This window comes from Klebsiella terrigena (genome assembly GCF_006539725.1).
Lineage (GTDB): Bacteria > Pseudomonadota > Gammaproteobacteria > Enterobacterales > Enterobacteriaceae > Klebsiella > Klebsiella terrigena.
Genome location: NZ_BJNO01000005.1, coordinates 173,015 through 268,801 on the forward strand (window position 1 = coordinate 173,015; position 95,787 = coordinate 268,801).

Below are 95,787 nucleotides of genomic sequence, written 5' to 3' on the forward strand. Positions count from 1 at the left end.
ATTCCAGCTGGTGGATGAGGTAGTTCAGCGCCTTCAGCGGCGAAATGACGCCGCAGGTTGATACTTCAATATCAGCGCGGAAGGTACAGAGCCCGCCCTCGGGATGGCTTTCCGGGTAGGTATGGACGCAGATATGGCTTTTATCGAGATGGGCGACCACGGTTTCCGGCAGCGGGCCAGGATGCTCGCTTTGATCGATAAGCTGCGGGTCAATCGGTTCTTCACTGACCAGAATAGTGACGCTGGCGCCCTGCGGCTCATAATCCTGGCGCGCGATATTCAGAATATTGGCGCCGATTATCGAGCACGTCTCGGACAAAATCTCGGTCAGGCGGTTGGCATTGTAGAGTTCATCGATATAGGCGATATAGCCGTCGCGCTCTGCCGCCGTTTTGGCGTAACAGATATCGTAAATGCAAAAACTCAGGCTCTTGGTCAGGTTGTTAAAGCCGTGCAGCTTCAATTTTTTCAATTTAGTTCACCCCCTTATTTAAGATCGCTGACGGACAGCGCATCCAGCAGATATTGCGGTAGGGCGAATGCCGCCGTATGAATTGCCGGGTTGTAATAGCGGCACTTGAGGTTTGCTTTGTGGAAGCGCGCCTGGATAATTTCGCTGGAAAGATGGCGCAGCGCGTCATTGTCCGTCGCCCAGGCGAAGGTCATGATGCCGCCGTAATAGGTGGGCACCGCTGCCTGATAGAAGCTGACGTCGCTGAAGTAGTGGCCCAGCTTGCGGTGGCTGTCGACGGCTTCATCCTGCTGCAGAAAGCTCACGCCGTTCTGGGCGACAAAGATCCCGCCGGGGTTCAGGCAGCGCTTACAGCCGGCATAGAACGCCGAGGTGAACAGGCTCTCGCCGGGACCGATGGGGTCGGTGCAGTCGGAGATGATGACGTCAAACGTTTGCGTCGTCTGGTTAACAAAATTGACGCCGTCGTCGATAACCAGCGTAAAGCGCGGATCGTCGTAGGCGCCAGCGCTGTGGTTTGGCAGGTACTGACGGCAGAAAGAGACCACGCCCGCGTCAATCTCAACCATTGTGATCGTTTCGATATGCGGATGACGGGAGACTTCGCGCAGCATGGCGCCGTCGCCGCCGCCGATGATCAGCACGTGCTTCGCCTGGCCGTGGGCCAGCAGCGGAACGTGGGTCATCATTTCATGATAGATAAACTCATCGCGCTCGGTGGTTTGCACCACGCCGTCCAGCGCCATCACGCGGCCAAATGCGGCGTTGTCAAAAATGATCAAATCCTGATGATCGGTCTTCTCGTGATACAGCACGTTATCAACGGTAAAATACTGACCAAAATGGTCGTGCAGTGTTTCATGCCACAGTTTGCTATCGGCCACGGATTGATTCCTCCTTTGTTAACATCTGTTACACCCGTAAAAAACGAGCGCAACATCATAGCCAACTATAGATGAGGATGCACGGCGGATATTTCAGCAATGCGCGCGCGGGCGAATACGCCTGAAAATGAAGGCGATAAGCTGACGGATATTTTATGGCGGCGACGTTATTTAACGTAAGCCAGCAGGCTTAGCGAATCGCGCGCCAGCGCTTTACATTTTTTGGTGGTCGAAATCTTGATGCCGCTGAGATCGCGGTAGCTATCTTCGCCGAGCGCTTTCATATTAAAGCTGTCGTAGTTGCTCAGATCCCATTGATTCTGTTGAGCAAAAAAGACCAGCGCGCGACGGATCTGGGTATTAGGCAGGTTCTGGTAACCGCAGTCGTTTTTCAGAAAAACAAATACCGCTGTTAAATCAGCCATATCTTCCGCTTCCGACTCGCTTAACGCGTAGCTATTGGCGGATAGTGCAAGCAGGCTGCCGAGCACTAGTGTTCTGCAAAGCGTCTTCATTTTGTTTACCATTGAATCACGGACGAACAAAGTTAGCATACTTCTTTACATGACGCCGAGCTTTATTCTTACTCTTCTGCTTGACCTTCCCGTTGCTGGAGGGTTTAAGCTCAAAAGTTCACCAGCAGAATAAAAGGATGTGAAATGCAACGTCGTGAATTTATCAAATTAACCGCCGCGCTTAGCGCATTCAGCGCGCTTCCGCTCTGGAGCCGCTCGGCATTTGCCGCCGCTCGCCCGGCATTGCCGATACCTGAACTGCTTGCTGCCGACGCGCGAAATCGCATCACGTTAACCATCCAGGCAGGGAAAACCCAGTTTGGTCCCCATAGCGCCACCACCTGGGGGTATAACGGTAATCTGCTGGGCCCTGCGCTGCGCCTCAAAAAAGGGGAGGCGGTCACCGTGGATATTCATAACCGCCTGGCCGAAGAGACCACCGTGCACTGGCACGGCCTGGAGGTCCCAGGCGAAGTTGACGGCGGGCCGCACGGGATCATTGCGCCAGGAGCTTCCCGCAGCGTGAGCTTCACGCCGGCGCAGCGGGCCGCCACCTGCTGGTTCCACCCGCATCAGCACGGTAAAACCGGGCGCCAGGTGGCGATGGGGCTGGCGGGGCTGGTGCTGATTTCCGATGAGGAGAGCGAGCGCCTGCTGCTGCCCAAGCAGTGGGGGATCGATGACGTGCCGGTGATCGTGCAGGATAAGCGCTTCACCGCCGCCGGCGAAATTGACTATCAGCTCGATATCATGAGTGCGGCCGTCGGTTGGTTTGGCGATACGCTGCTGACCAACGGGGCGCTCTATCCCGAACACGCCGCCCCGCGCGGCTGGCTGCGCCTGCGCCTGCTTAACGGCTGCAACGCCCGCTCGCTCAATTTCTCAACCAGCGACGGCCGACCGATGTACGTGGTAGCCAGCGACGGCGGGCTGCTTGCCGAGCCGGTCAAGGTGAGCGAGCTGCCGGCATTGATGGGAGAACGTTTTGAAGTGCTGGTGGATACCCGCGACGGCAAAGCCTTCGATCTGATCACGCTGCCGGTCAGTCAGATGGGCATGGCGATTGCCCCGTTCGACAAGCCGCAGCCGGTGCTGCGCGTCCAGCCGTTGACGATTCAGGCATCCGGCCAGCTGCCGGATACCCTGGCGGCGATGCCCGGGCTGCCGCCGCTGGCTGGCCTGACCCAGCGCACGCTGCAGCTGTCGATGGATCCGATGCTGGATATGATGGGCATGCAGGCGCTGATGAAAAAGTACGGCGACGGCGCGATGTCAGGCATGCACCACGGCGGTATGATGGATAGCGGCAGCATGGGAAATATGAACCACGGCGAGATGGGCAAGATGAACCACGCGGGTATGGGGCAGATGAACCACGGCGACGGCGCGTTCGATTTCCACAACGCCAACCGTATCAACGGTAAAGCTTTCGATATGGACGTGCCGATGTTCGCTGCGGCGAAGGGAGAGTACGAGCGCTGGGTCATCTCCGGCAAAGGCGACATGATGCTGCACCCGTTCCACATCCACGGTACCCAGTTCCGCATTCTGTCGGAAAACGGCCGCCCGCCCGCCGCGCATCGGACGGGGTGGAAAGATACCGTGCGGGTCGACGGCGGCGTCAGCGAAGTGCTGGTCAAGTTTGACCACGAGGCGCCGAAGGAGTTTGCCTATATGGCGCACTGCCATCTGCTGGAGCATGAGGATACCGGCATGATGCTCGGCTTTACGGTCTAGCCCGGCCCCTGTTGTGCAAAAGAAAAGGCCCGGTTCTCACCGGGCCTTTTGCTCTTCAACTGCAGCGGTTATTTCGCTTCGTCCGGCAGGGCGTAAGCGACGATGTAGTCACCCATCTTCGTCCCGAACGAACCGTGGCCGCCGGCGGAGATGACAACATACTGCTTGCCCTCGACCTCGTAGGTCATCGGCGTTGCCTGGCCACCCGCCGGCAGGCGGGCCTGCCACAGCTTCTCACCGTTGCTCATATTGTACGCGCGCAGGTAGTTATCTGCGGTAGCGCCAATAAACAGCACGTTACCCGCCGTGGAGATTGGGCCACCCAGCATCGGCATGCCGAGCGTAAACGGCACCTGGACCGGCATCGGGAACGGCAGGCTGTCCTGCGGCGTCCCGATACGTTTTTTCCACACCACTTCGTTGGTCTTCAGATCCAGCGCGGAGATGTAGCCCCAGGCCGGCTGTTTGCACGGCAGGCCAAACGGCGACAGGAAGGCGTTGAGAGTTACGCCATACGGCACGCCGTACTGCGGCTGCACGCCGGACTCGGTGCCGGAGCCTTTCGCATCTTTTGGCGGCTCCATCGGGTTGCCCGGGCCGCGTGGGATCAGCTTAGAGACGAACGGCAGCGCCATCGGGTTGGCGATCGCCACCTGACGGTTCGGATCGACGGAGATACCGCCCCATTCGAACATGCCGAGGTTACCCGGGAATACCAGCGTGCCTTGCTCAGACGGCGGGGTGAAGATGCCTTCATAGCGCAGCTGGTGGAAGATAACGCGGCACACCAGCTGGTCGAACATGGTGGCGCCCCACATATCCGCACCGGTCAAATCTTTCTTCGGACGGAAGCTCAGGTCGGAGAACGGCTGCGTTTTGGCAACGTAATCGCCTTTCGCTGCGCCCTGCGGAACCGGTCTTTCCGGCGCCGGGACGACCAGCTCGCCGTTACGACGGTCCAGAACGAAGATGTTACCGGTTTTGGCCGGCGCGTAGATAACCGGTACGGTTTTACCGTTGACGTCAATATCTGCGAGGGTTGGCTGCGACGGCATATCCATATCCCACAGATCGTGATGAACGGTCTGATAGTTCCATACCAGTTTACCGGTGGTCGCGTTCAGCGCGACGATAGAGCTGGCGTAACGCTCCTGCTCCGGCGTACGGTTGCCGCCCCAGATATCCGGTGTGGTGACGCCCATCGGCAGATAGACTAAATCCAGCTTCGCGTCATAGGCCGCTGGAGCCCATGAGTTAGGGGAGTTAAGTGTAAAGTGGTGCTGGTCGTCGGGGATCGCGTTCGGGTCTTTGGCACCCGGATCGAACACCCACTGCAGCTTGCCGGTATTGACGTCGAAACCGCGAATCACGCCCGACGGCTCGCGGGTAGAGAAGTTATCGGTTACCGCGCCGGCGATGATAATGGTGGTATCGGTAACGATCGGCGGTGATGTCGGTTCGTACATCCCCGGGGTGGTCACCGGCATGTTGGTCTGCAGGTTGAGAATGCCTTTGTTGGCAAAGGATTCACACAGCTGGCCGTTGTCGGCGTTAATGGCGAACAGGCGACCGTCGTTGACCGGCAGGATGATGCGGCGCGGGCAGTTGGCGACGACGTCAGCCGGCGCGCTGTCGGCCTTCGCTTCGTGGTAAGAGACGCCGCGACAGGTCACGTGCTGGAAGGACGGGTCCGCGTTCAGCTGCGGATCGAAGTGCCATTTCTCTTTCCCGGTTGCCGCGTCCAGGGCGAACAAACGCTGGTGGGCAGTACACAGGTAGAGCATGTTGCCGACCTTAATCGGCGTCACTTCGTTAGTGATTTCACCCGGATCGTTCGGCTGCTTCAGGTCGCCGGTGCGGAACACCCAGGCTTCCTTGAGGTTCTTCACGTTATCGGCGTTGATTTGCTTCAGCGGCGAATAGCGTTGGCCCTCCTGGTTACGGCCGTATGCCGGCCAGTCGCCGTCGGCAACGGCGGAGATCGGGGCCGCAGGCGTGGCGTCGGCGCTCAGGGTGCCGTTCACTTCCTGCGGATCGTTAAATCCGGCCCAGGTCAGGATCCCGCCGCTGATCAGCAGGGCGATAACCAGCCCGGCAACCGCTCCGGCGGAAGGGACGGGCAGGCGACGCCAGACGAAGGGCAAAATCAGCCAGATGCCGAAGAACACCAGGATATCGCTACGCGGGGTGAGCGCCCAGAAGTCAAAGCCGACCTCCCAGACTCCCCAAATCATCGTGGCGAGAAGCAGCGCGGCGTACAGCCAGAGCGCTGAACGCTTACCGCGCAGCAGCATAACGGTAACGGCGAGCATCACCAGGCCGGCAATCGGGTAGTACCAGGAGCCGCCGATAGCCGCCAGCCATACCCCGCCAACGAGAAGATAGAGACCGCAAAACGCTGCAAAGAGTGCAGTCAGCGTCACGAGTCGCCGTGATTGTTGAGATTTTGTTTCTGCCATAGAAAGATACTCGTTTTGTTTGTTAATTTTTTAGATGCAATTAATTATAGGATTTAACAAGTGTGATCGGAATCACAAAATAGCTTTTATTATTCCCTGCACCGCAGATTTCTTTTTACTGGTATACTGGTCAGCTTGCCGGTCAACGTCGATGTGAGAGCAGCGGCTTTGATGATTTATCTTAAGAATCAAATGGTTAGTTTTATGAAACATACTGTAGAAGTGATGATCCCGGAAGCCGAGATCAAAGCACGTATCGCCGAACTGGGTCGTCAAATCAACGAATGCTACAAAGACAGCGGCAGCGAAATGGTGCTGGTGGGGCTGCTGCGCGGCTCATTTATGTTTATGGCCGACCTGTGCCGCGAAGTTCAGGTGCCGCATGAAGTCGATTTTATGACCGCTTCCAGCTACGGCAGCGGCATGTCCACGACCCGCGACGTTAAAATCCTCAAGGATCTGGACGAAGACATTCGCGGTAAAGATGTCCTGATCGTGGAAGACATCATCGACTCCGGCAACACGCTCTCTAAAGTGCGTGAGATCCTCAGCCTGCGCGAGCCGAAATCGCTGGCCATCTGTACGCTGCTGGATAAGCCGAGCCGTCGCGAAGTAAGCGTACCGGTTGAATTTGTCGGCTTTGCTATCCCGGACGAGTTCGTTGTCGGTTACGGTATTGATTACGCCCAGCGCTATCGCCATCTGCCGTACGTAGGCAAAGTGGTGCTGCTGGACGAGTAGGACGTAGGTGAGCCGTTGTGCGGTGCCCGGCTAAGCAGCATGCCGCCGGGTTTATCCGGCGCGGCGCGGGCAGCCTGTCCGGATGTGAAAAGCGCGTCAGCTACTTGTGGTTGACGTGCTTAATTTTGAGATTGGAAATGCCATGACGGTAGCGCTGTTCGAGCGTTTCGCGACTGACGGCGGTCACGTCGAGATCGCGCAGCAGGCCATCGTGAATGCCGTAGGCCCAGCCGTGGATCGTCACCTTCTGCCCGCGTTTCCACGCCGAGCGCATAATCGTTGAGTGACCCAGGTTATAGACCTGCTCCATCACGTTCAGCTCGCACAGCGTATCAAGGCGGCGCTCTTCGGGCATCTCGCCCAGCAGCGAACTGTGTTTAAACCAGATATCGCGAATATGCAGCAGCCAGTTGTCGATCAGGCCCAGCTCGGTGTTTTCAATCGCCGCCTGCACGCCGCCGCAGCCGTAGTGGCCGCAGATGATAATATGCTCGACCTCCAGCACATCAACGGCGTACTGCACCACGGAAAGACAGTTCAGGTCGGTATGAATCACCAGGTTGGCAACGTTGCGGTGCACAAACAGTTCGCCAGGCTCCAGGCCCGTTAACCGTTCAGCGGGTACGCGGCTATCAGAACATCCAATCCACAGAAAGCGCGGTTTTTGCGCATGAGACAAGGTTGCAAAAAAACCGGGGTCTTCTTCCACCAGCATTTTTGACCATAGTGCATTGTTGCTGATGAGTGTATCTATATCATTCATGGACGTTCACGGCCTATAACCAGGTAAGTGCGTTGCGCTAATATAGGTTAACCTCACATTTTTTAAAACAACCCATCGCGTGTCACGACACGAGAAGAGACATTTAATGACCATTGCTCTGGAACTAAAACAGCTTACAAAAACCTACCCCGGCGGGGTTCAGGCGCTGCGGGGGATCGACCTGCAGGTTGAGGCAGGCGATTTTTATGCGCTGCTGGGCCCTAACGGCGCGGGTAAATCCACCACGATTGGCATTATCAGCTCGCTGGTTAATAAAACCTCAGGCCAGGTCAACGTCTTTGGCTACGACCTGCAGAAGGACGTGGTTAACGCCAAGCGCCAGCTCGGCCTGGTGCCGCAGGAGTTTAACTTTAACCCCTTCGAAACCGTGCAGCAGATCGTCGTCAACCAGGCGGGCTACTACGGCGTTGAGCGTAAAGAAGCGGTTATACGCAGCGAAAAATATCTGAAACAGCTCGATTTATGGGAAAAGCGCGGCGAGCGCGCGCGGATGCTATCCGGCGGCATGAAGCGCCGTCTGATGATCGCCCGCGCCCTGATGCACGAGCCAAAATTACTGATCCTCGATGAGCCAACCGCGGGGGTGGATATCGAACTTCGCCGCTCGATGTGGGGCTTCCTCAAGGATTTGAACGATAAAGGCACCACCATTATCCTCACCACCCACTACCTGGAAGAGGCGGAGATGCTGTGCCGCAATATCGGCATTATTCAGCGCGGTGAGCTGGTGGAGAACACTTCCATGAAGGCGCTGCTGGCGAAGCTAAAATCGGAAACCTTTATTCTCGATCTGGCGCCGAAAAGCCCGCTGCCGGTGCTCGAAGGCTATCAGTATCGGCTGGTGGATACCTCAACTCTGGAAGTTGAGGTGCTGCGCGAGCAGGGGATCAACAGCGTATTTTCTCAGCTGAGCGCGCAGGGCGTTCAGGTTTTAAGCATGCGTAACAAAGCCAACCGCCTGGAAGAGCTGTTTGTCACGCTGGTACATGACAGGAAAGGAGAATCAGCATGATGCAGCTGTACTGGGTCGCGCTGAAAAGCATCTGGGCCAAAGAGATCCACCGTTTTATGCGTATCTGGATCCAGACGCTGGTGCCGCCGGTGATCACCATGACGCTCTATTTCGTCATTTTTGGCAACCTGATCGGTTCGCGCATCGGCGAAATGCACGGTTTTACCTATATGCAGTTTATCGTGCCGGGCCTGATTATGATGGCGGTGATCACCAACGCCTACGCCAACGTGGCCTCCTCTTTCTTCAGCGCGAAATTCCAGCGCAATATTGAGGAGCTACTGGTGGCGCCGGTGCCAACGCACGTGGTTATCATCGGCTACGTTGGCGGCGGCGTGGCGCGCGGGCTGTTTGTCGGGATCCTCGTCACCGCGATCTCGCTGTTCTTCGTCCCGTTCCAGGTTCACTCCTGGCTGTTCGTTGGGCTGACGCTGCTCCTGACGGCCATCCTCTTCTCGCTGGCGGGCCTGCTGAATGCGGTATTTGCCAAAACCTTTGACGATATCAGCCTGATCCCGACCTTCGTGCTGACGCCGCTGACCTACCTCGGCGGGGTATTCTACTCTCTGACCCTGCTGCCGCCGTTCTGGCAGGCGCTGTCGCACCTGAACCCGATCGTCTACATGATCAGCGGCTTCCGCTACGGCTTCCTCGGCATCAACGATGTTCCGCTGATTACCACCTTTGGCGTTCTGGTGGTCTTTATCGTCGCGTTCTACCTGCTGTGCTGGTCTCTGATCCAGCGCGGACGCGGTCTGCGCAGCTAGCGGACCGTTATTGGCGCTTCGCTGAGCGATTAGGCGAAGCGCCATCGGCTAATCTTGACTGCCATCACCGACATCGCTCATTCCCCTTGTTAAATTAGCCTCCTGCTAAGGAGGTAGGCGATGTTAGGTTGGGTAATTACTTGTCATGACGATAAGGCGCAGGAGCTGCTGGACCGTCTGGAAAAAAAGTATGGAGCGCTGGCGCAGTGTCGGGCGGTGAACTACTGGCGCAATCTCAGCAGAAATATGCTGAGCCGGATGATGTGCGAGGCGCTGCACGCGGTCGACAGCGGCGATGGCGCGATCTTTCTCACCGATGAAACCGGCGCGGCGCCGTATCGAGTCGCGGCGCTCATGAGCCATAAGCACACCCACTGCGAAGTGATCTCCGGAATCGACTATCCATTGTTAGAGCGAATGTATCTGCTGCGCGAGAGCCTGAGCAGCGAAGCGTTTCGCGAGGCGATAGTCAGCGCCGGAGGCCCGACGGTCAGCAGCCTCTGGCACCAGCAGCAAAAAAATCCGCCTTTCCGCCTGCTGCATGAAGCGTTCGGGAATTAGGCGTTGGTATTGATGCCGCTTTTGTTACAATGGCGGCAGTTTTTTCTAGCGGTTAGACGTCGATGTTTGCCCGAATCTTTGCTCTGCTCCTTCTGCTGACGTCGCTCAGCGCCTCTGCCAGCCTGTTAAGCCAACAGGGCGTGCCTGCTCGCTATATGCAAACCACTGAAGACGCGGTTATCTGGGCGCAGATAGGCAATGAGGTGGTCAGCGTCGGCAATATCCGCGCCGGGCAAATTATTGCCGTCGTGCCGACCGCCGCCGACTATTATGAGTTCAGCTTCGGCTTTGGTACCGGTTTTATCGATAAAGGCCACCTGCAGCCGGTGCAGGGCAAGCAGCGGGTGGAGGACAGCCTCGGCGATTTGCATAAGCCGCTGAGCAATCAAAACCTGCTCACCTGGAAAGATACCCCGGTCTACGACGCTCCCTCCAGCGGCAGCGCGCCGTTCGGCACGCTGGCGGATAATTTACGCTATCCGATAATCAGCAAGCTGAAAGACCGGCTGAATCAGACCTGGTTTCAAATTCGCATCGGCAATCGCCTGGCGTGGGTCAGTAGCCTCGATGCCCAACAGGATAACGGCATTCCGATCCTGACCTATCACCATATCCTGCGTGATGAAGAGAACACCCGCTTTCGCCATACCTCGACCACCACCTCCGTTCGCGCCTTCAGCAACCAGATGACCTGGCTGCGCGACCAGGGCTACACCACCCTGAACATGTATCAGCTGGAAGGCTACGTGCGCAATAAGATCAACCTGCCGGCGCGCTCGGTGGCGATCACCTTTGATGACGGCCTGAAGTCGGTCAACCGCTATGCCTGGCCTATCCTCAGGCAGTATGGCTTTCACGCCACGGCGTTTATTATCTCTTCGCGCATTAAGCACCATCCGCAGAAATGGGCGCCTAAGTCGCTACAGTTTATGAGTATTTCTGAGCTGAAGCAGATTCAGGACGTCTTTGACGTGCAGTCGCATACCCACTTTCTGCATCGGGTTGACGGCGGGCATCGTCCGATTCTGCTGAGCCGCAGCTACCACAACATCCTGTTTGATTTTGAGCACTCGCGCCGCGCCTTGACGCAGTTTAATCCGCACGTGCTCTATCTCTCCTATCCGTTTGGCGGCTATAACGCCACGGCGGTGAAGGCCGCGAACGACGCCGGTTTTCATATGGCGGTGACCACGGTGAGAGGGAAGGTGATGCCGGGGGATAATCCGTTCTTATTGAAGCGCCTCTATATTCTGCGCACGGATTCGCTGGAGACGATGTCGCGGCTGATCAGCAACCAGCCGCAGGGATAGTCAGGCCCGCTTGAACATTTAGCTGCCTGCCCGAGGTGAATATTTTCAATCCAATACCAAACGCCGGTTTAATTATGGGCGAAACCGTTACAGCCTTATTCTTTCTGCCCCAGGTGATAAAGGAACGGGTGAGGATTGTATTACGCTAACCCGGTCGTCTGATTTCATGTTAATGTGGGCTGCGTTGGTTAATATGTCAGCAATATAATAACAGCGTCATTAACCGCTTTCGGTAGCGTACAGGTCTACTAATGAAGCCAATACAATACGTACTATTATGGTTTGGGGAAGTATTACTCTTTACCGTTACATTCGTCCTGCTCTACGTGCTGATACCCGAAGTGAAAATGTACAGACTGATTACGGACCTAACGGGGTTTATGTCCGATTTTACATGGGATAAATATTATTTTTTGGCCCTTTGCGTAGCTTCACTGCTCATCGTAGCAGGAGTTGTTTATATAACGGCCTTAATTAAAAAACATTAATGTTAAACGCTGGCTATACGGGGATACGTATGAGGCCGATACAATATGTACTACTATGGATTGGGGCTGCATTTCTCTATGCGGTAACGTTAGTGCTGCTATTAACATTTATGTCCGAAGTAGAGCTCTATGGTCTGATCAGGGAATTTACGGGCGTTATATCCGGTGACGTATGGGATAAATATTATTTCCTGTCTATTTGTCTCGCTTCACTATTGATTGTATCAATAGTGGTTTATATAACGGCTTTAATTAAAAAACGTTAATCCTCAAAGCACCAGAGACTAATCAGTTAGCGGTTTTTTACGGGGCCTGCTGAACGGTGCTCCGCCTGCGCGGCGCACCGTCAGCGATCGGCTATCAGGCAACCTGAACCGGAATGGCTTTGGCCTGGCGCTTCATCTCGTTGTCGCCTTCAAAGTAGGCGACCTTTGGCCGCCAGCTGCGGGCTTCTTCATCGCTCATGGTGACGAAGCTGGCGATGATCAGAATATCGCCGACGCTGGCGCAGTGCGCCGCCGCGCCGTTAACGGAAATGATTCTGGAACCGCGCTCGGCGGCAATGGCGTAGGTGGAGAAGCGGTTACCGTTGGTCACGTTCCAGAGATGGATCGCCTCATTTTCGAGGATCCCGGACGCATCAAGGAAATCCTGGTCAATGGCGCAGGAGCCTTCATAGTGCAGATCGGCCTGGGTGACTTTTACGCGGTGGAGTTTGCCCTGCAGCATATTACGAATCATAGTGTCTACCTTTATTCCCGTCATACTTCAAGCGGCATACAGGCTGGCTGCACTCGAACTATTGCGGGTATCTACCTGACGAAAACGAAGCGGATATCGCATCCGCTTGAGCAAATGCCGGGCAGTATTGCCCGGTTTTTAACCTTTGTCTACAGGCTGAGCTCGACGATTTTGTTGTCGATAAGACGCGCCTGGCCGAGCCATGCTGCCATCAGGATCACCGCCCGCTGGCTGGTCTCCGTGAGCTCCAGCAGCGTATCGGCATCGCGGATCTGAATATCGTCAGAGCGGAAGCCCTTTTCGTCCAGCTCCTGCCCGGCAAGGGTAATCATTTCATCCAGATTACGATCGCCGGCCGCCAGCTTTTCCGCCACGCTATTCAGCACTTTATACAAGCCTGGGGCGATTTTACGCTGGTCGGCGGTCAGGTAGCCGTTGCGCGAGCTGAGCGCCAGGCCATCTTTGGCGCGGATAATCGGTACGCCGATAATCTCGATATCGTAGCCCATGTCGGCAACCATCTTGCGGATCAGCGCCAGCTGCTGGAAGTCCTTCTCGCCAAAGCAGGCGACGTCCGGCTGCACCAGGTTGAACAGCTTGCTGACGATGGTGGAGACGCCGCGGAAGTGGCCCGGACGGCTGGCTCCTTCAAGCATGGTCGACAGGCCGGGAACGTCGACGTAGGTCTGGCCTTCAGTACCGTGCGGATAGATCTCCGCCGGAGCCGGTGCGAATACGAAGTCCACTTTGCGTTTGTTCAGCTTCTCGCAATCGTCCTGCAGCGTGCGCGGGTAGCGCGTCAAATCGTCAGGGCGGTCGAACTGCATCGGGTTAACGAAAATGCTGACCACCACGACGTCAGCGCTGGCTTTCGCCTCATCAACCAGCTTCATATGGCCGTCATGCAGGTTGCCCATGGTGGGAACCAGCGCAATGCGCTTGCCTTCCTGACGTAAACGGCGGATATGCTGACGCAGCAGCGGCAGGGATTCAATAATCAGCACAACAAGACTCCTTAATGGAAACTGTGTTCTTCGCCCGGATAGACGCCGGACTCCACTTCGGCAATATACTGCCGTACCGCCGCGCGCATGTCGCCTGCTGCGGTGAGGAAATTTTTAGCGAATTTAGGAATATGGCCGCCGGTGATGCCGAAGGCGTCGTGCATCACGAGGATTTGCCCGTCGGTGACGTTGCCGGCGCCAATGCCGATCACCGGAATGGTCAGCGCCTCGGTCACGCGCTGGGCCAGCGCCACCGGCACGCACTCCAGCACCAGCAGCTGCGCGCCTGCGGCTTCAAGCGCCAGCGCGTCGTCAAGCAGCGTTTGCGCCGCGTCGCCGCGTCCCTGGACCTTATAGCCGCCAAAAACGTTAACCGACTGCGGCGTCAGGCCAAGATGGCCGCAAACCGGCACCGCCCGTTCTGCCAGCATTTTTACGGTCTCGGCAAGCCACGCGCCGCCTTCAATCTTGACCATGTTCGCGCCCGCGCGCATCACCACGGCGGCGCTGGCGAAGGTCTGTTCCGGCGTGGCGTAGGCCATAAACGGCAGGTCGGCGAGCAGCAGGCAGGACGGAGCGCCGCGGCGTACCGCCTGAGTGTGATAGGCAATGTCTTCAACCGTCACCGGCAGCGTGGAGTCGTGGCCCTGTACCGTCATGCCCAGCGAGTCGCCAACCAGCATCACGTTAATGCCCTCATCGGCAAACAGCTTTGCGAAGCTATAGTCGTAGGCGGTGATGGTGGCGAAGCGCTTCTTCTCCTGTTTGCATTTCTGCAGCAGGGCAATAGTGGTCGGTTTCATAACGTTTCCTGATGATGAAAGTCATATTAACCGGCATTCTAACAGCAGCACTGGAGGGGGCAACGGTTTTAGGCAACCGATAACGACGATCGCCGGAATTGCTAAAAGCAGCGGGGACTACCAGAGAGCGGGTTTGTCGGCAGCGAGCTGGGTCAGTACGCTGCGTAACGCGACGCCGTCAGGAAAATGGAGTTCGGGGGCAATCTCAAACAGCGGCCACAGCATAAAGCCGCGGTTTTTCATATCGTAATGCGGCACCGTCAGGCGCTCGCTGTCGATGACCTGCTCGCCAAACAGCATGATATCGAGATCGAGCGTGCGCGGACCCCAGCGTTCGGCCTTGCGTTCGCGGCCCTGCTGCAGCTCGATGCGCTGGGTATTATCCAGCAGCGCTTCTGCGGCAAGCCCGGTCTCCAGTGCGACGGCGGCGTTAAGGTAGTCAGGCTGATCCTGCGGCCCCAGCGGCGGCGTGCGGTAGAAAGAGGAGACGGCGACGATCCGGCTATTGGGGATCTCCGCCAGCGCGGCAACGGCAGCATTAACCTGCTCCAGAGGAGCGGCCAGATTGCTGCCGAGGGCGATAAAGGCGAGCGTCATGCGCCGCCCGGGCGCGGGGCGCGTTTGCGTGGTCGACGATGACGGCGGCGCGGCGCCGGCTCTTCATCGAGCTCGTTAAGCATATCTTTTTGATCCGGCGGCGGAGCAACCTGGAACTCGCCCCACCATTTGGTCAGGCGCAGCAGCTCACCATTTTTTTCAGCACCGGCGCGCAGCTCAAGCAGATCGTACGCGGCGCGGAATTTCGGATGCTCCATCAGCTTCCACGCGCGTTTGCCCTGGCGGCGGGACATCCGCAGCTGCAGCTGCCAGATATCGCGAACCAGCGTAGTGATGCGCTTTGGAATCGCCAGCGTACGGCAGGCTTCGTCCAGCACGTCGTTCATCGCCAGCAGGAAGGCGTCGTTGTACGCCAGACCGCTCTCCTGGGTAATTTTCTGCGCCATTTCCAGCAGCGGATACCAGAACATCACCGCAAACAGGAACGCCGGGTTAACGCGCATATCGTTATGGATGCGGTTATCAGTGTTCTTCAGTACCTGGGTGATGATGTGCTCCATCGGGCTATCGCCGCGCTCGGTAAAGTAGCGGGTGATGGTCGGGAACAGCGGCTGGAACAGATTGTATTCGCGCAGCAGCATATAGGTATCAAAACCGTAGCCCGCCTGCAGCAGCTTGAGCACTTCTTCAAACAGACGCGCCGGAGGCACGTCGTGAAGCAGCGCCGCCAGGCGTGGGATCGGCTCGGCGCTTTCCGCGCTGATGCTCATATTGAGCTTGGCGGCAAAGCGCACCGCGCGCAGCATGCGTACCGGATCTTCGCGGTAGCGGGTTTCCGGATCGCCAATCAGGCGGATAACGCCATCCTGCATATCCTTCATGCCGCCAACGTAATCGCGGACGGTAAAGTCGGCCACGCTGTAGTAAAGGCTGTTAATGGTGAAGTCGCGGCGCTGGGCATCTTCTTCGATGGAGCCGAAGATGTTGTCGCGCAGCAGCATGCCGTTCTGGCCGAGCTGCGAGGTGACGCGATCGGTGGTATGCCCTTCGTGGTGACCGCGGAAGGTGGCGACTTCGATAATCTCCGGCCCGAACATGACGTGAGCCAGGCGGAAACGGCGGCCGACCAGGCGGCAGTTGCGGAACAGTTTACGTACCTGATCCGGGGTCGCGCTGGTGGTGACGTCGAAATCTTTCGGCTTCTTGCCAAGCAGGAGGTCGCGTACGCCACCGCCGACGAGATAGGCTTCGTAGCCCGCCTTGTTCAGTCGATAGAGCACCTTGAGGGCATTATCACTGATATCTTTGCGGGAAATTGCATGCTGTTCGCGCGGGATAACCGTCATATGCGTTTGTTCGACGGCGGCTTCTGCCTCGCGCTCCTCACGGCTTAGCACCTTACGGCAAAAATTAGCGACTCGGGTAAAAATGTTGCACCTCGTAGTGTCAGACTGACTTCAGGACCAAAAAGCTACTCTATGGACTTCAGATTGCAGCGCGGCGACAGGCTTGTGGGCTCCCGGTGGCATAGAAAGCTATGTAACCTGGGCGGACAAATGCGGCTATCGCAGCGGCAACGTGTAAGGCGACGAGTAAAAATTGCGGCTAATCATAGCTCAGCGGGAGCCATTTGAGAATGCTGGATTTTTTCGGGTTTCCAGTTCACTACCGCCTGCTTGAGTAAATCATCGATACTCAACGCGCGCCATTCCTGCTCAACGTCCTGATTAAGAAACATTAGCGCCCGTATAATTTCCGGGCGCGGATCGCCTTCCGGCAGCGCCGGGGCGTGATTTTGTTTGGAGAGTTTATTCCCCTCGGCGTTCAGCGCCAGCGGCAGATGCAGGTAATCCGGCGCCTGCCAGCCAAAGTGCTGGTAGAGCGAAATCTGCCGCACCGTAGGCTCAATAAGATCGGCGCCGCGGACTATCTCACTTACGCCCTGGAAACGATCGTCCACCACCACCGCAAGATTATAGGCGAACAGGCCGTCGCGGCGGTGGATAATAAAATCTTCGCGCGCCAAAGGCTCGTCGGCAACCAGGGTTCCGCGCAGCTGGTCATAAAACTCAAGCACCGGTCGCGTCTGGCGTATGCGCAGCGCGGCGTCCTGTGCCGGCAGCCGCAGGTCGCGACAGTGGCCGTCATAGATGCCGCCAACGGCGTGAATCCGCGCGCGGGTGCAGGTGCAGTAATAGCACAGCCCCTGCTCATGCAGCCAGGCAAGGTGCTCCCGGTAGGCTTCGTGGCGCTGTGACTGCCACAGCACGTCGCCATCCCAGTGCAGCCCGTAACGCTCGAGCTGGCGCAGAATGGTGTCGGCGGCGCCGGGAGCTTCCCGCGGCGGGTCGATATCCTCAATGCGTACGTGCCAGATGCCGTTTTTTGCCCGCGCCTGGAGATAGCTGCCGAGTGCGGCAATCAGGGAGCCGAAATGGAGTTCGCCGGAGGGTGAGGGGGCAAAGCGGCCTGTATAGCGTGAATCATTCATGGTCTATAGAGCATGTAGGCGGGAGAAACTCCCGCCGGAGATACGATAGCGAAGTGGATCAGCCTGCCATCTGTTTTTCGCGAATTTCCGCCAGAGTTTTGCAATCGATGCACAGATCTGCGGTCGGACGCGCTTCCAGACGGCGAATGCCGATCTCAACGCCACAGGATTCACAAAAGCCGAAATCTTCGTCTTCGACTTTCTTCAGTGTTTTCTCGATCTTTTTGATGAGTTTACGTTCGCGATCGCGGTTACGCAGCTCCAGGCTGAACTCTTCTTCCTGAGCGGCACGGTCTACCGGGTCCGGGAAGTTAGCAGCTTCATCCTGCATGTGTGTTACGGTGCGATCCACTTCATCCCTGAGTTGATTACGCCATGCTTCAAGAATACGCTTGAAGTGCGCTAGCTGGGCTTCGTTCATATACTCTTCGCCCGGCTTCTCTTGGTACGGCTCCACCCCAGCGATGGCGAGAATACTCAGGGACGATGTTTTACGGTTTTGCCCTTCTTGCATGTTGCTTCTCCTTAACACGCACTATCGATCCCCATGGTGGGGGAAAAATCAGGCCGCTATAAATAGCAGATGCTTTTCCGGATAGCAATTATCTAAACGTTACACTTGACAACCCTGTGAAGAAAAGCGTATTTGCGCTCGCGACCCGGACACTATTTAGCCGTTTGTTTACCGGGAGTTAACACCACGGTAATCGGCTTATTCAGAGTCATCATCTCGGTAGAAAGTTCCGCTTTATATGCGAGAATTTCAACCCCCTTGGTTTGCGCTTCAATCAATAGCTGTGCGTATCTGGCATCAATGTGGTGAGCGGGAGAGAAACGGTCGATCGCCGAATGCAGCACGGCGAATAAAATCACGGCCCGATCGCCGGCTGCCGCCACGCCCATCAGCTCCCGCAGGTGCTTCTGGCCGCGCTCGGTGACCGCATCGGGGAAATAACCGCTCTCTTTCTCCGCTAACGTAACCGATTTCACTTCAATATAGCAGTTTTGTCGTTCTTCTGCCTGTAACATAATATCGATGCGGCTGTTCTCTCCGCCATATTTCACTTCACTTTTCAGCGTGTTATAGCCAGAAAGCTCGCTAATATTCCCCGCCAGTATCGCCTCTTTTGCCAGCGTATTGGCACGTAAAGTATTCACGCAAATCGTCGCGCCCTGCTGGGTTTCGGTTAATTCCCAGGTATGTGCATACTTGCGCTTCAGGTTATCGGAGGTGGAATACCAGACGGTATCGCCGGCCGTCGCGCAGCCGGTCATCGCCCCGGTGTTCGGGCAGTGCAGGGTCAGCTCGCGTCCGTCGGGGGTCACCACGTCGGCCAGAAATCGTTTGTAACGTTTAATCAGAACGGCGGACCGTAGCGGTGGGGTGAACAGCATCAGCTCTCCTCGTTGAAGGGGTAACGTTCCAGCGCGGTATAGCGGGTACGTCCGCGGGCAAAGCTGGATTCATAAAGTACAAATTCGCGCACCGCAAACGTCCAGCTGAAGCCGGGCGGCGGGATGGGCACCGCGCTGCGGGCATCGCGCAGCAGGGTGATATGCGGATGGAACGGCTGCGGGCTTTGATAGCAGCCGCTGCGGGCCGCCTGCGCGCGCAGCATTCCGGCCAGCTGCAGCACGCCGCGCGGCGGCTGGCGCGTACCGAGCCACACCACCCGCGAACGCAGCCACTGTCCGGCATCGTCGAGGGTCAGCGTAAAGCCGGGCTGGCGAATGCGTCCCGCCAGTGCCGCCAGCGCGCGCTGCTTATCCGCGCTGACCTCGCCAAGAAACGCCAGCGTCAGGTGCAGATTGGCTTTTGCTACCGGCCTGCCGGCGTCATCCGGGAAGCTCAGGGCGCGCCAGTCGACGATCCGCTGCTGCACCTCTTCAGGCAGTTCAAGGGCGAAAAACAGCCTTTTCGGCTCGGACATGATAAATACCCGGTAATCATTTCAGTGCGATGAATTTCAACCTGCAGCGGATCTGCAACGCGAAAGACGACAAGTCAGGCGTGATGCTACAATGCCTGCCCTTGAATGTTAAGCCCTGGAGCCTTTCGTGTCCTCATTGCCGGTTGCCGCCGTCCTCCCCGAACTTCTCTGTGCTCTGCAGCAGGCGCCGCAGGTGCTGCTCAATGCGCCAACCGGTGCCGGTAAATCGACCTGGCTGCCGCTGCAAATCCTCGCGGCGGGCCAGATCGACGGGCGCATTATTCTGCTGGAACCGCGCCGGCTGGCGGCACGCAACGTCGCACAGCGGCTGGCCGAACTGCTGGGCGAGAAGCCGGGCGATACCGTGGGCTACCGGATGCGTGCGGACACCTGCGTCGGACCAAATACCCGAATCGAAGTGGTCACCGAGGGGATCCTGACGCGCACGCTCCAGCACGATCCCGAGCTGACGGGCGTGGGTCTGGTGATCCTCGATGAGTTCCACGAGCGCAGCCTGCAGGCGGATCTGGCCCTCGCCCTGCTGCTCGACGTGCAGCAGGGCCTGCGCGACGATCTCAAGCTGCTGATTATGTCGGCGACGCTGGATAACGATCGCCTGCAGCGGATGCTGCCGCAGGCGCCGGTGGTTACCTCCGCCGGCCGGGCCTTCCCGGTGGAGAAGCGCTATCAGGCGCTCGCCGCGCACCAGCGCTTTGATGAGGCGGTGGCGATAGCCGCCGCCGAGCTGCTGCGCCAGGAGAGCGGGTCGATGCTGCTGTTTCTCCCCGGCGTCGGCGAAATTCAGCGGGTGCAGGAGCAGCTGGCCGGGCGGGTGGCTGACGATGTGGCTATCTGTCCTCTGTACGGGGCGCTGCCGCTGAGCGAGCAGCGAAAGGCGATTCTGCCGGCGGCGCAGGGGATGCGCAAGGTGGTGCTGGCGACCAATATTGCCGAAACCAGCCTGACCATTGAGGGGATTCGGCTGGTGGTGGATAGCGCCCAGGAGCGGGTTGCCCGCTTTGACGCCCGCACCGGCTTAACCCGCCTGATAACCCAGCGCATCAGCCAGGCCTCCATGACCCAACGCGCCGGCCGCGCCGGGCGTCTTGAGCCCGGAATTTGCCTGCACCTGATCGCGAAAGAGCAGGCGGAGCGCGCGGCGGCGCAGAGCGACCCCGAGATCCTGCAAAGCGATCTGTCGTCGCTGCTGCTGGAGCTGCTGCAGTGGGGATGCCAGGATCCCGCCGAACTCCGCTGGCTGGATCTGCCGCCGGAGATCAACCTGGCAGCGGCCCGGCGTCTGCTGACGGCGCTCTCCGCGCTGGAGGGCGGCAGGCTCTCGGCGCGCGGGCGGAAGATGGCCGCGCTGGGCAACGATCCGCGCCTTGCGGCGATGCTGATTGCGGCGGACTCTCCCGATGCGGCGGCAACGGCGGCTAAGCTGGCGGCGATCCTCGAAGAGCCGCCGCGCGGCGCGAATAGCGATCTTGGTTCGGCGTTTGCCCGCCAGCAGCCCGGCTGGCAGCAGCGGGCGCAGCAGCTGCTGAAGCGCCTCGGCGGCCGCGCGGGCCATCCCGACGCCCAGCGCGTGCCGGCGCTGCTGGCACCGGCCTTTGCCGACCGGATCGCCCGCCGACGCGGCCAGGAGGGGCGCTACCAGCTGGCCAACGGCATGGGGGCGATGCTTAACGCCGATGACGCGCTTGGACGCCATGAGTGGCTGATTGCGCCTCTGCTGCTGCAGGGGAGCTCGTCACCTGATGCGCGCATTTTACTTGCGCAGCCGCTGGATATTACCGCGCTGCTGGAGCAGCTGCCGGATCTGGCGCAGCGCTCCGATACCGTGGAGTGGGATGAGGCCCAGGGAACGCTGAAGGCCTGGCGCCGCACCTGTATCGGCCAGCTGGTCATCAAAACTCAGCCGCTGGCAAAGCCGTCGGAAGAGGAGCTGCACCGGGCGATGCTCAACGGCATTCGCGAGAAGGGCCTCAGCGTGCTGAACTGGACGGCGGAGGCGGAGCAGCTCCGTCTGCGCCTGCACTGCGCGGCGCAGTGGCTGCCGGAGGAGGCGTGGCCGGCGGTGGATGAGACCTCGCTGCTGGCAACGCTGGAGGCGTGGCTGCTGCCGCAAATGAGCGGGGTGCACTCGCTGCGCGCGCTCAGGGCGCTGGATATTCGCCAGGCGCTGCAAAACTGGCTGCCGTGGCCGCTGCGTCAGAAGCTCGATAGCGAGCTGCCAACCCACTACGTCGTGCCGACCGGCAGCCGGATCGCCATTCGCTACCACGAGGAAAACCCGCCGGCGCTGGCGGTGCGTATGCAGGAGATGTTTGGCGAAGCGACGACTCCGACCATTGCTCAGGGCCGGATGGCGCTGGTGCTGGAGCTGCTGTCACCCGCCCAGCGCCCGCTGCAGATCACCCGCGATCTCAGCGCCTTCTGGCAGGGGGCCTATCGGGAAGTGCAAAAAGAGATGAAGGGACGCTACCCCAAACACGTCTGGCCGGACGATCCGGCAAACGCCGCGGCGACCCGGCGCACCAAAAAGTATGCGCCGCCGGGATCGCGCTGAGGCCGGCTACCACGCCTGGGTCCACAAAAACAGGCCGCCGCCGGCCAGCGCCAGCCAGGGACCGAAGGCCAGCGGCCTATCCAGCGGCTGGTGGGTCAGCCGCCGCAGCACCAGGGTGCAGATAAGCCCGCTGGCCGAGGCCAGCAGCAGCGTATGCGGCAGCGCCTGCCAGCCAGACCACGCGCCGAGCGCCGCCAGCAGCTTAAAATCGCCGTACCCCAGCGCCTCCTTGCCGGTCAGCAGCCGAAAGACCCAGTACACTACCCAGAGCGACACGTACCCTGCCATCGCGCCGATCACCGCCTCCGTCAGCGGCACAAACGTCGCATCGAGATTAAACAGCAGCCCGGCCCACAGCAGCGGCAGCGTCAGGCGGTCGGGGAGCAGCTGCGTCCTGGCGTCGATGATGGCCAGCACCAGCAGGGTGGAGAGCAGCCCCAGCCCGCCCAGCAGCGCGAAACCCGGATTCAGCAGATACCCGGCGAGCACAAACAGCAGCCCGCAGAAGAGCTCGGTCAGCGGATAGCGGCGTGAAATCGGCCGCGCGCAGCAGCGGGAGCGCCCCTTCAGCAGCAGGAAGCTGAACAGCGGGACGTTATCCCGCCAGGCAACGGGCTGCCGGCACTGCGGGCAGAACGACGGCGGAAAGCTCAGGCTGAGCCGCTCCTGGCCCTCCTCGGCCATTAACATCAGCGGCAGCCGGTAGATAACGACGTTAAAAAAGCTGCCGAAGCACAGACCGAAAATAAACAAAAAACCGCCCCATATCAGGGGGAACTGCAGTGAAAATGCGGCAAGTAGCGTCATGGTTTCTCCGGTAGTGACCATTTTCCCTGCAGCTGCCAGGGCGTGCGTCCATGTTCATCCTGGCGGCCGCTCTGGGCGATAAGCGCCGCGAGCAGCGTCGGCATTGACTGCCGGCTCTGTAGCGTTCCACGAAACGCGTAGCCGCCGTCAGGTGCGAGGGTGCCCCGTCCGCTCAGGCTCAGCTGATGCGACTCCTGGCTGATGTTCAGCGCCAGCGCCCCCGCGGGCGTGCAGCTGAATTTGCCGCTGACGCTGGCCAGCGTCAGGGACCCGGCGGGGGAGCTCAGCGTCGCATCCTGCCAGCGCGCGCGGCCGTCGGAGATCTGCTGGCAGCCGGCGGGGCTGAAGCGCGCCTCGGCGATCTCCAGCGTAATCAGGCCCTCGGCGTCAACCGACCCGGACTGCGTCAGCCCGCGACCGGCCACGCCGGCGGGGACGATAAGGCGGGCATCGCGCAGCGTCAGCGCGCTCAGCCCCTGCAGCCAGACCTGGCCGCGCAGCCCGCTGTAATCGCTGAACGAAATCTGCCAGCCCGGAAGCGCGCCGGAGAAAGCCAGCCTCCAGCGCAGGTGGGCGAGGCCGGCTCCGCGCCAGACAATATCTCTGGCCTCGCCCTGCCAGACGGTGCCGGCAAGCTCGCCGACGCCGATCCCGGCCGGCAGCGCGGCGGTCAGCAGCCTGGCGGGGGCGGTGAACAGCATCCACAGCAGCCAGGCGCTGAGCAGCACTCCAACGGCAGATTTACTTCTCATGCCGACGCTCGAGGATCAACGTATTCACCGTCACCCAGCCGGGACGCTGGGGATGCGCGGTGACGGCCAGGGAGGCGGCGTGAATGCCCTGCCGGCCCAGGGCGTCGAGCCATGACATCAGGGCCTGAAAGGTACAGGCCTCGAGGGTGACGTTGACCCGCATCCCCTGCGGCTGCAGCCGGACGATCGCCAGCGCCTGGCGGGTCGCCTCGCGCATGATGACCGCCGAGGGCTCTTCGGTGGTGGGCGCAGGGCCCGGCCGCTGGCGGCTTAGCTGCTGCAGGAGCGGAGCCTGCTGCTGCATCCAGCGCAGGCTGGCCTGCTCTTTGGCGAGGGTTTGCCGCCACTGCTGCTCGCGGTCGAGCCACGGCTGCCAGAAGGTGTAATACGCGATACCGACAAACAGCGCGAGGGCCATCGCCACCAGCAGGCGCTGCTCCCGCTGCGAGCGCTGCTGCCATAAAATACGCAGGCTATGCATCGTTTTCCTCCAGGGAGAGACGCCCCTCAATGCCGTCCGCTCGCGGCTTCATTTCGCCGGTTCGCACGCGAAAATGGGGCTGCGCCCGCAGCCTGAACTGCTCCAGCGCCCGGGGTGATACCGCCGACACGTCGAGCTGCAGGGCGTTGCGCGCGCCGTCATAGGCCAGCGCCCGCAGGCGGATCCCCGGCGTTTCGGCGACGATCTTTTGCACCAGGCTGATGGTGACGACCGACGGCGGATGCGCCGCCGTCTGCTCAAGCTGGCGCAGATGCTGCTGCATCTGCAGACGGGGGTTAATCACCCGGGTCTCCGTTTTAAACCACTGATGATAAAACGCCCGGCTGGCCTGCTGAGCCGCGGCCGCCTGCTGGCCGAGCGCCAGATGGTCGAGCACGGCGTTGACACCCCACAGCAGCACCAGCGCGGCGGCAGCGGCCATCGCCGGACGCCAGCGCAGCCCGGCGGGCTGCCAGCGGCGCTTCGGCGCAAACTCTCCCTGGCGTAGGCAGATGCGCTGCGCTGCAGGATTCGCTGCCGCCAGCTGGAGTAAATCCTGCGCCGCCAGCGCGCGCCACGGTGCCGGGATCGCCGGGGGCGGCGAGTAGCTATCGATCGGCGGCTGCGCCTCGCCGGGGGAGAGCAGCTCTGCCAGCCAGCCGGCTTCCGCCGCCATCCCGCCCCAGGCCTGATGGCGAATCAGCCACTGTTCGCCGACCTGCAGCGCGCTCCAGCGGCCCGGAGTGAAGGGGAGAGCCAGCGCATCCGGCGTCAGGGCGAGGATCTCGAGCCCCAGCTCGTCGCAGCGGGCAAGCCACTCGCGCATTTTTTGCCGCTGCAGGGCGGCGACGTGGCAGAGATTTTTCTGCCGGTGGAGCAGCGCAAAATGAACCTCCTCGACGTCGGTTGCCAGCTGCTCCTCGAGCAGGAAGGGTAGAACCTGCTGCGGGCGCTGGCGCAGGCCGGCGGGCAGCGTCACGCTGTGAAAAGCGCAGTCGCTGGCCGGAACCAATACCCAGGCGGGATAGCGCGCCGCCAGCTCGCGCAGCGTCGGGTCATCGTCGCCGGCGGACCATTCGCCGGCGCTCTCCGGCTGCCCGGGCGACATCAGGCGCCAGGCGATCGGTCGTTCAGGGGCGCCGAGGCGCAAAATGAGCGCCGCGCGGGGCGGCGTTTTATCGTTATTCATCGGCCACTCTGTAAAGTCCATAACGTCGCTGGATAACGCGGAAGCTGCGCCCTTCGCGCTGCAGGAGGCTGCGTTGCTGATAGCGCGCGCTGCCCATGACCACGGTGAACGAGGCGACAAAGCGTTCACTGTGGACCGTCAGCCAGGGGCGCACGGCGGTGGTGTCGGTGTCCTGCAGCGCCTGCTGGGCTAAAAACGCGGCGACGCTGTTCCAGCCGCTTGCCGGACGGGTGCTCAGCAGCTGGCGCGCCTGCTGAATGCTCAGATCTGCGGGAAACAGCGCCGCCAGCAGGGCGGCCTGCGCTGGCTTCAGGGTATTGATATTGATCTGCAGGGCGTCGTTCGGGTGGGCGCAGACGTAGGGCAGCAGACGCTGGTACAGCGCCGCGTCCATCCCGGCGAGCAGGCGCAGCTCGCTGAGATCCTGGATATTCTGGTTGCCGGTCAGGTAGCCCGGCGACTGCGCCATATAGACCTCGTCTTCCGCGCCGTTGAGCAGCGGCTGGCTATCCGCATCGATCCAGTCGCGCAGGGCGGCGGTGAGCTGCAGGGCGCGCAGCGGCTCCGCGCCGAGCTTCTCCAGCAGGCGGGTAAAGGCGCGTGCCGCGGCGGGGATCGCTTCGCTTTCATCGGCGGTGGCGCGGTTGACGGCATTCAGATTGAAGCAGGCCAGATCGTCGGTAATCGTGGCATAAATCTCGCCGTCATCGACGGTGAAACGGCGTCCCTGCTGGGCCCAGTTTTGCGCCAGATGGGTCTGGTTCGGCGAATCAAGCGCGTCGCGCTGCAGCAGCGCGGCGACCATCGTCTCCGCGCCCAGCGCGTACCATTTGGCCTGCAGGTTATCGAGGGTGGTGGCCGTCTGCTGGTACATCCGCGCGGTTCTTTCGGTGATGGCGCTCGCCAGCACCATCATCAGCGCGAGGATCAGCAGCACCATCAGCAGCGCGACGCCGCGCTGTCGGCCGTTCATGGCAGGTCTCCGGGGGCAACTAAAAACAGGCGCGTGACGTCTCCGTAGCCCTTCAGCGTTAAGGTGACTTCAAGCGCCTGCGGCAGATTTTGCGCGGACTCCCAGCGATCCTGCCAGCCGCCGTTGGCGTAAAAGCGCAGGCGGAACGCCTCGACGTCGCGCTGCAGGACCCAGGTCGTCGGCCGGCTGCCGGTGAGCGGGTCCTGCTGGCCATAGCTCAGGCGCTCCAGCCGCTGCTGGCGCAGGCGGTAGCTGACGTTCTGGATCTCTGAGCGCGGCAACATGCCCATCGGGTTTGGCCAGCCGCTGCGGCTAAAGGCTATCGCCCAGTCGTCGCTGCTCAGCTGGAAGCGCCCGGCGGAGAAGGGAGCGTCGTCGTTGCGGCCGCGGCGGGGGACTATCTGGTTGAAGTCGGCGGCCATCTGGCTAAAGGTCTGCTGCAGCGTGCGGATCTGCTGCGCTTTCTCTTTGGTGAGCGTATCCGCGCGAATGACGTTTTGCAGCACGCTGACCGCCGCCACGCTCAGCGCGGCGAGGATCGCCAGCGCCAGCAGCATTTCAACGAGGGTAAAGCCGCGCATGGAGCCGGTGTTCATGGCCGGGTCACCCAGGTGCGCAGCGAGGAGACCGGAGCCTTGTCGCTTTTGTCATGGCGGACCTCGACGTCCAGCGCCCGCAGCTGCGGGAGCTCGGTTTCGACGCCCTGCCAGCGGATGTGCCAGCTGCCGCCTGCCGCCTGGACCGTCGTTTCCGAGGGGCTCAGCGCCGGCCAGCGGTTTTCCAGCTTCAGCTGGATCAGCTGATTGTCGGCAAGCCATCCGGCGAGGGTTTTCTCCTCCATGCGCCCGAGATGGTTCGTCTGCTGCAGCGTGGCCTGCATCACGGATAGCCCGGCGAGGGCGAAGACCACCAGCGCGACCATGACTTCGATAAGCGTCATTCCGGACTGCGATTTCATGGGCTCTCCTCCCGCTGCGTGGGCTGAACGTCGCCGCGGGCGTCAACCTCCAGCGCCAGACCGCGGCCGATGTGCAGCTGAAAGGGGGTCACTTCCCCGCCGGGGAACAGCAGCACGTCGGGCTGTTCGCCCGGCGTCCAGGCGGCGCCATCGGGGAAGCTCAGCGCTAGCGGTTCCGAGGCGGCGCTGCCCGAGGTGGCGACGCGAGCGATCTGCAGCGGCTGCCAGCGGGAGCCCTCCTCGCCGCCGTCCGCTTCGCCAGCGTTGCCGCTCTCGTCCGGGGTCAGCAGCCGCATAAACTGCCAGCGGTCGGGGTGAATCGAGATAGCGTAGAACTGGCCAGTCTGCAGCCCACGGTCGCGGACAAAGCTCAGCTGTGCCTGGAAGCGCTCGAGGGTCTGCGCCGGGTCGTTCTCGCGCGATGGCGGAAACGCCAGCATCACCATGCCCGCGCTAACGCCCATCAGCAGCAAAATGAGCATCATCTCCAGTAACGTGAAGCCGCGCTGCTGCACTATTTTTTCCCGATATTCCAGTTGCCGAGATCGTCGTTGGTATCCGGCATGCCGTCCGGCCCGACGCTAAACACATCGACCTGGCCGTGCTGGCCGGGGCTGAGCAACTGATAGTCGTTGCCCCACGGGTCCTGCGGCAGGCGGCGGATATAGCCGCCTTCCGGATAGTTACGCGCCTGCGGCTCGGCGGCGGGGCGGCTGACCAGCGCCGCGAGCCCCTGCTCGGTGTTGGGGTAGCGGCTGTTATCCAGCTTGTACATATCCAGCGCGCCCTCCAGCGCCACCAGATCGCTGACCACCTTTTGCCGGTCCGCTTTCTCTTTATTGCCCATCAGGTTAGGGACCACCAGGCTGGCAAGAATGCCGAGAATGACAATCACCACCATAATTTCCAGTAAGGTGAATCCACGCTGTCGTTGCATTTTTTTCTCCATTATTACAATCACATACTCATAAGGGTGTTGAGTTGCAGGATCGGCTGCAGAATGGCCAGCACGATAAACAGCACCATGCCGGCCATCGCCACCACCAGCAGCGGCTCAAACAGGCTGAGCGCCATCTGAATTTGCGCGCTCAGCTCGCGGTCCTGGTTATCGGCGGCGCGCTCGAGCATGCCGTTGAGCTCGCCGCTCTGTTCGCCGCTGGCAACCATGTAGCGCATCATCGGCGGGAAGAGGGCGGTGGCTTCGAGGGCGCGGTGCAGGCTGATCCCTTCGCGCACCGACTCGGCGGCGGTTTCCAGCTGGCGGCGCGCCCAGGTGTTGCTTAACACCTCCGCGCTGATGCGCATTGACGGCAGCAGCGGGACGGCGCTGGCGTTCAGAATGCTGAGGGTGCGGGCGTAGCGGGCGCTGTTGATGCTGCGGGCCACCCGGCCAATCAGCGGCAGGCGCAGCAGCTGTCTATGCCAGATAAGCCGCCGCGCGGGCTGGCGCAGGGCGTAATGCAGCAGCAGCCCGCTCGCCAGCAGCGCCAGCAGTAGCCAGGGTCCAGCGCTGCGGACGATATCGCTCATGGTCATCAGCAGGCGGGTGGAGAACGGCAGGGCCTGCTTGAGATGAACAAACTGATCGACGACCTTCGGCACCACCGTGGAGAGCAGGATAGCGATCACGCTGATGGCGACCAGCGTCAGCACGATGGGGTAGATCATGGCCTGCAGCAGGCGGGCGCGAAGCTGCTGGCGCTGTTCGGTATAGTCCGCCAGCCGGTTAAGCACGCCGGCAAGGTGCCCGGAGGTTTCGCCCGCGGCGACCATCGCGCAGTAGAGCCGGTCGAAGCAGGCCGGATAGCCGCGCATGGCCTCCGCCAGGGTATGACCCTCCAGTACCTTGCCGCGCACGCCGGCCATCAGGGTTTTCAGGTGCGCTTTTTCACACTGCTGCGCCACCGCGTCCAGCGCTTTTTCCAGCGGGATCGCGGCCGCCACCAGCGTCGCCAGCTGGCGGGTGAGGAGGGCGAGGTCGCCGGCGCCGGTACGCCGCGTCAGCAGCGAATGCCCGCCGCCGCGCGCGCGGCCTTCAGCGGCGTCGACCTCAACGGGCAGCCAGCCCTTTTCCCGCAGCAGCTGGCGGGCGTGGCGGGCGGAGTCCGCCTGCTGTACGCCGCGCTGCGTCCTGCCGCGCTCGTCCAGCGCCCGGTAGCTAAAAATGGCCATCCAGATCCCCCTGCGCCGCATGCTGCTCGGTCACCCTGACCACCTCTTCCCAGCTGGTTATGCCGCTCAGCACCTTCTCCAGCCCGGCGCGGCGGAGGGTGATATAGTCCGCCCCCAGCCGCTGGCCCAGCGTTAATTCGTTTTCCCCGCGGTGAATTGCCATCCGCACCCGATCGTCAACCCGCAGCAGCTCGTGGATCCCGGTACGCCCGCGATAGCCGCTGAAGCCGCACTCCGCGCAGCCCTCGGCGTGCCACAGGGCGGTACCGGCCGGGACGCCCATCCGCGTCGCCGTATTCTCATCCGCCTGCCCCGGACGACGGCAGTGCGGGCAGAGCCGGCGCACCAGGCGCTGCGACAGCACCGCCAGCAGCGAGGTTGACAGCAGAAATGGCTCCACGCCCATATCCTGCAGGCGCGAAATCGCCCCCAGTGCGCTGTTGGTATGCAGCGTGGAGAGCACCAGGTGGCCGGTGAGGGAGGCCTGCACGGCAATCTGCGCCGTCTCGCCGTCGCGGATCTCGCCCACCAGCACCACGTCAGGGTCCTGGCGCAAAATGGCGCGCAGCCCGCGGGCAAAGGTCATCTCCACCCTGGGGTTGACCTGGGTCTGGCCGATCCCTTCCAGCTCGTATTCGACGGGGTCTTCGATGGTCATAATATTGCGCTCGCGAGCGTCCAGCCGGCTGAGGGCGGCGTACAGAGTGGTGCTTTTGCCGGACCCGGTGGGGCCGGTGACCAGAATGATGCCGTGCGGGCGGGCCATCAGCTCATCGACCTGCTGCAGGAGCGCGGGCGGCATCCCGAGGGTCAGCAGGTCGAGATTGACGCTGTTTTTGTCCAGCAGGCGCAGCACCACGCGCTCGCCGTGGCCGGAGGGCAGCGTCGAGACGCGCACGTCAACGGCGCGCCCGCCGATGCGCAGCGCCATGCGGCCATCCTGCGGAATGCGCTTTTCCGCGATGTCGAGGTTGGCCATCACCTTAATGCGTGAAATCAGCAGGGCCGCAAGCCGACGCTGCGGGCGGAGGATCTCCCGCAGCACGCCATCGACGCGAAAGCGGATCTGCAGGTGGCGCTCGTAGGTTTCGATATGAATATCCGAGGCCTGCTCTTTGATAGCCTCCGTCAGCATGGCGTTGATCAGGCGGATAATCGGCGCATCGTCCTCGCTATCCAGCAGATCGTCGGTGTCGGGCAGCTCGTCGGCGAGGGTGTATAAATCCAGCTCGTTGCCGATATCGGCCATCATGCGCCGGGCTTCCGCCGAATCGCGCTGGTAGCTCAGCACCAGCAGCTTCTCGAACTCGTCGGCGGCCAGCCGCTGGACCTCGATCGGCCGGTCCGCTACCCGGCGCGCCTCAAGCAGCGCCGCCGTCGGCGTCTCGGCGAGGCAGCGGACGGCACAGGTCGCGCCGTCGCTCAGCAGGATAATGCCGTGGGCGCGGGCGTAGACGAAAGGCAGCAGCGGGCGGCTCTCCGCCAGCGGCGTCACGGCTGGCCTCCCAGGTTGAAGGCATCGATAGCGGCGCCGATCCGGCGAAACGCGGCGGTATCCTGCTGGGGGTAGATATGCAGCAGGTCATCGTTCAGCGACGCTTCCGTGCCGTCTTTGCCGCGCTGTTTGGTTTGCGCGTCGTTAAAGGCGTTGTACTGGCCGGAAGAGGCCTGCCGGTAGCCGTCGCGGTCGCGAATGATGGTCGGACGGATAAACAGCATCAGGTTGCGTTTGGAGACCTTTTTGCTGGTGGAGCGGAACAGGGCGCCTATCACCGGGATATCGCCGAGCAGCGGCACCTTATCGGCGGAGTCGGTGACGCTTTTGTCCAGCAGCCCGCCCACGACGACGGTTTCGCCGCTGCCGACCAGCACCGCGTTGTTAACCGTGCGGGTATTGAAGGTGGCGCCTAAATCCGAGCTGGTGCTGGAGGCGGAGTCGGCGACGCTGGAGACCTCCTGCTCAATTTCCAGCAGCACCGAGTCCCCTTCGTTAATCTGCGGCTTGACCTTCAGCTTAATGCCGACGGTTTTGCGTTCGACGGTATTGAAGATGTTATCGCCGGAGGTGGTCTGTGAGCCGCTGAGTACCGGTACCTCCTGACCGACGTTAAAGGTCGCCTCCATGTTGTCGAGGGTGACGATGCTGGGGGTGGCGAGAATATCGTTTTTGCTGCTGCTGGAGAGGGCGGTAAGCAGCATCGCCCAGTTCCCCTGATAGAACCCGGCGGCGATGCCGTTAAAGGAGCTCAGGGCGCTGGCGAGCGAGCTGGTGACCGTGCCGTCTTTGTTGTACTGGTTGGCGCCGGCAATGGCCGTTGAGATCGGCAGCCCGCTGTTGTTGAACTGGGTCATGCCGGCATTTTTATTGGCCCACTGCACGCCAAGATTGAGGCCGTCGGCGTCCTGAACCTCGGCGATAATTGCTTCAACCAGCACCTGCGGGCGGCGAATGTCCAGCTGCGCGATGACCCGCTCGAGGTCGTTCATGACGTCCGGGGCGGCGGTGACGATCAGCGCGTTGGTCTGGCCGTGGGCTTTGATAATGATGTTTTTATCCAGCGCCGCCACCGGCTTCGCGCTCTGTTTCTCGCTCTGCATGCTGCTGCTGATGCCGGTTAGCACCTCCACCAGGTCGGCGGCTTTGGCATACTTGAGATAGATAACCTTGGTGTTTCCCTGTACCGCCTGCTGGCGGTCGAGCTGGCGGATCATGGTGATGATGCGCTGGCGTGAGTTCGGTTCGCCGCTCACCAGCACCGAGTTGGTCCGCTCGTCGGCGACCACGTTCGCCACCATCGAGCCGGGGAGCGCGGATTTACTGGTGTCCTTGTTCAGCTCATTCACCAGCTTAACCACGTCGGCGGCGGAGGCCCAGGAGAGCGGGACCGTCACCACGCTGCGATCGCCGGCGTTATCAACCCGCTCGACGATGGTCAGCAGGCGCTTAATCACCGCCGCGCGCCCGGTCATCAGCAGCACGTTGGACGGCTCGTAGTGCACCACGCTGCCGGCCCCGGCGTTGTCGTTGAGCTGGCGCAGCAGCGGCGCGAGATCGCGGGCGGCGACGTTGGTGAGCGGCACCACGCGGGTCACCACCTCATCGCCCACGCCAGGGGAGGCGTCGCTGGCGACCGGTACCGCCGCGGTTTTGGCATCTTTTGAACGCACCACCTTCAGCACGCCGTTATTCATATTGATAACCGCAAAACCGTAGACGTCCAGTACGCTGAGGAAGAACTGATAATATTGTTCTTCAGTGAGCATATCGTAGCTGCGAACGGTAATTGTGCCGCGTACGCTGGGGTCGATAATGACCGTCTTATTGAGGTTTTTGCTGACGGTATTAATAAATTCCTGAATATCCGTGCCCTTGAAGCTGGCGGAGAATTCTTCCGCAGCGGCGGGTTTGAATAACAGCGCGCTGAATATCATCAGCAGCGTAAAAAGCAGGCGGAAAATTAGGGTGCTGCGCAATTATTCATCCCTCAAGGCTAAATAGATATCCTGCCGCTGGCCGTCGCGTTCGACGGTCAGCGTTATTTCGCTAAGCTCGGGGAGCTGTTTTAATGCTTGCTGAGCCTGCTGCCGATCGCGGAGATCGAGACCGTTCAGAGCGACCGCCAGATCGTTTTCCTGTAATCCGGCCTGGCGAAAAAGAGTGGGGTCTTTGCCCGGATTAAGTCGATATCCGCTGAGCTGCTCATTGACCATAATCGGGGAAATATTGAGATAGTTGAGAATATTTTGCGGCCGCTCGCGCACCTGCTTAACCCACTCTTTCGCCGGCGGCGTCGGGGCGGATTTCACCGCTGCGCCAGCGTCGTCAAAGAGCGGTATCGCTTCGTTTCTGCCCCGATAGTTAACGATCAGGCGATCGTTAAGAATGGCGACTATTTTGGCTTCGTTACCCGGGGTGCTGTCGCCAACGCCCAGGCTAACCTGTTGATTCCCTTTCGCCACGATGGCAATTGAACGTGCGGCATCGCTGCTGGCGAGCAGGCCGGTGATCCGCAGCTTGAGGGCGGAGAGTGGCGCCTCGGCCAGGGTTTTACCGTCGGCTGAACCGTCCGCTGGCGGCGGCGTTTTTTCCGCATTGCCAAATAGCGTAAACGGCGCTAATTCGTCTGGTCGAATAGCCGCCGGGGAAGGTAAAACCGCCGCGGCGTTAATCGTTATAGCCGCAGAGTCTACAGGGAATATAATCCGCCAGCTTAATTTGGCGAGCTGTTGAGCAATAGGTAATAACATGACGAACATCACAATATGAGGCGCGTTGTTTATTATCGCTTTATTTGTTAGTGTTAACCTCATCACAGAAAAAGGTATTTTAATTCTTTTTCTCATCCTGTTTTCCCCGGGGCGGTCGCGATCCCTACCTTTATTGGTGGGTGGCTTTTTATATTTAAATCTTTTATTGCGAAATTCTCGGTGAGTCGCCGCAAAGCATAATGAGTTTCGCTATCCGGGTCGTCATTCCCTTTTTATTTTTACTCCCCCGGCCGCCTACGCCCCCCCATTAATTGCTAATGGATGATTGAATCGCTGAAAGCAAAAATATCTAATTGCGGCGCTTTACAGATAAACATCTTTTCTTACCTTTCATAATTTATTAAGCATATTAGGGACTATCGAATGCTCAGATATACCTGTAATGCCCTATTCCTTGGCTCGTTGGTTTTACTTAGCGGCTGCGATAATAGTTCTTCATCTTCTTCCTCTGGCTCACCCGACACGCCCGATAATCAGGATGTTGTCGTTCGTTTACCCGATGTGGCGGTTCCCGGTGAAGCTGCCACGGCTTCCTCTCAGCAGGCGGTCATTCATCTGGTTGATATTGCTGGCATTACCAGCGCCACTGCCGCGGATTACAGCACCCGGAATCTCTATCTCTGGAATAATGAAACCTGCGATGCGCTCAGCGCCCCGATGACGGACTGGAATGACGTCAGCACCACGCCGAGCGGCAGCGATAAATACGGCCCGTACTGGGTGATTCCGCTCAATAAAGAGAGCGGCTGCATCAACGTTATCGTCAGAGACGGCACCAACAAGCTGATCGATAGCGATCTGCGCGTGTCGTTCAGCGACTTTACCGACCGCACGGTCTCGGTTATTGCCGGCAGCAGCTCGCTGTATGATACCCGCGCGGATGCGTTTCGCGCCGCGTTTGGCGTGGCGCTTGCCGAGGCCCACTGGGTCGATAAGACCACCCTGCTGTGGCCGGGCGGCGAGGGCAAACCGATCGTTCGCCTGTACTACAGCCACAGCAGCAAAGTGGCCGCCGATAGCGAAGGCAAATTTACCGACCGCTATCTGAACCTGACTCCCACCACCGTCAGCCAGCAGGTGAGCATGCGCTTCCCGCAGCTCTCCAGCTACGCCGCGTTTAAGCTTCCGGATAATGCGCCGGTCAATGAGCTGCTGCAGGGCGAAACGGTGGCGATCGCCGCCGAGAAGGACGGTATTCTGATCTCCGCCACCCAGGTGCAGACGGCGGGCGTGCTGGACGACGTCTACGCGCAGCCGGCGGAGGCCCTTAGCTACGGGGCGCAGGTGAGCGACGGTGGGGTTAATTTCCGCCTGTGGGCGCCGACCGCGCAGCAGGTCGATCTGGTGCTGTATAGCGCCGATAAAAAGGTGCTCGCCAGCCATCCGATGACCCGCGACGCGGCCTCGGGCGCCTGGGCATGGCAGGGCGGAAGCGATCTGAAGGGGGCCTTCTACCGCTATGCGCTGACGGTTTACCACCCGCAGTCGCGCAAGGTTGAACAGTACGAGGTGACCGACCCGTACGCCCATAGCCTCTCCACCAACTCGGAGTACAGCCAGGTTGTCGATTTAAACGACAGCGCGCTCAAGCCCGACGGCTGGGATAGCCTGGCGATGCCTCACGCGCAGAAAACCAAAGCCGATCTGGCGAAGATGACCATCCATGAATCGCATATTCGCGACCTTTCTGCCTGGGACAGCACCGTTCCGGCCGAGCTGCGCGGTAAGTATCTGGCGCTCACCGCTCAGGACAGCAACATGGTGCAGCACCTGAAAAAGCTCTCCGCCTCCGGGGTGACCCACGTTGAGCTGCTGCCGGTGTTCGATCTGGCGACGGTCAACGAGTTCAGCGATAAAGTTGCCGACATCCAGCAGCCGTTCAGCCACCTCTGCGAAGTCAACAGCGCGGTGAAGAGCAGCGAATTTGCCGCCTACTGCGCCAGCGGTTCGACGGTGGAAGAGGTGCTTAATCAGCTCAAGCAAAGCGATAGCCAGGATAACCCGCAGGTTCAGGCGCTGAATAGCCTGGTGGCGCAAACCGATTCCTACAACTGGGGCTACGATCCGTTCCACTACACGGTGCCGGAAGGCTCTTACGCCACGAACCCGGAAGGAACCGCGCGGATCAAAGAGTTCCGTACCATGATCCAGGCGATTAAGCAGGATCTGGGAATGAACGTGATCATGGACGTGGTGTACAACCACACCAACGCCGCCGGGCCAACAGACCGGACTTCGGTGCTGGATAAAATCGTCCCCTGGTACTATCAGCGTCTGAACGAAACCACCGGAAGCGTTGAATCGGCAACCTGCTGCTCGGACTCCGCGCCGGAGCATCGGATGTTCGCCAAGCTTATCGCCGACTCGCTGGCGGTATGGACCACCGATTACAAAATTGACGGTTTCCGTTTCGACCTGATGGGCTATCACCCGAAAGCGCAGATCCTCTCGGCGTGGGAGCGGATGAAGAGCTTAAATCCGGATATCTACTTCTTCGGCGAAGGCTGGGACTCCGGGCAGAGCGACCGTTTCGAAATCGCTTCGCAGATCAATCTCAAAGGTAGCGGGATCGGCACCTTCTCCGATCGTCTGCGCGACTCGGTGCGCGGCGGCGGTCCGTTTGACTCCGGCGATGCGCTGCGCCAGAACCAGGGGATCGGCAGCGGCGCCGGCGTATTGCCTAACGAGCTCACCAGCCAGAACGAAGATACGGTGCGCCACCTTGCCGATCTGACGCGTCTGGGCATGGCCGGGAACCTCGCCGACTTTGTGATGATCGATAAAGACGGCGCGGTGAAAAAGGGCAGCGAGATCGACTACAACGGCGCGCCGGGGGGCTATGCGGCTGACCCGACGGAGGTTGTTAACTACGTTTCGAAGCACGATAACCAGACGCTGTGGGACATGATCAGCTACAAAGCCGCGCAGGAGGCCGACCTTAATACCCGCGTGCGGATGCAGGCTGTATCGCTGGCGACGGTAATGCTGGGCCAGGGGATCGCCTTCGATCAGCAGGGTTCAGAGCTGCTGCGCTCTAAATCCTTCACCCGCGACTCCTATGATTCCGGCGACTGGTTTAACCGCGTCGATTACGCCATGCAGGACAACAACTTTAACGTCGGGATGCCGCGCAGCAGCGATGACGGCAGCAACTACGATCTGATTTCCCGCGTTAAGGAGATGGTGGCGACTCCCGGCGAGCCGGAGCTGCAGCAGATGACCGCGTTCTACCAGGAGCTGACCCAGCTGCGTAAATCATCCCCGCTCTTCACCTTAGGTGACGGCAGCGCGGTGATGAAGCGCGTCGATTTCCGCAATACCGGCGCTGATTCGCTGGCTGGCCTGCTGATCATGACCATCGATGATGGCGTCCAGGCGGGCGCAAGCCTCGACGGCCGGGTGGATGGCCTGGTTGTGGCGATCAACGCGGCGCCTGAGAGCCGGACCCTCCATGATTTCAATGGTGAAAACCTGCAGCTGAGCGCCATTCAGCAGGCGGCGGGAGAGGGGTCGCTGGCGAACGGCGTCGAGATCGCTGCCGATGGCGCGATTACGCTACCGGCCTGGTCCGTGGCGGTGCTGGAAAAACCGCAGGGCGACGCGCAGGGCGCGGGCCTGCCGGTAAGCAGCAAATAAAGCATCTCTTTAGCTGACCTGCATTCACGGGGTCAGGCAGCCCGGCGCTCGGCGTCGGGCTGCGATTCTTTCGCTATCAGGAGAAAGGGTGTGATGATTCGCCATGATGAAGAGTGCCCGATGCCCGCGGTGAGCGTCCGGGAGGCGGGATCGCCGGTGATGGTTGGTACAATGGTGCAGGTTCCCTGGCTTACCGTTCCGCTCTACGCCGCGCTATTTATCGCGCTGGGCTGGTTTGGCGGCGAGCAGTGGCGAAACGCGCCGGTCGCGCAAAAGCCGCTGGTGCCGGTGGCGCATGCGGCGCTGGTGCCGCTTAGCCAGCCTGCACCGCAGCAGGCGGCCTCCGTACCGGTATCTGCTCCGACAAAGCAAAAGGTGCAGGCCAGCGTCGAGGAGGAGAGCCCGCAGGAGGAGGATTATTTACCGGCATTACGCTACAGCGCACATATCTACGCCTCGAGCGAGGATAAGCGCACGATTGTGATCAACGGTCAAAGCTGGCAGGAAGGGCAATCGCCGCTGCCGAATCTGGTGATTGAGCAGATTCAGCAGGATTTAACCGTGTTTAGCTTTAAGGGCAATACGTTTACTCTGGCGGCGCTGGATGACTGGCCGGGAGGTATTATTGCGGATAGTCCACAGGGGCAATAAATTAGGCGCCAATAAAACGCAAAATAAGCGGCTGCGACATTTTATGCGCGATCTAAGCCGGCAATAAAGGGCGCCAGCTGGCGATTAAACTGACTGCATTTGGTTGTTTCCGGAGTGCTGTCCTGCTGCAGCTGTTGATACATCTGCGCGCTGCGCTGAGCCAGGGTTGCGTAATCGATATTTCCCCATCCTCTTTTTTTCCCGACATTCCACGCGGCCTGAGTGAGGGCTTCATCTGCGGGCAGATCGCTGCGATTGCATTTGTTCTTCAGATAGCGGGCGCCTGCGGCCACCGACGAGAGCTGCTCAAGCTGCGCCTCGCTGCTGACGCCAGGGCTTAACGTTGAGGAGCGATTCTGCTGACACCCTGAAAGCACGGCGATCATGATAAGCGGAAATATAACGAAAGTTCGCATAATATTAAGCTGGAATGGTTAACTTAAGGCTAGTTTAACAAATATTTCCCCGCTGTCATCAGTAAATATTATTATATATAGTTAAGCGCCTCTCACTTTTATCCACGGATGGTTTAAGATTTACCTTTACTTCCGGGAAAAATATTTATTGTCACAGTCCGAATATAATATTTCCTGTGCCGGGAAGTTTTCATTTTTATCCGCAGCGCGGGGGCCGAAAAGCGTGAAGCGCACGGGGCGGCGGGGCGCATTTTTTATGCTATTAAAAAACATAATATTTTCCCTTTTGTTACGCTTTGGCGGGGTAAAATGCTGGTTAAGCATATCCTGGTTTAGTGCTATCCTGTGTTCCCTGGACGATTAGTGCTATGTCCCAAAATTCTCTGCAGGTGAAGTATGCAACATGATGATTTATTTTATGATTTTTCTAACTAAACTCATGAGAATCGATCATAGCTGCGCCGTGAGACGCTGACTGCGCGAAGTACAGTCAATAGATGGTCGCCTGCAGGAATAAGACCCCACGGGCGTGAATTTGAGAGATATCTTCTTCCTCTGGCAGGGGGAAGCATTGAGAATCAGGCTTTTACGCCTGAAAGTTGCGGAGAAAAAGCATGGCGGGAGATGACCGCGAGCCTATCGGACGTAAGGGTAAACCCTCGCGTCCGGCAAAACAAAAAGTGACTCGTCGTCGGGTTCGGGACGAGGACTATGACGATGATTACGACGACGATTATGAGGACGAAGAGCCGATGCCGAAGAAAGCGAAAGGCAAAGGTAACAAGCCTCGGCGTAAACGTACCTGGCTGTGGCTGTTGATCAAGCTGGGTATCGTTGTCGCGGTGCTGGTTGCCGCCTATGGCGTCTACCTCGATCAGAAGATCCGCAGCCGCATTGACGGCAAGGTTTGGGAGCTTCCGGCGGCAGTGTATGGCCGGATGGTCAACCTTGAGCCCGATATGCAGGTCAGCAAAAACGAAATGGTGCGCCTGCTGAACGCCACGCAGTATCGTCAGGTGAGCGCGATGACGCGCCCGGGCGAATACACCGTGCAGGCCAACAGCATCGAGATGATTCGCCGTCCGTTTGATTTCCCGGACAGTAAAGAAGGGCAGGTGCGCGCGCGTCTGACCTTTGATGGCGATCGTCTGGAAACGATCGAGAACATGGAGAATAACCGCCAGTTTGGCTTCTTCCGCCTCGATCCGCGGCTGATCACCATGCTGCAGTCGGCCAACGGCGAGCAGCGCCTGTTCGTTAAGCGCAGCGGCTTCCCGGATCTGCTGGTTGATACCCTGCTGGCTACCGAAGACCGCCACTTCTACGAGCATGACGGGATCAGCCTGTACTCGATTGGTCGTGCGGTGCTGGCTAACCTGACGGCGGGGCGCACGGTGCAGGGCGCCAGTACCCTGACCCAGCAGCTGGTGAAAAACCTGTTCCTCTCCAGCGAGCGCTCCTACTGGCGTAAGGCCAACGAAGCCTATATGGCGCTGATCGTTGACGCCCGTTACAGCAAGGATCGGATCCTCGAGCTGTATATGAACGAGGTCTACCTCGGTCAGAGCGGCGATAACGAAATTCGCGGCTTCCCGCTGGCTAGCCTTTACTACTTTGGCCGCCCGGTGGAAGAGCTGAGCCTTGACCAGCAGGCTCTGCTGGTGGGGATGGTAAAAGGCGCATCGATTTACAACCCGTGGCGTAATCCGAAGCTGTCGCTGGAGCGTCGTAACCTGGTTCTGCGTCTGCTGCAGCAGCAGAACGTTATCGACCAGGAGCTGTACGACATGCTGAGCGCCCGTCCTCTGGGCGTGCAGCCGCGCGGCGGCGTCATTTCTCCGCAGCCGGCGTTTATGCAGATGGTGCGTCAGGAGCTGCAGGCGAAGCTGGGCGATAAGGTGAAAGATCTCTCCGGCGTGAAGATCTTTACGACCTTCGATTCCGTGGCGCAGGACGCGGCGGAAAAGGCGGCCACCGAAGGGATCCCGGCGCTGAAGAAGCAGCGTAAGCTGCCGGATCTGGAAACCGCGATGGTGGTCGTTGACCGCTATACCGGCGAGGTGCGGGCTATGGTCGGCGGCGCGGAGCCGCAGTTTGCGGGCTATAACCGCGCGATGCAGGCCCGTCGTTCGATTGGTTCTCTGGCCAAGCCGGCGACCTATCTGACCGCGTTAAGCCAGCCGAACCAGTACCGTCTGAATACCGCCATTGCCGATGCGCCGGTGACGATTCGTCTCTCCAACGGCCAGACCTGGTCCCCGCAGAACGACGATCGTCGCTTTAGCGGCCAGGTGATGCTGGTTGACGCGCTAACGCGTTCGATGAACGTGCCGACGGTCAACCTCGGGATGGCGCTGGGCCTGCCGGCGGTGATCGATACCTGGGTTAAACTGGGGGCGCCGAAAGACCAGCTCAGCCCGGTCCCGGCGATGATCCTCGGGGCGCTGAACCTGACGCCAATTGAAGTGGCGCAGGCGTTCCAGACCATCGCCAGCGGCGGTAACCGCGCGACGCTGTCGGCGCTGCGTTCGGTGATTGCCGAAGATGGCACTGTCCTGTATCAGAGCTATCCGCAGGCTGAGCGGGCGGTTCCTGCGCAGGCCGCATACATGACGCTGTGGACCATGCAGCAGGTTGTCCAGCGCGGCACCGGTCGCCAGCTTGGGGCGAAATATCCGGGCCTGCATCTGGCAGGGAAAACCGGGACCACCAACAACAACGTCGATACGTGGTTCGCCGGTATCGACGGAAGCCAGGTGACGATTACCTGGGTGGGTCGCGATAACAACCAGCCGACGAAGCTGTACGGTGCCAGCGGTGCGATGTCGATTTATCAGCGCTATCTGGCTAACCAGACGCCAACGCCGCTGGTGCTGACGGCGCCGGAAGACGTGGTGGATATGGGCGTCGACGGCAGCGGTAACTTCGTCTGTAGCGGCGGGGTGCGCACGCTGCCGGTATGGACTACCGCGCCGGATGCGCTCTGCCGTCAGGGTGAGCAGATCCAGCAGCAGCAGCTTGAGCAGCAGCAGCAGAACAATCCGTTTAATCAGTCCGGTCAGCAGCCTCAGCAGCAGCAGCCGGCGACCCAGCAGCCGCCGAAGCAGGAAAAAAGCGACGGCGTTGCGGGCTGGATTAAGGATATGTTCGGCAGTAATTAACGATCCGCCTGCTTCTGCAGGGTGCCTCGCTGCGGCCTGCAAGCCGTGCGAATAGGTTGTTACAAGATTAGCCCTCTGATACTTCAGTATTAGAGGGCTTTTTCATTTCTGTAGATTACTTAACAGTCACTTAACCCCACAATTACCGTCTGGTTATTTATTCAGCCTTTGGCATCTCAGCAGGGGCATATCGCTTGCCTTGCATTTCGCGTTTCGCCTATTATGTCAGCCGTCATAATAATAATTCTCGTTTACGTTATCATTCACCTTTATCAGAGATCTACCAATGGCGCGTCCAAAAACTGCTCAGCCAAATCACTCGCTGCGTAAAATCGCAGTCGTAGTAGCCACGGCGGTTAGCGGCATGTCTGTCTATGCACAGGCGGCAGTTGAACCGAAAACAGAAGAAACTATTACCGTTATCGCGGCCCCCGTCAGCCAGGAAAGCGCCTGGGGACCGGCTCCGACTATCGCGGCAAAGCGCTCTGCAACTGCCACCAAAACCGATACCCCGATTGAAAAAACGCCGCAGTCGATCTCCGTGGTGACCCGCCAGGAAATGGACATGAAGCAGCCGACAACGGTGAAAGAAGCGCTGGCCTATACGCCGGGCGTTTTCTCCACTCGCGGCAGCTCAACGACCTATGACGTGGTGACAATTCGCGGCTTTACGACCTCGACAACGGTGAACACCAACCAGTATCTGGATGGCATGAAGCTGCAGGGGAATAACTACTCTGAAGTGTCGATGGACCCCTACTTCCTCGAGCGCGTGGAAGTGATGCGCGGACCAACCTCCGTGCTGTACGGCAACAGCAACCCTGGCGGCATCGTCAGCATGGTCAGCAAGCGCCCGACGACCGAGCCGCTGAAAGAAGTTCAGTTCAAAATGGGTACCGATAACCTGTGGCAGACGGGGTTCGATTTTAGCGATGCGATTGATGATAACGGCGTATGGTCCTATCGCCTGACCGGCCTGGGCCGCAGCCAGGACGCGCAGCAGCAGATGGCGAAATCGACCCGCTACGCGGTGGCGCCCTCCTTTAGCTGGCGTCCGGATGATAAAACCGACTTCACCTTCCTGAGCAACTTCCAGAACGATCCGTATGCGGGCTACTACGGCTGGCTTCCGCGCGAAGGGACCGTGGTGCCGTACTACGACGCTAACGGTAACGCGCACAAGCTGCCGACCGATTTCAACGAAGGCGAGCCGAGCAACAAGATGTCGCGCCGCCAGCAGATGGTGGGCTACAGCTTCTCACACCAGTTTGACGAGACCTTTACCGTTCGTCAGAACCTGCGCTACGCCGACGTCAATACGCTCTATCGCTCCGTTTACGGCAACGGCTACACGGCGCCGGGACAGATCAACCGCGCCTACGTGCGCTCTGATGAGCATCTCAACACCTTCACCGTTGATACCCAGCTGCAGTCCGACTTTGCTACCGGCGCCGTGGACCATAAGCTGCTGACCGGCGTGGACTATTCGCGCATGCGCAACGACGTCAATGCCGACTACGGTTCTGCGGATCCGATCGGTATGTCCAATCCGCAGTACGGTAATCCAAACGTCTCGGTGTACTTCCCGTACGCGGTGCTCAACCGGATGGAGCAGACCGGCCTCTATGCCCAGGATCAGATGGAGTGGGATAAGTGGGTGATGACGCTGGGCGGACGCTATGACTACGCCACGACCTCTACGCTGACGCGCGCCACTAACGTTCTGGCCGAAAATCACGACCAGCAGTTTACCTGGCGCGGCGGTATTAACTATCTGTTCGACAACGGTATCTCTCCGTACTTCAGCTACAGCCAGTCGTTTGAGCCGGTTTCAGGCTCGGGCCTCGACGGCAAACCGTTCGATCCGTCGCGCGGCGAGCAGTATGAAGCGGGCGTGAAATACGTGCCGAAAGATATGCCGGTAGTGGTGACCGCGGCGGTGTACCAGCTGACCAAGGATAAAAACCTGACGGCAGATCCGCGCAACCCGACGTTTAGCATTCAAACCGGCGAGATCCGCGCTCGCGGCCTGGAGCTGGAGGCGAAAGCGGCGGTGAACGCCAATATCAACCTCACCGCAGCCTATACCTACACCGATGCTGAGTACCAGCACGACACCGTATTTAACGGCAAACGTCCGGCGGAAGTTCCGCGCAATATGGCGTCGCTGTGGGCGGATTACACCTTCCACGAAACCGCGCTAAGCGGCCTGACGGTCGGCGCCGGCGCGCGCTACGTTGGCTCTACGGTCAGCTACTACAAAAACGATACCGCTGATGCGAAGCAGAATGACTCCTTCGGCGTCGCGGGTTACGCGTTGATGGATGCGACGGTGAAATACGATCTGGCGCGCTTTGGTTTACCGGGCTCGTCGGTGGGTATCAACGTCAATAACCTGTTCGATCGTGAGTACGTTTCCAGCTGCTATAGCGAATATGCGTGCTACTGGGGCGCAGGTCGTCAGGTCATTGCGACCGGAACCTTCCGTTTCTAATCACTCACCGGGCGCGGTTCGCCGCGCCGTTAAACAAGTTGGCCGCTATGCAGGAAAACACACCGCAATCCGATACCACGTTTTCGTTGAATCGCGTGACCTTTCGCGTGCCTGGTCGTACGCTGCTGCATCCGCTTTCGTTAACCTTCCCGGCAGGAAAAGTGACCGGCCTGATTGGTCATAACGGCTCCGGCAAATCGACGCTGTTGAAAATGCTCGGCCGCCATCAGCCGCCGTCAGAGGGCGAGGTGCTGCTCGACGGTCAGCCTCTCGATAGCTGGAGCAGCAAGGCGTTTGCCCGCAAGGTGGCCTATCTGCCGCAGCAGCTGCCCGCGGCGGAGGGGATGACGGTGCGCGAGCTGGTGGCGATTGGACGCTATCCGTGGCACGGGGCGCTGGGGCGCTTTGGCGCGACGGACCGGCAGAAGGTTGAGGAGGCGATTACGCTGGTCGGGCTGAAACCGTTGGCGCATCGGCTGGTCGATAGCCTCTCCGGCGGCGAGCGCCAGCGCGCGTGGATTGCCATGCTGGTGGCCCAGGACAGCCGCTGTCTGCTGCTGGATGAGCCCACCTCGGCGCTGGATATTGCGCACCAGGTTGACGTGCTGGCGCTGGTGCATCGCCTAAGCCAGCAGCGCGGCCTGACGGTGATTGCCGTGCTGCACGACATCAATATGGCGGCCCGCTACTGCGACTATCTGGTGGCCCTTCGCGGCGGCGAGATGATTGCTCAGGGCACGTCGACTGAGCTGATGCGTAGCGAAACGCTGGAACAAATTTACGGCATCCCGATGGGAATTCTGCCGCATCCGGCGGGCAGTGCGCCGGTAAGCTTCGTCTATTAATGGAAAAAAACAACGTGATCACCCGTCGACGTTTACTGACGGCGATGGCGCTATCGCCGCTGCTGTGGCAGATGCGCGGCGCGCGGGCGGCGACCGTCGATCCGCAGCGCATCGTGGCGCTGGAGTGGCTGCCGGTCGAGCTGCTGCTGGCGCTGGGCGTCGTGCCGTACGGCGTCGCCGATATCCCGAACTATCGCCTGTGGGTGAATGAACCGGCGCTGCCGGACTCGGTCATTGACGTCGGGCTGCGCACGGAACCCAATCTTGAACTGCTGACGCAGATGAACCCTTCATATATCGTCTGGTCGGCAGGCTACGGCCCGTCGTCAGAGAAGCTGGCGCGTATTGCGCCGGGGCGAGGATTTACCTTCAGCGACGGCAAGCGGCCGCTGATGATGGCGCAGCAGTCGCTCAACGAGATGGCCGAGCTTATCGGCAAGCAGCAGGCCGCGAAGCGTCATCTGGCAGAATTCGACGCGCTGATGGACGAACTGCGCCCGCGCTTCGCCCACCGCGGCGATCGGCCGCTGCTGATGATTAGCCTGCTCGACCCGCGCCACGTCCTGGTTTTCGGTGATAACTGCCTGTTTCAGGAAATCCTCGAGCGCTTTGGTATCAAAAACGCCTGGCGCGGGGAGAGCACCTTCTGGGGCAGCGTGACCGTCGGCATCGACCGGCTGGCGGCCTATAAGGATGTAGATGTGATCTGCTTTGACCACGGCAACGATAGCGAAATGGCGCAGCTGATGCGCTCCCCGCTGTGGCGGGCGATGCCGTTTGTCCGCGAAGGGCGCTTCCAGCGCGTTCCGGCGGTGTGGTTTTACGGCGCCACGCTCTCGGCGATGCACTTTGCCCGCGTGCTGGCTGACGCGCAGGGAGGCCCGGCGTGAGATCGCGAATTTCTCCTCTGGCGGCTCTGCTGCTGGCCATACTGCTGATTGCCGCCTTCGCGCTCAGCCTCTTTAATCTACGCACCGCGCTGCCGCAAAACGAGTGGCGACAGGCGCTGTGGCAGCCTGATATCGATAGTATTGCCCAGATGCTGTTTCACTACAGCCTGCTGCCGAGGCTGGCGGTATCGCTGCTGGTGGGCGCGGGCCTGGGGCTGGTCGGCGTCCTGTTCCAGCAGGTGCTGCGCAACCCGCTGGCGGAGCCGACGACTCTTGGCGTCGCCACCGGCGCCCAGCTGGGGATGACGGTTACCGCGCTGTGGGCGATCCCCGGCGTGCTGGCATCGCAGTTCGCCGCCCTGGCGGGCGCGTGCCTGGTCGGTGCGCTGGTGTTTGGCGTCTCCTGGGGCAAACGACTCTCGCCGGTGACCCTGATCCTCGCCGGCCTGGTCGTCAGCCTTTACTGCGGGGCGCTCAATCAGCTGATGGTTATTTTCCATCACGACCAGCTGCAGAGCATGTTCCTGTGGAGCACCGGCACCCTGACGCAAACCGACTGGAGCGTAGCGCAGCGGCTGTGGCCGCAGTTGCTCGGCGGCGCGATGCTCACGCTGCTGCTGCTGCGGCCTCTCACCCTGATGGGGCTGGACGACGGCGTGGCGCGCAACCTCGGCCTGGCGCTCTCCCTGGCACGCCTCGGGGCGCTCTCCCTGGCGATTGTTCTCAGCGCGATGCTGGTGAATGCGGTGGGGATTATCGGCTTTATCGGCCTGTTTGCCCCGCTGCTGGCAAAAATGCTCGGCGCCCGCCGCCTGCTCTCGCGCCTGCTGCTGGCGGCGCTGATTGGCGCGCTGATCCTCTGGCTCTCCGATCAAATCATTCTGTGGCTTGCCCGTGTCTGGATGGAGGTGTCAACCGGATCGGTGACCGCGCTGGTCGGCGCGCCGCTGCTGCTGTGGCTGCTGCCGCGCCTGCGCAGTATTAGCGCCCCGGTGATGAACGCCGGCGATAAGGTGCTGGCGGAGCGGCAGAACGTGCTGTGGTTCGCCCTCGGCGGGCTGGTCATTCTGCTGCTGGCGGTGATTGCGGCGCTGGCCTTTGGCCGCGATGCGCAGAGCTGGCACTGGGCCAGCGGTACGCTGCTGGATCAGCTGATGCCGTGGCGCTGGCCGCGGATCCTGGCGGCCCTGTTTGCCGGGGTGATGCTGGCGGTGGCGGGCTGCATTATTCAGCGCCTGACCGGTAACCCGATGGCCAGCCCTGAAGTGTTGGGGATCAGCTCCGGCGCGGCGTTTGGCGTGGTCGTGATGCTGTTCTTTGTCCCCGGCAACGCTTTTGGCTGGCTGCTGCCTGCCGGCAGCCTCGGCGCGGCGGCGACGCTGCTGGTGATTCTGGTTGCTGCCGGACGCGGCGGCTTTTCGCCGCATCGGATGCTGCTGGCGGGCATGGCGTTGAGCACCGCTTTCACCATGCTGCTGATGATGCTGCAGGCCAGCGGCGATCCGCGGATGGCGCAGATTCTGACGTGGATCTCCGGCTCAACCTACGGCGCGACGCCGGAGATGGTGGCGTACAGCGGCTGTGCGATGCTGGTGCTGTTGGCCCTGGCGCCGCTGTGCCGCCGCTGGCTGACGATCCTGCCGCTCGGCGGCGAGGCGGCGCGCGCGGTAGGGGTTGCGCTGACGCCGTCGCGCATCGGCCTGCTGCTGCTGGCCGCCTGCCTGACGGCCACGGCAACGCTGACCATCGGCCCGTTAAGCTTTGTCGGTCTGATGGCGCCGCATATTGCGCGCATGATGGGGTTCCGCCGCACGATACCGCATATGGTGATGTCCGGGCTGATTGGCGGCCTGCTACTGGTGTTTGCCGACTGGTGCGGGCGGATGATCATGTTCCCGTATCAGATCCCGGCAGGTCTGCTGTCGACCTTTATCGGCGCGCCGTACTTTATCTATTTGCTGAGGAAGCAGAGCCGCTAGCTTATCGTGACGAAGGGTCGTTATTCCGGGCGAGGCGTGATGCTCGCCCGGAAGTGCCTGGACTACAGTTTGGCGAACGCGCGGCGCGCGGCGGCGATGGTATTGTTGATATCGTCTTCGCTGTGGGCAACGGACATAAATCCGGCTTCAAACGCCGAAGGCGCCAGATACACGCCCTCTTCCAGCATCAGGTGGAAGAAGCGCTTGAAGCGCTCAACGTCGCACTTCACCACGTCCTGATAGCAGGTGACGCTTTCGGCGTCGGTAAAGAAGAGGCCGAACATGCCGCCAACGTTATTCACCACCAGCGGAATGCCCGCGTCGCGCGCGGCGTCCAGCAGCCCCTGGGCCAGCTGGTTGGTTAAATCCGTCAGCGTTTCGTGAACTCCCGGCTGCGCCACTTCGGTTAAGCAGGCGAAGCCCGCCGCCATGGCGATCGGGTTGCCGGACAGAGTGCCCGCCTGATACACCGGGCCGGTCGGTGCCAGCGCATCCATCACTTCACGACGGCCGCCGAAGGCGCCCACCGGCATGCCGCCGCCGATGATTTTGCCCAGACAGGTCAGATCAGGGACCACATCGTAGTAAGACTGGGCGCCCGCCAGAGCAACGCGGAAGCCGGTCATCACTTCGTCAATAATCAGCAGGGCGCCAAATTCGTCGCACAGCGCGCGCAGGCCAGGCAGGAACTCCGGCTGCGGCGGAATGCAGTTCATATTGCCCGCCACCGGCTCAACGATAATGCAGGCAACCTCCTGCGGATACTGCTCGAACGCGGCGCGGACCGACGCCAGGTCGTTATAGGTGCAGGTCAGGGTGTGTTTGGCGAAATCGGCCGGCACGCCCGGGGAGTTCGGCTGGCCGAGGGTCAGGGCGCCGGAGCCCGCTTTGACCAGCAGGCAGTCGGCGTGACCGTGGTAGCAGCCTTCAAATTTGATGATTTTATCGCGGCCGGTAAACCCGCGCGCCAGGCGAATGGCGCTCATGGTGGCCTCGGTGCCGGAGTTAACCATCCGCACCATATCCATCGTCGGCACCAGCTCCGTCACCAGCGCCGCCATTTTTACTTCCATTTCCGTCGGTGCGCCGAAGCTCAGGCCGCGCTGCGCCGCTTCAATGACCGCATTACGAATGGCCGGGTGGTTGTGACCGAGTACCATCGGGCCCCAGGAACCGACATAATCGATATAGGCTTTACCGTCGACGTCGTACAGATAGGCGCCGTCCGCACGTTCGATAAACAGCGGCGTGCCGCCAACGCCGTTAAAGGCTCGTACCGGCGAGTTAACGCCGCCGGGGATAAGCTCACGTGCAGCGCTAAAGAGAGTTTCAGATTTGCTCATTGCCTGGTTCCTGATTCGTGAAAAATGTTTTGCTGGTTATTCTAAGTTATTCCAGGATAGTTATGAAATTTTTGCCCAATTGAAACAAAGCGCCAGCGGTGAATTTTTTCCGCGACGGAGGGCGTCCTGGCAGTTAAAATGCCCTCTGTACTATTTGTATGACTATTAACCGACGAGAGTATGAAAGCACAAGCCTCCTCTTTTGAAGCAAAACAAATCGTGCGCCTGCGTCGCGGCGACGTCGTTCGCCGCCTGGTTCAGCGGGATAAAACGCCGCTGGCGGTGCTGTTAATGGCCGCCGTCGTCGGAACCCTGGCCGGGCTGGTGGGCGTCGCTTTTGAAAAAAGCGTCAACTGGGTGCAGAACCAGCGCATCGAAACCCTGCTGCAGGTGGCGGACTACCGTTTCCTGGTCTGGCCGCTGGCCTTTATCACCTCCGCGCTGCTGGCGATGGTCGGCTACTTCCTGGTGCGTCGCTTTGCGCCGGAGGCGGGCGGCTCCGGGATCCCGGAAATCGAAGGGGCGCTGGAAGAGCTGCGGCCGGTTCGCTGGTGGCGGGTGCTGCCGGTGAAGTTTATCGGCGGGATGGGAACCCTGGGCGCCGGTATGGTGCTGGGCCGTGAAGGGCCGATGGTGCAGCTCGGCGGAAATCTTGGGCGCATGGTGGTGGACGTATTCCGCATGCGCAGTCCCGAAGCGCGCCATACGCTGCTGGCAACCGGCGCCGCTGCGGGCCTCTCCGCCGCGTTCAATGCGCCGCTGGCGGGGATCCTGTTTATTATTGAAGAGATGCGCCCGCAGTTCCGCTACAACCTGATCTCTATTAAGGCCGTGTTTACCGGCGTGATTATGTCGAGCATCGTATTTCGCATATTTAACGGTGAAGGGGCGATTATCGAGGTCGGTAGGCTGAGCAATGCGCCGGTCAACACCCTGTGGCTGTATCTGATTCTGGGGATGATTTTCGGCGCGATTGGCCCGCTTTTTAACACCCTGGTGCTGCGTACCCAGGATATGTTCCAGCGTCTTCACGGCGGCGATCTCAAAAAGTGGGTGCTGATTGGCGGGCTGATTGGCGGCAGCTGCGGTATTCTCGGGCTGATCCAGCCTGCGGCTGCCGGGGGCGGGTTTAACCTCATTCCGATTGCCGCGGCGGGTAACTTCTCCGTTGGCCTGCTGCTGTTTATTTTTATCGCCAGGGTGATTACCACGCTGCTGTGCTTCTCCTCCGGCGCGCCCGGCGGGATTTTTGCGCCGATGCTGGCGCTGGGAACCCTGCTGGGAACGGCATTCGGCATGGCGGCGACGCCGCTGTTTCCGGGCTATCATCTCGATCCGGGCACCTTTGCCATCGCCGGAATGGGCGCGCTGCTCGCCGCCTCGGTGCGCGCGCCGCTGACCGGAATTGTGCTGGTGCTGGAGATGACCGATAACTATCAGCTCATTTTGCCAATGATTATTACCTGCCTCGGCGCAACACTACTGGCTCAATTTCTCGGGGGTAAGCCCTTGTATTCAACTATCCTTGAACGAACGCTGGCGAAACAGGCCGCTGAGAAGGAGGCAAAAGCGCGTGCGGTTGCCGGGGAGAATACTTGAACGATTTACCAGGGTATTAGATAATGGCTCAAAAGGTCCGGTTATTCTTTAAGCGGATCGGCAGTATTAATGGGAGCATAAAATGAGTGATGATGTCGTGTTGCCGCTGGAGTTTACCGAAGCCGCAGCCAAAAAAGTAAAATTCCTGATTTCTGATGAAGACAACCCGAACCTGAAGCTGCGCGTTTATATCACCGGCGGCGGCTGCAGCGGTTTCCAATACGGCTTCACCTTCGACGATCAGGTTAACGAAGGGGATATGACCATCGAGAAACAGGGCGTTGGCCTGGTGGTTGACCCAATGAGCCTGCAGTATCTGGTCGGCGGCGCCGTCGATTACACTGAAGGCCTCGAAGGCTCACGTTTTATCGTGACCAACCCGAATGCGAAAAGCACCTGCGGCTGCGGATCTTCGTTTAGCGTTTGATTCGATCCCGCCGAAGTGGGGCCCATGGACGGGCCGCGCAGCCGGCACCTCTTACCCGACTGCGGCCGGTTTACGCCACGAAGCCCGCGTTCTAACGCCCGTTATCATCCAGCGCAAACGTCGGCAGCTTCAGGTGCCAGCGGATTGCCGCCAGCCGAATGACCAGCGTCACGGCCATCCCCATCATCGCCGAATTTTGCAGCGATACGTGAAACGTATCGTAGGCCGTTGCGTGCACGATACCGCCGACAATGCAGGCCGTGGCATAGATTTCGGTACGTAAAATCATCGGGATTTCACGCGCCAGCACGTCGCGAATAATGCCGCCGCCGACGCCGGTCACCACCCCCATGCAGACCGCGACCAGCGGACCGCTGTGGGCAATAAAGGCTTTATTGACGCCGATGCCGACAAAGACCGCCAGGCCGACGGCGTCGAGCACCGGCAGTATCCATTTTGGCAGCCGGCGCGGCTGGCGTACCAGCAGGATAGTCAGCATGCTGGTCACCATGGCCACCACCAGGTCCGTTGGGTCTTTAACCCAGAACACCGGGCCGTTGGCGAGCGCCATATCGCGGATCGTCCCGCCGCCCACGGCGGTCACCACCCCCAGCACCAGCACGCCGAAAGGGTCCATCCGCAGTTTGCCGGCCAGCAACACGCCGGAGATCGCAAATACGGCGGTGCCAATAATATCCAGCCAATAGACAAGCATCGTCAGTTCCCGCTTAGCGCCTGGTTAACAGGCGATTATTTTACCTGCTCGAGCGCAGTACAGAGTTGTTTTGCGGCGAGGATAATACGTGGGCTCGCGCGTTCAAACCAGTCGCTATGCAGCGCAATCAGCGAAATTTTTAACTGATTATGCCAGTAGCGTTCGACTTCGGGAATTTTGCGGGCATCGCCGGTGATGACAATGGCCTGCGGCTGCCTGGCGAGAACCTGCTCGCGGCTGACCTGGGGCCAGGGTGCTTTACTGGCAGCGAAAATATTCTCGCCGCCGCACAGCGTCAGGACCTGATCCTGAATCGATCCCTGGCTGCTGGTAAAAAGAGGGTTGCTGCCGAACTGGAGAAAGACGCGCTTCTTCGCAAGATGGGCGTAGCGGGCCTTTAGCGCGCTATAGTCGTCCTGCATCTGCTGCGCCGCCTGACGGGCCTTTTCCGGCTGAGGGCTCCACTGCGCCAGCTGCCGCAGGGTGGTGATAATCTCTTCGATGGTGGCGGTATCGACCCAGATGACCTTGATACCGAGGGAGCTTAGCTGATTAACCTGCCGCTCGGCGTTGCCTCCGCGCCACGCCAGGACCAGGTCCGGCCTGAGGGCGACAATGCGCTCCAGGTTCATCCCCTGCCAGCTGGAAACCTGCTCGATGCCGGCGGCTTCCGGCGGGTAGTCGGAATAGCTGCTGACGCCAACCGGCGTGATGCCTGCCGCAAACGCCAGCTCGGTATTGGCCGGGGATAGCGTAATCACCCGCGGCGCGGCAAAGAGCCACGCCGGGGCCAGCAGCAGCAGGGCGGCAAGCGCCTGTTTTAGCGATTTAGCCACGCGTCAGGTTCTGCACCAGATTTTCCACCATCAGGGTGGACTGCCTGGCGGCGACGGCGAGGAACTCGTCGAAGCTCAGATGGGACTGCTGATCGGCAACGTCGGAGATGGCGCGAACCACCACGAACGGGACGCCGAAGTTATAGCAGACGTGCGCGATGGCGGCGGCTTCCATTTCGACCGCTACGGCCTGGGGGAAGTTATGGCGGATTTTCGCCAGCCCGACGGAGCCGTTGATGAACGCGTCGCCGCTGACGATCAGACCGCGTACCGCGTTAAGATTCAGCGCTTCAATGCTGCTTTGCGCGGCGGCAATCAGCTTATCGTCGGCTTTGAAGCCCGCCGGGCAGCCCGGCAGCTGGCCGTATTCGTAGCCGAATGCGGTCACGTCGGCGTCGTGGTAGCGGGCTTCGTCGGAGATAACGATATCACCGACTTTTAGCGTTGGCTCAAGACCGCCCGCGGAGCCGGTGTTGATAATCACGTCCGGCTTGCAGACTTCCAGCAGCAGCGCCGCGCCCATCGCCGCGGCAACTTTACCGATCCCCGATTTCAACAGGGCGACGTCGGTACCGTGAAGCTGGCCGGTATAAATTTCGCTGCCGCCGAGGGTGATAGTCTGGCGGTTTTCGATTTTGTCGCGCAGAAGGGTAACTTCTTCTTCCATGGCGCCAATAATGCCGATTTTCATAGATTTACTCGCGATGTGTCAGGTTTAGTTGCATAGTCTATCATGCACTCAAAGGGAAACGTTATTGCTCGCGAGCGGGAGAGGCTATGGCAAAGATTGATTTTCGCAACAAGATTAACTGGCGCCGACGCTATCGCTCGCCGCAGGGTGTCGAAACGGAACGTGAAATCCTGCGTATTTTCGAAAGCGATCGCGGGCGCATTATTAACTCCCCGGCCATCCGCCGTTTACAGCAGAAAACCCAGGTCTTTCCGCTGGAGCGCAACGCGGCGGTGCGCACCCGACTTACCCACTCTCTCGAAGTGCAGCAGGTTGGACGCTACATCGCCAAAGAGGTTCTGAGCCGGCTGAAGGAGCAGCAGCTGCTGACGGCCTACGGCCTGGATGAGCTCGGCGGGCCGTTTGAGAGCATTGTCGAGATGGCGTGCCTGATGCACGACATCGGCAACCCGCCGTTTGGCCATTTTGGCGAGGCGGCAATCAATGACTGGTTCAGCCAGCGCCTCGCGCCTGACGATGCGGCTAACGAAGCGCTGCCCAACGATCGCTGCACGGTTGAGGTGCTGCGCCTGCGGCCGGGCGAGGCGTCGCTGAACGCGCTGCGCAGTAAGATCCGCCAGGATCTGTGCTGGTTTGAGGGCAACGCGCAGGGGATTCGTTTAGTGCATACGCTAATGCGAATGAATCTTACCTGGGCGCAGGTTGGCTGTATTCTTAAATATACTCGCCCGGCCTGGTGGCGCGGTGACGCGCCTGCCAGTCACAGCTATTTAATGAAGAAGCCTGGTTATTATTTAGCCGAAGAGGGCTATATTGCGAGGTTACGTAAAGAACTGGATCTGGCTCCTTACAATCGCTTTCCTTTAACATGGATTATGGAAGCGGCGGACGATATCTCATATTGCGTCGCCGATCTTGAAGATGCGGTAGAAAAACGAATTTTCAGCGTAGAGCAACTCTATCAGCATCTGTACGACGCGTGGGGGCAGCATGAAAAAGGTTCGTTATTTTCCCAGGTGGTAGAAAATGCGTGGGAAAAATCACGTTCTAATTCCCTAAGCCGGAGTACAGAAGATCAGTTCTTTATGTATTTACGGGTGAATACGCTGAATAAACTGGTGCCGTATGCGGCCCGACGCTTTATAGATAACATCGCGAAGATTTTTACCGGTGATTTTAATCACGCGCTGCTTGAGGATGATAGCGACTGCAGTCAGCTGCTGGAGCTATATAAAAACGTGGCGATAAAACATGTGTTTAGCCATCCGGATGTAGAGCAGCTGGAATTGCAGGGCTATCGCGTTATTAGCGGCCTGTTAGATATCTATAAGCCGCTGCTGAAATTGTCGCTGGAGGAGTTCAGCTTATTAGTCGAAAAAGAGAGAGTGAGAAGTCTGCCTATCGCTTCGCGGCTATTTCAGAAACTTTCCACGCGACATCGGCTGGCCTACGTGGAGGCGGTAAACAAAATTCCGGCAGATTCCGCAGAGTTTCCGCTGATGGAATACTATTATCGCTGCCGCCTGATCCAGGACTATATTAGCGGGATGACGGACCTGTATGCATGGGATGAATATCGGCGGCTGATGGCGGTAGAATAGGTACAGGTTTTGTAAAGACGGACAATAATTTTTTACTTTTTGGCAGTGCTTAATTCCGGAACTTAGCGCGATAAAATGACTCTGATAGTCACTTACATAGCAATTCTGCGTTATCTAAAATCGAGATTGAGACATATGAAAAAAACCACGTTAGCAATGAGTGCACTGGCTCTGAGTTTAGGTCTGGCGTTATCCCCGCTCTCTGCGAGCGCGGCAGAAACAGCTTCTTCGGCGACGAATGCGCAGCAGATGCCGAGTCTGGCCCCGATGCTGGAAAAAGTCATGCCGTCGGTCGTCAGCATCAACGTTGAAGGCAGCACCACCGTGAACACGCCGCGGATGCCGCGTAACTTCCAGCAGTTCTTCGGCGACAACTCGCCGTTCTGCCAGGACGGTTCACCGTTCCAAAGCTCTCCGTTCTGTCAGGGCGGCGGGCAGGGCGGCGGCGCGCCGGCTGACGGCAGCCAGCAGCAGAAATTTATGGCGCTGGGCTCCGGGGTCATTATTGATGCGGCGAAAGGCTATGTCGTCACCAATAACCACGTTGTGGACAATGCGACGACCATCAAAGTTCAGCTCAGCGACGGGCGCAAGTTTGACGCCAAAGTGGTGGGTAAAGACCCGCGTTCCGATATTGCGCTGATTCAGATTCAGGATCCGAAAAACCTGTCGGCAATCAAGCTGGCTGACTCCGACGCCCTGCGCGTAGGCGACTACACCGTGGCTATCGGTAACCCGTTTGGTCTGGGTGAAACCGTGACCTCCGGTATTGTTTCCGCTCTCGGCCGCAGCGGCCTGAACGTGGAAAACTACGAAAACTTTATCCAGACGGATGCGGCGATTAACCGCGGTAACTCCGGCGGTGCGCTGGTGAACCTGAACGGCGAGCTGATCGGTATCAATACCGCGATCCTCGCACCGGACGGCGGTAACATCGGCATCGGCTTTGCTATCCCGAGCAACATGGTGAAAAACCTGACCGAGCAGATGGTCAAATATGGTCAGGTGAAACGCGGTGAGCTGGGGATCATGGGGACCGAGCTGAACTCCGAGCTGGCAAAAGCGATGAAGGTCGATGCCCAGCGCGGCGCCTTCGTCAGCCAGGTGATGCCGGGCTCTGCCGCGGCGAAAGCCGGTATCAAGGCCGGGGACGTGATTACCTCGCTGAACGGTAAACCGATTAGCAGCTTTGCCGCACTGCGTGCGCAGGTCGGAACGATGCCTATCGGCAGCAAAGTCGAGCTTGGCCTGGTGCGCGATGGCAAACCGGTCACCGCGACCGTCGAGCTGCAGCAGAGCAACCAGACTCAGGTTGACTCCAGCAGCATCTTCAACGGTATCGAAGGGGCTGAAATGAGCAACAAGGGCCAGGATAAAGGCGTGACGGTCAATAACGTCAAGGCCGGGACCCCTGCGGCACAGATTGGCCTGAAGAAAGGCGATATTATCGTCGGTGCTAACCAGCAGCCGGTGAAAAATATTGCCGACCTGCGCAAAATCTTTGACGCTAAACCGTCGGTGCTGGCGCTGAATATTCAGCGCGGTGATAGCACTATCTACCTGCTGATGCAGTAATCTCTGTCGGTTACATCAGCCCCTTCTCCTCGCCCGAGGGAAGGGGCTTTTTTTATCCTGCACCGCGGCCGAACCGTCATTCTGTGATTCCTTCCACAACTCCATACTTCTCTCCCGTGCTTTGTGCATACGCACAATGCAGCGCTAACCCAACTCTTTTATGCTGGTGCCCTGCTCACGGGAGGGTTACATGGCTGGCTGGCATCTTGATACCAAAATGGCGCAGGATATTGTGGCGCGTACCATGCGCATCATTGATACCAATATCAACGTAATGGATGCCCGTGGGCGCATTATTGGCAGCGGCGATCGTGAGCGTATTGGTGAATTGCACGAAGGCGCGCTGCTGGTTCTCTCGCAGGGACGTATTGTCGATATCGATGATGCGGTGGCCCGCCACCTGCACGGCGTACGCCAGGGGATCAACCTGCCGCTGCGTCTGGAAGGGGAAATCGTCGGCGTCATCGGCCTGACCGGCGAGCCTGAAACGCTGCGCAAGTATGGCGAGCTGGTATGCATGACCGCAGAGATGATGCTGGAGCAGTCCCGGCTGATGCACCTGCTGGCCCAGGATAGCCGCCTGCGTGAAGAGCTGGTGATGAACCTGATTCAGGCGGAAGAGAATACTCCGGCACTTACCGAATGGGCGCAGCGCCTGGGAATCGACCTGAATCAGCCGCGGGTGGTGGCAATGATTGAGGTCGATAGCGGCCAGCTGGGCGTGGATAGCGCCATGGCGGAACTGCAGCAGCTGCAGACGGCTCTGACCACCCCGGATCGCAATAACCTGGTGGCGATTGTCTCATTAACGGAGATGGTGGTTCTTAAGCCCGCGCTCAACGCCTTTGGCCGCTGGGATGCGGAAGATCACTGCAAACGGGTTGACCAGCTTATCGCCAGAATGAAGGAAAACGGCCAGCTGCGTTTCCGCGTGGCATTAGGCAACTTCTTTACCGGGCCTGGGAGCATTGCGCGCTCGTATCGTACCGCCCGCACCACCATGATGGTCGGCAAGGAGCGCATGCCGGAGAGCCGGAGCTATTTTTATCAGGATTTGATGCTGCCGGTGCTGCTCGATAGCCTGCGCGGCGGCTGGCAGGCCAACGAGCTGGCCCGTCCGCTGGTTCGCCTGAAGGCGATGGATAATAACGGTCTGCTGCGACGCACGCTGCAGGCCTGGTTTCGCCATAACGTTCAGCCGCTGGCGACCTCAAAGGCGCTGTTTATTCATCGTAATACGCTGGAGTACCGGCTGAATCGTATTTCAGAGCTGACGGGGCTGGACCTGGGCTGTTTTGACGATCGGCTGCTGCTCTATATTGCGCTGCAGCTGGATGAACAGAGGTAGGGGATAATCCCGGATGATGGCGCGAACGCCTTATCCGGGCGGCTGTACACATAGCCCTGACGGGCATCGCCGGCCAGGGAAGGGGAGCAGACTTACTTGTTGCGGGTCAGTTTTTCCAGATCGGCTTCAATTTCGCTGATCTTATGGGTGACCACGCTTTCAAGATGACGCAGATCGTCGAGGATCTTACGTTTCAGATCGACTTCAGTGCGATCGCGCTGGCAGATCTGATCGAGTTCATCGATAACGTAGCGCAGGTTGGGACTGATCTCCTGCACCTCTTTATAACCCTGGCCTACGCCATCGGCGACCACGGTCTTACGCTGACGCGGATACTTAAACTTAACGCTCTTGGCGAAGAATTCGCCCTTGTCCTTCTGAAAATAGATTTTCAGAATGTCGTTGTTAGCTTCCTGCCGCAGGCTATAGCGATCGATTTCATCAGGATTGGTAATGCCAAGACTTTTCAGATTATCGTACATAACGGTACCTTTGATATCATTATAACCTTTGAATAATTAACGAAAAAAGCCATCTTCGCCAGCGTCAAATATAAAAAAAGCGGGATATCTCCCGCTTTTTATACTGTTTAGTCGATGGTACGCAGCAGTTCGTTAATGCCGACCTTGCCGCGAGTTTTCGCATCAACCTTCTTCACGATCACCGCGCAGTACAGGCTGTACTTGCCATCTTTCGACGGCAGGTTGCCGGAAACCACCACCGAGCCGGCCGGTACGCGACCGTAGAAGACTTCGCCGGTTTCGCGGTCGTAGATTTTGGTGCTCTGGCCGAGGTACACGCCCATCGAGATAACGGAACCCTCTTCGACGATAACGCCTTCGACAACTTCAGAACGCGCGCCGATAAAGCAGTTATCTTCGATGATGGTTGGGTTAGCCTGCAGCGGTTCCAGCACGCCGCCGATACCCACGCCGCCGGAGAGGTGCACGTTTTTACCGATCTGCGCGCAGGAGCCGACGGTAGCCCAGGTATCAACCATGCTGCCTTCGTCAACGTAGGCGCCGATGTTGACGTAGGACGGCATCAGCACGGTGTTGCGGGCAATAAACGCGCCCTGGCGAACGGCCGCCGGCGGAACCACGCGGAAGCCCTCTTTCTGGAAACGCGCTTCATCGTAGTCGGCGAATTTCATCGGTACTTTATCGAAGTAGCGGCTTTCCGCACCGTCGATAACCTGGTTATCGTTAATACGGAAAGAGAGCAGAACCGCTTTCTTCAGCCACTGGTGGGTGACCCACTGGCCATCGATCTTTTCAGCGACACGCAGAGCGCCGGAATCAAGCAGGGAAATGACCTGGTTAACCGCTTCGCGGGTTACGGTATCCACATTTGCCGGCGTGATGTCGGCGCGACGCTCAAAGGCGGACTCAATAACATTCTGTAATTGCTGCATTGTTTACTCTTTCTCTATTACACATAAAAGTTCGTTACCCTTTATCGTTTGGATTGAGGGCCTCTGTCAACCGTTGTTGTACTTCTTGTTGCAGCTCATTATTAAGCGCACGCCGGTCTGCCGTGGCGATTATAAATAAATCTTCTACTCGCTCACCAATTGTCGTAATTCTGGCCCCGTGCAGGGAAATATTGAGGTCGGCGAAGACCTGTCCGACCCGGGCCAGCAGGCCGGGCTGATCGAGCGCAATCAGCTCAAGAAACGATTTTCGGTCGGTATGCGTGGGCAGGAAATTGACCTCGGTGGCGACGGAAAAATGGCGTAATTTTGCCGCCTGCCGGCGCGGAGCGGGCGGCTGCCAGCTGCGTTGAGTAATGGTCTGCTCGAGCCCGAGGCGGATCATTTCGTGGCGATCGGCGGAGAGCGGGCTGCCGTCCGGTTCGAGCACGATAAAGGTGTCCATCGCCATCCCGTCGCGGGTGGTAAAGACCTGGGCGTCGTGCACGCTCAGATTTCGGCGGTCAAGTTCACCGCAGACGGCGGCGAAGAGATACGGGCGGTCCGGGCTCCAGATAAAGATTTCGGTGCCGCCGCGCGTGGCCTGCGAGCTGAGCAGGATCATCGGTTTATTAAGATCGTGCCGGAGCAAATTACGCGCGTGCCAGGCGAGCTGATTTGGCGTGTGGCGCACGAAGTAGTTGGCCCGGCAGCGGTTCCAGATTTGATGCAGGGCCTCTTCATTGATGTTTTCCATCCGCAGCAGCGCCAGCGCCTGCAGCTGATGATGGCGAACTCGTTCGCGCATATCCGGCGTGCTTTGCATGCCGCGGCGCAGCTGTTTTTCGGTGGCGAAATAGAGCTCGCGCAGCAGGCTCTGCTTCCAGCTGTTCCACAAGGTTTCGTTGGTGGCGCAGATATCGGCCACGGTCAGGCACACCAGGTAGCGCAGGCGGTTTTCCGTCTGCACCTCTTCGGCGAACTGTTTGATGACCTCGGGATCCTGAATATCACGGCGCTGGGCGGTGACGGACATTAACAGATGATGGCGAACCAGCCAGGCGACCATCTGAGTTTCTCGCGAGTTCAGGCCGTGCAGTTCGGCAAACTTCAGGACGTCCTGGGCACCGAGCACCGAATGATCGCCGCCGCGGCCTTTAGCAATGTCGTGGAACAGGGCGGCAATCAGAATCAGCTCAGGATGGGTCAGGCGCGGCCACAGCTCAACGCACAGCGGGTGGCGGCTGCGGGTCTCCTCTTTGGCAAAACTCTCCAGCTTGAGCAGGACGCGGATCGTATGCTCGTCCACGGTGTAGGCATGGAACAGATCGAACTGCATCTGGCCGACGATATGCGACCACTGCGGCATGTATGCCCACAGCACGCTGTGGCGGTGCATCGGCAGCAGCCCGCGGCTCACCGCACCCTGGTGGCGCAGCATGCTGAGAAAAATGGTTCGCGCTTCCGGGATATAGCACAGCGGCTGCGTCAGGTGGCGGCGCGCGTGGCGCAGGTGGCGCAGCGTTGTGGAGTAGATGCCGGTGATGCTGCTGTTGCGTACCATAATATAGAACATGCGCAGAATAGCCTGCGGCTCGCGGATGAACAGCGTATCGTCGCGCAGGTCGATGAGCGAGCCGCGCAGCTGAAAATCATCGTCAATCGGCCGCGGCTTTTCGTCTTCGGTCAGCGCCAGGATGGCCTCATCAAATAGCTGCAGCAGCATATGGTTCAGTTCGCTTACCCGCCGGGTGACGCGGAAGAAATCCTTCATCATATGCTCGATGGGCTGATTGCCCTCGCCGTCATAGCCCAGCCGGCGCGCCACGCTGAGCTGGCGGTCGAAGAGCAGACGGTTATCGTAGCGGGTCAGCTCCAGATGCAGGGCGAATCGAATGCGCCACAGCTGGTGCAGGCATTCGTTGAGCTCGTTGCGCTCCGCCTCCGTCAGGAAGCCGAAGCCCACCATTTCATCCATCGAGGTGGCGCCGAAGTGGCGGCGCGCGACCCACTGCAGGGTATGAATATCCCGCAGGCCGCCGGGGCTGCTTTTGACATCCGGCTCGAGGTTGTAGCTGGTGCCGTGGTAGCGCTGATGGCGCACGCTCTGTTCTTCGAGTTTGGCGGCGAAGAATTTCTCCGACGGCCAGAAGCCGTCGCTAAAAATGTGCTTTTGCAGCTCAAGAAACAGCGCGACGTCGCCGATCAGCAGGCGCGATTCGATCAGGTTGGTGGCGACGGTGAGATCGGATAATCCTTCCAGCAGGCACTCTTCGAGGGTGCGCACGCTGTGCCCGACCTCCAGCTTGACGTCCCACAGCAGCGTCAGCAGCTCGCCGACCTTCTGCGCCTGTTCGTCGGAGAGTTTTTTTCGGCTTAATATCAGCAGGTCGACGTCGGAGAGCGGGTGCAGTTCACCGCGACCGTAGCCGCCTACCGCCACCAGAGCCATGTCGCAAACCGACCCGAAGCCGTACTCTACCCACAGGCGCTGCAGCAGCTGATCGATAAACTCGGTGCGGGCTTCAATCAGCCGCTCAGCGGCGGTGCCGGCATCGAAAGCTTCGCCCAGCCAGCGCTGGAAAAGCTCGAGATGGGACTTAATCGTCGCGCAGTTCAAATCGTCCTGCGGCCAGGCGCCCGGATCCTCAGGTTGGCCCGAGAGGGCCAGGGGGAGAGTGCCAGGTAAAGAGTTGCTCATCGCGCCACCATAAGAAAAATATATCGCCCGTCATAAAAAAGCCGGCGGGCGCCGGCTTTTCGTTATTCGTTGTGCGAGATTATCGCCGGGATGGTGTCATCCTTGCGTAACGTCAGAATTTCGCAGCCGTTATCCGTCACCACAATAGTATGCTCGTACTGGGCAGACAAGCTCCGGTCTTTCGTTTTCACCGTCCAGCCGTCTTTCATGCTGCGGATCTCTTTCTTACCGGCGTTGACCATCGGCTCGATGGTAAAGGTCATCCCCGGCTTGAGCACCACGTTGGTCTCCGGTGAGTCGTAGTGCAGCACCTGCGGCTCTTCATGGAAGCCGCGGCCAATGCCGTGCCCGCAGTATTCACGCACCACGGAAAAACCTTCCGCTTCGACAAATTTCTGAATGGCCGCGCCGATGGCCCGCAGGTTAATGCCGGGTTTGACCATCTTCAGGGCCAGATAGAGGCTCTCCTGAGTGACGCGGCACAGACGCTCGCCGAGGATCGTCGGTTTGCCGACGATAAACATTTTGGAGGTGTCGCCGTGGAACTCATCCTTAATGACCGTGACGTCAACGTTGACGATATCGCCATCTTTCAGCCGTTTTTCATCATCCGGGATACCGTGGCACACCACTTCGTTAATCGAGATACACACCGATTTAGGGAAGCCGTGGTAGCCGAGGCAGGCGGAGATCGCTTTCTGCTCGTTGACGATGTAATCGTTACAGATGCGGTCCAGCTCGCCGGTGCTGACGCCCGGTTTTACATAGGGTTCAATCATTTCGAGCACTTCGGCGGCCAGGCGGCCCGCGACGCGCATTTTTTCGATGTCTTCAGATGTCTTGATAGAAATAGCCATGGATTGTGTCCAGCTGTGTCGATTTTTTCGACAATAATAGAGTAAGTCCCGTCAATGTTAACAGTCCGGGTGACCTGGTGCCAAATTGAGAATCATTAACAGCACTCAGCGTCAACAAGAGTTGGTGTCCAATCCTATTTTGTGGTATAAAGCGCGCCGGACTTCCGTTCCATTTCGTACTACACAGGATGGACTGAAGCGACAAATCTCACTTTGTGTATATAACACACACGTATCGACACATATTCCGGGGTGCCCTTTGGGGTCGGTAATATGGGATACGTGGAGGCATAACCCCAACTTTATCTATAGAGGTTTTAAACATGGCAACTGTTTCCATGCGCGACATGCTCAAGGCTGGTGTTCACTTTGGTCACCAGACCCGTTACTGGAACCCGAAAATGAAGCCTTTCATCTTCGGCGCGCGTAACAAAGTTCACATCATCAACCTTGAGAAAACTGTACCGATGTTCAACGAAGCTCTGGCTGAACTGAACAAGATCTCTGCTCGTAAAGGCAAGATCCTGATCGTTGGTACTAAGCGCGCTGCAAGCGAAGCGGTAAAAGACGCTGCTAACAGCTGCGATCAGTTCTTCGTGAACCATCGCTGGTTGGGCGGTATGCTGACTAACTGGAAAACCGTTCGTCAGTCCATCAAACGTCTGAAAGACCTGGAAACTCAGTCCCAGGACGGTACTTTCGAGAAGCTGACCAAGAAAGAAGCGCTGATGCGTACTCGTGAACTGGCCAAGCTGGAAAACAGCCTGGGCGGTATCAAAGACATGGGCGGCCTGCCGGACGCACTGTTTGTTATCGATGCAGACCACGAACACATCGCTATCAAAGAAGCAAACAACCTGGGTATCCCGGTATTTGCTATCGTTGATACTAACTCCGATCCGGACGGCGTAGATTTCGTTATCCCGGGTAACGACGATGCAATCCGCGCTGTTAGCCTGTACCTGGGTGCAGTAGCTGCAACCGTGCGTGAAGGTCGTTCTCAGGATCTGGCTTCTCAAGCGGAAGAAAGCTTCGTAGAAGCTGAATAATAAGGTCTAGCCCTTATTTAGTACCGTGTATAAATAGGGGCCTATATTTGGCCCCTTTTTCACTTTTAAACCTGTTTGGTTCCTGGAACCGGGCAGGTCATATCTCTCCCGAGGATTAAAGAATGGCTGAAATTACCGCATCCCTGGTAAAAGAGCTGCGCGAACGTACCGGCGCAGGCATGATGGATTGCAAAAAAGCACTGACTGAAGCTAACGGCGACATCGAGCTGGCAATCGAAAACATGCGTAAATCCGGCGCGATCAAAGCGGCGAAAAAAGCAGGTAACGTTGCTGCTGACGGCGTGATCATCACCAAGATCGACGGTACCTACGGCATCATTCTGGAAGTTAACTGCCAGACTGACTTCGTAGCAAAAGATGGCGGTTTCCAGGCATTTGCTAACAAAGTTCTGGACGCAGCCGTTGCCGGTAAAATCACCGACGTTGACGTACTGAAAGCTCAGTTCGAAGAAGAGCGCGTTGCGCTGGTTGCTAAAATCGGTGAAAACATCAACATCCGTCGCGTTGCTTCCCTGGAAGGCGAAGTGCTGGGTTCATACCAGCACGGCGCGCGCATCGGTGTTCTGGTTGCCGCTAAAGGCGCAGACCAGGAGCTGGTTAAACAGCTGGCTATGCACATCGCTGCAAGCAAGCCAGAATTCGTTAAGCCGGAAGACGTTTCCGCTGAAGTGGTAGAGAAAGAGTACCAGGTTCAGCTGGACATCGCGATGCAGTCCGGTAAGCCGAAAGAAATCGCAGAGAAAATGGTTGAAGGCCGCATGAAGAAATTCACCGGCGAAGTTTCTCTGACCGGCCAGCCTTTCGTTATGGACCCAAGCAAATCTGTTGCTCAGCTGCTGAAAGAGCACAACGCAGACGTGACTGGCTTCATCCGCTTTGAAGTGGGCGAAGGCATCGAAAAAGTTGAGACTGACTTTGCAGCAGAAGTTGCTGCGATGTCCAAGCAGTCTTAATTTTTTAAAAGGAGCCGCCTGAGGGCGGCTTCTTTTTGTGCCCATTTTGTAAATTCAGCCAACCCTTATAGTGGCTGCGCTGAAAAGCGACATACAATGTCGCCAGAATTAACTCATCTCACTCGTTGACAGTCTCAGGAAAGAAACATGGCTACCAATGCAAAACCCGTCTACAAACGTATTCTGCTTAAGTTAAGTGGCGAAGCTCTGCAGGGTTCGGAAGGCTTCGGTATTGATGCAAGCATACTTGACCGTATGGCTCAGGAAATCAAAGAACTGGTTGAACTGGGTATTCAGGTTGGCGTAGTGATTGGTGGCGGTAACCTGTTCCGTGGTGCTGGTCTGGCGAAAGCGGGAATGAACCGCGTTGTGGGCGACCACATGGGCATGCTGGCAACGGTCATGAACGGCCTTGCAATGCGTGACTCCCTCCATCGCGCCTATGTGAACGCTCGCTTGATGTCAGCGATTCCGCTGAACGGCGTTTGTGATAACTACAGCTGGGCAGAGGCGATCAGCCTGCTGCGTAATAACCGCGTCGTTATTCTGGCTGCGGGTACCGGTAACCCGTTCTTCACGACCGACTCCGCAGCCTGCCTGCGCGGTATTGAAATTGAAGCTGACGTGGTGCTGAAAGCGACCAAAGTCGACGGCGTGTTTACCGCTGACCCGGCTAAAGACCCATCTGCCACCATGTACGATCAGCTGAGCTACAGCGAAGTGCTTGATAAAGAGCTGAAAGTAATGGATCTGGCCGCCTTTACCCTGGCGCGTGACCATAAATTGCCGATTCGCGTATTCAACATGAACAAACCCGGCGCGCTGCGCCGCGTGGTGATGGGCGAAAAAGAAGGTACGTTAATTACGGAATAATTTCCGTAATACGCTTCATCGTTCAGACTGTCTCTGCGTTGGCCGCCTTTGCTCACCTCAGCCGCTGACTTTAGTAAGCTGCTGGGGGAGTTTGCTCCGCCGTCGCCACGATACAACGTGAATGATTTTGTGTAGAAATGAAGGTAAGATTCCGCTCTACCTTAGTAGCGGCTTTTTACTCAGACGCGCCCAGGGCGTCGTCATGAATTAAACGGGACTATACTTAGCTCACCTGATAGCAGCTGTGCGGCGTTTAGTCTGCCTGAGACAAGTTTCCAAGGATTAGTAACGTGATTAACGACATCAGAAAAGATGCTGAAGTGCGCATGGAAAAATGCGTTGAAGCGTTCAAAAACCAAATCAGCAAAATACGCACCGGTCGTGCTTCCCCCAGCCTGCTGGACGGCATCGTCGTGCAGTATTACGGCACGCCTACGCCGCTGCGTCAGCTGGCAAGCGTAACGGTAGAAGACTCCCGTACTCTGAAAATCAACGTGTTCGACCGCTCCCTGAGCCCGGCCGTTGAAAAAGCGATCATGGCTTCTGACCTCGGTCTGAACCCAAGCTCTGCGGGCAGCGATATCCGCGTTCCGCTGCCTCCGCTGACCGAAGAGCGTCGTAAAGATCTGACTAAGATCGTACGCGCAGAAGCCGAGCAGGCTCGCGTGTCGGTACGTAACGTTCGTCGCGACGCTAACGATAAAGTAAAAGCGCTGCTGAAAGACAAAGAGATCAGCGAAGATGACGATCGCCGTTCTCAGGACGACGTGCAGAAAATGACTGACGCCGCCATTAAGAAAGTGGATGCGGCGCTGGCAGATAAAGAAGCGGAACTGATGCAGTTCTGATTTCCTGCCGTTATGCCCGTCCTCATTGCCGTTTGATGAACGGGACGGGCGTACAGTCTGAAACGCCGTACAGAAGACCGAACGCTCAGCTCCAGGGATTGCGTTGAAAAGGTCGGCCCTGTAGCCTTTGACACTCTTGTTGAAGGCGATACACCGCCTGCCCGCCTCCTGATTGCTGATGCGCGAGGGCTTGCTGGCGGCGTTTTTCTTTTTATCCTGTCTTACTTCTTCTGGACGCCTCATGAAGCACTTAACCGTTCTCGGTTCGACCGGTTCAATTGGCTGCAGCACGCTGGATGTCGTGCGCCATAACCCCGATCGCTTTTCCGTCGCCGCGCTGGTCGCGGGGAAAAATGTCGACCGTATGGTTGAACAATGTCTGGAATTCACCCCCCGCTACGCGGTCATGGATGATGCGAAAAGCGCTGAATCTCTGCGTATCGCGCTGCGCGAACGCGGCAGCCGTACCGAAGTCCTGAGCGGCCAGCACGCCGCTGCGGAAGTCGCCGCGCTGGATGACGTTGACCAGGTCATGGCAGCGATTGTCGGCGCCGCAGGGCTGGTTCCTACGCTCGCGGCCATTCGGGCCGGCAAAACGGTGCTGCTGGCCAACAAAGAGGCGCTGGTGACCTGCGGTCGTCTGTTTATGGACGCCGTGCAGCAGTCCGGCGCGCGCCTGTTGCCCGTCGATAGCGAACATAACGCTATTTTTCAGAGTATGCCGGAAACAATTCAACACAATCTGGGATACGCTGACTTAACGCAGAACGGCGTCTCGTCGATTCTGCTGACCGGTTCCGGTGGTCCTTTCCGGGATACAGCGCTCTCTGAGCTGGCGGCAATGACGCCGGATCAGGCCTGTCGCCACCCGAACTGGTCAATGGGACGCAAAATTTCTGTCGATTCCGCCACGATGATGAATAAGGGGCTGGAGTATATCGAAGCCCGCTGGCTGTTTAACGCCTCGGCGCAACAGATGGAAGTGCTGATTCACCCGCAGTCCGTTATCCATTCAATGGTGCGCTATCGCGATGGCAGCGTTCTCGCACAGCTCGGTGAGCCGGATATGCGTACGCCGATCGCCCACACTATGGGATGGCCGCAGCGCCTGAACTCCGGGGCTGAAGCGCTGGATTTCTGCCGTCTGAGCAATCTGAGCTTTGCCGCGCCGGATTACGGACGCTATCCGTGCCTGAAGCTGGCGATGGAGGCATTTGATGTCGGTCAGGCGGCGACGACGGCGCTGAATGCTGCCAATGAAATTTCGGTAGCCGCGTTCCTCGCTACGGAGATTCTCTTCACCGATATTGCGGCGGTTAACCTGGCGGTGCTGGAGCAGCTGGCGTTGGATGAGCCGCAAAGCATTGAAGAAGTTCTGATTATCGATGCTCAGGCGAGAGCCGCTGCTCACCGGCAGCTGAAACATCTGGCGGCGCGGGGCTGACCGACGCAATACGTTGTGATATTTGTGGGCGCTGGGCTTCAGTGATATAGTCTGCGCCACCCGATCGTTGTCTAAGATTGCGGTGGCCGTGGCATGACACGGCTTTTTTGCGTAAAGCTCTTGGTTGTTCTCTGCGATTAGCCGCAGCCTCGGCACTGGATAAAAATGCGTATATAGCGCTGACCGGTTGCTTGCGTTTAGCGGCGTGGCTAATCCTTATTATGGACTTAAAACGCGTTATGTTGTCTGCTAATCAAACTGTCAGCGAAATATCACCTGTACATGGCTGCCGTCATGTCGCCATCATTATGGATGGCAACGGACGTTGGGCGAAACAGCAAGGGAAAATTCGCGCATTCGGCCATAAGGCCGGAGCGAAGTCAGTCCGTCGCGCAGTTTCCTTCGCGGCGAACAATGGTATTGAAGCGTTGACGTTATACGCATTCAGCAGTGAGAACTGGAACCGTCCGGCGCAGGAAGTCAGCGCGCTGATGGAGCTGTTCGTCTGGGCGCTGGATAGCGAAGTCAAAAGCCTGCACCGGCATAACGTTCGCCTGCGTATCATCGGCGAAACCACGCGTTTTAATGCTCGCCTGCAGGAGCGGATCCGCAAAGCGGAAGCGCTCACTGAGAATAACACGGGCTTAACGCTGAATATTGCGGCGAACTACGGTGGGCGCTGGGATATCATTCAGGGCGTCCGCAATCTGGCCGAACAGGTAAAAAACGGGTTACTTCAGCCCGAACAGATCACGGAAGACATGCTGAGTCAGCAGGTCTGTATGCATGAACTGGCACCTGTAGATTTAGTTATTAGGACCGGGGGAGAGCATCGAATCAGTAATTTTTTGATTTGGCAAATTGCCTATGCCGAACTTTACTTTACCGATGTTCTTTGGCCCGATTTTGCTGAACAGGACTTTGAAGGTGCACTCCATGCCTTTGTTAATCGAGAGCGTCGTTTCGGCGGCACTGAGCCGGGTGGCAGCAATGCCTGATGGGGGTCACTTTTGCTGAAGTATCGCCTGATATCGGCTTTTGTTTTGATCCCCGTGGTGATTGCGGCGCTTTTCCTGTTGCCGCCTGCGGGTTTCGCCATCGTCACGCTGGTCGTTTGTATGCTCGCCGCGTGGGAGTGGGGGCAGCTAAGCGGCTTCACCTCAACGACCCAACGCGTCTGGCTGGCGCTGCTCTGCGGCCTGCTGCTGGCGCTGATGCTTTTCCTGATGCCTGAGTATCACTATGACGTCCATCAACCGGTGGTTGAGGGGTCGCTATGGGCATCGCTGGGCTGGTGGATTGCGGCCCTGCTGCTGGTCCTTTCCTACCCGGCTTCCGCTGCCTTCTGGCGGAACTCTAAAACGCTGCGCCTGGTTTTTGGCATTCTGACCATTGTTCCGTTCTTCTGGGGGATGCTGACGCTGCGCGCCTGGCACTACGCGGATAACCACTACAGCGGCGCGCTGTGGCTACTGTACGTGATGATTCTGGTTTGGGGCGCGGACTCCGGCGCCTATATGTTTGGCAAAATGTTCGGTAAGCACAAGCTGGCGCCGAAGGTTTCACCGGGCAAAACCTGGCAGGGCTTTTTTGGCGGGCTGGTTACCGCAGCGGTTATTTCCTGGGCGTACGGCCAGTGGGCGAATCTCGATGTTACGCCGGCGGTACTGCTCATTTGCTCGATCGTTGCGGCGCTGGCTTCGGTGCTCGGCGACCTGACGGAAAGTATGTTTAAGCGAGAGGCCGGCATCAAGGATAGCGGGCATCTGATTCCCGGACACGGCGGAATTCTGGATCGTATCGATAGCCTGACGGCGGCGGTACCGGTATTCGCGTGTCTGCTATTGTTGGTCTTCAGGACGATTTGACGGAAGGTTTTATGCTAAGCGTTCTCTGGAATTTGGCCGCCTTTATCATTGCGCTGGGCGTATTGATCACCGTGCATGAGTTTGGCCATTTCTGGGTGGCTCGTCGCTGTGGCGTTCGCGTTGAACGCTTCTCCATCGGCTTTGGCAAAGCGCTATGGCGGCGCTCTGACAAGCAGGGGACGGAGTTCGTTATCGCCCTTATCCCACTCGGCGGTTACGTCAAGATGCTCGACGAGCGCGTCGAGCCGGTGGCGCCAGAGATGCGCCACTACGCTTTCAATAATAAAACCGTTGGTCAGCGCGCAGCGATAATCGCCGCCGGACCGATCGCGAACTTCATTTTTGCCATCTTTGCCTACTGGCTGGTGTTTATCATCGGCGTCCCTGGCGTTCGTCCGGTTGTTGGCGAAATAGTGCCCGATTCGATTGCCGCACACGCACAAATTGCAAAAGGAACGGAACTTAAAGCGATAGATGGCATCGAAACGCCTGATTGGGATGCTGTGCGTATGGCGCTGGTAACGAAGATCGGAGACCAGCAAACAATAGTTTCGGTCGCCCCTTTCGGGACCAGCCAGCGCCAGGATAAAATCCTCGATTTACGCCATTGGGCGTTCGAGCCGGACAAACAGGATCCGGTGACATCGCTGGGCATTCAGCCCCGGAGCGCGCAGGTTGATACGGCTCTGGCAGAAGTACAATCGAATTCGGCAGCGCAGAAGGCGGGTTTGCAAGCGGGCGACAGGATCGTTAAAGTCGATGGTCAACCGTTAACGCAGTGGATGACGTTTGTTAATCTGGTGCGTGATAATCCCGGTAAAGCGCTGGTTCTGGACATCGAACGGCAGGGGAGTCCTCTGTCAGTGACGCTGACACCAGATTCGAAGTCCGGTAGTAAAGGTCAGGCTGAGGGATTTGCAGGGGTTGTGCCTAAGGTCATCCCGCTGCCCGATGAATATAAGACAGTTCGTCAGTACGGGCCGTTTGCCGCCATCGCTGAAGCCACGGATAAAACCTGGCAACTGATGTCGTTAACGGTCAGGATGCTGGGTAAATTGATAACCGGTGATGTCAAACTGAACAACCTCAGCGGGCCGATCTCTATCGCCCAGGGGGCTGGAATGTCAGCGGAGTTTGGGTTGATTTACTATCTGATGTTCCTTGCGCTGATAAGCGTGAACCTCGGAATAATCAACCTGTTCCCGCTTCCCGTCCTGGACGGGGGGCACCTGCTGTTTTTAGCGATTGAAAAGCTAAAAGGCGGGCCGGTATCCGAGCGAGTTCAAGACTTTAGTTATCGCATTGGCTCAATACTGCTGGTGTTGTTAATGGGGCTTGCACTTTTCAATGATTTCTCTCGGTTGTAAGAGAGTTTGTTAGGAAGAACGCATAATAACGATGGCGATGAAAAAGTTGCTCATAGCGTCGCTGCTGTTTAGCAGCGCAACCGTATACGGTGCTGAAGGGTTCGTGGTGAAGGACATTCATTTCGAAGGCTTGCAGCGTGTCGCTGTTGGTGCGGCCCTCCTCAGTATGCCAGTGCGTCCTGGCGATACGGTGACCGATGATGATATCAGTAACACCATTCGTGCTCTGTTTGCCACTGGCAACTTTGAGGACGTTCGCGTCCTGCGCGATGGTGATACCCTGCTGGTGCAGGTGAAAGAGCGCCCAACGATTGCCAGCATCACTTTCTCCGGTAACAAGTCGGTGAAGGATGACATGCTCAAGCAAAACCTTGAGGCATCCGGCGTGCGCGTTGGAGAGTCCCTTGACCGTACTACGCTCGCTGATATCGAAAAAGGGCTGGAAGATTTCTACTATAGCGTCGGTAAGTACAGCGCCAGCGTAAAAGCTGTCGTCACGCCGCTGCCGCGTAACCGCGTCGACCTGAAGCTGGTGTTCCAGGAAGGCGTCTCGGCGAAAATCCAGCAAATCAATATCGTCGGTAACCATGCATTCAGCACGGACGAACTGATCTCTACCTTCCAGCTGCGCGATGAAGTGCCGTGGTGGAACGTGGTTGGCGATCGCAAATACCAGAAGCAGAAACTGGCGGGGGATCTCGAAACTCTGCGCAGCTACTACCTGGATCGTGGCTACGCACGTTTCAACATCGACTCCACCCAGGTGAGCCTGACGCCGGATAAAAAAGGCATCTACATCACCGTGAACATAACCGAAGGCGATCAGTACAAGCTTTCGGGTGTGCAGGTGACGGGCGATCTGGCGGGGCATTCGGCGGAAATTGAAGCGCTGACCAAAGTCGAGCCGGGCGAGCTGTATAACGGCGCCAAAGTGACCAAAATGGAGAATGATATTAAGAAACTCCTCGGTCGCTACGGCTACGCCTATCCGCGCGTGCAGTCGCAGCCGGAAATCAACGACGCCGACAAGACCGTGAAGCTGCACGTCAACGTCGATGCGGGGAACCGCTACTACGTGCGTAAAATTCGCTTTGAAGGCAACGACACCTCGAAAGATTCCGTTCTGCGTCGCGAAATGCGCCAGATGGAAGGGGCGTGGCTGGGCAGCGACCTGGTTGACCAGGGTAAAGACCGTCTGAACCGTTTAGGCTATTTCGAAACCGTTGATACCGATACGCAGCGCGTGCCGGGCAGTCCGGATCAGGTCGACGTGGTCTATAAGGTCAAGGAGCGTAACACCGGTAGCTTCAACTTTGGTATCGGCTACGGTACTGAAAGCGGCGTAAGCTTCCAGGCGGGCGTTCAGCAGGACAACTGGTTGGGTACCGGCTATTCCGTTGGAATTAACGGCACCAAAAACGATTACCAGACCTATACTGAACTGTCGGTGACTAACCCGTACTTCACCGTTGATGGCGTTAGCCTCGGTGGTCGTGTGTTCTATAACGACTTCGATGCGAACGATGCGGACCTGTCCGACTATACCAACAAGAGCTACGGTACGGACGTTACGCTGGGCTTCCCGGTTAACGAATACAATACGCTGCGTGCGGGCGTGGGTTATGTCCATAACTCCCTGTCTAACATGCAGCCTCAGGTGTCGATGTGGCGCTACCTGAACTCAATGGGTCAATATCCGAGCAACACGGACGATAAAAACTCATTCAGCGCCAACGACTTCACCTTCAACTACGGCTGGACGTATAACAAGCTGGACCGCGGCTTCTTCCCGACGGAAGGTTCACGCGTTAACCTGAATGGTAAAGTGACCATTCCGGGTTCAGACAACGAATACTACAAAGCCACGCTGGATACCGCGACCTACGTGCCGATCGATAACGATCACAAATGGGTTGTGCTGGGACGTACCCGCTTCGGTTACGGTGACGGCCTTGGCGGCAAAGAGATGCCGTTCTACGAGAACTTCTACGCCGGTGGTTCAAGCACCGTGCGCGGGTTCCAGTCGAACACCATTGGTCCGAAAGCGGTTTATTTCCCGGCCAATAGTCGTCACGATGGCGATGACAACTATGACAGCAACTGTAAGAGCACCGAATCTGCACCTTGTAAGTCTGATGATGCGGTCGGCGGTAACGCCATGGCAGTTGCCAGCCTGGAGCTGATTGCTCCGACGCCGTTTATCAGCGATAAGTATGCTAACTCGGTCCGTACTTCCTTCTTCTGGGATATGGGTACCGTGTGGGATACGCACTGGGATTCGAGCGCGTACGGTGGCTATCCGGATTATGGCGATCCGAGCAACATCCGTATGTCCGCAGGTATTGCGGTACAGTGGATGTCGCCGTTGGGGCCGTTGGTATTCTCCTACGCCCAACCGTTTAAAAAGTACGAGGGAGACAAAGCCGAGCAGTTCCAGTTTAACATTGGTAAAACCTGGTAACTGTGGGCAACAAAGGAATGTAAGTGCAGTATCGCGCTGACTTTAGGCGATAACTTCGGTTGTCGCCTGGCCACGCAAATAACGGTACCCCTGGGTACTCATGGGATGGTAAGGAGTTAATTGTGAAAAAGTGGTTATTAGCTGCAGGTCTGGGTTTAGCAATGGTAACTTCCGCACAGGCGGCAGATAAAATTGCAATGGTAAACATGAACAGCCTGTTCCAACAGGTTGCCCAGAAAACAGGCGTTTCTAATACGCTGGAAAACGAGTTCAAAGGCCGTGCGAGCGAGCTGCAGCGTATGGAAGGTGACCTGCAGTCTAAAATGCAGCGTCTGCAGTCCATGAAGCCTGGCGCCGATCGTACCAAGCTGGAAAAAGACGTAATGGCTCAGCGCCAGACTTTCTCTCAGAAGGCACAGTCTTTTGAGCAGGATCGTTCACGTCGTTCTAACGAAGAACGTGGCAAGCTGGTTACCCGTATCCAGACCGCTGTGAAAAGCGTCGCGAACAGCCAGAGCATCGATCTGGTTGTAGATTCTAATGCCGTTGCATACAACAGCAGCGATGTAAAAGACATCACCGCTGATGTGCTGAAACATGTTAACTAAGTAATGCCTTCAATTCGACTGGCTGATCTTGCGCAGCAGTTGGATGCAGAATTACACGGTGATGGCGATATCGTCATCACCGGCGTTGCATCCATGCAGGCCGCAAAAGCGGGCCATATTACGTTCATGGTAAATCCTAAATACCGTGATCGCCTGGCCGATTGCCAGGCTTCTGCCGTTGTTATGACGCAGGATGATTTACCTTTTGCCCACGGCGCCGCGCTGGTAGTGCGTAATCCCTACCTGACCTACGCGCGCATGGCTCAAATACTTGATACCACGCCGCAGCCGGCGCAGAATGTCGCGCCCAGCGCGGTCATCGATGCCACGGCGAAGCTGGGTAAGAACGTAGCGATCGGTCCTAATGCCGTTATCGAATCCGACGTAGAGCTCGGCGATAACGTGGTTATCGGCGCCGGATGCTTCGTTGGTAAAAAGACAAAAATTGGCGCCGGCTCGCGTTTATGGGCCAACGTCACCGTTTATCACGAGATTGAGATCGGCGAAAATTGCCTGATCCAGTCCGGCACCGTGATCGGTGCAGACGGTTTCGGTTACGCCAACGATCGCGGTAACTGGGTGAAGATCCCGCAGCTGGGTCGCGTCATTATTGGCGATCGCGTGGAGATCGGCGCCTGTACCACCATCGACCGCGGTGCGCTGGATGACACCTCGATCGGTAATGGCGTCATTATCGACAACCAGTGCCAGATTGCGCACAACGTCGTGATTGGCGACAATACCGCCGTTGCTGGCGGCGTTATCATGGCAGGCAGCCTGAAAATCGGCCGCTACTGCATGATTGGCGGTGCCAGCGTGATCAACGGCCATATGGAAATCTGTGACAAAGTGACCGTCACGGGGATGGGGATGGTTATGCGTCCTATCACCGAACCTGGCGTTTACTCTTCGGGTATCCCGCTACAACCGAATAAGGTTTGGCGTAAAACAGCCGCGCTGGTGATGAATATTGATGATATGAGCAAGCGACTCAAAGCAGTTGAGCGCAAGGTTAATCAACAAGATTAGCGCACCCAGCCAAACGCGAATCATGCCACGTAGCCGATAAAGCGGCTGCCTGGAAGGTGAAGCGTGAAAATTTTCGGCCTGTTGCATTCATAAGATTGCCGCAGGCCGTGTTATTATTGCCTTTTAGTATATTTGGACAGGAAGAGTATTTTGACTACTGACACTCATACTCTGCACATTGAAGAGATTCTGGAACTTCTGCCTCACCGTTACCCGTTCCTGCTGGTAGACCGCGTGCTGGATTTTGAAGAAGGTCGTTTTCTGCGCGCAGTAAAAAATGTTTCTGTTAACGAGCCGTTTTTCCAGGGGCATTTCCCTGGTAAACCGATTTTACCAGGCGTACTGATTCTGGAAGCGATGGCGCAGGCCACCGGCATCCTGGCATTCAAAAGCGTGGGTAAGCTCGAGCCGGGCGAACTGTACTATTTTGCCGGGATTGATGAAGCGCGTTTCAAACGTCCGGTAGTACCAGGCGATCAGATGATTATGGAAGTCACTTTTGAGAAAACCCGCCGCGGCCTGACGCGTTTTAAAGGCGTCGCGACGGTTGACGGGAAAGTGGTTTGCGAAGCAACGATGATGTGTGCGCGTAGCCGGGAGGCCTGATACGTGATTGATAAAACCGCCTTTATTCATCCTTCAGCCATTGTAGAAGAAGGCGCCGTTATCGGTGCTAACGCTCACATTGGTCCGTTTTGTATTGTTGGTGCTAACGTCGTGATTGGCGAAGGTACCGTACTGAAGTCTCATGTTGTCGTTAACGGTCATACCACGATTGGCCGCGATAATGAGATCTATCAGTTCGCTTCCATCGGCGAAGTTAACCAGGATCTGAAATATGCTGGCGAACCGACGCGTGTGGAAATTGGCGATCGCAACCGCATCCGCGAAAGCGTCACCATTCATCGCGGTACAGTACAGGGCGGTGGATTAACGAAGGTGGGCAGCGATAACCTGCTGATGATCAACGCCCACGTGGCGCATGATTGTACGGTTGGCGATCGCTGCATTCTGGCCAATAACGCGACCCTTGCCGGGCACGTCTCGCTGGATGATTACGTTATCATCGGCGGCATGACCGCGGTGCATCAGTTCTGCATCATCGGTGCCCACGTGATGGTTGGCGGCTGCTCCGGCGTTGCGCAGGACGTTCCGCCGTTCGTTATTGCCCAGGGCAACCACGCGACGCCGTTTGGCGTCAACATCGAAGGCCTGAAACGCCGCGGCTTCAGCCGTGAAGCGATCACCGCAATTCGTAACGCGTATAAGCTGCTGTACCGCAGCGGCAAAACGCTGGACGAAGCCAAGCCGGAAATCGCCGAACTGGCGGCTCAGCATGCTGAAGTTCAGCCATTTTACGACTTCTTTGCCCGCTCTACCCGCGGCCTGATTCGTTAATGGCTGCACAGCGTCCCCTGACTATTGCCCTGGTCGCCGGAGAAACCTCCGGCGATATTCTTGGTGCTGGTCTGATCCGCGCGCTCAAGGCACGCATTCCCGATGCGCGCTTTGTCGGCGTGGCGGGGCCGCTAATGCAGGCCGAGGGCTGCGAAGCCTGGTATGAAATGGAAGAGCTGGCGGTGATGGGCATTGTTGAAGTGCTCGGTCGCTTACGCCGCCTGCTGCACATCCGCGCCGATCTCACCCGTCGCTTCAGCGAGCTGCGTCCCGACGTTTTTGTTGGCATTGACGCGCCGGACTTCAATATCACCCTCGAAGGCAACCTGAAAAAGCAGGGCATCAGGACTATCCATTACGTCAGCCCGTCGGTTTGGGCATGGCGACAAAAACGCGTTTTCAAAATTGGCAGATCGACCGATCTGGTGCTGGCATTTCTGCCTTTCGAAAAAGCGTTTTACGACACATTTAACGTTCCCTGCCGCTTCATCGGCCACACCATGGCGGATGCGATGCCGCTGGATCCGGATAAAGGCGCCGCGCGCGACCGCCTGGGCATCGCCCGGGACGCGCACTGCCTGGCGCTGCTGCCGGGGAGCCGCGGGGCAGAAGTTGAAATGCTCAGCGCGGACTTCCTCAAAACCGCGCAGATTTTGCGTGACAGCTATCCCGATCTGCAGGTGCTGGTCCCGCTGGTGAACGCCAAAAGGCGCGAACAGTTTGAACGTATCAAAGCCGAAACGGCGCCGGATCTCCCGGTTCACCTGCTGGATGGTCAGGCGCGTGATGCGATGATCGCCAGCGATGCCGCGCTGCTCGCCTCCGGGACGGCGGCGCTGGAGTGCATGCTGGCCAAATGTCCGATGGTCGTTGGCTACCGCATGAAGCCGTTTACCTTCTGGCTGGCGAAGCGGCTGGTGAAAACCGATTACGTTTCGCTACCTAACCTGCTGGCCGGGCGCGAGCTGGTTAAAGAGCTGCTGCAGGATGAGTGTCAGCCGCAGCTGCTCGCCGATGCGCTGCGGCCGCTGCTGGCCGACGGTAAAACCAGCCATGAAATGCACGACACCTTCCGCGCGCTGCATCAACAAATTCGCTGCAATGCTGATGAGCAGGCGGCGGACGCGGTACTGGAGTTAGTAAAATGATTGAGTTTGTCTATCCGCATACCCATCTTGTTGCCGGCGTTGATGAAGTTGGACGCGGGCCGCTGGTGGGGGCGGTCGTCACCGCAGCGGTGATCCTCGATCCGGCAAAGCCGATTATTGGCCTGAATGACTCCAAAAAATTAAGCGAAAAGCGTCGCCTGGCGCTGTTCGATGAGATCAAAGAGAAGGCCCTGTCATGGAGCCTTGGCCGCGCGGAGCCGCACGAGATTGACGAGCTGAATATCCTGCACGCAACGATGCTGGCCATGCAGCGCGCCGTCGCCGGCTTACACATAGCGCCGGAGTTCGTGCTGATTGACGGTAACCGCTGTCCGCCGCTGCCGGCCCCGTCGCTGGCGGTTGTTAAAGGCGATAGCCGGGTGGCGGAAATCAGCGCGGCGTCTATTCTGGCTAAAGTCACGCGCGATGCGGAGATGGTGACGCTGGATCTGGAGTTTCCTCAATACGGCTTTGCGCAGCATAAAGGCTATCCCACCGCTTTCCATCTGGAAAAGCTGATAGAGCATGGCGCAACAGAGCATCATCGGCGCAGTTTCGGCCCGGTAAAACGCGCGCTGGGCCTCGCGTCCTGAATCAATACGCAATCAAGTAACGCGGAATCTGAAGATGGCTGAACCACGTTTCGTACACCTCAGGGTGCACAGCGACTATTCCATGATCGATGGGCTGGCGAAAACCGGGCCGCTGGTGAAAAAGGCGGCCGCGTTAGGCATGCCGGCGCTGGCGATCACCGATTTTACCAACCTGTGCGGGCTGGTGAAGTTCTACGGAGCGGGACACGGAGCCGGGATCAAGCCGATCGTCGGCGCGGATTTTCACGTCCAGTGCGATCTGCTGGGCGATGAGCTGACCGAAATTACCGTCCTGGCGGCCGATAACGCCGGCTACCAAAACCTCACTCTGCTGATTTCACGCGCCTATCAGCGCGGTTACGGCGCCCTCGGGCCGTGGATCGACAGAGACTGGCTGGTTGAGCATCAGGAAGGGCTGATTCTGCTCTCCGGCGCGCGCAAAGGCGACGTCGGCGTGTGCATGACGCGCGGCAACGCGGCGCTGGTTGAACAGTGCGTCGACTTCTACGAAGAGCACTTCCCCAATCGCTACTATCTGGAGCTGATCCGCACCGGTCGGGCGGACGAAGAGACCTATCTGCACGCCGCCGTCCAGCTGGCGGAGGAGCGCGGGCTGCCGGTGGTGGCGACGAACGACGTGCGCTTCCTCGAGACCGGCGACTTCGACGCGCATGAAATCCGCGTGGCGATCCATGACGGCTTCACCCTCGACGATCCGAAGCGCCCGCGTAACTATTCGCCGCAGCAGTATATGCGCAGCGAAGATGAGATGTGCGAACTGTTCTCCGATCTCCCCGAGGCGCTGGAAAATAGCGTAGAAATTGCCAAACGCTGTAACGTCACCGTGCGCCTTGGCGAATATTTCCTGCCGCAGTTCCCGACCGGCGAGATGACGACTGAAGATTTCCTGGTATTGAAATCGAAAGAGGGTCTGGAAGAGCGCCTGGAATTCTTGTTCCCCGACGAAGCCGAGCGTAAAGAGAAGCGCCCGGAATATGATGAACGTCTGGAGATCGAGCTGCAGGTTATCAACCAGATGGGCTTCCCTGGCTACTTCCTGATCGTGATGGAATTTATCCAGTGGTCGAAGGATAACGGCGTGCCCGTTGGTCCTGGACGAGGCTCCGGCGCCGGCTCGCTGGTGGCCTACGCGCTGAAAATTACCGATCTCGATCCGCTGGAGTTCGATCTGCTGTTCGAACGCTTCCTGAACCCGGAGCGCGTGTCGATGCCCGACTTTGACGTCGACTTCTGTATGGAGAAGCGCGATCAGGTTATCGAGCACGTTGCGGACATGTACGGCCGCGATGCGGTATCGCAGATTATTACCTTCGGTACGATGGCGGCAAAAGCGGTTATCCGCGACGTTGGCCGCGTGCTGGGCCATCCGTATGGCTTCGTCGATCGCATCTCAAAACTGGTGCCGCCGGATCCGGGGATGACCCTGGCGAAAGCCTTTGAAGCCGAACCGCAGCTGCCAGAAATCTACGAAGCTGACGAAGAGGTCAAGGCGCTGATCGATATGGCGCGCAAGCTGGAAGGCGTCACACGTAACGCCGGTAAGCACGCGGGCGGGGTGGTTATCGCCCCGACCAAAATCACCGATTTTGCCCCGCTGTACTGCGATGAGGCCGGGCTGCATCCGGTCACCCAGTTTGATAAGAACGACGTGGAATATGCGGGGCTGGTCAAGTTTGACTTCCTCGGCCTGCGTACGCTGACGATCATCAACTGGGCGCTGGAGATGATCAACAAGCGGCGGGCCAAGAACGGCGAAGAGCCGCTGGATATCGCCGCCATTCCGCTGGAAGATAAGAAAAGTTTTGATATGCTGCAGCGCTCGGAAACCACCGCGGTTTTCCAGCTTGAATCGCGCGGCATGAAAGACCTGATCAAACGTCTGCAGCCGGACTGCTTCGAAGATATGATCGCCCTCGTGGCGCTGTTCCGTCCCGGTCCGCTGCAATCAGGGATGGTGGATAACTTTATCGACCGTAAGCACGGCCGGGAGGAGATCTCCTATCCGGACGTGCAGTGGCAGCATGAGTGTCTGAAGCCGGTGCTGGAGCCGACCTACGGCATTATCCTGTATCAGGAACAGGTCATGCAGATCGCGCAGGAGCTTTCCGGCTATACGCTCGGCGGCGCGGATATGCTGCGTCGTGCGATGGGTAAGAAAAAGCCGGAGGAGATGGCCAAGCAGCGCGGCACCTTCGAGGAAGGGGCAAAGAAAAACGGCGTTGATGGCGAGCTGGCGATAAAAATCTTCGACCTGGTGGAGAAATTCGCCGGTTACGGATTTAACAAATCGCACTCCGCGGCCTATGCGCTGGTCTCCTACCAGACGCTGTGGCTGAAGGCACACTACCCGGCAGAGTTTATGGCCGCGGTCATGACGGCGGATATGGACAACACCGAGAAGGTAGTTGGGCTGGTGGATGAGTGCTGGCGGATGGGGCTGAAAATCCTGCCGCCTGACATTAACTCCGGCCTGTACCATTTCCACGTTAATGACGAGGGTGAAATCGTCTACGGCATTGGGGCAATTAAAGGCGTCGGCGAAGGTCCAATCGAAGCGATTATCGAAGCGCGTAACGAAGGCGGCTATTTCCGCGAGCTCTTCGACCTTTGCGCCCGTACCGATACCAAAAAGCTCAACCGCCGGGTGCTGGAAAAACTGATTATGTCCGGGGCGTTTGACCGCCTCGGGCCGCATCGCGCAGCGCTGATGAATTCGCTTGGCGACGCCCTGAAGGCCGCCGATCAGCACGCAAAAGCCGAGGCCATTGGCCAGGCCGACATGTTCGGCGTGCTGGCGGAAGAGCCGGAACAAATCGAGCAATCCTACGCGAACTGCCAGCCGTGGCCGGAGCAGGTGGTGCTCGATGGCGAAAGGGAGACACTGGGGCTGTATCTGACCGGTCACCCGATCAACCAGTATTTGAAAGAGATCGAGCGCTACGTAGGCGGCGTCAGGCTCAAAGACATGCATCCGACCGATCGTGGTAAAGTTACCACGGCGGCGGGGCTCGTTATTGCTGCGCGGGTAATGGTCACCAAGCGCGGCAATCGTATCGGCATCTGTACTCTGGATGACCGTTCCGGGCGTCTGGAGGTGATGTTATTCACCGACGCTCTGGATAAATATCAGCAATTGCTGGAAAAAGACCGCATACTTATCGTCAGCGGACAGGTCAGCTTTGATGACTTCAGCGGGGGGCTTAAAATGACCGCCCGTGAAGTGATGGACATTGACGAAGCCCGGGAAAAATATGCTCGCGGGCTTGCTATCTCGCTGACGGACAGGCAAATTGATGACCAGCTTTTAAACCGACTCCGTCAGTCTCTGGAACCCCACCGTTCGGGAACTATTCCAGTGCACCTCTATTATCAGAGGGCGGATGCGCGCGCGCGGCTGCGTTTCGGCGCAACATGGCGCGTCTCTCCGAGCGATCGTTTACTCAACGATCTGCGTGGCCTTATCGGCTCGGAGCAGGTGGAACTGGAGTTTGACTAATACAGGAATACTATGAGTCTGAATTTCCTTGATTTTGAACAGCCGATTGCAGAGCTGGAAGCGAAAATCGATTCCCTGACTGCAGTAAGCCGTCAGGATGAGAAACTCGATATTAACATCGATGAAGAAGTGCATCGTCTGCGTGAAAAAAGCGTAGAGCTGACGCGTAAAATCTTCGCCGATCTCGGCGCATGGCAGGTTGCTCAGCTGGCACGCCATCCACGTCGCCCATACACCCTGGATTATGTCCGCCTGGCGTTCGACGAGTTTGACGAACTGGCCGGCGACCGTGCCTACGCTGATGATAAAGCTATCGTCGGCGGTATTGCGCGTCTGGACGGGCGTCCGGTGATGATTATCGGCCACCAGAAAGGGCGCGAGACGAAAGAAAAAATTCGTCGCAACTTTGGCATGCCGGCACCGGAAGGCTACCGTAAGGCGCTGCGTCTGATGGAGATGGCCGAGCGCTTTAAAATGCCGATCATCACCTTTATCGACACCCCAGGTGCCTACCCGGGCGTTGGCGCGGAAGAGCGCGGCCAGTCGGAAGCGATTGCCCGTAACCTGCGTGAAATGTCGCGCCTGAGCGTACCGGTCATCTGCACCGTTATCGGCGAAGGCGGCTCCGGCGGCGCGCTGGCGATTGGCGTCGGTGACAAAGTGAATATGCTGCAGTACAGCACCTATTCCGTTATTTCACCGGAAGGCTGCGCGTCCATTCTGTGGAAAAGCGCGGACAAAGCCCCGCTGGCTGCTGAAGCCATGGGGATCGTGGCCCCGCGTCTGAAAGAGCTGAAGCTTATCGACTCCATTATTCCGGAGCCGCTGGGCGGCGCGCATCGCAATCCGGAAGCTATCGCTGCAAGCCTGAAAGCGCAGCTGCTGGCCGATCTGGCGGACCTCGATATCCTGAGCGAAGAAGAGCTGTTAAACCGTCGCTATCAGCGTCTGATGAACTACGGCTACGCCTGATTCTTCCTTGCGTTATGCCGTAAAAAGGGCCGGATTTTCCGGCCCTTTTTTTATGTGCGATACCCAGGCGCGGTTGCTATGATGCCTGCCTTAGGTCAATTCCAGGAGGAATGCGTGAACATCATTGCCATCATGGGTCCCCACGGCGTCTATCATAAAGACGAACCGATTAAAGAACTGGAAGCCGCCCTGCAACAGCAAGGCTTTCAGACCATCTGGCCGCAAAATAGCGCCGACCTGCTGCAGTTTATCGAACATAATCCGCGGATCTGCGGCGTCATTTTTGACTGGGATGAGTATAACGTCGAGCTGTGCAGCGATATTAATCAGCTCAACGAATATCTGCCGCTGTACGCGTTTATCAACGCGCATTCGACGATGGATGTCAGCAGTCAGGATCTGCGTATGACGCTGTGGTTCTTCGAGTATGCTCTCGGCCTGGCGCAGGAGATTGCCACCCGCATCGGCCAGTACACCCGTGAGTATCTCGACAACATCACGCCGCCGTTTACCAAAGCGTTGTTCAACTACGTCCAGGAGGGTAAATATACCTTCTGCACGCCGGGACATATGGGCGGCAGCGCCTACCAGAAAAGCCCGGTAGGCTGCCTGTTTTATGATTTCTTTGGCGGCAATACGCTCAAGGCCGACGTCTCCATTTCCGTGACGGAGCTGGGATCGCTGCTCGATCACTCCGGGCCGCATCTGGAGGCGGAAGAGTATATCGCTCGCGCCTTCGGTGCAGAGCAGAGCTATATGGTGACTAACGGCACCTCAACGTCGAACAAAATTGTCGGCATGTACTCTGCCCCGGCGGGGAGCACGCTGCTTATCGATCGCAACTGCCACAAGTCGCTGGCGCATCTGCTGATGATGAGCGACGTCGTCCCGCTGTGGCTCAAGCCGACGCGCAACGCGCTGGGGATCCTCGGCGGCATCCCGAAGCGGGAGTTTACCCGCGACAGCATTCAGCACAAGGTGAGCACGACGGGCGGGGCGCAGTGGCCGGTACATGCGGTGATCACCAACTCCACCTACGACGGCCTGCTGTATAACACTACCTGGATAAAAGAGACGCTCGACGTCCCCTCTATCCACTTTGACTCCGCGTGGGTGCCCTATACCCATTTCCACCCGATTTATCAGGGGAAGAGCGGCATGAGCGGCGATCGCGTGCCGGGCAAAGTTATCTTTGAAACCCAGTCGACGCACAAAATGCTGGCGGCGCTGTCGCAGGCTTCGCTGATCCATATTAAAGGCAGCTATGACGAAGAGACCTTCAATGAAGCCTTTATGATGCATACCTCTACCTCGCCGAGCTATCCCATCGTCGCCTCGATTGAAACCGCCGCGGCAATGCTGCGCGGGAACTCGGGCAAGCGCCTGATCCAGCGCTCGATTGAGCGGGCGCTGGATTTCCGCAAAGAGGTACAGCGCCTGCGCGAAGAGGCGGACGGCTGGTTCTTTGATATCTGGCAGCCGGAAGATATTGCCGAGACCCGGTGCTGGCCGGTTGCTGCCGGTGAGCAGTGGCATGGTTTTCAGGATGCCGATGACGACCATATGTTCCTCGATCCGGTTAAGGTGACGATCCTGACGCCGGGGATGGATGAGCAGGGCAATATGGATGACGAAGGCATCCCGGCCGCGCTGGTGGCGAAGTTCCTCGATGAGCGCGGCGTGGTGGTGGAAAAAACCGGGCCCTATAACCTGCTGTTCCTTTTCAGCATCGGCATCGACAAAACCCGGGCGATGGGGCTGCTGCGCGGCCTGACGGAGTTTAAACGCGGCTACGATCTTAATCTGCGGGTGAAGAATATGCTGCCGGATCTCTACGCCGAAGACCCGGATTTCTACCGCAATATGCGCATTCAGGATCTGGCCCAGGGGATCCATCGTTTGATCCGTCAGCACCAGCTTTCGCAGCTGATGCTGAGCGCCTTCGACGTCCTGCCGGAAATGAAGATGACGCCGCACCAGGCCTGGCAGCGGCAAATCAAAGGCGAGGTGGAGACCATTGAGCTGGAAAATCTGGTCGGGCGTATATCCGCTAACATGATCCTGCCGTATCCGCCGGGCGTACCGCTGCTGATGCCCGGGGAGATGATTACCGAGGAGAGCCGCGCGGTGCTCGATTTCCTGCTGATGCTGTGCTCCATTGGCCGCCATTATCCGGGCTTTGAAACCGACATTCACGGGGCGAAGCGCGACGAGGATGGCGTCTATCGGGTACGGGTCTTAAAAAATGATTAGGTGCTTGCGCCGCGGCGGGCGGTGCGGGTAACCTGGCTGATATCAATACGAGGATGTTTACCATGCTGGGTCTAAAACGGGTTCACCATATTGCGATTATTGCGAGCAGCTATGCGCAGAGCAAAGCCTTCTACTGCGATATTCTCGGGTTTACGCTGCAGAGCGAGTTCTACCGCGAAGAGCGCGACTCGTGGAAGGGGGATCTGGCGCTGAACGGGGAGTACGTCATTGAGCTCTTCTCCTTTCCTTCTCCTCCGGCCCGCCCGTCGCGCCCTGAGGCCTGCGGTCTGCGTCACCTGGCCTTCAGCGTGGATGATATTGACGCATCGGTGGCCCACCTCGAGGCCCACGGCGTGAAGTGTGAAGCGATACGTATCGATCCCTTCACCGATAAGCGCTTTACCTTCTTTAACGACCCTGACGGCCTGCCGCTGGAAATTTATCAGCAGTAGTCCTTGCCAGAGATGGCCCCGGCCGGTAACGTGCCGGGCTATCTCCCCTCAGCCAGCACTATCATGAAGATGACCCCAGATATTGCGCAAAACCTTCAGCCGCACCGCCAGTTTTTGGTGGCCTTCAGCGGCGGCCTCGATTCAACGGTTCTGCTCCACCAGCTGGTCTGCTGGCGCGCGCAGGATCCGACGTTAAGGCTGCGAGCTATCCATATTCATCATGGCCTGAGCGCTAACGCCGACGATTGGGTCGCGCACTGCCAGCAGCTGTGCCGGCAGTGGCAGGTCCCGCTGGTGGTCGAGCGCGTGGTGCTGGCGGATACCGGTCTGGGAGTCGAGGCGCACGCCCGGGAGGCGCGCTACCGGGCCTTCCGAACGGCGCTCGAGCCGGGAGAGGTGCTGGTGACGGCCCAGCATCTCGACGATCAGTGTGAAACCTTCCTGCTGGCGCTCAAGCGCGGCAGCGGCCCGACCGGGCTGTCGGCGATGGCCGCCTCTTCCGCCTTTTCTGACACGCTGCTGCTGCGTCCGCTGCTCAATACCCGCCGGGAAGCGCTACACCAGTGGGCGCTGCGCCATCAGCTCAGCTGGATTGAGGATGAGAGCAACCAGGACGATACCTACGATCGCAACTTTCTGCGTTTGCAGATTATTCCTCGGCTTAGCGCCCGCTGGCCGCACTTCACCGAGGCAGTAGCCCGCAGCGCCGACCTCTGCGCTGAACAGGAGAGTCTGCTGGACGAGATGCTGGCAGAAGAGCTGGCGTCGTTGATGGCGGATGACGGAACCTTAGCGATTGAACCCCTGGCCGCCGTGAGCGCCGCGCGTCGCGCCGCGCTGCTGCGCCGCTGGCTGGCATGGCACAACGCGCCGATGCCATCCCGCGAGATGCCGGAACGGATCTGGCGTGAGGTTGCCCAGGCGCGGGAGGATGCGTTTCCCTGCCTGCGTCTCGGTGACTTTACCGTTCGCCGCTACCGGCAGCGGCTGTGGTGGGTGAAATATCTCCCCAGCCAGACGGAGGCGGTGCTCTCATGGCCCGATAGCCGTCAGCCTCTGCGGCTGCCGGAGGGGATGGGCGAGCTGTCGCTGTTTGCCGGAGGACCGCTGCGCGCTCCGCTCGCCGGCGAAGCGGTGACGGTGCGCTTTCGCGCCAGCGGCAATCTGCATATCGTCGGTCGTCACGGCGGGCGCAAGCTGAAGAAAATCTGGCAGGAGCTGGGTATCGCGCCCTGGCGCCGCGATACCACGCCGCTGCTGTTTTACGGCGAAACGCTTATTGCTGCCGCGGATTTGCTGTTTATTACCCGTGAAGGGGAAGCGCAGGATAGCGAGGGCGTACGGCTGGTATGGAGGAAAACGGGCGGCTAAGCCACCCGTTTTTATTCAGGACTCACTCACCACCACGGTACCGATTTCCGGGTGGCTGAAGCTGGCGATAGTATCGAGGCGTAGCTCGCGACTGTTGTCGCCAAGTTCCACCACCAGATACTCGATATTTTTGCGCGAGATAAGATCGTTTGCCTTCGCCTGCAGCTGCTCACCATCTTTGAGCGCCAGCGTCAGCACCAGATGATGCTGGCAGGCAAGTTCGAGATTGTCATAATCATCGCAGTTGATGGGTTGATAAGTATCATTCATTGACATAATCGCTCACCAGTAAGTTTGCTGCCGCATAGGCGGCCTTTTCCCTGACTGACTCCGAAAGGGCCTCATCCGCCGCAATTTCATTCAATACTTTCAACACGCAACCCAGCGCATTCGGGATATACCCCAGGTCTCCGCTGGCTATTTCCGCATACCGCTTGCGTATTAACTCACAATATTGGTCCACATGCCCTCCTGTCAGTATTCTGACTCAACCGTGGGATGCAAGTTTAAGCCTACGAAGATAAACTCTGTTTAGCAAGGTGACTATACCATAGTCATTTAAGCAATATCAGCAGGATGAAAAGGGATCCCTCGATTGTCGACAGCCTTTTGTCGCCAGTTTCGCTACAATGTACGCCATTTTTTTCAGGAGTTTTTTCATGGCGCTGAAAGCGACGATTTATAAAGCGACGGTAAATGTAGCCGATATGGATCGCAACCGGTTTATTGATGCCAGCCTGACGCTGGCGCAGCATCCGTCTGAAACCCAGGAGCGCATGATGCTGCGCCTGCTGGCGTGGATTAAGTATGCCGACGAGCGGCTGCAGTTTACCCGCGGCCTCTCCTCGGATGACGAGGCCGAGCTGTGGCTGCTCAACGATCATCTGGGCGTCGAACTGTGGATTGAGCTCGGATTACCGGACGACAAGCGGATTAAAAAAGCCTGCTCGCGTTCGCAGGAAGTCGCATTGTTTGCCTACAATAGCCGGGCGGCCGAGGTTTGGTGGCAGCAGAATAAGAGTAAAATGGCGCAGTTCAGCAAGCTGACGGTCTGGTATCTGGACGATGCGCAGCTGGAGCAGCTCAGCGCCTTTGCCGATCGCACGATGATTTTGCAGGCCACTATTCAGGACGGCAGCATCTGGTTATCCGACGCTAAGAATAATCTGGAAATTCATTTGACGGCCTGGCAGCCGGCGGCATGATTACCTTTAGCCGCAGCGTCTCTATTGCGGAGGATGAAGTCTCCCTGACGGGGATCCGCGCGCAGGGCGCGGGCGGTCAGCACGTGAATAAAGCGTCAACCGCGATCCACCTGCGCTTTGATATTAAGGCTTCGAGCCTGCCGGAGTACTACAAGGAGCGTTTGCTCACCGCCAGTCATCACTTAATTTCTGCCGACGGTGTGGTTATCATTAAGGCTCAGGAATACCGCAGCCAGGAGATGAATCGCGAAGCCGCGATTGCTCGCCTGATTGCGCTGATACAAGAATTAACCGTAGCGCAAAAAAGTCGCCGGGAAACGCGACCAACCCGAGCATCAAAAGAGCGTCGGCTTGCTTCTAAGTCGCAAAAATCATCGGTCAAAGCGCTGCGTGGGAAAGTTCGTCAGTAGGCAATGCGACGAACGGGTGGCATGGATTATAAGGAATTTACAGTGAAGAAAATCATATTCTCAGTGGCGGCAGCCTGTTCGCTCTTTGCGCTGTTTGGCTGCAATCATCGGGCAGAAGTTGAGACGCTGCAGCCGGCGGCGATGACGGAGCTGAAGCCGATGCAGCAGAGCTGGCGCGGGATACTGCCGTGCGCCGATTGCGAAGGCATCGAAACCTCGCTGTTTCTCGAAAAAGACGGCAGCTGGGTGATGAATGAGCGCTACCAGGGCGTGACCCGCGAGCCGTCATCGTTCGCGTCGTACGGGACCTGGGCCCGCACCGCGGATAAGCTGGTATTGACCGATAGCAAAGGGGAGAAATCCTACTATCGCGCGAAGGGCGACAAGCTGGAGATGCTCGATCGCGAAGGCAACCCGATTGAGTCAACGCTGAACTATACCCTCGAGTCGGTGAAAGCCAGCCTGCCGACCACGCCGATGGCGATGCGCGGCATGTATTTCTATATGGCGGATGCGGCGACCTTTACCGATTGCGCCACCGGCAAACGAACTGCGGTTGCCAATAATGCTCAGCTTGAGCGTGATTATGCCGCCGCGCGCGGAACGGATACGCGTCCGGTGCTGCTGGTGGTGGAAGGGCACTTTACCCTCGAGCCTAACCCTGACAGCGGTGAAATGGTGAAAACGCTGACGGCGGATAAGGACGTGAAGTTTATCCCCGGCAAAGAGTGTGGCCAGTAAAAAGTAGCACCGATAAAAAAGGCCTCGCAGATGCGAGGCCTTTTTGCATTCAGGCGCGGAATTAACCTTTAATGGCGTTAACCAGATAGTTCACGATGTCGCCCGTTTTGATCAGCTGTTTTTCACCGACGCGACGATGCTTATATTCGATATCGTCGTTGTCGAGGTTGCGGTCGCCCAGCACGATGGTGTGCGGAATACCGATCAGCTCCATATCGGCAAACATCACGCCCGGACGCTCTTTGCGGTCGTCCATCAGGACTTCAATGCCCTGGGCGCGCAGTTCGCTATACAGCTTCTCGGCCAGCTCCTGCACGCGGTAGGATTTGTGCATGTTCATCGGCAGAATCGCCACCTGGAAAGGCGCGATAGCTTCCGGCCAGATGATGCCGCGATCGTCATAGTTCTGCTCGATAGCTGCGGCGACCACGCGGGTGACCCCAATGCCGTAGCAGCCCATCGTCAGCACCTGGTTACGGCCATCTTCGCCCTGCACCGACGCGTTCAGCGCCTGGGAGTACTTGGTGCCCAGCTGGAAGATGTGGCCGACTTCGATGCCGCGTTTGATCAGCAGCGTACCCTGACCGTCCGGGCTCGGGTCGCCGGCGACAACGTTACGGATGTCGGCGACTTCCGGGGTGGCAACGTCGCGATCCCAGTTGATGCCGAAGTAGTGTTTGCCATCAACGTTAGCGCCAGCGGCGAAATCGCTCATTGCCGCCACGGTACGGTCGATAACGACCGGAACCGGCATGTTGACCGGACCGAGAGAGCCAGGGCCTGCTTTGACGATCGCGCGGATCTCTTCTTCGGTGGCGAAAGTCAGCGGGCTGGCAACCTGCGGCAGCTTCTCCGCTTTGACTTCGTTCAGCTCGTGGTCACCGCGAACCAGCAGGGCAACCAGCGGATAAGCGCTGCCTTCCACTGCTTTAACCAGCAGCGTTTTCACGGTCTTCTCAACCGGCAGATTAAACTGCTCAACCAGCTCGGCGATGGTTTTGGCGTTCGGCGTATCGACCAGCGTCATTTCCTGAGCGGCGGCGGCGCGCGGCTCTTTCGGCGCAATGGCTTCGGCAAATTCGATATTGGCGGCAAAGTCGGAGCTGTCGGAGAAGATCACGTCATCTTCGCCGCTCTGCGCCAGAACCTGGAACTCGTGCGATGCGCTTCCGCCGATAGAGCCGGTGTCAGCCTGTACCGCGCGGAAATCGAGACCCATGCGGGAGAAGATTTTGCTGTAGGCGGCATACATCGCGTCGTAGGTTTCCTGCAGCGATTCCTGAGTCGTATGGAAAGAGTAGGCGTCTTTCATCAGGAACTCGCGCGAACGCATCACGCCAAAGCGCGGGCGAACTTCATCGCGGAACTTGGTCTGGATCTGGAAGAAGTTCAGCGGCAGCTGCTTATAAGAGTTCAGCTCGTTGCGGATCAGGTCAGTGATCACCTCTTCATGCGTCGGGCCGAGGACGAACGGGCGATCGCCGCGATCGACGAAGCGCAGCAGTTCCGGACCGTATTGCTCCCAGCGACCGCTCTCCTGCCACAGGTCTGCCGGCTGAACGACCGGCATAGACACCTCGATAGCACCGGCGTTGTTCATCTCTTCACGCACGATGTTTTCGACTTTTTTCAGAACGCGCAGGCCGGTTGGCAGCCAGATGTATAATCCGGAGGCCAGCTTGCGGATCATCCCGGCGCGCAGCATCAGCTGATGGCTGATGACTTCGGCGTCGGCAGGTGTCTCCTTTTGTGTGGAGAGCAGATATTGGCTAGTACGCATGTTGTTACGGTTCCATTTGGACGATCGGAACAGGCTGGAGGGCCAGCCTGAAACAAAAAAAGTGGTTTAGTTTACCAGTGTGGCAAAGATGCCAAAAGAGAGGAAAATAAAATTAGCGTGGTTCCAGAGAAAAGACTTCAAAACCGGACGCAATCACGCGCCAGCGCACGTTAAAATCGAGCAGCCAGACGGCGTAAGTTTTTCCTGCTTCTTCCTCTTTACGATAGGCCGGACGCGGGTCCTGCGCCAGAACTTCGCGAATGAACGCCTTAAGCTGCGGATAGCGCTTTTCCAGCAGGGCAAGCTGCGCGTCCATCTCTGGCGTAAAGCTGACCGTCATTTCAGCCAGCGGCGCCTGCTGGGCGTAGCTGGCGCTGGCATCCGGCAGTGCTTCGGCAAACGGAAGATAGGGTTTGATATCAACGACCGGCGTACCGTCGACCAGATCGAGGCTGCCGAGCTCAAGTATCACCCGATCTTTCTGGCAGCGAATACCCTTGAGCTCGACCAGCGACATGCCGATGGGGTTTGGCCGGAAGGTTGAGCGCGTGGCGAAAACGCCCATTCGCGCATTGCCGCCGAGGCGGGGAGGGCGCACGGTAGGCCGCCAGCCGCCGTCCATGGTTTGATGAAAAACAAACAATACCCACAGATGGCTGAAGTTTTCCAGGCCGCGCACGGCGTCGGCCTGGTTATAGGGGGGCAGAAGATGCAGCTCGCCGCCGCCGTTTTTAACCAGCCCGGGCTGGCGAGGTACGGCAAACTTTTCTTTATACGGCGAGCGAATAACACCTATCTGCGCAAACTCAAAAGAACTCATTGCGCCGAAACGTTAAGCGCAGAGCCAAGGCAAACGGCCTGGCGATAGCATCCTGGCGTACCGCTGGTGACTTCGCATCTGTGCAGCAAGACCGCGTTAGCTTTCATTTTCGCAGCATTAATTTGCAGACGCTTGCGGGCGGTAGGGATGTTCGGCGGTGAATCCTGATTTGAGGCCTGGCATGACTCACCGGTGACTTCACCCAGATCGCGGAAAGGCTTGCCGACCAGCGCTGACGCATCGGTATAGATTCTTACCGGTGCCGGGCGCACGGCCTTGGGTTTTGCCGGTTCCGATTTGGCAGGTGCCGTTGCCGTGCTTTGTACAGGTTCGACGGGAGATCTGCTTAGCATAGAGCAACCGCTTAACATGAGTGCTAACAAACAGATCGGTAAAGCACGCATAGTATTTCCTCAATGAATAATAAAACAGGGCGCTATTGAATCAGGTGCTTGCATAAATGACAAGACGGGCATAAAGCCCGTCCTGAATGATATTACGGTGAAAAAAGATTACCAGCCTTTCACTGCACCGCCGTTAAAGATTTTATTCGCGGCTTCAAAAACTTCATCGCTCTGGTATGCCTGAACAAATTTCTTAACATTTTCCGCGTCCTTGTTGTCTTCGCGAGCAACAATCAGGTTGACGTACGGAGAGTCTTTACCTTCGACAAAAATACCGTCTTTTGCCGGGGTCAGGCCAATCTGGCTTGCATAGGTGGTATTGATAACCGCCAGGGCAATCTGCGCATCGTCGAGGGAGCGCGGCAGCTGCGGTGCTTCCAGCTCAACAATCTTCAGGTTTTTCGGGTTCTCAATGATATCCAGAGAGGTCGGCAGCAGGCCAACGCCTTCTTTCAGCTTGATCAGACCCGCCTGCTGCAGCAGCAGCAGAGAACGGCCGAGGTTAGTCGGATCGTTAGGAATGGCAATCTGGGAGCCCGGCTGCAGTTCGTCGAGGGTTTTAATTTTCTTGGAGTAGCCGGCAATCGGATAAACAAAGGAGTTGCCGACGGCGACCAGCTTATAGCCGCGGTCTTTAATCTGCTGATCGAGGTAAGGCTTGTGCTGGAAGGCGTTAACGTCGATGTCGCCTTTGCTCAGCGCTTCGTTCGGCAGAACGTAGTCGTTGAACGTAACCAGCTCAACGTCGAGACCATATTTCTCTTTAGCGACTTTCTGCGCCACTTCAGCAACCTGCTGCTCAGCACCGACGATGACGCCGACTTTAATATGGTTCGGATCTTTTTCATCCTGACCGCAGCCCACCAGAGCCAGAGAACCGATCAACGCACCTACTGCCGCAAAGGTTTTAAAATTAAAGGCCATGCTATTTCCTTCCTGTAAGAGTCTGTGTGTACACGCGTCGCCCAGGCCGCGCGGAGGCGCCCTGAACGATGTTGTGTCGATAATGTTATTTGTGAGTCACAGCCCGGACGATACGGTCGCCAGAGAATTGAATTAAATAAACCAGAATAACCAGTAATACCAGCACGGTATTCATTACCGTGGCGTTGTAGCCGATGTAGCCGTACTGATAGCCAATCTGCCCCAGACCACCGGCGCCGACCGCGCCGCCCATGGCGGAATAACCGACCAGGGTAATGAGCGTAATCGTCGCGGCGTTCACCAGACCCGGCAGCGCTTCAGGCAGCAGGACCTTACGCACGATCTGCATCGGCGTGGCGCCCATCGCGCGGGATGCTTCGATAAGACCCGTTGGGATCTCAAGCAGCGCGTTCTCCACCATACGGGCAATAAACGGCGCGGCGCCAACCGTCAGCGGCACAATGGCTGCCTGCAGGCCGATGGACGTACCGACAATCACGCGGGTAAAGGGAATCATCCACACCAGCAGGATAATAAAAGGTATAGAGCGGAAGATGTTCACCAGCGCCGACAGGGTTCGGTAGAGTTTGGCGTTAGCGGCAATCTGCCCCGGGCGGGTGACGTACAGTAGCACGCCTACCGGCAGGCCGAGGACAAAACCGAAAAAGCCGGAGACAAAGGTCATTGCCAGCGTTTCCCACACACCGCGCAACAGCAGCCAGATCATTGCCTCAGACATATCCCAGTACCTCTACTTTTACATGATTTTCCTGCAGCCAGGCGATTGCCGCCTGGGTGTCTTCCTGCGTGCCGTGCATCTCGGTCAGCATAATGCCGAACTTCACGCCGCCGGCGTAATCCATCTGCGCGCTGATAATGTTGTTATTTACATTAAAGCGGCGGGCGGTTTCAGAGAGCAGCGGAGCATCGACGGAGTGGCCGGTAAACTCCATGCGCAGCATCGGGACGCTATCGGGGAGCGCGGTTGGCTTCAGGCGTGCCTGATAGTCATCCGGAATATCCAGATGCAGCGTTGATTGAATAAACTGCTGTGCCAGCGGGGTTTTTGGGTGAGAGAAGACTTCGCTCACCGTATCCTGCTCGATCAGCTGCCCGTTGCTGATGACCGCGACGCAGTCGCAGATGCGTTTGACGACGTCCATCTCGTGCGTGATCAGCAGAATCGTCAGGCCGAGGCGGCGGTTGATATCCTTCAGCAGCTCCAGAATGGAGCGGGTGGTCGCCGGATCCAGCGCGCTGGTGGCTTCGTCACACAGCAGAACCTTCGGATTACTGGCCAGGGCACGAGCAATTGCCACGCGCTGCTTCTGTCCGCCCGAGAGGTTGGCCGGGTAGCTATCATGCTTGTCGGACAGGCCGACGAGATCCAGCAGCTCGGTCACGCGGCGTTTAATCTCCGCCGGCGGAGTATTGTCCAGCTCGAGGGGGAGCGCCACGTTGCCGAAAACGGTACGTGATGACAGCAGGTTAAAGTGCTGGAAAATCATGCCTATCTGGCGACGTGCGCGGGTGAGCTCCTTTTCAGAAAGCGCGGTAAGCTCCTGCCCACCCACCTGTACGCTGCCCTGGGTTGGACGCTCAAGGAGGTTTACGCAACGAATCAGCGTACTCTTACCGGCGCCGGATGCGCCGATAACGCCGTAAATTTGCCCGGCGGGAACATGCAGGCTGACATCGTTCAGCGCCTGTATGGTGCGGTTCCCCTGCTGGAACACTTTGGTGATATTCGAAAGTTTAATCATCAGTTATTTATTATCGTTTAGCCGTTTGCCGTGGCATTTTCTTCTGCCGTGTCCAGGCGATGCCTGTCAATGAAATGGATGTTAAGGCATCCAGACGTCTAAATCAATCCGACTCTGTATAATGAGCACTTTCTTGCATCAGGAAACATGCGATACTAATCAGACTAGCCTTTATCAGGAGTAAACCGGTGGCACAGTCAGTACCCGCAATTTTTCTCGACCGTGATGGCACGATTAATGTCGATCACGGCTATGTCCACGAAATCGATAATTTTGAATTTATCGATGGCGTAATTGATGCAATGCGTCAATTAAAGGAGATGGGCTTCGCCCTGGTGGTCGTCACCAACCAGTCCGGTATCGCTCGCGGTAAGTTTAGCGAAGCGCAGTTTGAAACGCTGACCGAATGGATGGACTGGTCGCTGGCCGACCGCGGCGTCGATCTGGACGGTATCTACTATTGTCCGCATCATCCGCAGGGCACCGTTGAAGAATACCGCCAGACCTGCGATTGCCGTAAGCCGCATCCGGGGATGCTCATCTCCGCGCGTGACTACCTTAATATAGATATGGCCGCTTCTTATATGGTAGGCGACAAAGTTGAAGATATGCAGGCAGCTCTGGCGGCGGATATTGGCACTAAAGTGCTGGTGCGCACCGGCAAGCCGGTCACGGCTGATGCGGAAAGTGCCGCTGACTGGGTGCTTAATAGCCTTGCAGACCTGCCCGCAGCCATCAAAAAGCAGCAAAAATAAGCGTTACGTATAAAAGATGAGCGGTTGAAATAAAATTGTATTTTTCCGCTTGTCATTCCCGGCGGGCTCCCTATAATGCGCCTCCATCGACACGGCGGATGTGAATCACTTCACACCAACTAGCCGGTTCGGTTGAAGAGAAAAAATCCTGAA

At 58.3% G+C, this 95,787-nt stretch carries 87 protein-coding genes (1 of these 87 running past the window's edge); 43 read left to right on the forward strand and 44 right to left on the reverse strand.

All coding sequences use genetic code 11. The features are described from left to right. The 3 genes from speD to RTE01_RS08895 all read right to left on the reverse strand — a co-directional run. Nucleotides 1-472 carry the 5' portion of an adenosylmethionine decarboxylase gene (gene speD, locus RTE01_RS08885; protein ID WP_041144079.1) on the reverse strand. 323 nt of this gene lie to the left of the window's left edge, so 472 of the gene's 795 nt are visible here — the first part of the coding sequence; the start codon lies at nucleotides 470-472; its stop codon lies beyond the left edge, outside the window. A 14-nt stretch (nucleotides 473-486) separates the two neighbouring features. Next, the gene (gene speE / locus RTE01_RS08890) at nucleotides 487-1,356 is read right to left on the reverse strand and encodes a polyamine aminopropyltransferase (protein ID WP_041144080.1); all 870 of its coding nucleotides are present in this window, start codon (nucleotides 1,354-1,356) and stop codon (nucleotides 487-489) included. Between the two features lie 167 nt (nucleotides 1,357-1,523). After that, complete coding sequence (locus tag RTE01_RS08895; protein WP_071845001.1) at nucleotides 1,524-1,871, reverse strand: YacC family pilotin-like protein; 348 nt, start codon at nucleotides 1,869-1,871, stop codon at nucleotides 1,524-1,526. A 144-nt stretch (nucleotides 1,872-2,015) separates the two neighbouring features. On the opposite strand from RTE01_RS08895, the gene cueO reads away from it, so the two are divergent. Continuing rightward, nucleotides 2,016-3,608: a multicopper oxidase CueO gene (gene cueO, locus RTE01_RS08900; protein WP_041144082.1), complete on the forward strand. Its 1,593-nt coding sequence runs from the start codon at nucleotides 2,016-2,018 to the stop codon at nucleotides 3,606-3,608. A gap of 68 nt (nucleotides 3,609-3,676) precedes the next feature. On the opposite strand, the gene RTE01_RS08905 is transcribed toward cueO, so the two are convergent. Then, nucleotides 3,677-6,067, reverse strand: a complete 2,391-nt coding sequence (locus RTE01_RS08905; RefSeq protein WP_134525253.1) for a glucose/quinate/shikimate family membrane-bound PQQ-dependent dehydrogenase — start codon at nucleotides 6,065-6,067, stop codon at nucleotides 3,677-3,679. A 204-nt stretch (nucleotides 6,068-6,271) separates the two neighbouring features. Here RTE01_RS08905 and hpt point away from each other — a divergent pair, with 204 nt between their 5' ends. Continuing rightward, entirely contained in the window at nucleotides 6,272-6,808 is a 537-nt protein-coding gene (hpt, locus tag RTE01_RS08910) for a hypoxanthine phosphoribosyltransferase (RefSeq protein ID WP_041147520.1), read from the forward strand. A gap of 100 nt (nucleotides 6,809-6,908) precedes the next feature. Here the strand turns inward: hpt and can are convergent, their stop codons facing one another. Beyond that, a complete protein-coding gene (can, locus tag RTE01_RS08915; RefSeq protein WP_041144084.1) occupies nucleotides 6,909-7,571 on the reverse strand; it encodes a carbonate dehydratase in 663 nt (220 codons plus the stop codon). A gap of 106 nt (nucleotides 7,572-7,677) precedes the next feature. Between can and RTE01_RS08920 the strand changes: the two genes are divergently transcribed. The 4 genes from RTE01_RS08920 (at nucleotide 7,678) to RTE01_RS08935 (ending at nucleotide 11,242) form a co-directional block, all read left to right on the forward strand. Further along, nucleotides 7,678-8,604, forward strand: a complete 927-nt coding sequence (locus RTE01_RS08920) for an ABC transporter ATP-binding protein (protein WP_041144085.1) — start codon at nucleotides 7,678-7,680, stop codon at nucleotides 8,602-8,604. Then, on the forward strand, nucleotides 8,601-9,371 hold the full coding sequence (locus RTE01_RS08925) for an ABC transporter permease (RefSeq protein ID WP_041144086.1): 771 nt from the start codon (nucleotides 8,601-8,603) through the stop codon (nucleotides 9,369-9,371). The genes RTE01_RS08920 and RTE01_RS08925 overlap by 4 nt, the downstream gene beginning before the upstream one ends. A gap of 120 nt (nucleotides 9,372-9,491) precedes the next feature. Next, entirely contained in the window at nucleotides 9,492-9,932 is a 441-nt protein-coding gene (locus tag RTE01_RS08930; protein ID WP_141334917.1) for a PTS sugar transporter subunit IIA, read from the forward strand. A gap of 62 nt (nucleotides 9,933-9,994) precedes the next feature. Beyond that, the gene (locus RTE01_RS08935) at nucleotides 9,995-11,242 is read left to right on the forward strand and encodes a polysaccharide deacetylase family protein (protein ID WP_115193553.1); all 1,248 of its coding nucleotides are present in this window, start codon (nucleotides 9,995-9,997) and stop codon (nucleotides 11,240-11,242) included. Between the two features lie 848 nt (nucleotides 11,243-12,090). Here RTE01_RS08935 and panD read toward each other — a convergent pair. The 9 genes from panD to thpR form a co-directional block, all read right to left on the reverse strand. Next, nucleotides 12,091-12,471, reverse strand: coding sequence for an aspartate 1-decarboxylase (gene panD / locus RTE01_RS08940; RefSeq protein ID WP_041144088.1), 381 nt, complete (start codon nucleotides 12,469-12,471; stop codon nucleotides 12,091-12,093). Nucleotides 12,472-12,620: 149 nt separating this feature from the next. Further along, nucleotides 12,621-13,475 carry a pantoate--beta-alanine ligase gene (gene panC / locus RTE01_RS08945; protein WP_115193552.1) on the reverse strand — a complete coding sequence of 285 codons (855 nt, stop codon included), beginning with the start codon at nucleotides 13,473-13,475 and terminating at the stop codon, nucleotides 12,621-12,623. An 11-nt stretch (nucleotides 13,476-13,486) separates the two neighbouring features. After that, nucleotides 13,487-14,278 (reverse strand): 3-methyl-2-oxobutanoate hydroxymethyltransferase, encoded by a 792-nt coding sequence (panB, locus tag RTE01_RS08950; protein WP_041144090.1) that lies wholly within the window; start codon nucleotides 14,276-14,278, stop codon nucleotides 13,487-13,489. A 117-nt stretch (nucleotides 14,279-14,395) separates the two neighbouring features. Next, a complete protein-coding gene (gene folK / locus RTE01_RS08955) occupies nucleotides 14,396-14,875 on the reverse strand; it encodes a 2-amino-4-hydroxy-6-hydroxymethyldihydropteridine diphosphokinase (protein ID WP_115193550.1) in 480 nt (159 codons plus the stop codon). Next, the gene (pcnB, locus tag RTE01_RS08960; RefSeq protein WP_071844888.1) at nucleotides 14,872-16,266 is read right to left on the reverse strand and encodes a polynucleotide adenylyltransferase PcnB; all 1,395 of its coding nucleotides are present in this window, start codon (nucleotides 16,264-16,266) and stop codon (nucleotides 14,872-14,874) included. The genes folK and pcnB overlap by 4 nt, the downstream gene beginning before the upstream one ends. 179 nt (nucleotides 16,267-16,445) lie before the next feature. Beyond that, the gene (gluQRS, locus tag RTE01_RS08965; protein WP_134525256.1) at nucleotides 16,446-17,327 is read right to left on the reverse strand and encodes a tRNA glutamyl-Q(34) synthetase GluQRS; all 882 of its coding nucleotides are present in this window, start codon (nucleotides 17,325-17,327) and stop codon (nucleotides 16,446-16,448) included. Nucleotides 17,328-17,385: 58 nt separating this feature from the next. Further along, nucleotides 17,386-17,841 carry an RNA polymerase-binding protein DksA gene (gene dksA, locus RTE01_RS08970; protein ID WP_007373199.1) on the reverse strand — a complete coding sequence of 152 codons (456 nt, stop codon included), beginning with the start codon at nucleotides 17,839-17,841 and terminating at the stop codon, nucleotides 17,386-17,388. Between the two features lie 152 nt (nucleotides 17,842-17,993). Next, nucleotides 17,994-18,722, reverse strand: a complete 729-nt coding sequence (sfsA, locus tag RTE01_RS08975) for a DNA/RNA nuclease SfsA (RefSeq protein ID WP_141334919.1) — start codon at nucleotides 18,720-18,722, stop codon at nucleotides 17,994-17,996. Further along, nucleotides 18,722-19,258, reverse strand: a complete 537-nt coding sequence (gene thpR, locus RTE01_RS08980) for an RNA 2',3'-cyclic phosphodiesterase (RefSeq protein WP_041144095.1) — start codon at nucleotides 19,256-19,258, stop codon at nucleotides 18,722-18,724. The genes sfsA and thpR overlap by 1 nt, the downstream gene beginning before the upstream one ends. A gap of 127 nt (nucleotides 19,259-19,385) precedes the next feature. On the opposite strand from thpR, the gene hrpB reads away from it, so the two are divergent. Next, entirely contained in the window at nucleotides 19,386-21,830 is a 2,445-nt protein-coding gene (hrpB, locus tag RTE01_RS08985; protein ID WP_141334921.1) for an ATP-dependent helicase HrpB, read from the forward strand. A gap of 6 nt (nucleotides 21,831-21,836) precedes the next feature. Here hrpB and RTE01_RS08990 read toward each other — a convergent pair whose 3' ends face one another. From RTE01_RS08990 to gspC, 13 genes are read right to left on the reverse strand one after another with little or no spacing between them, the layout of a single operon-like run. Beyond that, entirely contained in the window at nucleotides 21,837-22,637 is an 801-nt protein-coding gene (locus tag RTE01_RS08990) for a prepilin peptidase (RefSeq protein WP_134525257.1), read from the reverse strand. Continuing rightward, a complete protein-coding gene (locus RTE01_RS08995) occupies nucleotides 22,634-23,389 on the reverse strand; it encodes a type II secretion system protein N (protein ID WP_134525258.1) in 756 nt (251 codons plus the stop codon). The genes RTE01_RS08990 and RTE01_RS08995 overlap by 4 nt, the downstream gene beginning before the upstream one ends. Further along, the gene (gene gspM, locus RTE01_RS09000; protein ID WP_141334923.1) at nucleotides 23,379-23,870 is read right to left on the reverse strand and encodes a type II secretion system protein GspM; all 492 of its coding nucleotides are present in this window, start codon (nucleotides 23,868-23,870) and stop codon (nucleotides 23,379-23,381) included. Before gspM ends, RTE01_RS08995 begins: the two co-directional genes overlap by 11 nt. Further along, nucleotides 23,863-25,059, reverse strand: coding sequence for a type II secretion system protein GspL (gspL, locus tag RTE01_RS09005; protein WP_141334925.1), 1,197 nt, complete (start codon nucleotides 25,057-25,059; stop codon nucleotides 23,863-23,865). Before gspL ends, gspM begins: the two co-directional genes overlap by 8 nt. Continuing rightward, nucleotides 25,052-26,032, reverse strand: coding sequence for a type II secretion system minor pseudopilin GspK (gene gspK / locus RTE01_RS09010; protein WP_134525259.1), 981 nt, complete (start codon nucleotides 26,030-26,032; stop codon nucleotides 25,052-25,054). Before gspK ends, gspL begins: the two co-directional genes overlap by 8 nt. Then, the gene (gene gspJ, locus RTE01_RS09015) at nucleotides 26,029-26,613 is read right to left on the reverse strand and encodes a type II secretion system minor pseudopilin GspJ (protein ID WP_134528389.1); all 585 of its coding nucleotides are present in this window, start codon (nucleotides 26,611-26,613) and stop codon (nucleotides 26,029-26,031) included. The genes gspK and gspJ overlap by 4 nt, the downstream gene beginning before the upstream one ends. An 11-nt stretch (nucleotides 26,614-26,624) precedes the next feature. Beyond that, nucleotides 26,625-26,990, reverse strand: coding sequence for a type II secretion system minor pseudopilin GspI (gene gspI / locus RTE01_RS09020; protein ID WP_041144103.1), 366 nt, complete (start codon nucleotides 26,988-26,990; stop codon nucleotides 26,625-26,627). After that, the gene (gene gspH / locus RTE01_RS09025; RefSeq protein ID WP_134525260.1) at nucleotides 26,987-27,505 is read right to left on the reverse strand and encodes a type II secretion system minor pseudopilin GspH; all 519 of its coding nucleotides are present in this window, start codon (nucleotides 27,503-27,505) and stop codon (nucleotides 26,987-26,989) included. Before gspH ends, gspI begins: the two co-directional genes overlap by 4 nt. Further along, nucleotides 27,505-27,927, reverse strand: coding sequence for a type II secretion system major pseudopilin GspG (gspG, locus tag RTE01_RS09030; protein ID WP_041144105.1), 423 nt, complete (start codon nucleotides 27,925-27,927; stop codon nucleotides 27,505-27,507). The genes gspH and gspG overlap by 1 nt, the downstream gene beginning before the upstream one ends. 20 nt (nucleotides 27,928-27,947) lie before the next feature. Continuing rightward, a complete protein-coding gene (gene gspF / locus RTE01_RS09035) occupies nucleotides 27,948-29,162 on the reverse strand; it encodes a type II secretion system inner membrane protein GspF (protein ID WP_134525261.1) in 1,215 nt (404 codons plus the stop codon). Next, entirely contained in the window at nucleotides 29,149-30,657 is a 1,509-nt protein-coding gene (gene gspE / locus RTE01_RS09040) for a type II secretion system ATPase GspE (RefSeq protein ID WP_141334927.1), read from the reverse strand. The genes gspF and gspE overlap by 14 nt, the downstream gene beginning before the upstream one ends. Continuing rightward, nucleotides 30,654-32,594, reverse strand: coding sequence for a GspD family T2SS secretin variant PulD (gene pulD, locus RTE01_RS09045; RefSeq protein WP_141334931.1), 1,941 nt, complete (start codon nucleotides 32,592-32,594; stop codon nucleotides 30,654-30,656). Before pulD ends, gspE begins: the two co-directional genes overlap by 4 nt. 42 nt (nucleotides 32,595-32,636) lie before the next feature. Next, nucleotides 32,637-33,488 (reverse strand): type II secretion system protein GspC, encoded by an 852-nt coding sequence (gene gspC, locus RTE01_RS09050; protein WP_141334933.1) that lies wholly within the window; start codon nucleotides 33,486-33,488, stop codon nucleotides 32,637-32,639. A 306-nt stretch (nucleotides 33,489-33,794) separates the two neighbouring features. Between gspC and pulA the strand changes: the two genes are divergently transcribed. Together pulA and gspB are read left to right on the forward strand one after the other, a co-directional pair. Next, entirely contained in the window at nucleotides 33,795-37,067 is a 3,273-nt protein-coding gene (gene pulA, locus RTE01_RS09055; RefSeq protein ID WP_141334929.1) for a pullulanase-type alpha-1,6-glucosidase, read from the forward strand. Between the two features lie 90 nt (nucleotides 37,068-37,157). Continuing rightward, nucleotides 37,158-37,718: a type II secretion system assembly factor GspB gene (gene gspB / locus RTE01_RS09060; protein ID WP_406632294.1), complete on the forward strand. Its 561-nt coding sequence runs from the start codon at nucleotides 37,158-37,160 to the stop codon at nucleotides 37,716-37,718. A gap of 41 nt (nucleotides 37,719-37,759) precedes the next feature. On the opposite strand, the gene gspS is transcribed toward gspB, so the two are convergent. Then, complete coding sequence (gspS, locus tag RTE01_RS09065; protein ID WP_076946353.1) at nucleotides 37,760-38,134, reverse strand: type II secretion system pilot lipoprotein GspS; 375 nt, start codon at nucleotides 38,132-38,134, stop codon at nucleotides 37,760-37,762. A gap of 614 nt (nucleotides 38,135-38,748) precedes the next feature. On the opposite strand from gspS, the gene mrcB reads away from it, so the two are divergent. The 5 genes from mrcB (at nucleotide 38,749) to fhuB (ending at nucleotide 47,503) form a co-directional block, all read left to right on the forward strand. After that, entirely contained in the window at nucleotides 38,749-41,295 is a 2,547-nt protein-coding gene (gene mrcB / locus RTE01_RS09070) for a bifunctional glycosyl transferase/transpeptidase (RefSeq protein ID WP_041144112.1), read from the forward strand. 286 nt (nucleotides 41,296-41,581) lie between these two features. Then, the gene (gene fhuA, locus RTE01_RS09075) at nucleotides 41,582-43,789 is read left to right on the forward strand and encodes a ferrichrome porin FhuA (protein WP_041144113.1); all 2,208 of its coding nucleotides are present in this window, start codon (nucleotides 41,582-41,584) and stop codon (nucleotides 43,787-43,789) included. A gap of 47 nt (nucleotides 43,790-43,836) precedes the next feature. Beyond that, nucleotides 43,837-44,634 (forward strand): Fe3+-hydroxamate ABC transporter ATP-binding protein FhuC, encoded by a 798-nt coding sequence (gene fhuC, locus RTE01_RS09080; RefSeq protein WP_041144114.1) that lies wholly within the window; start codon nucleotides 43,837-43,839, stop codon nucleotides 44,632-44,634. Then, on the forward strand, nucleotides 44,634-45,524 hold the full coding sequence (fhuD, locus tag RTE01_RS09085; RefSeq protein WP_041144115.1) for a Fe(3+)-hydroxamate ABC transporter substrate-binding protein FhuD: 891 nt from the start codon (nucleotides 44,634-44,636) through the stop codon (nucleotides 45,522-45,524). Before fhuC ends, fhuD begins: the two co-directional genes overlap by 1 nt. Further along, a complete protein-coding gene (gene fhuB, locus RTE01_RS09090) occupies nucleotides 45,521-47,503 on the forward strand; it encodes a Fe(3+)-hydroxamate ABC transporter permease FhuB (protein WP_041144116.1) in 1,983 nt (660 codons plus the stop codon). The genes fhuD and fhuB overlap by 4 nt, the downstream gene beginning before the upstream one ends. A gap of 62 nt (nucleotides 47,504-47,565) precedes the next feature. Here fhuB and hemL read toward each other — a convergent pair whose 3' ends face one another. Beyond that, on the reverse strand, nucleotides 47,566-48,846 hold the full coding sequence (gene hemL / locus RTE01_RS09095; RefSeq protein ID WP_041144117.1) for a glutamate-1-semialdehyde 2,1-aminomutase: 1,281 nt from the start codon (nucleotides 48,844-48,846) through the stop codon (nucleotides 47,566-47,568). Nucleotides 48,847-49,026: 180 nt separating this feature from the next. On the opposite strand from hemL, the gene clcA reads away from it, so the two are divergent. Together clcA and erpA are read left to right on the forward strand one after the other, a co-directional pair. Further along, the gene (clcA, locus tag RTE01_RS09100; RefSeq protein WP_041144118.1) at nucleotides 49,027-50,445 is read left to right on the forward strand and encodes a H(+)/Cl(-) exchange transporter ClcA; all 1,419 of its coding nucleotides are present in this window, start codon (nucleotides 49,027-49,029) and stop codon (nucleotides 50,443-50,445) included. 82 nt (nucleotides 50,446-50,527) lie between these two features. Continuing rightward, nucleotides 50,528-50,872: an iron-sulfur cluster insertion protein ErpA gene (gene erpA / locus RTE01_RS09105; protein ID WP_041144119.1), complete on the forward strand. Its 345-nt coding sequence runs from the start codon at nucleotides 50,528-50,530 to the stop codon at nucleotides 50,870-50,872. Between the two features lie 91 nt (nucleotides 50,873-50,963). Here the strand turns inward: erpA and RTE01_RS09110 are convergent, their stop codons facing one another. The 3 genes from RTE01_RS09110 to mtnN are packed head-to-tail and all read right to left on the reverse strand — an operon-like array spanning nucleotide 50,964 to nucleotide 53,114. Beyond that, nucleotides 50,964-51,587 (reverse strand): TRIC cation channel family protein, encoded by a 624-nt coding sequence (locus tag RTE01_RS09110; RefSeq protein WP_041144120.1) that lies wholly within the window; start codon nucleotides 51,585-51,587, stop codon nucleotides 50,964-50,966. Nucleotides 51,588-51,622: 35 nt separating this feature from the next. After that, nucleotides 51,623-52,423 carry a vitamin B12 ABC transporter substrate-binding protein BtuF gene (btuF, locus tag RTE01_RS09115; RefSeq protein WP_041144121.1) on the reverse strand — a complete coding sequence of 267 codons (801 nt, stop codon included), beginning with the start codon at nucleotides 52,421-52,423 and terminating at the stop codon, nucleotides 51,623-51,625. Continuing rightward, complete coding sequence (gene mtnN, locus RTE01_RS09120) at nucleotides 52,416-53,114, reverse strand: 5'-methylthioadenosine/S-adenosylhomocysteine nucleosidase (RefSeq protein ID WP_041144122.1); 699 nt, start codon at nucleotides 53,112-53,114, stop codon at nucleotides 52,416-52,418. Before mtnN ends, btuF begins: the two co-directional genes overlap by 8 nt. Nucleotides 53,115-53,200: 86 nt before the next feature. Between mtnN and dgt the strand changes: the two genes are divergently transcribed. From dgt to RTE01_RS09135, 3 genes are all read left to right on the forward strand, one after another. Continuing rightward, a complete protein-coding gene (dgt, locus tag RTE01_RS09125; protein ID WP_041144123.1) occupies nucleotides 53,201-54,715 on the forward strand; it encodes a dGTPase in 1,515 nt (504 codons plus the stop codon). Between the two features lie 135 nt (nucleotides 54,716-54,850). Then, complete coding sequence (gene degP / locus RTE01_RS09130; protein WP_041144124.1) at nucleotides 54,851-56,290, forward strand: serine endoprotease DegP; 1,440 nt, start codon at nucleotides 54,851-54,853, stop codon at nucleotides 56,288-56,290. Nucleotides 56,291-56,480: 190 nt separating this feature from the next. Then, nucleotides 56,481-57,638 carry a CdaR family transcriptional regulator gene (locus tag RTE01_RS09135; protein WP_134525263.1) on the forward strand — a complete coding sequence of 386 codons (1,158 nt, stop codon included), beginning with the start codon at nucleotides 56,481-56,483 and terminating at the stop codon, nucleotides 57,636-57,638. A gap of 92 nt (nucleotides 57,639-57,730) precedes the next feature. Here the strand turns inward: RTE01_RS09135 and RTE01_RS09140 are convergent, their stop codons facing one another. The 4 genes from RTE01_RS09140 to map form a co-directional block, all read right to left on the reverse strand. Beyond that, the gene (locus RTE01_RS09140) at nucleotides 57,731-58,120 is read right to left on the reverse strand and encodes a DUF3461 family protein (RefSeq protein WP_004858100.1); all 390 of its coding nucleotides are present in this window, start codon (nucleotides 58,118-58,120) and stop codon (nucleotides 57,731-57,733) included. 107 nt (nucleotides 58,121-58,227) lie between these two features. Then, on the reverse strand, nucleotides 58,228-59,052 hold the full coding sequence (gene dapD / locus RTE01_RS09145; RefSeq protein ID WP_004872026.1) for a 2,3,4,5-tetrahydropyridine-2,6-dicarboxylate N-succinyltransferase: 825 nt from the start codon (nucleotides 59,050-59,052) through the stop codon (nucleotides 58,228-58,230). A gap of 34 nt (nucleotides 59,053-59,086) precedes the next feature. After that, the gene (gene glnD / locus RTE01_RS09150; protein ID WP_041144126.1) at nucleotides 59,087-61,750 is read right to left on the reverse strand and encodes a bifunctional uridylyltransferase/uridylyl-removing protein GlnD; all 2,664 of its coding nucleotides are present in this window, start codon (nucleotides 61,748-61,750) and stop codon (nucleotides 59,087-59,089) included. A 62-nt stretch (nucleotides 61,751-61,812) separates the two neighbouring features. Then, nucleotides 61,813-62,607 carry a type I methionyl aminopeptidase gene (gene map, locus RTE01_RS09155; RefSeq protein WP_041144127.1) on the reverse strand — a complete coding sequence of 265 codons (795 nt, stop codon included), beginning with the start codon at nucleotides 62,605-62,607 and terminating at the stop codon, nucleotides 61,813-61,815. Nucleotides 62,608-62,930: 323 nt separating this feature from the next. Here map and rpsB point away from each other — a divergent pair, with 323 nt between their 5' ends. The 20 genes from rpsB (at nucleotide 62,931) to tilS (ending at nucleotide 86,832) form a co-directional block, all read left to right on the forward strand. Further along, nucleotides 62,931-63,656 (forward strand): 30S ribosomal protein S2, encoded by a 726-nt coding sequence (rpsB, locus tag RTE01_RS09160; protein ID WP_041144128.1) that lies wholly within the window; start codon nucleotides 62,931-62,933, stop codon nucleotides 63,654-63,656. A gap of 122 nt (nucleotides 63,657-63,778) precedes the next feature. Continuing rightward, entirely contained in the window at nucleotides 63,779-64,630 is an 852-nt protein-coding gene (gene tsf, locus RTE01_RS09165; RefSeq protein ID WP_041144129.1) for a translation elongation factor Ts, read from the forward strand. 147 nt (nucleotides 64,631-64,777) lie between these two features. Then, nucleotides 64,778-65,503 (forward strand): UMP kinase, encoded by a 726-nt coding sequence (gene pyrH, locus RTE01_RS09170; RefSeq protein ID WP_041144130.1) that lies wholly within the window; start codon nucleotides 64,778-64,780, stop codon nucleotides 65,501-65,503. 290 nt (nucleotides 65,504-65,793) lie between these two features. After that, nucleotides 65,794-66,351: a ribosome recycling factor gene (gene frr, locus RTE01_RS09175; RefSeq protein WP_041144131.1), complete on the forward strand. Its 558-nt coding sequence runs from the start codon at nucleotides 65,794-65,796 to the stop codon at nucleotides 66,349-66,351. Nucleotides 66,352-66,592: 241 nt separating this feature from the next. Then, nucleotides 66,593-67,795: a 1-deoxy-D-xylulose-5-phosphate reductoisomerase gene (gene ispC / locus RTE01_RS09180; RefSeq protein ID WP_134525264.1), complete on the forward strand. Its 1,203-nt coding sequence runs from the start codon at nucleotides 66,593-66,595 to the stop codon at nucleotides 67,793-67,795. A gap of 239 nt (nucleotides 67,796-68,034) precedes the next feature. After that, a complete protein-coding gene (ispU, locus tag RTE01_RS09190) occupies nucleotides 68,035-68,793 on the forward strand; it encodes a (2E,6E)-farnesyl-diphosphate-specific ditrans,polycis-undecaprenyl-diphosphate synthase (RefSeq protein WP_041147522.1) in 759 nt (252 codons plus the stop codon). 12 nt (nucleotides 68,794-68,805) lie between these two features. Continuing rightward, nucleotides 68,806-69,663, forward strand: coding sequence for a phosphatidate cytidylyltransferase (cdsA, locus tag RTE01_RS09195; protein WP_041144133.1), 858 nt, complete (start codon nucleotides 68,806-68,808; stop codon nucleotides 69,661-69,663). 11 nt (nucleotides 69,664-69,674) lie between these two features. Beyond that, nucleotides 69,675-71,030, forward strand: a complete 1,356-nt coding sequence (gene rseP, locus RTE01_RS09200) for a sigma E protease regulator RseP (RefSeq protein WP_041144134.1) — start codon at nucleotides 69,675-69,677, stop codon at nucleotides 71,028-71,030. Nucleotides 71,031-71,061: 31 nt separating this feature from the next. Beyond that, nucleotides 71,062-73,491, forward strand: coding sequence for an outer membrane protein assembly factor BamA (gene bamA / locus RTE01_RS09205; protein WP_041144135.1), 2,430 nt, complete (start codon nucleotides 71,062-71,064; stop codon nucleotides 73,489-73,491). A gap of 122 nt (nucleotides 73,492-73,613) precedes the next feature. Beyond that, a complete protein-coding gene (skp, locus tag RTE01_RS09210) occupies nucleotides 73,614-74,099 on the forward strand; it encodes a molecular chaperone Skp (protein WP_134525266.1) in 486 nt (161 codons plus the stop codon). Between the two features lie 3 nt (nucleotides 74,100-74,102). After that, on the forward strand, nucleotides 74,103-75,128 hold the full coding sequence (gene lpxD / locus RTE01_RS09215) for a UDP-3-O-(3-hydroxymyristoyl)glucosamine N-acyltransferase (protein ID WP_041144137.1): 1,026 nt from the start codon (nucleotides 74,103-74,105) through the stop codon (nucleotides 75,126-75,128). Nucleotides 75,129-75,278: 150 nt separating this feature from the next. Then, on the forward strand, nucleotides 75,279-75,734 hold the full coding sequence (fabZ, locus tag RTE01_RS09220; protein WP_004098761.1) for a 3-hydroxyacyl-ACP dehydratase FabZ: 456 nt from the start codon (nucleotides 75,279-75,281) through the stop codon (nucleotides 75,732-75,734). A gap of 3 nt (nucleotides 75,735-75,737) precedes the next feature. Next, nucleotides 75,738-76,526 carry an acyl-ACP--UDP-N-acetylglucosamine O-acyltransferase gene (gene lpxA / locus RTE01_RS09225; RefSeq protein WP_041144138.1) on the forward strand — a complete coding sequence of 263 codons (789 nt, stop codon included), beginning with the start codon at nucleotides 75,738-75,740 and terminating at the stop codon, nucleotides 76,524-76,526. Further along, entirely contained in the window at nucleotides 76,526-77,674 is a 1,149-nt protein-coding gene (gene lpxB, locus RTE01_RS09230) for a lipid-A-disaccharide synthase (protein ID WP_134525267.1), read from the forward strand. The genes lpxA and lpxB overlap by 1 nt, the downstream gene beginning before the upstream one ends. Further along, nucleotides 77,671-78,267, forward strand: a complete 597-nt coding sequence (gene rnhB / locus RTE01_RS09235; protein ID WP_041144140.1) for a ribonuclease HII — start codon at nucleotides 77,671-77,673, stop codon at nucleotides 78,265-78,267. The genes lpxB and rnhB overlap by 4 nt, the downstream gene beginning before the upstream one ends. Before the next feature lie 34 nt (nucleotides 78,268-78,301). Beyond that, nucleotides 78,302-81,784: a DNA polymerase III subunit alpha gene (gene dnaE, locus RTE01_RS09240; protein ID WP_041144141.1), complete on the forward strand. Its 3,483-nt coding sequence runs from the start codon at nucleotides 78,302-78,304 to the stop codon at nucleotides 81,782-81,784. A gap of 12 nt (nucleotides 81,785-81,796) precedes the next feature. Continuing rightward, the gene (gene accA, locus RTE01_RS09245) at nucleotides 81,797-82,756 is read left to right on the forward strand and encodes an acetyl-CoA carboxylase carboxyl transferase subunit alpha (RefSeq protein ID WP_041144142.1); all 960 of its coding nucleotides are present in this window, start codon (nucleotides 81,797-81,799) and stop codon (nucleotides 82,754-82,756) included. Between the two features lie 114 nt (nucleotides 82,757-82,870). Further along, the gene (locus RTE01_RS09250) at nucleotides 82,871-85,009 is read left to right on the forward strand and encodes a lysine decarboxylase LdcC (protein WP_041144143.1); all 2,139 of its coding nucleotides are present in this window, start codon (nucleotides 82,871-82,873) and stop codon (nucleotides 85,007-85,009) included. 62 nt (nucleotides 85,010-85,071) lie between these two features. Then, nucleotides 85,072-85,461 (forward strand): VOC family protein, encoded by a 390-nt coding sequence (locus tag RTE01_RS09255; RefSeq protein ID WP_041144144.1) that lies wholly within the window; start codon nucleotides 85,072-85,074, stop codon nucleotides 85,459-85,461. 69 nt (nucleotides 85,462-85,530) lie between these two features. Next, the gene (gene tilS, locus RTE01_RS09260) at nucleotides 85,531-86,832 is read left to right on the forward strand and encodes a tRNA lysidine(34) synthetase TilS (RefSeq protein ID WP_141334935.1); all 1,302 of its coding nucleotides are present in this window, start codon (nucleotides 85,531-85,533) and stop codon (nucleotides 86,830-86,832) included. 15 nt (nucleotides 86,833-86,847) lie between these two features. Here the strand turns inward: tilS and rof are convergent, their stop codons facing one another. Next, complete coding sequence (gene rof / locus RTE01_RS09265; RefSeq protein WP_041144145.1) at nucleotides 86,848-87,108, reverse strand: Rho-binding antiterminator; 261 nt, start codon at nucleotides 87,106-87,108, stop codon at nucleotides 86,848-86,850. Beyond that, a complete protein-coding gene (locus RTE01_RS09270; protein WP_041144146.1) occupies nucleotides 87,095-87,295 on the reverse strand; it encodes a YaeP family protein in 201 nt (66 codons plus the stop codon). Before RTE01_RS09270 ends, rof begins: the two co-directional genes overlap by 14 nt. Before the next feature lie 196 nt (nucleotides 87,296-87,491). Between RTE01_RS09270 and RTE01_RS09275 the strand changes: the two genes are divergently transcribed. From RTE01_RS09275 to nlpE, 3 genes are read left to right on the forward strand one after another with little or no spacing between them, the layout of a single operon-like run. Beyond that, nucleotides 87,492-88,037, forward strand: a complete 546-nt coding sequence (locus tag RTE01_RS09275; protein WP_041144147.1) for a YaeQ family protein — start codon at nucleotides 87,492-87,494, stop codon at nucleotides 88,035-88,037. Further along, on the forward strand, nucleotides 88,034-88,447 hold the full coding sequence (arfB, locus tag RTE01_RS09280; protein WP_041144148.1) for an alternative ribosome rescue aminoacyl-tRNA hydrolase ArfB: 414 nt from the start codon (nucleotides 88,034-88,036) through the stop codon (nucleotides 88,445-88,447). Before RTE01_RS09275 ends, arfB begins: the two co-directional genes overlap by 4 nt. Before the next feature lie 42 nt (nucleotides 88,448-88,489). Then, complete coding sequence (nlpE, locus tag RTE01_RS09285) at nucleotides 88,490-89,188, forward strand: envelope stress response activation lipoprotein NlpE (protein ID WP_123552781.1); 699 nt, start codon at nucleotides 88,490-88,492, stop codon at nucleotides 89,186-89,188. A 61-nt stretch (nucleotides 89,189-89,249) separates the two neighbouring features. Here nlpE and proS read toward each other — a convergent pair whose 3' ends face one another. The 6 genes from proS to metN all read right to left on the reverse strand — a co-directional run bounded on the left by proS (nucleotide 89,250) and on the right by metN (nucleotide 94,879). Further along, on the reverse strand, nucleotides 89,250-90,968 hold the full coding sequence (proS, locus tag RTE01_RS09290; RefSeq protein WP_041144150.1) for a proline--tRNA ligase: 1,719 nt from the start codon (nucleotides 90,966-90,968) through the stop codon (nucleotides 89,250-89,252). Between the two features lie 112 nt (nucleotides 90,969-91,080). Beyond that, entirely contained in the window at nucleotides 91,081-91,788 is a 708-nt protein-coding gene (tsaA, locus tag RTE01_RS09295) for a tRNA (N6-threonylcarbamoyladenosine(37)-N6)-methyltransferase TrmO (RefSeq protein WP_041144151.1), read from the reverse strand. Next, nucleotides 91,785-92,192: an Rcs stress response system protein RcsF gene (rcsF, locus tag RTE01_RS09300; protein ID WP_041144152.1), complete on the reverse strand. Its 408-nt coding sequence runs from the start codon at nucleotides 92,190-92,192 to the stop codon at nucleotides 91,785-91,787. Before rcsF ends, tsaA begins: the two co-directional genes overlap by 4 nt. 108 nt (nucleotides 92,193-92,300) lie before the next feature. Next, complete coding sequence (locus RTE01_RS09305) at nucleotides 92,301-93,116, reverse strand: MetQ/NlpA family lipoprotein (RefSeq protein ID WP_041144153.1); 816 nt, start codon at nucleotides 93,114-93,116, stop codon at nucleotides 92,301-92,303. Nucleotides 93,117-93,201: 85 nt separating this feature from the next. Further along, entirely contained in the window at nucleotides 93,202-93,855 is a 654-nt protein-coding gene (locus RTE01_RS09310; RefSeq protein WP_041144154.1) for a methionine ABC transporter permease MetI, read from the reverse strand. After that, nucleotides 93,848-94,879, reverse strand: coding sequence for a methionine ABC transporter ATP-binding protein MetN (metN, locus tag RTE01_RS09315; protein WP_041144155.1), 1,032 nt, complete (start codon nucleotides 94,877-94,879; stop codon nucleotides 93,848-93,850). Before metN ends, RTE01_RS09310 begins: the two co-directional genes overlap by 8 nt. 188 nt (nucleotides 94,880-95,067) lie before the next feature. Between metN and gmhB the strand changes: the two genes are divergently transcribed. Next, nucleotides 95,068-95,634 carry a D-glycero-beta-D-manno-heptose 1,7-bisphosphate 7-phosphatase gene (gmhB, locus tag RTE01_RS09320; protein WP_041144156.1) on the forward strand — a complete coding sequence of 189 codons (567 nt, stop codon included), beginning with the start codon at nucleotides 95,068-95,070 and terminating at the stop codon, nucleotides 95,632-95,634. Nucleotides 95,635-95,787: the final 153 nt, after the last annotated feature.

Excerpts from the sequence above, each read along its gene's own strand:
- RTE01_RS08920 (WP_041144085.1), top strand. The coding sequence starts at position 7,678 with ATGACCATTGCTCTGGAACTAAAACAGCTTACAAAAACCTACCCCGGC.
- gspS (WP_076946353.1), bottom strand. The coding sequence starts at position 38,134 with ATGCGAACTTTCGTTATATTTCCGCTTATCATGATCGCCGTGCTTTCA.
- rnhB (WP_041144140.1), top strand. The coding sequence starts at position 77,671 with ATGATTGAGTTTGTCTATCCGCATACCCATCTTGTTGCCGGCGTTGAT.
- hemL (WP_041144117.1), bottom strand. The coding sequence starts at position 48,846 with ATGAGCAAATCTGAAACTCTCTTTAGCGCTGCACGTGAGCTTATCCCC.
- gspG (WP_041144105.1), bottom strand. The coding sequence starts at position 27,927 with ATGCAACGACAGCGTGGATTCACCTTACTGGAAATTATGGTGGTGATT.
- pulA (WP_141334929.1), top strand. The coding sequence starts at position 33,795 with ATGCTCAGATATACCTGTAATGCCCTATTCCTTGGCTCGTTGGTTTTA.
- accA (WP_041144142.1), top strand. The coding sequence starts at position 81,797 with ATGAGTCTGAATTTCCTTGATTTTGAACAGCCGATTGCAGAGCTGGAA.
- lpxB (WP_134525267.1), top strand. The coding sequence starts at position 76,526 with ATGGCTGCACAGCGTCCCCTGACTATTGCCCTGGTCGCCGGAGAAACC.
- folK (WP_115193550.1), bottom strand. The coding sequence starts at position 14,875 with ATGACGCTCGCCTTTATCGCCCTCGGCAGCAATCTGGCCGCTCCTCTG.
- rof (WP_041144145.1), bottom strand. The coding sequence starts at position 87,108 with ATGTCAATGAATGATACTTATCAACCCATCAACTGCGATGATTATGAC.
- RTE01_RS08925 (WP_041144086.1), top strand. The coding sequence starts at position 8,601 with ATGATGCAGCTGTACTGGGTCGCGCTGAAAAGCATCTGGGCCAAAGAG.
- sfsA (WP_141334919.1), bottom strand. The coding sequence starts at position 18,722 with ATGCTGTTCACCCCACCGCTACGGTCCGCCGTTCTGATTAAACGTTAC.
- map (WP_041144127.1), bottom strand. The coding sequence starts at position 62,607 with ATGGCTATTTCTATCAAGACATCTGAAGACATCGAAAAAATGCGCGTC.
- glnD (WP_041144126.1), bottom strand. The coding sequence starts at position 61,750 with ATGAGCAACTCTTTACCTGGCACTCTCCCCCTGGCCCTCTCGGGCCAA.
- panD (WP_041144088.1), bottom strand. The coding sequence starts at position 12,471 with ATGATTCGTAATATGCTGCAGGGCAAACTCCACCGCGTAAAAGTCACC.
- mtnN (WP_041144122.1), bottom strand. The coding sequence starts at position 53,114 with ATGAAAATCGGCATTATTGGCGCCATGGAAGAAGAAGTTACCCTTCTG.
- bamA (WP_041144135.1), top strand. The coding sequence starts at position 71,062 with ATGGCGATGAAAAAGTTGCTCATAGCGTCGCTGCTGTTTAGCAGCGCA.
- ispC (WP_134525264.1), top strand. The coding sequence starts at position 66,593 with ATGAAGCACTTAACCGTTCTCGGTTCGACCGGTTCAATTGGCTGCAGC.
- ispU (WP_041147522.1), top strand. The coding sequence starts at position 68,035 with ATGTTGTCTGCTAATCAAACTGTCAGCGAAATATCACCTGTACATGGC.
- can (WP_041144084.1), bottom strand. The coding sequence starts at position 7,571 with ATGAATGATATAGATACACTCATCAGCAACAATGCACTATGGTCAAAA.
- RTE01_RS08995 (WP_134525258.1), bottom strand. The coding sequence starts at position 23,389 with ATGAGAAGTAAATCTGCCGTTGGAGTGCTGCTCAGCGCCTGGCTGCTG.
- RTE01_RS09135 (WP_134525263.1), top strand. The coding sequence starts at position 56,481 with ATGGCTGGCTGGCATCTTGATACCAAAATGGCGCAGGATATTGTGGCG.
- gspM (WP_141334923.1), bottom strand. The coding sequence starts at position 23,870 with ATGCATAGCCTGCGTATTTTATGGCAGCAGCGCTCGCAGCGGGAGCAG.
- RTE01_RS09305 (WP_041144153.1), bottom strand. The coding sequence starts at position 93,116 with ATGGCCTTTAATTTTAAAACCTTTGCGGCAGTAGGTGCGTTGATCGGT.
- mrcB (WP_041144112.1), top strand. The coding sequence starts at position 38,749 with ATGGCGGGAGATGACCGCGAGCCTATCGGACGTAAGGGTAAACCCTCG.
- dksA (WP_007373199.1), bottom strand. The coding sequence starts at position 17,841 with ATGCAAGAAGGGCAAAACCGTAAAACATCGTCCCTGAGTATTCTCGCC.
- thpR (WP_041144095.1), bottom strand. The coding sequence starts at position 19,258 with ATGTCCGAGCCGAAAAGGCTGTTTTTCGCCCTTGAACTGCCTGAAGAG.
- RTE01_RS09275 (WP_041144147.1), top strand. The coding sequence starts at position 87,492 with ATGGCGCTGAAAGCGACGATTTATAAAGCGACGGTAAATGTAGCCGAT.
- fhuC (WP_041144114.1), top strand. The coding sequence starts at position 43,837 with ATGCAGGAAAACACACCGCAATCCGATACCACGTTTTCGTTGAATCGC.
- RTE01_RS08990 (WP_134525257.1), bottom strand. The coding sequence starts at position 22,637 with ATGACGCTACTTGCCGCATTTTCACTGCAGTTCCCCCTGATATGGGGC.
- gspK (WP_134525259.1), bottom strand. The coding sequence starts at position 26,032 with ATGAACGGCCGACAGCGCGGCGTCGCGCTGCTGATGGTGCTGCTGATC.
- RTE01_RS08905 (WP_134525253.1), bottom strand. The coding sequence starts at position 6,067 with ATGGCAGAAACAAAATCTCAACAATCACGGCGACTCGTGACGCTGACT.
- arfB (WP_041144148.1), top strand. The coding sequence starts at position 88,034 with ATGATTACCTTTAGCCGCAGCGTCTCTATTGCGGAGGATGAAGTCTCC.
- degP (WP_041144124.1), top strand. The coding sequence starts at position 54,851 with ATGAAAAAAACCACGTTAGCAATGAGTGCACTGGCTCTGAGTTTAGGT.
- panB (WP_041144090.1), bottom strand. The coding sequence starts at position 14,278 with ATGAAACCGACCACTATTGCCCTGCTGCAGAAATGCAAACAGGAGAAG.
- clcA (WP_041144118.1), top strand. The coding sequence starts at position 49,027 with ATGAAAGCACAAGCCTCCTCTTTTGAAGCAAAACAAATCGTGCGCCTG.
- rseP (WP_041144134.1), top strand. The coding sequence starts at position 69,675 with ATGCTAAGCGTTCTCTGGAATTTGGCCGCCTTTATCATTGCGCTGGGC.
- metN (WP_041144155.1), bottom strand. The coding sequence starts at position 94,879 with ATGATTAAACTTTCGAATATCACCAAAGTGTTCCAGCAGGGGAACCGC.
- gluQRS (WP_134525256.1), bottom strand. The coding sequence starts at position 17,327 with ATGAATGATTCACGCTATACAGGCCGCTTTGCCCCCTCACCCTCCGGC.
- RTE01_RS08930 (WP_141334917.1), top strand. The coding sequence starts at position 9,492 with ATGTTAGGTTGGGTAATTACTTGTCATGACGATAAGGCGCAGGAGCTG.
- pyrH (WP_041144130.1), top strand. The coding sequence starts at position 64,778 with ATGGCTACCAATGCAAAACCCGTCTACAAACGTATTCTGCTTAAGTTA.
- RTE01_RS09310 (WP_041144154.1), bottom strand. The coding sequence starts at position 93,855 with ATGTCTGAGGCAATGATCTGGCTGCTGTTGCGCGGTGTGTGGGAAACG.
- gspJ (WP_134528389.1), bottom strand. The coding sequence starts at position 26,613 with ATGCGCGGCTTTACCCTCGTTGAAATGCTGCTGGCGCTGGCGATCCTC.
- rpsB (WP_041144128.1), top strand. The coding sequence starts at position 62,931 with ATGGCAACTGTTTCCATGCGCGACATGCTCAAGGCTGGTGTTCACTTT.
- lpxD (WP_041144137.1), top strand. The coding sequence starts at position 74,103 with ATGCCTTCAATTCGACTGGCTGATCTTGCGCAGCAGTTGGATGCAGAA.
- RTE01_RS09255 (WP_041144144.1), top strand. The coding sequence starts at position 85,072 with ATGCTGGGTCTAAAACGGGTTCACCATATTGCGATTATTGCGAGCAGC.
- proS (WP_041144150.1), bottom strand. The coding sequence starts at position 90,968 with ATGCGTACTAGCCAATATCTGCTCTCCACACAAAAGGAGACACCTGCC.
- gspF (WP_134525261.1), bottom strand. The coding sequence starts at position 29,162 with ATGGCCATTTTTAGCTACCGGGCGCTGGACGAGCGCGGCAGGACGCAG.
- fhuA (WP_041144113.1), top strand. The coding sequence starts at position 41,582 with ATGGCGCGTCCAAAAACTGCTCAGCCAAATCACTCGCTGCGTAAAATC.
- tilS (WP_141334935.1), top strand. The coding sequence starts at position 85,531 with ATGACCCCAGATATTGCGCAAAACCTTCAGCCGCACCGCCAGTTTTTG.
- dgt (WP_041144123.1), top strand. The coding sequence starts at position 53,201 with ATGGCAAAGATTGATTTTCGCAACAAGATTAACTGGCGCCGACGCTAT.
- RTE01_RS09140 (WP_004858100.1), bottom strand. The coding sequence starts at position 58,120 with ATGTACGATAATCTGAAAAGTCTTGGCATTACCAATCCTGATGAAATC.
- tsf (WP_041144129.1), top strand. The coding sequence starts at position 63,779 with ATGGCTGAAATTACCGCATCCCTGGTAAAAGAGCTGCGCGAACGTACC.
- pulD (WP_141334931.1), bottom strand. The coding sequence starts at position 32,594 with ATGATATTCAGCGCGCTGTTATTCAAACCCGCCGCTGCGGAAGAATTC.
- fhuD (WP_041144115.1), top strand. The coding sequence starts at position 44,634 with ATGGAAAAAAACAACGTGATCACCCGTCGACGTTTACTGACGGCGATG.
- tsaA (WP_041144151.1), bottom strand. The coding sequence starts at position 91,788 with ATGAGTTCTTTTGAGTTTGCGCAGATAGGTGTTATTCGCTCGCCGTAT.
- gspI (WP_041144103.1), bottom strand. The coding sequence starts at position 26,990 with ATGAAATCGCAGTCCGGAATGACGCTTATCGAAGTCATGGTCGCGCTG.
- RTE01_RS09110 (WP_041144120.1), bottom strand. The coding sequence starts at position 51,587 with ATGCTTGTCTATTGGCTGGATATTATTGGCACCGCCGTATTTGCGATC.
- dapD (WP_004872026.1), bottom strand. The coding sequence starts at position 59,052 with ATGCAGCAATTACAGAATGTTATTGAGTCCGCCTTTGAGCGTCGCGCC.
- dnaE (WP_041144141.1), top strand. The coding sequence starts at position 78,302 with ATGGCTGAACCACGTTTCGTACACCTCAGGGTGCACAGCGACTATTCC.
- RTE01_RS08895 (WP_071845001.1), bottom strand. The coding sequence starts at position 1,871 with ATGAAGACGCTTTGCAGAACACTAGTGCTCGGCAGCCTGCTTGCACTA.
- rcsF (WP_041144152.1), bottom strand. The coding sequence starts at position 92,192 with ATGCGTGCTTTACCGATCTGTTTGTTAGCACTCATGTTAAGCGGTTGC.
- gspL (WP_141334925.1), bottom strand. The coding sequence starts at position 25,059 with ATGAATAACGATAAAACGCCGCCCCGCGCGGCGCTCATTTTGCGCCTC.
- erpA (WP_041144119.1), top strand. The coding sequence starts at position 50,528 with ATGAGTGATGATGTCGTGTTGCCGCTGGAGTTTACCGAAGCCGCAGCC.
- cueO (WP_041144082.1), top strand. The coding sequence starts at position 2,016 with ATGCAACGTCGTGAATTTATCAAATTAACCGCCGCGCTTAGCGCATTC.
- RTE01_RS08935 (WP_115193553.1), top strand. The coding sequence starts at position 9,995 with ATGTTTGCCCGAATCTTTGCTCTGCTCCTTCTGCTGACGTCGCTCAGC.
- hpt (WP_041147520.1), top strand. The coding sequence starts at position 6,272 with ATGAAACATACTGTAGAAGTGATGATCCCGGAAGCCGAGATCAAAGCA.